The organism is Micrococcus sp. HOU01 (genome assembly GCF_035609305.1).
Lineage (GTDB): Bacteria > Actinomycetota > Actinomycetes > Actinomycetales > Micrococcaceae > Micrococcus > Micrococcus luteus.
Genome location: NZ_CP141211.1, coordinates 957925 through 1072024, shown reverse-complemented (window position 1 = coordinate 1072024; position 114100 = coordinate 957925). Strand labels below are relative to the sequence as shown.

95 protein-coding genes, 1 tRNA gene and 2 pseudogenes (2 of these 98 running past the window's edge) are annotated in these 114100 nt (G+C 74.3%); 43 read left to right on the top strand and 55 right to left on the bottom strand.

Annotated elements, in window-relative coordinates:
• From SOY78_RS05025 to SOY78_RS05015, 3 genes are all read left to right on the top strand, one after another.
• A protein-coding gene (locus SOY78_RS05025) for a TPM domain-containing protein (RefSeq protein WP_036384621.1) crosses the window boundary here: on the top strand, positions 1-1712 show its 3' portion. It extends 412 nt beyond the left edge of the window; only the last 1712 of its 2124 coding nucleotides appear in the window; its start codon lies off the left edge, out of view; it ends in the stop codon at positions 1710-1712.
• 116 nt (positions 1713-1828) lie between these two features.
• On the top strand, positions 1829-2647 hold the full coding sequence (locus SOY78_RS05020) for a PspA/IM30 family protein (RefSeq protein WP_036341166.1): 819 nt from the start codon (positions 1829-1831) through the stop codon (positions 2645-2647).
• Between the two features lie 179 nt (positions 2648-2826).
• The gene (locus SOY78_RS05015; protein ID WP_324701884.1) at positions 2827-4227 is read left to right on the top strand and encodes a sodium/glutamate symporter; all 1401 of its coding nucleotides are present in this window, start codon (positions 2827-2829) and stop codon (positions 4225-4227) included.
• A 125-nt stretch (positions 4228-4352) separates the two neighbouring features.
• Here SOY78_RS05015 and SOY78_RS05010 read toward each other — a convergent pair.
• The 3 genes from SOY78_RS05010 to SOY78_RS05000 all read right to left on the bottom strand — a co-directional run bounded on the left by SOY78_RS05010 (position 4353) and on the right by SOY78_RS05000 (position 8943).
• Positions 4353-4426: transfer RNA gene (locus SOY78_RS05010), tRNA-Met, on the bottom strand.
• A 176-nt stretch (positions 4427-4602) separates the two neighbouring features.
• The gene (locus tag SOY78_RS05005) at positions 4603-7746 is read right to left on the bottom strand and encodes a UPF0182 family protein (RefSeq protein WP_095694745.1); all 3144 of its coding nucleotides are present in this window, start codon (positions 7744-7746) and stop codon (positions 4603-4605) included.
• A 126-nt stretch (positions 7747-7872) separates the two neighbouring features.
• Positions 7873-8943 (bottom strand): PDZ domain-containing protein, encoded by a 1071-nt coding sequence (locus SOY78_RS05000; protein WP_236601343.1) that lies wholly within the window; start codon positions 8941-8943, stop codon positions 7873-7875.
• 196 nt (positions 8944-9139) lie between these two features.
• Here SOY78_RS05000 and SOY78_RS04995 point away from each other — a divergent pair, with 196 nt between their 5' ends.
• Positions 9140-10540, top strand: a complete 1401-nt coding sequence (locus SOY78_RS04995) for a zinc-dependent metalloprotease (protein WP_324701883.1) — start codon at positions 9140-9142, stop codon at positions 10538-10540.
• Positions 10541-10604: 64 nt separating this feature from the next.
• Here SOY78_RS04995 and SOY78_RS04990 read toward each other — a convergent pair whose 3' ends face one another.
• The gene (locus tag SOY78_RS04990; protein ID WP_134415739.1) at positions 10605-11276 is read right to left on the bottom strand and encodes a M48 family metallopeptidase; all 672 of its coding nucleotides are present in this window, start codon (positions 11274-11276) and stop codon (positions 10605-10607) included.
• A gap of 97 nt (positions 11277-11373) precedes the next feature.
• Here SOY78_RS04990 and SOY78_RS04985 point away from each other — a divergent pair, with 97 nt between their 5' ends.
• Entirely contained in the window at positions 11374-12102 is a 729-nt protein-coding gene (locus tag SOY78_RS04985; RefSeq protein ID WP_134415737.1) for a dinucleotide-utilizing protein, read from the top strand.
• Positions 12103-12144: 42 nt separating this feature from the next.
• On the opposite strand, the gene SOY78_RS04980 is transcribed toward SOY78_RS04985, so the two are convergent.
• Positions 12145-14274, bottom strand: coding sequence for an ATP-dependent DNA helicase UvrD2 (locus tag SOY78_RS04980; RefSeq protein ID WP_324701882.1), 2130 nt, complete (start codon positions 14272-14274; stop codon positions 12145-12147).
• Between the two features lie 15 nt (positions 14275-14289).
• Positions 14290-15279, bottom strand: a complete 990-nt coding sequence (nudC, locus tag SOY78_RS04975) for an NAD(+) diphosphatase (protein WP_216880404.1) — start codon at positions 15277-15279, stop codon at positions 14290-14292.
• 109 nt (positions 15280-15388) lie between these two features.
• Here nudC and SOY78_RS04970 point away from each other — a divergent pair.
• Positions 15389-16283, top strand: a protein-coding gene (locus SOY78_RS04970; RefSeq protein ID WP_324701881.1) for an IS5 family transposase whose coding sequence is annotated in 2 segments (ribosomal slippage) — positions 15389-15745 and positions 15747-16283 — 894 coding nt in all. Because the reading frame shifts where the segments join, the coding sequence is not laid out codon by codon here.
• On the opposite strand, the gene SOY78_RS04965 is transcribed toward SOY78_RS04970, so the two are convergent.
• On the bottom strand, positions 16280-17287 hold the full coding sequence (locus SOY78_RS04965) for an IS481 family transposase (protein WP_324701880.1): 1008 nt from the start codon (positions 17285-17287) through the stop codon (positions 16280-16282). The genes SOY78_RS04970 and SOY78_RS04965 overlap by 4 nt on opposite strands.
• Before the next feature lie 126 nt (positions 17288-17413).
• Between SOY78_RS04965 and SOY78_RS04960 the strand changes: the two genes are divergently transcribed.
• Entirely contained in the window at positions 17414-18520 is a 1107-nt protein-coding gene (locus tag SOY78_RS04960; protein ID WP_036314344.1) for a phosphotransferase, read from the top strand.
• On the opposite strand, the gene SOY78_RS04955 is transcribed toward SOY78_RS04960, so the two are convergent.
• The 3 genes from SOY78_RS04955 to SOY78_RS04945 are packed head-to-tail and all read right to left on the bottom strand — an operon-like array spanning position 18495 to position 25854.
• Positions 18495-22019: an ATP-dependent helicase gene (locus SOY78_RS04955; RefSeq protein WP_324701879.1), complete on the bottom strand. Its 3525-nt coding sequence runs from the start codon at positions 22017-22019 to the stop codon at positions 18495-18497. The two genes, SOY78_RS04960 and SOY78_RS04955, sit on opposite strands and share 26 nt — an antisense overlap.
• Positions 22007-25447, bottom strand: coding sequence for an ATP-dependent helicase (locus SOY78_RS04950; RefSeq protein WP_036314339.1), 3441 nt, complete (start codon positions 25445-25447; stop codon positions 22007-22009). Before SOY78_RS04950 ends, SOY78_RS04955 begins: the two co-directional genes overlap by 13 nt.
• Positions 25444-25854, bottom strand: coding sequence for an MGMT family protein (locus tag SOY78_RS04945; RefSeq protein WP_036314337.1), 411 nt, complete (start codon positions 25852-25854; stop codon positions 25444-25446). Before SOY78_RS04945 ends, SOY78_RS04950 begins: the two co-directional genes overlap by 4 nt.
• Before the next feature lie 44 nt (positions 25855-25898).
• Here SOY78_RS04945 and SOY78_RS04940 point away from each other — a divergent pair, with 44 nt between their 5' ends.
• Positions 25899-26585 carry a 3'-5' exonuclease gene (locus SOY78_RS04940; RefSeq protein ID WP_324701878.1) on the top strand — a complete coding sequence of 229 codons (687 nt, stop codon included), beginning with the start codon at positions 25899-25901 and terminating at the stop codon, positions 26583-26585.
• Between the two features lie 28 nt (positions 26586-26613).
• On the opposite strand, the gene hemL is transcribed toward SOY78_RS04940, so the two are convergent.
• Both hemL and hemB read right to left on the bottom strand, forming a co-directional pair.
• A complete protein-coding gene (gene hemL, locus SOY78_RS04935) occupies positions 26614-27939 on the bottom strand; it encodes a glutamate-1-semialdehyde 2,1-aminomutase (protein WP_036314334.1) in 1326 nt (441 codons plus the stop codon).
• Positions 27936-28922 carry a porphobilinogen synthase gene (hemB, locus tag SOY78_RS04930; RefSeq protein ID WP_036381100.1) on the bottom strand — a complete coding sequence of 329 codons (987 nt, stop codon included), beginning with the start codon at positions 28920-28922 and terminating at the stop codon, positions 27936-27938. Before hemB ends, hemL begins: the two co-directional genes overlap by 4 nt.
• Positions 28923-29029: 107 nt before the next feature.
• On the opposite strand from hemB, the gene brnQ reads away from it, so the two are divergent.
• The 3 genes from brnQ (at position 29030) to SOY78_RS04915 (ending at position 31916) form a co-directional block, all read left to right on the top strand.
• Complete coding sequence (brnQ, locus tag SOY78_RS04925; RefSeq protein ID WP_095346900.1) at positions 29030-30424, top strand: branched-chain amino acid transport system II carrier protein; 1395 nt, start codon at positions 29030-29032, stop codon at positions 30422-30424.
• Between the two features lie 10 nt (positions 30425-30434).
• Positions 30435-31535 (top strand): NYN domain-containing protein, encoded by a 1101-nt coding sequence (locus SOY78_RS04920; protein WP_049147277.1) that lies wholly within the window; start codon positions 30435-30437, stop codon positions 31533-31535.
• A gap of 99 nt (positions 31536-31634) precedes the next feature.
• On the top strand, positions 31635-31916 hold the full coding sequence (locus SOY78_RS04915; RefSeq protein ID WP_061867021.1) for a hypothetical protein: 282 nt from the start codon (positions 31635-31637) through the stop codon (positions 31914-31916).
• 27 nt (positions 31917-31943) lie between these two features.
• Here SOY78_RS04915 and SOY78_RS04910 read toward each other — a convergent pair whose 3' ends face one another.
• The 6 genes from SOY78_RS04910 to hemE are packed head-to-tail and all read right to left on the bottom strand — an operon-like array spanning position 31944 to position 38767.
• Positions 31944-32783, bottom strand: coding sequence for a uroporphyrinogen-III synthase (locus tag SOY78_RS04910; RefSeq protein WP_061867022.1), 840 nt, complete (start codon positions 32781-32783; stop codon positions 31944-31946).
• A 1-nt stretch (position 32784) separates the two neighbouring features.
• Positions 32785-33918 (bottom strand): hydroxymethylbilane synthase, encoded by a 1134-nt coding sequence (gene hemC / locus SOY78_RS04905; RefSeq protein ID WP_206496556.1) that lies wholly within the window; start codon positions 33916-33918, stop codon positions 32785-32787.
• A gap of 4 nt (positions 33919-33922) precedes the next feature.
• Positions 33923-35272: a ferrochelatase gene (locus SOY78_RS04900; RefSeq protein WP_061867024.1), complete on the bottom strand. Its 1350-nt coding sequence runs from the start codon at positions 35270-35272 to the stop codon at positions 33923-33925.
• Entirely contained in the window at positions 35272-35988 is a 717-nt protein-coding gene (gene hemQ / locus SOY78_RS04895; protein WP_036314319.1) for a hydrogen peroxide-dependent heme synthase, read from the bottom strand. Before hemQ ends, SOY78_RS04900 begins: the two co-directional genes overlap by 1 nt.
• 50 nt (positions 35989-36038) lie before the next feature.
• Positions 36039-37547, bottom strand: a complete 1509-nt coding sequence (locus SOY78_RS04890) for a protoporphyrinogen/coproporphyrinogen oxidase (protein WP_324701877.1) — start codon at positions 37545-37547, stop codon at positions 36039-36041.
• The gene (gene hemE, locus SOY78_RS04885; RefSeq protein ID WP_061867026.1) at positions 37544-38767 is read right to left on the bottom strand and encodes a uroporphyrinogen decarboxylase; all 1224 of its coding nucleotides are present in this window, start codon (positions 38765-38767) and stop codon (positions 37544-37546) included. The genes SOY78_RS04890 and hemE overlap by 4 nt, the downstream gene beginning before the upstream one ends.
• A gap of 136 nt (positions 38768-38903) precedes the next feature.
• Here hemE and SOY78_RS04880 point away from each other — a divergent pair, with 136 nt between their 5' ends.
• The 5 genes from SOY78_RS04880 (at position 38904) to SOY78_RS04860 (ending at position 44979) form a co-directional block, all read left to right on the top strand.
• Positions 38904-40256, top strand: coding sequence for a glutamyl-tRNA reductase (locus SOY78_RS04880; protein ID WP_061867027.1), 1353 nt, complete (start codon positions 38904-38906; stop codon positions 40254-40256).
• Positions 40257-40281: 25 nt separating this feature from the next.
• A complete protein-coding gene (locus tag SOY78_RS04875; protein ID WP_061867028.1) occupies positions 40282-40938 on the top strand; it encodes a TetR/AcrR family transcriptional regulator in 657 nt (218 codons plus the stop codon).
• 120 nt (positions 40939-41058) lie between these two features.
• Positions 41059-41283, top strand: coding sequence for a DUF3107 domain-containing protein (locus SOY78_RS04870; RefSeq protein ID WP_002854967.1), 225 nt, complete (start codon positions 41059-41061; stop codon positions 41281-41283).
• A 67-nt stretch (positions 41284-41350) separates the two neighbouring features.
• Positions 41351-42916, top strand: coding sequence for an RNB domain-containing ribonuclease (locus tag SOY78_RS04865; RefSeq protein WP_061867029.1), 1566 nt, complete (start codon positions 41351-41353; stop codon positions 42914-42916).
• A 251-nt stretch (positions 42917-43167) separates the two neighbouring features.
• Entirely contained in the window at positions 43168-44979 is a 1812-nt protein-coding gene (locus tag SOY78_RS04860) for a DEAD/DEAH box helicase (protein ID WP_324701876.1), read from the top strand.
• A 118-nt stretch (positions 44980-45097) separates the two neighbouring features.
• Here SOY78_RS04860 and SOY78_RS04855 read toward each other — a convergent pair whose 3' ends face one another.
• Positions 45098-45958: a PHP domain-containing protein gene (locus SOY78_RS04855; protein WP_324701875.1), complete on the bottom strand. Its 861-nt coding sequence runs from the start codon at positions 45956-45958 to the stop codon at positions 45098-45100.
• A 64-nt stretch (positions 45959-46022) separates the two neighbouring features.
• Between SOY78_RS04855 and SOY78_RS04850 the strand changes: the two genes are divergently transcribed.
• Positions 46023-47621 carry an aminopeptidase P family protein gene (locus SOY78_RS04850; RefSeq protein ID WP_324701874.1) on the top strand — a complete coding sequence of 533 codons (1599 nt, stop codon included), beginning with the start codon at positions 46023-46025 and terminating at the stop codon, positions 47619-47621.
• A 33-nt stretch (positions 47622-47654) separates the two neighbouring features.
• On the top strand, positions 47655-49460 hold the full coding sequence (locus SOY78_RS04845) for a pyruvate kinase (RefSeq protein WP_216880082.1): 1806 nt from the start codon (positions 47655-47657) through the stop codon (positions 49458-49460).
• A 6-nt stretch (positions 49461-49466) separates the two neighbouring features.
• Here SOY78_RS04845 and SOY78_RS04840 read toward each other — a convergent pair whose 3' ends face one another.
• Complete coding sequence (locus SOY78_RS04840) at positions 49467-50243, bottom strand: general stress protein (RefSeq protein WP_324701873.1); 777 nt, start codon at positions 50241-50243, stop codon at positions 49467-49469.
• A 92-nt stretch (positions 50244-50335) separates the two neighbouring features.
• Between SOY78_RS04840 and SOY78_RS04835 the strand changes: the two genes are divergently transcribed.
• Genes SOY78_RS04835 through SOY78_RS04825 form a run of 3 tightly spaced genes read left to right on the top strand, consistent with a single transcriptional unit; the run spans position 50336 to position 53581 of the window.
• Positions 50336-51604 carry a magnesium transporter MgtE N-terminal domain-containing protein gene (locus tag SOY78_RS04835; protein WP_324701872.1) on the top strand — a complete coding sequence of 423 codons (1269 nt, stop codon included), beginning with the start codon at positions 50336-50338 and terminating at the stop codon, positions 51602-51604.
• A gap of 40 nt (positions 51605-51644) precedes the next feature.
• Positions 51645-52436 carry a DUF1003 domain-containing protein gene (locus tag SOY78_RS04830; protein WP_036382691.1) on the top strand — a complete coding sequence of 264 codons (792 nt, stop codon included), beginning with the start codon at positions 51645-51647 and terminating at the stop codon, positions 52434-52436.
• Positions 52433-53581, top strand: coding sequence for an Mrp/NBP35 family ATP-binding protein (locus SOY78_RS04825; protein WP_123244001.1), 1149 nt, complete (start codon positions 52433-52435; stop codon positions 53579-53581). Before SOY78_RS04830 ends, SOY78_RS04825 begins: the two co-directional genes overlap by 4 nt.
• A gap of 48 nt (positions 53582-53629) precedes the next feature.
• On the opposite strand, the gene SOY78_RS04820 is transcribed toward SOY78_RS04825, so the two are convergent.
• Positions 53630-54238 carry a twin-arginine translocase TatA/TatE family subunit gene (locus SOY78_RS04820; protein WP_049147241.1) on the bottom strand — a complete coding sequence of 203 codons (609 nt, stop codon included), beginning with the start codon at positions 54236-54238 and terminating at the stop codon, positions 53630-53632.
• A 60-nt stretch (positions 54239-54298) separates the two neighbouring features.
• Positions 54299-55165 (bottom strand): anti-sigma factor, encoded by an 867-nt coding sequence (locus tag SOY78_RS04815; RefSeq protein ID WP_324701871.1) that lies wholly within the window; start codon positions 55163-55165, stop codon positions 54299-54301.
• 196 nt (positions 55166-55361) lie between these two features.
• Between SOY78_RS04815 and SOY78_RS04810 the strand changes: the two genes are divergently transcribed.
• Positions 55362-56012, top strand: a complete 651-nt coding sequence (locus tag SOY78_RS04810; RefSeq protein WP_036316483.1) for an O-methyltransferase — start codon at positions 55362-55364, stop codon at positions 56010-56012.
• Between the two features lie 78 nt (positions 56013-56090).
• On the opposite strand, the gene SOY78_RS04805 is transcribed toward SOY78_RS04810, so the two are convergent.
• From SOY78_RS04805 to SOY78_RS04795, 3 genes are all read right to left on the bottom strand, one after another.
• On the bottom strand, positions 56091-56261 hold the full coding sequence (locus tag SOY78_RS04805) for a DUF3117 domain-containing protein (RefSeq protein ID WP_002855133.1): 171 nt from the start codon (positions 56259-56261) through the stop codon (positions 56091-56093).
• A 180-nt stretch (positions 56262-56441) separates the two neighbouring features.
• Positions 56442-56786, bottom strand: coding sequence for a cell division protein DivIVA (locus SOY78_RS04800; RefSeq protein WP_256748779.1), 345 nt, complete (start codon positions 56784-56786; stop codon positions 56442-56444).
• Positions 56783-57586, bottom strand: a complete 804-nt coding sequence (locus SOY78_RS04795; RefSeq protein ID WP_256748778.1) for a TIGR00730 family Rossman fold protein — start codon at positions 57584-57586, stop codon at positions 56783-56785. Before SOY78_RS04795 ends, SOY78_RS04800 begins: the two co-directional genes overlap by 4 nt.
• Positions 57587-57764: 178 nt before the next feature.
• Between SOY78_RS04795 and SOY78_RS04790 the strand changes: the two genes are divergently transcribed.
• The 4 genes from SOY78_RS04790 (at position 57765) to SOY78_RS04775 (ending at position 61110) form a co-directional block, all read left to right on the top strand.
• Entirely contained in the window at positions 57765-58499 is a 735-nt protein-coding gene (locus tag SOY78_RS04790) for an amino acid ABC transporter ATP-binding protein (RefSeq protein WP_189338153.1), read from the top strand.
• 47 nt (positions 58500-58546) lie between these two features.
• Complete coding sequence (locus SOY78_RS04785; RefSeq protein ID WP_271437894.1) at positions 58547-59440, top strand: glutamate ABC transporter substrate-binding protein; 894 nt, start codon at positions 58547-58549, stop codon at positions 59438-59440.
• A 105-nt stretch (positions 59441-59545) separates the two neighbouring features.
• Positions 59546-60226: an amino acid ABC transporter permease gene (locus SOY78_RS04780; RefSeq protein WP_041105308.1), complete on the top strand. Its 681-nt coding sequence runs from the start codon at positions 59546-59548 to the stop codon at positions 60224-60226.
• On the top strand, positions 60223-61110 hold the full coding sequence (locus SOY78_RS04775; RefSeq protein ID WP_041105305.1) for an amino acid ABC transporter permease: 888 nt from the start codon (positions 60223-60225) through the stop codon (positions 61108-61110). The genes SOY78_RS04780 and SOY78_RS04775 overlap by 4 nt, the downstream gene beginning before the upstream one ends.
• A gap of 61 nt (positions 61111-61171) precedes the next feature.
• Here the strand turns inward: SOY78_RS04775 and dapE are convergent, their stop codons facing one another.
• Positions 61172-62308, bottom strand: coding sequence for a succinyl-diaminopimelate desuccinylase (gene dapE / locus SOY78_RS04770; protein ID WP_250161757.1), 1137 nt, complete (start codon positions 62306-62308; stop codon positions 61172-61174).
• A gap of 69 nt (positions 62309-62377) precedes the next feature.
• Between dapE and dapD the strand changes: the two genes are divergently transcribed.
• Together dapD and SOY78_RS04760 are read left to right on the top strand one after the other, a co-directional pair.
• On the top strand, positions 62378-63343 hold the full coding sequence (gene dapD / locus SOY78_RS04765; protein ID WP_324701870.1) for a 2,3,4,5-tetrahydropyridine-2,6-dicarboxylate N-succinyltransferase: 966 nt from the start codon (positions 62378-62380) through the stop codon (positions 63341-63343).
• Between the two features lie 255 nt (positions 63344-63598).
• On the top strand, positions 63599-64606 hold the full coding sequence (locus SOY78_RS04760; RefSeq protein ID WP_324701869.1) for a DUF559 domain-containing protein: 1008 nt from the start codon (positions 63599-63601) through the stop codon (positions 64604-64606).
• A 96-nt stretch (positions 64607-64702) separates the two neighbouring features.
• Here SOY78_RS04760 and SOY78_RS04755 read toward each other — a convergent pair whose 3' ends face one another.
• The 10 genes and pseudogenes from SOY78_RS04755 to SOY78_RS04710 form a co-directional block, all read right to left on the bottom strand.
• Positions 64703-65989 carry a citrate synthase gene (locus SOY78_RS04755; protein WP_141843310.1) on the bottom strand — a complete coding sequence of 429 codons (1287 nt, stop codon included), beginning with the start codon at positions 65987-65989 and terminating at the stop codon, positions 64703-64705.
• A gap of 182 nt (positions 65990-66171) precedes the next feature.
• Positions 66172-67323: a succinyldiaminopimelate transaminase gene (gene dapC, locus SOY78_RS04750; RefSeq protein WP_324701868.1), complete on the bottom strand. Its 1152-nt coding sequence runs from the start codon at positions 67321-67323 to the stop codon at positions 66172-66174.
• 5 nt (positions 67324-67328) lie between these two features.
• Positions 67329-67655, bottom strand: a complete 327-nt coding sequence (gene fdxA, locus SOY78_RS04745) for a ferredoxin (RefSeq protein ID WP_002855160.1) — start codon at positions 67653-67655, stop codon at positions 67329-67331.
• Positions 67652-68218, bottom strand: coding sequence for a hypothetical protein (locus SOY78_RS04740; RefSeq protein ID WP_135019381.1), 567 nt, complete (start codon positions 68216-68218; stop codon positions 67652-67654). The genes fdxA and SOY78_RS04740 overlap by 4 nt, the downstream gene beginning before the upstream one ends.
• Positions 68211-70121, bottom strand: coding sequence for a translational GTPase TypA (gene typA, locus SOY78_RS04735; protein ID WP_002855163.1), 1911 nt, complete (start codon positions 70119-70121; stop codon positions 68211-68213). Before typA ends, SOY78_RS04740 begins: the two co-directional genes overlap by 8 nt.
• Positions 70122-70269: 148 nt before the next feature.
• Positions 70270-72134 (bottom strand): annotated as a pseudogene (locus SOY78_RS04730) (ABC transporter ATP-binding protein).
• Positions 72131-73321 (bottom strand): ABC transporter permease, encoded by a 1191-nt coding sequence (locus SOY78_RS04725; protein WP_044659397.1) that lies wholly within the window; start codon positions 73319-73321, stop codon positions 72131-72133. Before SOY78_RS04725 ends, SOY78_RS04730 begins: the two are co-directional and overlap by 4 nt.
• 5 nt (positions 73322-73326) lie before the next feature.
• On the bottom strand, positions 73327-74847 hold the full coding sequence (locus tag SOY78_RS04720; RefSeq protein ID WP_044659393.1) for an ABC transporter permease: 1521 nt from the start codon (positions 74845-74847) through the stop codon (positions 73327-73329).
• A gap of 162 nt (positions 74848-75009) precedes the next feature.
• Complete coding sequence (locus SOY78_RS04715; protein WP_044659392.1) at positions 75010-76866, bottom strand: ABC transporter family substrate-binding protein; 1857 nt, start codon at positions 76864-76866, stop codon at positions 75010-75012.
• Between the two features lie 251 nt (positions 76867-77117).
• Positions 77118-78596: a phytoene desaturase family protein gene (locus SOY78_RS04710; protein ID WP_044659391.1), complete on the bottom strand. Its 1479-nt coding sequence runs from the start codon at positions 78594-78596 to the stop codon at positions 77118-77120.
• A gap of 65 nt (positions 78597-78661) precedes the next feature.
• On the opposite strand from SOY78_RS04710, the gene zupT reads away from it, so the two are divergent.
• Positions 78662-79450 (top strand): zinc transporter ZupT, encoded by a 789-nt coding sequence (zupT, locus tag SOY78_RS04705; protein WP_044659390.1) that lies wholly within the window; start codon positions 78662-78664, stop codon positions 79448-79450.
• Between the two features lie 15 nt (positions 79451-79465).
• Here zupT and SOY78_RS04700 read toward each other — a convergent pair whose 3' ends face one another.
• Together SOY78_RS04700 and tpx are read right to left on the bottom strand one after the other, a co-directional pair.
• Entirely contained in the window at positions 79466-80647 is a 1182-nt protein-coding gene (locus SOY78_RS04700) for a S1C family serine protease (RefSeq protein WP_044659389.1), read from the bottom strand.
• A 2-nt stretch (positions 80648-80649) separates the two neighbouring features.
• Positions 80650-81150: a thiol peroxidase gene (tpx, locus tag SOY78_RS04695; protein ID WP_044659388.1), complete on the bottom strand. Its 501-nt coding sequence runs from the start codon at positions 81148-81150 to the stop codon at positions 80650-80652.
• A gap of 81 nt (positions 81151-81231) precedes the next feature.
• Between tpx and SOY78_RS04690 the strand changes: the two genes are divergently transcribed.
• The gene (locus SOY78_RS04690; protein WP_041105041.1) at positions 81232-82134 is read left to right on the top strand and encodes a patatin-like phospholipase family protein; all 903 of its coding nucleotides are present in this window, start codon (positions 81232-81234) and stop codon (positions 82132-82134) included.
• A gap of 24 nt (positions 82135-82158) precedes the next feature.
• Here the strand turns inward: SOY78_RS04690 and SOY78_RS04685 are convergent, their stop codons facing one another.
• Positions 82159-82698: a PACE efflux transporter gene (locus SOY78_RS04685; RefSeq protein ID WP_041105039.1), complete on the bottom strand. Its 540-nt coding sequence runs from the start codon at positions 82696-82698 to the stop codon at positions 82159-82161.
• 129 nt (positions 82699-82827) lie between these two features.
• On the opposite strand from SOY78_RS04685, the gene SOY78_RS04680 reads away from it, so the two are divergent.
• Together SOY78_RS04680 and SOY78_RS04675 are read left to right on the top strand one after the other, a co-directional pair.
• Positions 82828-83346, top strand: a complete 519-nt coding sequence (locus SOY78_RS04680) for a ferritin (RefSeq protein WP_041105037.1) — start codon at positions 82828-82830, stop codon at positions 83344-83346.
• A 145-nt stretch (positions 83347-83491) separates the two neighbouring features.
• Positions 83492-84442: a DUF808 domain-containing protein gene (locus tag SOY78_RS04675; protein WP_324701867.1), complete on the top strand. Its 951-nt coding sequence runs from the start codon at positions 83492-83494 to the stop codon at positions 84440-84442.
• A gap of 126 nt (positions 84443-84568) precedes the next feature.
• Here SOY78_RS04675 and SOY78_RS04670 read toward each other — a convergent pair whose 3' ends face one another.
• On the bottom strand, positions 84569-85402 hold the full coding sequence (locus SOY78_RS04670) for an alpha/beta fold hydrolase (RefSeq protein WP_324701866.1): 834 nt from the start codon (positions 85400-85402) through the stop codon (positions 84569-84571).
• A gap of 128 nt (positions 85403-85530) precedes the next feature.
• On the opposite strand from SOY78_RS04670, the gene SOY78_RS04665 reads away from it, so the two are divergent.
• Genes SOY78_RS04665 through SOY78_RS04650 form a run of 4 tightly spaced genes read left to right on the top strand, consistent with a single transcriptional unit; the run spans position 85531 to position 89664 of the window.
• The gene (locus SOY78_RS04665) at positions 85531-86253 is read left to right on the top strand and encodes an NUDIX hydrolase (protein WP_324701865.1); all 723 of its coding nucleotides are present in this window, start codon (positions 85531-85533) and stop codon (positions 86251-86253) included.
• Complete coding sequence (nadA, locus tag SOY78_RS04660) at positions 86250-87578, top strand: quinolinate synthase NadA (protein WP_036316443.1); 1329 nt, start codon at positions 86250-86252, stop codon at positions 87576-87578. Before SOY78_RS04665 ends, nadA begins: the two co-directional genes overlap by 4 nt.
• Entirely contained in the window at positions 87575-88495 is a 921-nt protein-coding gene (gene nadC / locus SOY78_RS04655) for a carboxylating nicotinate-nucleotide diphosphorylase (RefSeq protein WP_324701864.1), read from the top strand. Before nadA ends, nadC begins: the two co-directional genes overlap by 4 nt.
• Complete coding sequence (locus tag SOY78_RS04650) at positions 88492-89664, top strand: cysteine desulfurase family protein (protein WP_317676384.1); 1173 nt, start codon at positions 88492-88494, stop codon at positions 89662-89664. Before nadC ends, SOY78_RS04650 begins: the two co-directional genes overlap by 4 nt.
• Positions 89665-89724: 60 nt before the next feature.
• Here SOY78_RS04650 and SOY78_RS04645 read toward each other — a convergent pair whose 3' ends face one another.
• The 3 genes from SOY78_RS04645 to SOY78_RS04635 are packed head-to-tail and all read right to left on the bottom strand — an operon-like array spanning position 89725 to position 91921.
• On the bottom strand, positions 89725-90732 hold the full coding sequence (locus SOY78_RS04645; protein WP_317676386.1) for a glycine betaine ABC transporter substrate-binding protein: 1008 nt from the start codon (positions 90730-90732) through the stop codon (positions 89725-89727).
• The gene (locus SOY78_RS04640; protein WP_270618319.1) at positions 90729-91481 is read right to left on the bottom strand and encodes an ABC transporter permease; all 753 of its coding nucleotides are present in this window, start codon (positions 91479-91481) and stop codon (positions 90729-90731) included. Before SOY78_RS04640 ends, SOY78_RS04645 begins: the two co-directional genes overlap by 4 nt.
• Complete coding sequence (locus tag SOY78_RS04635; protein WP_396824095.1) at positions 91478-91921, bottom strand: hypothetical protein; 444 nt, start codon at positions 91919-91921, stop codon at positions 91478-91480. Before SOY78_RS04635 ends, SOY78_RS04640 begins: the two co-directional genes overlap by 4 nt.
• Before the next feature lie 101 nt (positions 91922-92022).
• Here SOY78_RS04635 and SOY78_RS04630 point away from each other — a divergent pair, with 101 nt between their 5' ends.
• Complete coding sequence (locus SOY78_RS04630) at positions 92023-93324, top strand: dicarboxylate/amino acid:cation symporter (protein WP_134416724.1); 1302 nt, start codon at positions 92023-92025, stop codon at positions 93322-93324.
• A 73-nt stretch (positions 93325-93397) separates the two neighbouring features.
• On the opposite strand, the pseudogene SOY78_RS04625 reads toward SOY78_RS04630, so the two are convergent.
• A pseudogene (locus tag SOY78_RS04625) lies at positions 93398-94878 on the bottom strand (sugar porter family MFS transporter).
• Between the two features lie 139 nt (positions 94879-95017).
• Here SOY78_RS04625 and SOY78_RS04620 point away from each other — a divergent pair.
• Positions 95018-96760, top strand: a complete 1743-nt coding sequence (locus tag SOY78_RS04620; protein WP_324701863.1) for a bifunctional 3'-5' exonuclease/DNA polymerase — start codon at positions 95018-95020, stop codon at positions 96758-96760.
• Between the two features lie 14 nt (positions 96761-96774).
• Here SOY78_RS04620 and SOY78_RS04615 read toward each other — a convergent pair whose 3' ends face one another.
• Positions 96775-98025 (bottom strand): hypothetical protein, encoded by a 1251-nt coding sequence (locus SOY78_RS04615; RefSeq protein WP_324701862.1) that lies wholly within the window; start codon positions 98023-98025, stop codon positions 96775-96777.
• A gap of 239 nt (positions 98026-98264) precedes the next feature.
• Between SOY78_RS04615 and SOY78_RS04610 the strand changes: the two genes are divergently transcribed.
• Together SOY78_RS04610 and arfB are read left to right on the top strand one after the other, a co-directional pair.
• Positions 98265-99710: an MFS transporter gene (locus SOY78_RS04610; RefSeq protein ID WP_324701861.1), complete on the top strand. Its 1446-nt coding sequence runs from the start codon at positions 98265-98267 to the stop codon at positions 99708-99710.
• Positions 99703-100158 (top strand): alternative ribosome rescue aminoacyl-tRNA hydrolase ArfB, encoded by a 456-nt coding sequence (gene arfB, locus SOY78_RS04605; protein ID WP_036316421.1) that lies wholly within the window; start codon positions 99703-99705, stop codon positions 100156-100158. Before SOY78_RS04610 ends, arfB begins: the two co-directional genes overlap by 8 nt.
• Before the next feature lie 27 nt (positions 100159-100185).
• Here the strand turns inward: arfB and SOY78_RS04600 are convergent, their stop codons facing one another.
• On the bottom strand, positions 100186-101175 hold the full coding sequence (locus tag SOY78_RS04600) for a cation diffusion facilitator family transporter (RefSeq protein WP_134416730.1): 990 nt from the start codon (positions 101173-101175) through the stop codon (positions 100186-100188).
• A 143-nt stretch (positions 101176-101318) separates the two neighbouring features.
• Here SOY78_RS04600 and SOY78_RS04595 point away from each other — a divergent pair, with 143 nt between their 5' ends.
• Positions 101319-102449 carry a saccharopine dehydrogenase family protein gene (locus SOY78_RS04595; protein WP_145950510.1) on the top strand — a complete coding sequence of 377 codons (1131 nt, stop codon included), beginning with the start codon at positions 101319-101321 and terminating at the stop codon, positions 102447-102449.
• A 28-nt stretch (positions 102450-102477) separates the two neighbouring features.
• Here the strand turns inward: SOY78_RS04595 and SOY78_RS04590 are convergent, their stop codons facing one another.
• The 3 genes from SOY78_RS04590 to SOY78_RS04580 all read right to left on the bottom strand — a co-directional run bounded on the left by SOY78_RS04590 (position 102478) and on the right by SOY78_RS04580 (position 106577).
• Positions 102478-104130, bottom strand: a complete 1653-nt coding sequence (locus SOY78_RS04590) for an ABC1 kinase family protein (protein WP_324701860.1) — start codon at positions 104128-104130, stop codon at positions 102478-102480.
• A 43-nt stretch (positions 104131-104173) separates the two neighbouring features.
• Complete coding sequence (locus SOY78_RS04585) at positions 104174-105496, bottom strand: DUF4921 family protein (protein WP_324701859.1); 1323 nt, start codon at positions 105494-105496, stop codon at positions 104174-104176.
• 70 nt (positions 105497-105566) lie between these two features.
• Positions 105567-106577 (bottom strand): NADP-dependent oxidoreductase, encoded by a 1011-nt coding sequence (locus tag SOY78_RS04580; protein ID WP_036316411.1) that lies wholly within the window; start codon positions 106575-106577, stop codon positions 105567-105569.
• Between the two features lie 187 nt (positions 106578-106764).
• Here SOY78_RS04580 and SOY78_RS04575 point away from each other — a divergent pair, with 187 nt between their 5' ends.
• Positions 106765-108279: an acetyl-CoA hydrolase/transferase family protein gene (locus SOY78_RS04575; RefSeq protein WP_217564732.1), complete on the top strand. Its 1515-nt coding sequence runs from the start codon at positions 106765-106767 to the stop codon at positions 108277-108279.
• Positions 108280-108394: 115 nt separating this feature from the next.
• On the opposite strand, the gene SOY78_RS04570 is transcribed toward SOY78_RS04575, so the two are convergent.
• Positions 108395-108820: a hypothetical protein gene (locus SOY78_RS04570; RefSeq protein ID WP_095694796.1), complete on the bottom strand. Its 426-nt coding sequence runs from the start codon at positions 108818-108820 to the stop codon at positions 108395-108397.
• Positions 108820-109239 carry an organic hydroperoxide resistance protein gene (locus SOY78_RS04565; protein WP_002855232.1) on the bottom strand — a complete coding sequence of 140 codons (420 nt, stop codon included), beginning with the start codon at positions 109237-109239 and terminating at the stop codon, positions 108820-108822. The genes SOY78_RS04570 and SOY78_RS04565 overlap by 1 nt, the downstream gene beginning before the upstream one ends.
• A gap of 111 nt (positions 109240-109350) precedes the next feature.
• Between SOY78_RS04565 and SOY78_RS04560 the strand changes: the two genes are divergently transcribed.
• Complete coding sequence (locus SOY78_RS04560) at positions 109351-109842, top strand: MarR family winged helix-turn-helix transcriptional regulator (protein WP_036382885.1); 492 nt, start codon at positions 109351-109353, stop codon at positions 109840-109842.
• Positions 109843-109873: 31 nt separating this feature from the next.
• Here the strand turns inward: SOY78_RS04560 and SOY78_RS04555 are convergent, their stop codons facing one another.
• The 4 genes from SOY78_RS04555 to abc-f form a co-directional block, all read right to left on the bottom strand.
• Positions 109874-110680, bottom strand: a complete 807-nt coding sequence (locus SOY78_RS04555) for an alpha/beta fold hydrolase (RefSeq protein ID WP_324701858.1) — start codon at positions 110678-110680, stop codon at positions 109874-109876.
• 26 nt (positions 110681-110706) lie between these two features.
• Positions 110707-111717, bottom strand: coding sequence for an NADP-dependent oxidoreductase (locus SOY78_RS04550; protein WP_170720371.1), 1011 nt, complete (start codon positions 111715-111717; stop codon positions 110707-110709).
• A gap of 41 nt (positions 111718-111758) precedes the next feature.
• Positions 111759-112442: a type 1 glutamine amidotransferase domain-containing protein gene (locus SOY78_RS04545; RefSeq protein WP_324701857.1), complete on the bottom strand. Its 684-nt coding sequence runs from the start codon at positions 112440-112442 to the stop codon at positions 111759-111761.
• Positions 112443-112527: 85 nt separating this feature from the next.
• On the bottom strand, positions 112528-114100 hold the 3' portion of the coding sequence (abc-f, locus tag SOY78_RS04540) for a ribosomal protection-like ABC-F family protein (RefSeq protein WP_036316399.1). 80 nt of this gene lie beyond the right edge of the window; the window shows 1573 of its 1653 coding nt (coding positions 81-1653); its start codon lies beyond the right edge, outside the window — the gene reads right to left on this strand; it ends in the stop codon at positions 112528-112530.

Genomic DNA, 114100 nt, shown 5'->3' with positions numbered 1-114100 from the left:
AGCTGTCCAAGATCGGCACGGATCCCGGCTCGGCGGAATGGCTCGCGGTGGGCACCGCCGCGGTGCAGGGGCTCGACGACGCCGCCGACGGCACGCTCGACGGCACGGGGGCCAGCGGGGCGGAGTACGATCCGGCCGGCGCCCTGCCGGCCGGCACCACGGGCGGCGGGAGCACGGCCCAGGGCGCCTCCGACGGCGGCGGGGCCCTGACGGCGGTGCTCGGCGCGGGCGCGGTGGCCGCGGCCGTGGGCGGCGGCGTGCTCGTGGCCCGCAGCCGGAAGCGCACGCAGGGCGGCGCGGTCGAACGGGGCCGCACCGAGGAGGTCCGCCGCGACCCCCTCGACGAGCTCAGCGTGGAGCAGCTGCGCACTCAGGCCGGCTCGAAGCTCGTGGCCGCGGACGACGCCATCCGCTCCTCGGAGCAGGAGCTGGGCTTCGCCGAGGCGTCCTACGGGGAGAAGTCCGTGGCGACGTTCCGCGAGGACATCGACCGGGCCAAGGAGCACATGCGGGCCTCGTTCCAGCTCCAGCACCAGCTCGACGACGAGATCCCGGACACCGAGGCCGAGCAGCGCGCCTGGCTCAAGGAGATCATCCAGCGCAGCGAGGCCGTGGGTGCGGCCCTCGCGGCGCACAAGAAGGAGTTCGACTCCCTGCGCGACCTCGAGAACCAGGTGCCCGAGGCCCTGGAGCGCGTCGACGCCCGCCTGCCGGAGGCGCGGTCCCGGGTGCAGGAGTCCGAGTCGGCGATCGCCGCGCTGCACGGCCAGTACGCGGAGTCCGCCCTCGCCGAGGTCGCGGACAACGCGACGCAGGCCCGGGAGCGGCTCGAGTTCGTGGAGACCGCCGTCGCGAAGGCGCGGAGCGCGTGGGACGCCCAGGACCGCTCCACGGCGGCGCTGGCCGTGCGTGCCGCCGAGGAGGCGCTCAGCCAGGTGGACACGCTCACGGAGGCGGTGGGCAAGGCCGAGGGGTCCCTGCGGGCCATGCTGGGCAACCTGCAGACGGGCCTCGCCCAGTCCGAGCAGGACGTCGCCGAGGCCGAGGCGCTCGTGGCCAACGGGTCGAACCCCGAGCTGGCCGGCCCGGTGGCGGGGATGAAGAACGCCGTGAACGCGGTGCGCCGAGCCCTCGCGGCCGGCCGTCCGGACCCCCTGGAGCTGCTGCACCAGCTCGAGGCCGCGCACCGCCAGCTCAACACCCCGCTGGCCGGCGTCCGCGACGCTCGGGAGCAGGCCCGCCAGGCCTCCCAGGTGCTCACCTCCACGATCGCCCAGGCCCAGGCCCAGATCGACGGCACGGCCGACTTCATCGGCGCCCGTCGCGGTGCGGTGGGCTCGGAGGCCCGGACCCGGCTCGCGGAGGCCGACCACACGCTGCGTTCGGCGATCAGCCTCGGCCGCACCGACCCCGTGGCCGCCCTCCAGCAGGCGCAGCGCGCCTCCCAGCTGGCCGAGCGCGCGAGCGAGCTGGCCCGCGCGGACGTCGAGGGCTTCGGCTACGGCCCCGGCATGGGCGGCATGTACGGTGCACGCCCGCGCGCCGGAGTGGGCGGCAGCTTCGGCGGCGGCCTCGGCGGCGCGCTGCTCGGCGGCATCCTGATGAACTCGATCATGAACAGCGGCAGCTGGGGCGGCGGTGGCTTCGGCGGGTTCGACGGCGGCGGCCTCGGCGGCGGCGACTTCGGCGACATCTCCGGCGGCGGCTTCTGACCGCCGCCCCATGAACTCCGGCGCCTCGGGCGCCGGCCCGGCCCGCAGGAGCGGGACGGGGTGGACGCAGGCCGACGGTCTGCGCTGACGTGAAAGACCGACGAAAGGCAGACACCATGGTCAAGCAGTCCATCTTCGGCCGCATCAGCACGCTGGCGAAGGCCAACATCAACGCGATGCTGGACAAGGCCGAGGACCCCCAGAAGATGCTGGACCAGATGGTCCGCGACTACACGAACAACATCGCCGAGGCCGAGGCCGCCGTCGCCCAGACGATCGGCAACCTGCGGATGATCGAGGACGACTACCGCGAGGACCAGGACGCGTCCCGCAGCTGGGGCCAGAAGGCGCTGGCCGCCTCCCAGAAGGCCGACGACTTCCGCGCCAAGGGCGACACCGCCTCGGCGGACAAGTTCGACAACCTCGCCAAGGTGGCCATCGAGCGCCAGATGGATTTCGAGCGCCAGGCGAAGTCCGCGGAGCCGACCATCGCCTCGCAGCGCGAGATCGTCGAGCGCCTGAAGACCGGTCTGGACCAGATGAAGGTCAAGCGTCAGCAGCTGGTCGCCAAGCGCGACGAGCTGACCGCCCGCGCCAAGTCCGCCCACGCCCAGTCCGCGGTGGCCGACGCCGTGAAGTCGATCGACCTGCTGGACCCGACCTCCGAGGTCTCCCGCTTCGAGGAGAAGGTCCGTCGCGAGGAGGCCCGCGTGCGCGGCCAGCAGGAGATCGCCGCCTCCTCCCTCGACGCCCAGTTCGAGTCCCTCGAGGACCTCGGCGAGAAGACCGAGGTGGAGGCCCGCCTCGCCGCCCTCAAGGCCGGCGGCGCCGGCCAGGCCGCCCTCACCTCGGGCGACGTCGACGCCGACGAGACCCTCACCCTCGACTACGCGGCCGAGGGGACCGCCGAGGAGACCGGCACCGCGCGCGGCTGACCCCGCCCCTCCCCACGGCCCGTCGCCCGGCCCACGCCGGCGCGGCGGGCCGTCCTCGTGCGCCCCGGCCCGGTGCCCCTCCCGGACGCGCCCCGGCCCCCGCGCTCCTTTGGTACTGTCCCGGGGTCCCTCGGCACGCTCCGTGGGACACCCCCGTCCCCGCACAGAGGAAGAACCCCATGCAAGAGCAGTTCACGGCCTGGTCCGTGCTGGTCAACGCCGGCCTCATCGGCGCGCTCCTGGCCGTGGGCACGCTGGCCCGTGCCGTCATCACGCCCCTCCAGACCCTGATGATCCCGGCCTCCGTCATCGCGGGCATCCTGGGCCTGGCCCTCGGCCCGAACGGCCTGGGCTGGCTGCCGTTCAGCCCCCAGCTGGGCACGTACGGCTCGATCCTGATCGTCATCGTGTTCGTGTGCATCGCGCTCACCGACAACTTCGACGTCCGCAAGATCGGCCGCCCCGTGGGCGCGTTCGCGTCCTACGGCGTGCTGATCTACTCCTCCCAGGTGGCCATCGGCGCCCTCGTCACGCTGGTCCTCCTGCAGCCGCTGTTCGACGCGCCCGACTCGTTCGCCGCCCTGCTGTTCGCCGGCTGGGCGGGAGGCTTCGGCTCCGCGGCCGCCGTGGGCCAGGCGTACGCGGCCAACGGTGATGCGACCGTCACCTCGCTGGCCTACACCTCGGCCACCGTCGGCATGATCGTCGGCGTGGTGGGTGGCATCATCCAGGCCAAGATCGGCGCGCAGCGCGGCCACGCGCGGGAGTTCGCGGGCCTGACCTCCATCCCGGAGGAGCTGCGCACCGGGGTGCTGAACCAGGTGGAGGAACGCCCGGTCATCGGCCGGCACACCTTCTCGGCGGCCTCGGTGGAGTCGCTGGCCTTCCAGGTCGGCGTGGTCGCGATGATCGCGGCGGCCGCGCACGGCGTGGTCTCCTGGATCACGGCCGTGTGGCCGAGCGTCGTGGGTGAGGACGGTCCCCAGCTGATCATCCCCGCGTTCGCGATCGCGTTCCTCCTCGGCCTGATCGCCCGCGTCCTGTTCCAGGCCACGAAGACGGCGAAGTTCCTCGACCCGGGCTCGCTGAACTCGGTGTCCGGCACCGCCACGGACATCCTCATCGTCTGTGGCATCGCCGCGATCGCCCCGACCGTGGTCGTGGACTACTGGCAGCCGCTGCTGCTCCTGTTCGTGATCGGCCTCGCGCTGGCCCTGTTCCTGGGGATCGTCGTGGCGCCGCGCGTCATGACCGACGCGTGGTTCGAGAAGCAGCTGTTCACGTGGGGCTGGGCCACCGGCGCCGTCGCCACGGGCGTGGCCATGCTGCGCATCGTGGACCCGAAGCTGAAGTCCGGGACCATGGAGCAGTTCGGCGTGGCCTACATCCCGGTGGTGCCCGTGGAGATCGCGGCCGTGTCCTTCGTGCCGCTGCTGCTCATCGCGGGCCTGTCCTGGGCCGTGGTCGGCATCTGGGGCGCCATCGCGATCATCGCGATCATCGCTGCCGTCTGGCTGCGCCGCACCGATCCGGGCCGCCGCACCCCGGCCCAGCAGGCGGTCCGGGCCTCGAGCCGCTGACGCTCCCCCACCGATCGCCCGAGGGCGGTCAGCTCGCCCGCCGGCACCGTGCCGGCGGGCCGGGGCGACCGGGCCCGGGCATGCGAGAAGGCCCCCAGCAGATGCTGGGGGCCTTCTCCTTCTCGTTGCGGGGGCAGGATTTGAACCTGCGACCTCCGGGTTATGAGCCCGGCGAGCTACCGAACTGCTCCACCCCGCGGCGACTTCTAGAACTATACACACCCGTCCCGTCGAGTTCAAATCGGCGTCAGCGTCCCGCCATCCGGCGGCCATGCGGCGGCCACTTGCCCCGAGACGGCGGCGGCCCCGACCACGCGCGGTGCGTGGCCGGGGCCGCCGTCGACGGTCCGGCGGGCCCGGCCCGCCGGCGCCGGCTCAGCCGCTCGGCGTCGGGCTGGGGCTCGACGACGGCGCGGGGCTCGCCTCGGCCGGGGCCTGGTCCTGGGCGGGCGCGTCGCCGCCCAGGGCGTCGTCGGCGGCGGTGGCACGCTTCAGGGCCTCGTTGAGACGCTTCTGCTGCTCGCCGTAGCCGGCCCAGTCGCCCTCGGCCAGACGCTCCTGGCCCTGGGTCAGGGCGTCCTGCGCCTCCTCGAGGGCCGCCGAGAGCTCCTCCTCGACCGTGCCCGGAGCCGACGGCTCCTCGCCCGGTGCGGGCGCCTCCGCCTGGTTCTCCTCCGGGGTGACCGCGCCCGAGTCGCCGTCGAACACCTGGTCCAGGGCCTCCTGGAGGGTGTCCGCGAAGCCGACCTTGTCGCCGAACGAGACGAGCACCTTGCGCAGCGTCGGGTAGGTGGTGCCGCCCGAGGAGCGGACGTACACCGGCTGGACGTAGAGGATGCCGCCGGCCACCGGCAGGGTGATCATGTTGCCGTTGAGCACCTCGGACGCGCCCTGGCGCAGCAGGTTCAGCTCCCGCGAGACGTCCGCGTTCGAGTCGAAGTTGGCCTGCGCCTGGCCCGGGCCGGGCACCGTGGTGGACCGCGGCAGCTCGAGCAGTCGGAGCTGCCCGTAGCCCTCGGCCTTCACGCCGTCCTCCCCCGTGCCGGCGTCGCCGGCGGCGGAGAGGAACCCGTAGAGCACGTTGCGCTGCTGGGCACCGTCCGTGATCTGCGGTATGTAGCTGCTGGTGAGGGAGAACGCCGGCTCGTCCTGGCCGGGCATCTGCAGCGTCATGTAGTACGGCGGCTGCTTGACGTCCTCCTCGCGCGTGGGGTCCGACGGCACGGACCACGCGTCGTTGTTCTCGTAGAAGTCGTCCGCGTCGGTCACGTGGTAGCGGCCGAGCAGCTCGCGCTGGACCTTGAACATGTCCTCCGGGTAGCGGACGTGGTCCAGGAGTCCGGCGCTCATCTCCGAGTACGGGCGCAGCGAGGACGGGTAGACGTTCTGCCAGGCCTGCAGCAGCGGATCCTGGTCGTCCCACGCGTAGAGAGACACCGAGCCGTCGTACGCGTCCACCGTCGCCTTCACCGAGTTGCGGATGTAGTTCACCCGGCCCTGGAGCGCCGGGTTCTGGCCCTGGCTCAGGGAGTCCACCGTGACCTCGCCCAGCTGCTGCGCGGTGGAGTACGGGAACTGGTCCGAGGTCGTGTAGGCGTCCACGATCCACTGCACGCGGCCGTCGACGATCGCCGGGTAGGGGGCGGTGTCCACCGTCAGGTAGGGCGCGACCTTGCGGACGCGCTCGGCCGGGTCGCGGTCGTAGAGGATCTGCGAGGCCTCGTTCACGTCCGAGGACAGCACCAGCTCGGGCGAGCCGAACTTCACCGCGTACGCGAGCCGGTTGAACAGGTTGCCCACCGAGGGGCCGCCGTCGCCGGAGAAGGTGTACGCCGTGTCCTCCTGGGAGTCGGCCGTCTGCGGCCGGTCGCGTTCGACGGCCGGCGCGCCCTCGGGCGCACCCACCACCGAGTACGAGGGCGAGTTGAGCCCGAAGTAGATGCGCGGCTCGTAGTCCTGGTCGGAGGCCAGCGGCCCGCGCGTCGGGATCTCGGAGAGCAGCCACTGGGGCCGGCCGCCGGCCGCGACCTCGGAGGCGTCGGCCACGACCATGCCGTAGCCGTGCGTGTAGATGGTGTGGCGGTTCACCCACGACTGCATGTCGTCCACGTTGACGTCACGGGCCGCCAGGATGGTGTCCCGCGTCTGGCCGTCCACCTCGTAGCGGTCCACGTGCAGCGTGGTGGGGAACGAGTAGTACGGACGGAACTGCTGGAGCTGCCCGAAGGTCTGGGAGATCAGGTTCGGGTCCATGAGACGGACGTTGGCCGTGTTGGCCTCCTCGCCCGCCAGGGCCCCGGCCTCGGGGTCCGTGGCGCCCTCATAGTTCGTCACCTCGACGTCGTCCAGGCCGTACGCCTCGCGCGTCATGGCGATGTTCCGCTCGATGTACTGGGATTCGAGCGTGCGCTCGGACGGCTTCACCTGGTACTCCTGCACGATGAAGGGGTACGCCGTGCCCACCACGAGCGCCGTGATGACCAGGACCGCGGTGCCGATCAGCGACAGCCGCCACCGGCCCGAGACCACCGTCCACACGAACAGGCCGGCCACGATCACGGCCGTGACCGCCAGGATCGCCGACGTCGGGATGACCGCGTTCACGTCCGTGTAGAGCGCGCCGGCCCAGTTGCCGGTCTGCGACTGCGTGGTGCGGTAGCGGTTGAGCCAGAAGTTGACGCCCTGCAGCAGCAGGAACACGGCCAGGGTGATGCCGATGTGGGCGCGCGCCGCCGGGGTGATCCGCACGCTGCCGCCCTCCTCCACGCGCACCGCGCCGTACAGGTAGTGCACGAGCAGACCGGTGATGCCGGAGACCAGGACCACCGAGATCAGGTACCCGACCATGAGCGTCAGGAACGGCAGGGTGGCCATGAAGAACATGAGGTCCAGGCCGAACTCCGGGTCCGCCTGGCCGTAGGGCACCTGGTTCAGGAACAGCAGGACCGTGTTCCAGCCGTTCATCGCGGTGGAGCCGGCGAACACGCCGAGCACGAGCGGGACACCCAGGAACACCAGGCGGCGGATGGGCTCGAGCTGGCGCTGGGCCTGGCTGAGCGAGTCCCGCGCGGCCGCGGACGCGTCCGCGGGACGGTGGCGCCAGGCCGTGCGGATCGCCAGCCACACGGCGAGGGCCATCCCGAGCCCGGCGATCAGGAACAGCGCGGCCTTGGCGAGGACCTCGGTCCAGAAGACCTCGGTGAAGCCCAGCTGCGAGAACCACAGCACGTCCGTGTAGACGTTCGTGAACACCACGAACAGCCCCACGAGCACGGCCACCGCGATGATGGTCAGCACGAGCGCGCTCGGCCGGCCCGGCCGGCCCCTGCCGCGCGCGGCGGAGGACCCGCCCCCGCCGAACGGGCCACCAGGACCGCGGTCGCCGTCGTCGCCCGGGCCGCGCGGGGCGCCGCCGAAGGGGCCGAACGCCCCGAACGGGCCGGACTGGCCCCCGGCGGTCCCGCCGCCGTCACGGGGCGGGCCGCCGAACGGTCCGCCGCCTCCCTGTCCGAAGCTCACTGCTCTGTCCTCTTCCCTCCCGCGTCCGCGGGGCTCTGCTCCGGTCCGGGGCGCTGCGCCCCGGACATGTCGTCCGGTCTGGTGGTCTGGTGGTCTGGTGGTCTGGTGGTCCTGGTGTGCGTCGGCTCAGCCGCACGTCCGGGCGGCGGCCGGGCTCTCCCCCCGGGCCACCGCCTCGACGATGTCGCGGGCCTGGCCCAGCGTGTCCACGGGGTACACCGTCAGACCCTCGGGCACACGGCCGGCCAGCTCCTCGCAGTTCGCCGTGGGGGCGAGGAACGTCGTGGCCCCCGCCTCGGCGGCGCCGCGCACCTTCTGCGGGATCCCGCCGATGGGACCCACGACGCCGTCCCCCGTGATCGTGCCCGTTCCGGCGATCGAGGCGCCCCCCGTCATCGCCCCCGGGGTCAGCCGCTCGATCACGGTGAGCGCGAACATCAGACCCGCCGAAGGTCCGCCGATGTCCGGCACGGTCAGCTCGACGTCCACCGGGACGTCGTAGGCGGTCTCGATCAGGGCCCCCATCTGCCACGGCTGGGGCGCGCCCTCGGGGGCGGCCGCCACCGGCACCTCGAGGTCCTGCTCCACGCCGTCGCGGCGGACCGTCAGCGTGACCGGGTCGGGCCCCGCGGCCCCGACGGCGGCGCGCACGGCCTCCAGGTCGGCCACGGGCCGTCCCTCGGCGGCGATCACCTCGTCCCCGGCCCGCAGGACGCCCTCGGCGGGCCCGCCGGGCACGAGCTGCTGCACGACGAGCCGCTGGGGCACCTCGCGTCCGAGCTCGTGCAGGGCCGCGGCGGTCGCGGTCTGCTGGGAGTCCGACATGGCCGCCGAATTGGCCTCGCCGACCTCGTCGGAGGTGACGCCGGTGGGATACATCAGCTCGCGCGGGGCCACGTCCACGGCGGGGTCCGTCAGGCCGCGGCCGAGGTCGAGCAGGGAGGTGGTGCCGATGGGAGGACCCCCGACCATCACGGTGGTCATGTGCAGGGTCCCCTCACCCGGGTCCGCCTCGCCGCCCTCGACGCGCAGCACGGGTCGACCCTCGCGTTCGCCCAGCAGGTCCACGGCGGGGCCGGGGCCCTCGAGGATGTAGGGGGTGGGGGCCAGCAGTGCCAGCCCGGCGCTGCCCAGGGCGAGCCATCCGGAGAAGGGCACGCGGGCGGCGCGGGTGGTCCTCGAGGGCACTGCGCGCACGCGACACCGTCTTTCCTGGGGGTCCTGATCGGGCCGTCCTCGCCGCCGGGCACGGGCCGCGCGGCGACGGTCACACCAGTCTACGCGGGGCCGCGACCCCCGCCTGCCCCGCGCGACGCCGTGCGCCATGGGCGAACCGCGCCGCCGCGACGTCGGGAGGGCGGGCGCGCCGCGCCGACGCGGATACGCTGGAGACATGAGCAACGACGCGCGCACGCCCGGATCCGACGACGGCCGCGACCCCCTGGAGGAGATGCTGCGGCAGCTCTTCGGCGGCCAGGGCCCCGACCCGGACGAAGTCCGACGCGCCATGGAGGGCCTGGGCGGCCCCGGCGGGGTGCCCTTCGACCCGTCCCAGCTGAATCCGGCCATGATGCAGCAGGCCATGGCCCAGTTCCAGGCGATGATGAGCTCCGGCTCCGGCTCGGACGGCCCCGTGAACTGGGCTCTGGCGAAGCAGGCCGCCCGCCAGGCCGTGGCCGGCGAGGACCCGGCCGTCGGCTCGTTCGCGCGACGCGAGGTGGACGAGGCGCTGCGGCTGGCCGAGCTGTGGCTCGACGGCGTCACGCAGACCGAGCCCGTCGGCAGCGTCGGCGTGGCCTGGTCCCGTGCCGAGTGGGTCGAGGCGACCATGGACCAGTGGCGCCGGCTCACCGAGCCCGTGGCCGTCTCGATGTCCCGCGCGATGTCCGCGGCCATCGAGCAGCAGCTGCCGGGCCAGCTCCCCGAGAGCATGGACGCCTCCCTGCTCGGCGGGCTGCAGCCCATGCTGAAGAACATGGGCGGCACGATGTTCGGCCTGCAGCTCGGCGGCGCCGTGGGCGCCCTGGGCAAGGAGGTGCTCTCGGGCACGGACATCGGCCTGCCCGTCGCCGGCCACCGTCTCGCCCTCGTCCCCGTGAACATCGAGGAGTTCGGCGACGGGCTCTCGGTGCCGGACAACCAGATCCGCATCTACCTGGCCCTGCGCGAGGCCGCACGCATGCGCCTGTTCCTGCACTCGCCGTGGCTCGAGCGGGACCTGTACGCCGCCGTCGAGCAGTACGCCGCGGGCATCCGCCTGGACACCGAGGGCATCGAGCGGGCCGCGCAGTCGGTGGACCCGATGGACCCCGGCTCCCTGCAGGCCGTGTTCGACGGCGCGTCCTTCATCGCCGCCCCGGACGCCACCCAGCAGGCCGCGCTGGACCAGCTGGAGCTGCTCGTCGCCCTCGTGGAGGGCTGGGTGGACGTGGTGGTCGCCGAGGCCGCGCGCCCGCTCGAGTCGGCGGCCGCCCTGCGCGAGACCATGAACCGCCGCCGCGCCTCGGGCGGCCCGGCCGAACAGGCCTTCGCCGCCCTCGTGGGCCTCGAGCTGCGCCCGCGCCGCCTGCGCGAGGCCGCCGCGTTCTGGGAGCACGTCACGGCTGAGCACGGCACGGAGTACCGCGAGGAGATCTGGCGCCATCCCGAGCGTCAGCCCACCGCGGAGGACCTCGAGGACCCCGCCGGATACGCCGGGCGCCGCTCCGCCGCAGACGCCAGCACCGAGTCCCTCGACGACGAGCTGCGCAAGCTCCTCGAGGGCGGCTTCGGCGACGCGCCGCGCGAGGGCTGAGCCCCTCCCGGCACGACGGCGGCGGGCGGTCCGGCACCTCGGGTGCGGGCCGCCCGCCGTCGTGTCAGTCCGCGTCCTCGTCCTCCGCCCACCGGTCCGGCGCCGTGCGACCGCGGCCCTCGGCGAAGGTGACCCCCTCGAGGAAGGCCATCGCCTCGGCGTAGCGCGGGTACCGGTCCACGAGGCGTCGGAAGGCCGGGCCGTGTCCGGACTCCAGCAGGTGGGCCAGCTCGTGGACGAGCACCGCCGCCACCACCCAGTCCGGCATGCCGCGCAGCTGCGTCGAGAGCCGGATGGTGCCGCGCGCGGGCGTGCACGAGCCCCAGCGGCGGCGCTGCCGGGCCGACCACGTGACCGAGACCGGACGGGCCCGCCCGCCCAGGTGCGCCGCCGAGAGCCGTCCCGCCCAGGCCAGGAGCGCGTCGTCGGAGCGGGCGTCGGCGGGGCGGCCGTCCGGGTCGGCCGCGGGCTGCCCCGTCCCGCCGCGTGCGCCCACCTTCGCGACCATCCGGCCGATCCACTCGCGCTCCTGCGCGGCCGAGAGCCGGGCCGGGACGTTGACCTGCAGGCGGCCGTCGCGCCACCCCGCCGAGACGGTGCGGGTGCGGGCCGTGGAGCGCACGAGCCGCACGGGCGTGCCCTCCCAGTCCACATCGATGCTCTCGCGGGCGGGACCGCGGTGGGCGGCCGGGACGGCACGCGGAGGAAGGCCGGGGGCGGGCGGGACAGGGCGCATCCGGCCATTGTCCGGCATGGGGCGCAGGCTGTGGACAATCCGGCACGGTCCGGGAGTGCCCTGGCAGGGTGGGAGGGACCGAGCCGAGAGGAGAGCCGTGCGCACCGTCGCCGAGACCGTCACCACCGTCCCTCATGACGCCGCCGCGTCAGCGCTGGAGCCGGGGGCGTGGGCCCCGCCGACGGACGTCCACGTGGCGGGCCTCGACGCGGTGGGCGCGGCGATCGCCCACGCACTGGCGGGGGCCGGGGCGCTGCGCCTGGCCCTGTGGGATCCACGGCCCGTCGACGCCGCGGACCTGGGGACCGGCCTGCTGCCCGGGGACCTCGGTCGGCCCCGGGCGGGTGCGCTCGAGCGCCGGCTGGGCGATGTGGCCCCCGGACTGCGCCGCTACGCGCACCACGGCCCGGTGCCGGTGCTCGTGGGGCAGGCGACGGTGGCGGTGGGGTCCGTGCTCGACGCGGACCTGGCCGCGCAGGCCCTGGCCGCCGACCACCCGCTGCTGCCGGTCGCGGTGGGGCCGAAGGTGGTCACGGTCGGACCGTGGTGCGCCCCCGGGGTGCGCGGGTGCCCGCTGTGCCGATGGCCCGCGGACCCGGCGGGCGTCCCCGGTGCCCCGACGGCGCCCGGCCCGTCGGCGCACCGGGGACAGGTGGACGGGCTCGCGGCGCTGCGGGCCGCCGTGCTGACCGTGGACGCGCTGCGGACCGGACCGGCCCCCGGCGTGCTGCGGGCCGATCGCGTGACGGGACGCACGCGCCGGGTGAAGGTCCGCCCCCGGCCCGGCTGCGCCTGCGACCCGGATGCGCTCGGCTGGGCGTTCTGACGGGGTCGGCGCCGCCGGCGGAACGGGGTGCGGGCCCGCGGCTCAGGCCGTCGGGGTGCCGTGCAGCAGCTCGAGCAGCTCCGGTCCGTGCTTCTCCAGCTTGGCCTTGCCGAGGCCGGGCACCTTCAGGAGCTCTGCCGGGGTCCTCGGCATGGCCTCGGCGATGGCCATGAGGGTGGCGTCCGTGAACACCACGAACGCGGGCATCCGCATCTCGGCGGCCGTGCGGGTGCGCCAGTCGCGCAGCTCCTCGAGCACCGCCTCGTCGTAGGTGGCGGGGCAGTCCAGGCAGCGGCCGACCTTGCGCTCGGCTCCCGTCTCGAGGGGCTTGCCGCACGTGCGGCACACGGCGACCTTCGCGCCCCGGCGCCGCGGCGCCGTCGGGCCCGCCGCGGAACCACGGGCCGGGGCGTGCTCGCGGGTGCCGCCGAGGGTCGGGTCGAGGGCCCACAGGAACCGGGAGGGCCGCCGGGTGGAGCGCCCGCCCGTGCCCCGCGAGAGCGTCCACGTCAGCGACAGGTGCTGGCGGGCACGCGTGATGCCCACGTAGAGCAGGCGCCGTTCCTCGTCCACCTCGGCCTGGGTCTCCGCGAAGGAGATCGGCATGAGCCCCTCGGACAGGCCCACGAGGAACACCGCGTCCCACTCGAGGCCCTTGGCCGAGTGCAGCGAGGCCAGGGTGATGCCCTGCACCGTCGGCGCGTGCTGGTGCTGGGCCCGCTCGTCGAGCTCGGCCACGAGCTCGGTCAGCGTGAACTCGGTCCCGCGCGTCGTGGCGAGCTGGTCGGCGAGGTTGACGAGGGCGTGCAGGGACTCCCACCGTTCACGGGCCGCGCCGGAGGCCGCCGGCGGTTCGGCGGAGTAGCCGAGCGAGGAGAGCACGTCCCGCACCCGGTCCGTGACGTCGTCGCCCGTCAGGTCCTGGGCGGCGCGGGCGGCGGCCCGCAGCTGCAGGATGCCGTCGCGCACCTCGCGCCGGGAGAAGAACCGCTCGCCGCCGCGCAGCTGGTAGCCGATGCCCGCCGAGGACAGCGCCGTCTCGAAGGCCTGGGACTGGCCGTTGGTGCGGAACAGGACGGCGATCTCGGAGGCCGGCACGCCGTCGTCGATCAGCGCCGCGATCCGGTCGGCGACCCAGCCGGCCTCGGCCTCGTCGTCGGTGCACTCCGCGAACACGAGGTCGGGGCCGGCCGGCCGCTGGGAGACGAGCTCGAGGGGGTCGGGCCAGCGCGGCATCGTGCGGTCCCGCTCCCCCGCCTTGGTGCGGTCCGCCAGCAGGCGGTTGGCCGCCTCCACGATCTGCGGGCTGGACCGGTAGTCGCGCACGAGCCGGACCACCGTGGCCGCGGGGTACCGCTCACGGAAGTCGGTGAGGAAGCGGGAGGTCGCGCCCGTGAACGAGTAGATCGTCTGGGAGGCGTCGCCGACGACGCACAGGTCGCCGCGGTCGCCGAGCCAGAGGTCGAGCAGGCGGTGCTGCAGCGGCGAGACGTCCTGGTACTCGTCCACCACGAACACGCGGTACTGGTCCCGGATCGTGGCCGCGATCTGCGGCTCGGTGGACAGGATCCCCACGAGGATCAGCAGCACGTCCTCGAAGTCGATCATGTTCCGGGCTGTCTTGGCCTCCTCGTAGCCGGTGTAGAGACGGGCGACGGTGGTGGCGGTCCAGCCGGCGGGCATCTCCCGCTCCTTCGCGGCCTCGGCGTAGCCCTCGGGGGCGTGCAGGGAGACCTTGGCCCATTCGATCTCGCCGGCGAGGTCGCGCAGGCCGGCCCGGTCCACGGTCATGCGCATGCGCTGGGCGACCTCCGTGAGCAGGCGCACCTTGTTCTCGATCAGCGAGGGCATGGGCCCGCCCACGGCCTGGGGCCAGAAGTACTGCAGCTGGCGCAGGGCCGCCGAGTGGAACGTGCGGGCCTGGACGCCGGCCACGCCGAGGTCGCGCAGGCGGGTGCGCATCTCCGCGGCGGCGCGCGCCGTGAAGGTCAGGGCGAGGGTGCGGTGCGGGTCGAAGACGCCGGAGGCCACGCCGTAGGCGATGCGGTGCGTGATGGCGCGGGTCTTGCCGGTGCCGGCGCTGGCCAGGATGCAGACGGGCCCGTGCAGGGCCGTGGCGGCCCGGCGCTGCTCCGGGTCGAGGCCGCGGAGGATCTCGTCGGGAGTGCTCATGCGGGACGAGTCCTCCTAGGTGATCAGGGTCTGCGCATCGGGCAGCGTCCCACCGTACCAATCCTCGATGAGTGCCCGCGCGATGGACACGGCCCCGGGCAGGGTGACGTCGCCCTCGCGGGCCAGATGCGCGAGCTCCTCCCGCTCGAACCAGCGCACGGAGAGGATCTCCTCGCCGTCCGGGACCGGCTCGGCACCGGCCGGGGCCAGCGCGGTGAAACCGAGCATGAGCGAGCGCGGGAACGGCCACGGCTGGGAGCCGCGGTAGCGCGGCTGCGTCACCGTGATCCCGGACTCCTCCGCGATCTCCCGGACCACCGCGTGCTCGAGGGACTCCCCCGGCTCCACGAACCCGGCCAGGCAGGAGTACAGCCCCTCGGGCCACGCCGCGTTGCGGCCCAGCAGGATCCGCCCGGCCGGGTCGATGACGGCCACGATCACCGCCGGGTCCGTGCGCGGGAACTGCTCCCGGGAGCAGTTGCGGCAGCGACGCACCCAGCCGGCCGCCTCGACGTCCGTGGCGCCGCCGCAGAACGCGCAGAAGCGGTGGGTGGCGTGCCAGTTGGCGTTCGCGACAGCGGCCACGAACAGCCCGGTGTCCGCGTCGCTGAGGGCGGCGGCCGCATCGCGGAGGCCGACCCACACGGCGTCGGCGAGCGCGGCGGCCGCGTCCTCGGGCAGGGCCGCCGGCGGCTCGACGGCGACGGAGACCACCTCGCGCTCCCGCCCGTGCGGGCCCCGGTCCGCCGCGGTGCCGCGGCCCAGATACGCGGCCTCGGCCGGCACGGGACCGGAGGGCGCGGTGAAGACGAGCCGGCCGTCCGCGACCGGTGCGCGGCCGCCCTGCAGCCACAGGACCTCCGTCCCCTCGCGCGCCCAGGACGCCGCCAGGTGGCCCGGGTCGAGGCGGGCCACGGCACCGCGGTCCAGCTCCTCGCGGGCCAGCGGCAGGGCCAGGGGTGGTGCGGCGGTGGGGTCGGACGACGACGGGGGGCAGGAGGCCATGCGTCCAGGCTAGCGACCCGTCTCCGGTGCGCCCGACGACGGGGGAGGGCGTTCCGCGCCTAGGGCGTGTCTGAGAATAGATGCACGAGTCAGCTGAGACCCTGGGGACATGTCCCGGTTCCAGATGCTCTCTGACACCCAATGGGAGTTGATCGCCCCGATGCTCCCGACCCGGACCGGCCGCGCCGGCAGGCCGTTCGCCGACGCCCGCACCATGGTGGAGGCGATCATCTACCGGTACCGGTGCGGAATCGCTTGGAGGGATCTGCCCGAGGTCTACGGGCCCTGGCAGACCGTGTGGACCTGGCATCGGCGCTTGGCCGAAGAGGGCACCTGGGACACGGTGCTGGCCACGCTGACCGCCGCCGCTGACGCCGAAGGCCTGATCGATTGGTCGGTCTCGGTGGACTCCACGATCGCCCGCGCCCACCAGCACGCGACGAACATCACCCGCCACACAGGGGGATGGATCGAACTACAAGAATCCGCGTGAGGAGCCGGCCGATCACGGCATCGGGCGCTCCCGTGGCGGGCTGAGCACGAAGATCCATCAGCTCGTCGACGGGACCGGGCTGCCGCTGGTCAGCCTGATCACCCCCGGCCAGGCAGGGGACTCCCCGATGCTGCTTCCTCTTCTGGCGCAGCTGCGCGTGACCCGGCCAGTAGGGCGGCCCCGGACCCGCCCCGAGGCCGTGCTGGGCGATAAGGCGTACTCCTCCCGGGCGATCCGCGCCCACCTACGTGCCCGTGGGATCAAAGCGGTCATCCCCGAACCGGCCGACCAGCAGGGCCACCGCAGACGGCGCGGTGCCCGCGGCGGGCGCCCCGTCAGCCTCGACGCGGACGCCTACAAGGGCCGCAACGTCATCGAGCGTCAGTACGCGCACCTGAAGCAGTGGCGGGGTCTGGCGACCCGGTATGACAAGTACGCGATCGTCTACCGGTCCGCTGTGGTGCTGAATGCTGTGATCGCATGGTCCAAACGATTGTCAGACATGCCCTAGGTGTAGGAGGGCATGACGTTGTTGACTCGGGCCGGTGCCAACGAGGTCGGAGGAGCGTCTCCGCAGGAGGTATGAGGCCGATGGTAGTTGTAGTGGTTCACCCACACCGCCAGGGCCTCACGCCGAGCCTGCTCTGAGGTGTAGGGGCGGGCGTAGATGACCTCATCGACCATCAGCCGGTTGTACCGCTCGACCTTCCCGTTATGGCGCGGGGTGTAGGGGCGGATCCGGTGGTGCCGGCCCCCGAGCGAGACCACCTTCGCGGTGAAGTCCGCAGCCCGATAGTTGTTCCCGTTGTCCGTGATCACCCGGTCCACGGTGATGCCGTGGGCGGCGAAGAACGCCCGCGCCCGGCAGTAGAAGCTCACGGTCGTGGCCGCCCGCTCGTCCTCCAACGCCTCGGTGTAGGCCAGGCGGGTGTACCCGTCGATCGCCGAGTGCAGGTAGGTGTAGCCGACCCGCCGGCCAGGCCCGCGCTTGGAAGCACGGCCTGCTTCACTTTCACGTCCGTGGGTGCGCCAGCCGCCCCCGTCTGGGATCTTCCCGATCTTCTTCACATCCAGGTGCACCATGTGCCCCGGCCCTCTCGCGGTGATCTTCTGGGGTCGTTGGCGCAGGTCTTCTCCGGCCGGGGTCAGGTCCCGTAGGCGGGAGATCCCGAGTCGGTGCAGCCACCGTCCCACGGTACGAAGACACACCCGGTGGCCCTCGGAGACGAGGTAGTGATGGATGCGCCGTGCGGACCACTTGCGCTCCCGCCGCAGGGCGTGGATCTGGGCGACCAAGACCGGATCGAGCTGGGCAGGTGAACGGTGCGGCAGGCTGGGCAGGTCCTGAAGGCCGGCTTCTCCCTGGGCGCGGTAGCGGGCGACCCAAGTGGCCACCGTGGGCAGGCTCACCCGGAACTCGGCGGCCACGTGTGCCTGCGGGATCCCGTCGTGCAGGTGGCGGTGGACCATCCTGAGTCGGCCGGTGGGGGTCAGGGGTGCGTTAGCGTGAGTCATGAGTGGGTCTTTTCGGGCAGGTGGGTGGTGTAGGAACTTCCATCCTGCGGGAGAGGCCCACTCGTCTCATCTCAGCCCGGTACCCATGTCAAGAACCTCATGACCCACAACACCTAGGCTGGAGGGGTGGATCGTCAGCCCCTTCGTCTCGCAGCCCTGGCCGCCGCGGCCGTCCCCGGCCTCGCCCCCGTCTCCGCGGAGGCGAGCCCGGACGACCCCGCGGACTTCTCGACCGCCGTCGTCGTGGACGGTGAGGGCCAGCGGTGGCGGGTCCGCTCGCCCCGCACCCCGGAGGCGGGCATCCGTCTCGAGACGGAGCTGCAGGTGCTGGCGGGCCTGACCCCGGCGGTGCGCGCCGGCCTGCCGTTCCGCACGCCCTCCGTGGCGGGCGCGGTGCGGCTCGAGGGGCTGCGCACCTTCGTCTATCAGGACATGCCCGGGCGTCCCGTCACCCTGGATGAGCTGGCCCGGCTCGGCGAGCCCGCGGTGCAGGACGTGGGCCGTGTGCTGGCCGCGATCCACACGCTGCCCTCGGATGTCGTGGACCACGCGGACCTGCCCTCCTACACGGCGGAGCAGATCCGGCAGCGTCACCTCCACGCCCTCGACCAGGCGGCCACCTCCGGCCGCGTGCCGCCCCTGCTGCTGCGCCGCTGGGAGGAGGCCATGGAGGAGGAGGCCCTGTGGCGGTTCACCCCGGTGCCTGTGCACGGTGACCTGCACGAGGACAACCTGCTCCTCGAGCGCGGCCGCGTGGTGGGCGTGACGGGCTGGACGGACCTGCACGTGGGCGACCCGGCCGGCGACGTCGCCTGGCTGGCCGCCGCCACGGACCCGGACCTGGCCGACCGCGTCCTCGACGCCTACGCGGCCCGGCGGGCCGACGCGGGGGCCGCCGACGACGGCGACGCCCACCTGATGCGCCGTGCGGCGCTGCTCGCCGAGTTCGCCCTCGCCCAGTGGCTCACGCGGGGCCTGGACCGGCACGACGCGGGGATGGTCGCCGAGGCGGAGGCCATGCTGGCCGAGCTCGAGGGCGACGTGCGCGCCGCGCAGGAGGCGGCCGCGCGCCAGGCGGAGGCCGACGCGGCCGCCGACGCCGCCGAGGACGCCCGGGATGCGGCGGAGGACGCCCGGGAGGCCGCGGCCGCGAGGACCGCGGACCCGGAGACGGGCCCGCTGCCCGCCGTCGAGGTGGTGCGGCCGATCAACGGCGGGCCAGGGCGTCCGTGATGTGACGCTCGAGCTCCTCCTCCCCCGGCAGGTCCGGGAAGGAGCGCTCCTGCCCGTGGGCCACGTACACGAAGCTGGCCCCGATCCGTTCCAGCGGGATCCCGTGCAGCCGTGACCAGGCGAGCCGGTAGACGGCCAGCTGCAGCGACTTGAGCTCGAGGTCGCGGCCCCGCGGCACGGCGCCGGTCTTCCAGTCGACGAGCTCCCAGTCGGCCTCGGGGTCGAAGGGCAGGCGGGGGTCGCCGCCGGAGCGGTAGATCGCGTCGACCCGGCCCCGCAGTGTGATCCCGCCGACCGTCGTCTCGACCGGGGCCTCGACGAAGGCCGGGGTGCGCTCCGCCCAGCGCGAGGAGCGGAACCACTCCTGCATCGGGCCGAGGTCGAGGGCCTCGTCGACCCACAGGTCCGCGGCGTCCTCGGCCGAGTCGATGTCCAGCATGCCGGTGGCCCCGAAGCGCTCCTCGAGCCACGCGTGGAACGCCGTGCCGCGCCGCGCCGCGTGCGCGGGCGGCCGGGGCAGGGGCAGGCGCAGCTGCTCGGCCACGGCCTGCGGGTCGGCGGCGAGCTCGCCGTAGAGGGACACGGAGACGTGCTCGGGCAGGGCGGTCTCCCCGCCCGTCCCGGCGACGTCCCGGCGGCGCAGCAGCACCCAGTCCACCTGGCGGGCCAGCTCCGGGTCGTCCCCGAGCGCCGCCGGGTCCGCGGCGTGCACGGCCGCGGCGGCCGCCTCCACCCCGTGCCGGCGGGCCCGGGAGCGGCGCGGCAGCGGCTGCCAGCGTTCCTCGTCCTCGGGGTCCTCCGGGTCGGCGACGAAGGCCTCCGGGCCGTCGAGCGGGTCGAAGGGCCAGCGGGCGACCAGCGTCCGGCCCGCGGCGGGGTTGGCCTCGGGCAGGTCGTCCTCGGCCGGGGCGGGGCCGAGCGCGACGCCGGGCACCTCCCCCGCCAGACCGGCCACCTCCTCGAGGAAGGCCGAGGCCGGCAGGGGCTCCTTGTTGACTCCCTTGAACAGGGAGGTGCTCAGCCACAGGGCGGATCGCGCGCGCGTGTACGCGACGTAGGCCAGGCGCCGCTCCTCGCGCTCGGCGTGGGCGGCCACGGCCACGGCATAGGGGTCCGGGTTGCCCTCCTGGGCCGCCTTCGAGCTGTATCCGGTGCCGGCCGACTGGACCCAGTCCCGCTGGTCCTGCGCCCACGAGCCGTCCCACTGCGGCAGCGACGCGCGGTCCCCGCGCAGGGGCCACGGCAGCGCGCCGGCCCGGGGGCTGGTCCAGCGGTCCGCCCGCGTGGAGGGGAACGTGCCCTCCAGCAGGCCGGGGACCGCGACGACGTCCCACTCGAGCCCCTTCGAGGCGTGCGCGGTGAGCACCTGGACCAGGCCGGGGGTGGGCTCGGCGTTCTCGACGCCGAGGCCGTCCTCGTGCTCGAGGACGGACTCCGTCCAGGCCAGGAACGCCGTCAGGTCCGTCGCCGTGGTGCCGGCGCCGAAGTCGCGGGCCGCGTCCTGGAACGCGTTCAGGTGCCGCCGGGCCGCGGCCGCGGAGACGCCGGGCCGCAGGGCCACCTCGACGTCCAGCCCCGTCTCACGGATCACCTCCGCGATGAGGTCGGCCGGGTCCTCCCCGGTGCGCGTAGAGAGCCGGCGCAGCTCGGCGTTGACGGCCCTCAGTCGGGCCAGGCCCTCGGGTGAGAAGCCGCGGCCGCGCGAGCCGACCCAGTCCGTCCCCTCCCCGGGCAGGGAGTCGAGGGCCTCCAGCAGGGCGGCGGCGTCGGCGTCCTCCTCGGGGCTCACGTCCCGGGCCGGGTCCGGGGCGTCCCCGGCGGGGTCCTCCCGCCCACCGCCGGCCCGCCGGGCCCGCAGCCGCGAGACGAACCGGGCGCGCTCCTGCAGCACCTCGAGGTCGGCCACGCCGATGCGCCAGCGCGGGCCGGTGAGCAGGCGGACGAGCTGGTCGCTGCGCGTGGGGTCGGCCAGCACGTGGAGGACGGCGAGCACCTCGGCGACCTCCGGCAGCGCCAGCAGCCCGGAGAGCCCGAGCACCTCGTAGGGCAGGCCGGCGGCGTCGAGCGCGTCCAGCACGGGGCCGAACTGGGCGCGGGTGCGGCACAGGACGGCGCGGCTCGGGGTGGCCCCCCCGGGCCCGGACCCGGTGAGGGCGCCGAGGCGGGCGACGACGTCGGCGGCCTCCTCCTCCGCGGTGACGAACCGGTCCACCCGGACGACGCCCTCCCCCGCGCCCGGCCGGGGCCGCAGGGTGCGCACCTCCACCGGCGCGCCGCCCGTCGCGGCGGCGTGGGCGTTCAGCGGTGCGGCGACGGCGTTGGCGACCGCCAGGATCGACTCCTCGTTGCGCCACGCGATCGTCAGGTGCGAGACGTCCGCGTTCACGCGCCGCGGGGCGCCGCCGGGGCCGGTCTCCAGTCGGGGGAAGGCGTGCGGGAAGGCGAAGAGCTGCCCGGCGGAGGCGCCGCGGAAGCCGTAGATCGACTGGTGGGGGTCACCCACCGCGGTGACGCAGTGCCCCAACCCGGGCGCGTCGTCCTCGGGGCCGCGCGGGCCGAACAGCCCGGCGAAGATCCGCATCTGGGCGTGGGAGGTGTCCTGGAATTCGTCCAGCAGCACCACGGGGAACCGCGCGCGCTCCTGCTCGCCGGCCGCCGGCACCTCGACGGCGATGCGCGCCGCGTGGCGCAGCAGGTCGCCGAAGTCCATCACGTCCTGCTCGCGCTTGACCTCGTCGTAGCGGGCCACGAGGTCCGCCATGAGGGCGCGGTCCGCCAGGCCGGTCAGGAACTCCTGGATCTCCTTCGAGGGGGTCTTGGCGCGCGGGGGCAGCGGCAGGGCGCTCCCCTGCTCGGCCAGCCGGGCGAGGAACTCGCGCACCTCGTCCGCACTCACCAGGTGCTCGGCCATGTCCCCGGCCAGCCGCAACGCCTGCGTGATGAGCCGGGACGGGGCCACGCCGAGGGTGTCCGCGACCACCGGATGCGAACGCACGACGGCGCCCATGAGCCGGTGGGCGTCCGCGCCTCCGAGCAGCCGCGCCTCCGGTTCCACGCCGATCCGCAGGCCGTGGTCCCTGACGAGCGCGCCGGCGTAGGAGTGGTACGTGGACACCGAGGCGCGGCCCAGGTCCTCGGGCTCCCCGTCGAAGCCGGGGATCTCGAGGCCGGAGCGCAGCAGGGCGTCCACGCGCCCGTTGATCCGCTCGGCGAGCTCACCGGACGCCTTCCGGGTGAACGTGACGCCGAGGACCTCGTCCGGGCGCACGAGACCGTTGGCCACGAGCCAGACCACGCGGTCGGCCATGGTGGCGGTCTTGCCGGAGCCGGCGCTGGCCAGCACCAGGCGCGGAGTGAGCGGGGCGGTGACCACCTCGGCCTGCTCCTCCGTGGGCGGGGGCAGCCGCAGCCGCGCCGCGATGTCCTCCGGGGAGTGGACCGCGTCCTCGACGCGCGGACGATCGGTCTGAGCGGCGGGATCGCCGGTCAGCGGGGCCATTCGGTGACCTGCCTTCCTTCGGAGCAGAGCGGACAGACGGAGGGCAGCGCGCACCGGCGGGCGCCGGCCTCGTGGAGGGCGAGGAAGCGCGGCCCCGTGGTGCGGCGGGCCGCCGTGAACACCTGCTCGAGCGCCCAGGTGTCCTCGTCCTCGAGGGCCGGCTGGTCCTGCACCTTGGTCTTCTGGGTGCCGGCGCCGAGCTGGACGAGGGCCGCGCCGGCCGGTGTCGTGGGGTGCTCCAGACCGGCGAGCGCGGCGCGCAGGGCGGGGTCCGTGGCGGGGTCGTCCCGGACCTGCTCCAGACCGCCGGCGCGGACGGCCACCTGATAGGCGGCCAGCTGGGGCTGGCGCGCCATCTCCGCGCCGGTGGGCGCGCTGCGGCCGGTCTTGAGGTCGGCGATGAAGGGTCGGCCCTGCGCATCCGCCTCGAGCCGGTCCACGACGCCGGTGATCCGGACGGTGGTCCCGCCCCAGGTCAGGTCCGCGAGGAGCCGCACCTCCTGGGCCACGGGCCGACGCCCGGCCGCCCGGGCGATGCTCCAGTAGCCGATGTAGGCGTCCACCAGGCCGCGGGCCCGGTCGTGCTCGATCTCCGTGATCCAGCCCTCCGGCAGGCCGAGTTCGGGCAGGCGGCGTTCCAGTTCGGCGCGCACGTCCTCGGGCACGCCCTCGGGGTGGTGTTCGGCCACCGAGTGCACGAGCGTGCCCACGGACTGGGCGAGGGTTCCGCCCGCGTTCGCGCCGACGTGGTACAGCACCCAGTTCAGCGGATTGCGCAGGGCCGTCTCCACGCGGGAGGGCGAGAGCGCGACGACCTCGCGCTCCGGGTCGACGAGCGCGGCCTCGGTGGACAGCGGCAGCAGGCCCCACCAGCGTCGGGGGTCCGCGACGGTCACGCCGTCCTCGGCGAGGACCGCCAGGCCGGCGGCCGCCGCGGCCCGGGATGTCGCCCCGTCGGCCGCGTCCGCCTCGTCCCCGGCCTCCAGGACGCGGCGCAGCCGGCCGACGAGCGCGGACGCCGTGATCGGGTCGGGGACCGCGGTGAGCCGCCGGACGCCGGCGGCGTCGCGCGCCTCGGCGGGCAGCCGTTCGGGCGGGTCCACCAGGTCGAGGAAGTCGGAGGGGCCCTCATCCGGCGAGCGGACGGCCGTGACGACCACCTGACGCCGTGCCCGGGAGACCGCGGCCGCGAGCATGCGCAGCTCGTCCTGACGCACCTCGCGCAGCCGGGTGCGGTGATCCGTGGGCCACGGGGCGTCCGCGGGCAGGGTCACGAGGTCCACGAGGTCGGTGGCGCCGAGCAGCTGGCCGCGCAGCCGGGTGTTCGGCCACACGCCCTCCTGCAGGCCCACGACGATCACCGTGTCCCACTCCTGGCCGGCCGCCGCGGCGGGGGTGCGCACGTGCACGGCGTCACCGGACTCGGCACGGCGGGCCAGGGTGTCCACGGGCAGGTCCTGGGACTCCATGTAGACGGCGAACGACTCGGGCGACGCGCCCGGGAACTGGTCCACGAAGCGCTCGGCCACCTTGAACAGGGCGACGACGGCGTCGAGGTCCGCGTCCGCCCGGCGGGACTCGCGGCGGTCGTTCGCGTGCTCGGCGGGCCGCAGCGCGAGCGAACGCCACCGCTCGGCCCGACCGGAGGCGGACCACAGCGCCCACAGCACGGTCTCGGGCGAGGCCGAGGGGGCGCGGGCGGCCTCCAGGCCGTCCCGGAGCATCCAGTGGACGCGGCGCAGGGCGCGGTGCCGCTCGTGCTCGGGGCCGGCCAGGCTCGGGTCCAGCAGGGCCGCGGCGAGCAGCGCGTCCGAGGTGCGCCGGCCGCCCCGGCCCCGCTCGGCGGCCAGCAGGTCCTGGCGCAGCCGCCGCACGTGCAGCGCGCTGGCCATCCCGTACCGGCCGGTGAGCAGTCCCACGACCTCGTCCGGGTCGAGCACGTCCTCGACCCGGGCCTCCGGATCCTCCGCGAGCGCCCCCGCCGCGTCCACCAGCGTGAGCAGGGGCGCGACGGCGGGCTCCTCCTTCAGCACGAGCCCGGCGGCGTCGCGCAGCACGGGGACGCCCTCGGCCTCCAGGTGGCGGGCGAGCGCGGCCACACGGGAGCCGGAGCGGGCGACCACGAGGATCCGGTCCAGGGGCACCCCGTCCTCGTGGTGGACCCGCAGCACCCGTTCGAGGACGAGCTGGTCCTCGTGGGCGCGGGTGGGCACGACGTGCGCGCGGACGGCGCCGTCACCGTCCGCCGGGACGGTCTCGGTCCGGGTCCGTTCGACGCCGGCGGTGCGCTGGCGGACCCGGCGGGCCACGCGCAGGTAGGCGTCCTGGACCTCGGCGCGCATGCGGTGCCCGCGCGTCAGCACCCGGACGCGCCCGTCCGGGGACGCGGGCGGGGCGGCCCCCGGCACGGGATCGGGGTCGAGGACCCCGGGGTACCGGGCGAGGAGGTCGGGCCGGGCGCCGCGGAAGCCCTCCACTGTGGTGTCCGGCGACGCGGTGAGCAGCACGTCCCGCCCGCGTCCGAGCACGGTGAGCAGGTCGTGCACGGCGGGGGTGGCCTCGTGGAGGTCCTCGACCACGAGCACGGCCAGGCGGTCCCGCTCCGCCGCCACGAACGCCTGCGCCGCGGCGTCGCGCTCCGGGTCCTCGGGATGCCGCTCGGTGAGCACGCGGACGGCGGCGGACAGCAGCCCGGCGGCGTCGAACGCCTCGGCCATGCCCAGGTCGATCCGGTCCCGGTAGTCCTGCAGCAGCACGGCCGCGGCCTCCCACTCGGGGCGCCCGTGGGCGGTGCCGAGCTCCTGCAGGCGGCCCGGCTCGAGGCCGAGCTCGCTCATGCGGTCCACGAGCTCGCGGACCTCGCGGCGGAATCCCCGCGCCTCCACGGCGGGGGCGACGTCGGCCGGCCAGTCCGGCGCGGCGGCGAGGCCGGCGGCGTAGCCCTCGAGCAGCTCGGCGATGACCGTGTCCTGCTCGGCACCGGTGAGCAGCCGGGGGGCGACCTCCAGATGCCTCAGCGGTCCCGTGACGCGGGCACGGCGCAGCAGGTCGAACGCGTAGGAGGACCAGGTCCGCACGGGGGTGACGGCGCGGGTGCCCCGACCGGCGGCGGCGAGCCGGCGGGTCAGCGCGTCGCGCAGCCGCGCCGCCGCATCCCGGCTCGGGGCCAGCAGCAGGAGGGACTCGGGGTCCAGCCCCGCCTCGATCCGGCGGGCCGCGTACTCGACCGCCACGGTGGTGCGCCCCGTGCCGGGGGCGCCCAGCACGAGCACGGCGTTGTGCCCGGGGGCGAGCGAGGCGATCGCCTCCTGCTCGTCCGTGAGCGTGATCCGGTCCTCGGGCGCGGCGGCCGTGCGCACCAGCCGAGCGGCCCGTTCCGGCGCCGCCGCGTCGTCGTCGAAGGGGTCCACCCCGTGTTCCCTGGTCATGGCCTCATCCTCGCACCGGGCCCGGACACGATACGGTCGGCGATCGCACGGATCGCCCGCGCGGCGCCGTCGTCGGGCTCCCAGCGGGCCCGGGGCAGGTCCACGCGCCCGGCCGGGGTGCGGGGCATGGCCTCGCGTTCGTGCTCGACGGCGGCCCGCGCGGCCAGCTCCGGAGGCAGCGAGCCGTCGGCCCGGACCACCCGCCACCACGGCGTGCCGGGGCTCGATTCGGCCATCGCCCGGCCGGCCTGCCGCGGACCGCCGACCCCCAGCAGGCCGGCCAGCCCCCCGTAGCTGACGGCGCGTCCGGGCGGGACCAGACGGGCGAGCGCCTCGAGCCCCTCGCCGAGGGTGAGCGGTCCGTCGTCGCGGTGGCGGGCGCCGGGGAGCACAGGGTGATCGGTCACGACCCCATCCTGTCGTGTCCGCCGCTCCGGGTAGCGTGAGGCGCGTGACTTGGCATGAGAGCATCCGCGCCGGCTTCGACCTCGAGACCACCGGACGTGATCCGCGCACCGCGCTGATCGTGACCGCCACCCTGGTGATGGTGGACGAGCAGGGCCGCGCCGCGTCGTCGGCCGAGTGGCTCGTGGACCCGGGCGTGCCCATCCCGGCCGAGGCGGCCGAGGTCCACGGCGTCACCACGGAGCGGGCGCAGGCGGAGGGCATGCCCGCCGCGCAGGGTGTCACGGAGATCACCGAGACCCTGCGGGACCTGTTCGCCGCGGGCATCCCCGTGGTGGCGTTCAACGGCGTGTACAACTTCACGGTGATGGACCGGGAGGCGCGCCACCACGGGCTGACGCCGCTCGAGGCCCGCCCCGTGATCGACCCGTTCGTGCTGGACAAGCAGGTGGACCGGTTCCGCAAGGGCAAGCGCACGCTCTCCGCGGTGTCCGAGCACTACGGGGTGACCCTGGAGAACGCGCACACCTCCGCGGCGGACGCCCTCGCCGCCGTCCAGGTGGCCGACGCCCTGGCCGCCCGGTACGAGCAGCTGCGCGTCGCGCCGGTGGACCTGCACGAGCGGCAGGTCCGCTGGAAGGCCGAGCAGGCGGAGAGCTTCGAGCAGTACCTGCGACGCAAGGACCCGCAGGCCACCGTCTCGCGCCACTGGCCGGTCGAGGCCGAGCGCTGAGCGCCCGGCCCCGACCCGCACCCGGGTCTCAGCCCTGGGGCGTCGCCGCCGCGGCCGCCTTCGCCGCGGCCGGCAGCGCGTCGAGCACCCGGGTGACCGCCGCGTCGTCGTGGGCGGCGGAGACGAACCAGGCCTCGAACACGGACGGCGGCAGGTACACGCCGGAGGCCAGCAGCGACTGGAAGAACGGGGCGTAGCGGAAGACCTCCTGGCCCTGGGCGTCCCGGTAGTCCCGCACGCCGGTGCCGGAGGTGCCGAACGCCAGGGAGAACAGGGTGCCGGCCCGCTGGATCGAGTGGTCCACGCCCTCGGCGTCGAGCGCGGCCACGAGGCCCTCGCGCACGGCGTCCGAGGCGCGCGTCACGGCCGCGTAGACGGCCTCGTCGGCGCGGGAGAGCGTGGCGTGGCCGGCGGCCATGGCCACCGGATTCCCGGAGAGGGTGCCGGCCTGGTACACGGGGCCGAGCGGGGCCAGGTGGTCCATGATCTCGGCGGAGCCGCCCAGGGCGGCCGCGGGCATGCCGCCGCCGATCACCTTGCCGAAGCACCAGACGTCCGGGGTCCAGCCCTCGGGCTGTCCGGACAGGCCCCAGCCGCCCGTGGCGGTGGCGCGGAAGCCGGTGAGCACCTCGTCCCAGATCAGCAGCGCGCCGTGGCGGCGGGTGATCTCGCGCAGGAACGCGTTGAAGCCCTCGGCGGGCTCCACGACGCCCATGTTGCAGGGCACGGCCTCCGTGATGAGCGCGGCGATGCGCTCGCCGTGCTCGGCGAACACGGCCTCGACGGCGGCGCGGTCGTTGTAGTCCACCACGAGGGTCTCGGAGGCGGCGGCCTCGGTGACGCCCGCGGAGCCGGGCAGGGCGGCGGTCGCCACGCCCGAGCCGGCCGCGGCCAGCAGGCCGTCCGAGTGGCCGTGGTAGCAGCCGGCGAACTTCACGATCAGGTTGCGGCCGGTCACGCCGCGGGCCAGGCGCAGGGCCGTCATGGTGGCCTCGGTGCCGGTGGACACGAAGCGCACGCGCTCGACCGGGACCTTGGAGGCGATCAGCTCGGCCAGCGCGGTCTCCTCCAGCGTGGAGGTGCCGAAGCCGAGGCCGCGGTCCACGGCGGCGTGCACGGCCTCGACGACCTCGGGGTGCTGGTGGCCCAGCAGCATGGGGCCCCACGAGCAGACCAGGTCCACGTACTCGTTGCCCTCGACGTCGGTCAGGTACGGGCCGCGTGCGCCGGCCATGAACCGGGGCGTGCCGCCCACCGAGCCGAAGGCGCGCACGGGTGAGTCGACGCCGCCGGGGATGACGGCCTGGGCCGCGGCGAAGGCGGCGGCGTTGGTGGTCGGCTGGGACGCGGTCACAGGGACCCCTCCTTCATCCAGCGGCCGAGCTCGGCCGCCCAGTAGGTGAGCACGGAGTCGGCGCCGGCGCGCCGGATGGAGAGCACGGACTCGACGATCGAGGCCTTCCGGTCGATCCAGCCGTGCGCGGCGGCGGCCTCGATCATCGCGTACTCCCCCGAGATCTGGTACGCGGAGACGGGCACGTCCGCCATGTCCGCCACGTCGCGCACGATGTCCAGGTAGCTCATCGCGGGCTTGACCATCACCATGTCCGCGCCCTCCTCGAGGTCGAGGGCGACCTCGAGCAGGGCCTCGCTCCGGTTGGCGGCGTCCATCTGGTAGGTCTTGCGGTCGCCCGTGAGCTGGGAGTCGACGGCGTCGCGGAACGGCCCGTAGAACGCCGAGGAGTACTTCGCGGCGTAGGCGAGGATCGCGGTCTCGTGGTGGCCGGCGCCCTCGAGGGCCTCCCGGATCACGCGGACCTGGCCGTCCATCATCCCGGAGGGGCCGAGCACGTCCGCACCGGCCTCGGCCTGCGCGACGCCCATCCGGGCGTAGATCTCCAGCGTCGCGTCGTTGTCCACGGTGCCCTCGGCGGTGAGCACGCCGCAGTGGCCGTGGTCGGTGAACTCGTCCAGGCACAGGTCGGACATCACGACGAGCCCGTCCCCCACCTCCGCCTTCACGTCCCGGATGGCCCGGTTCAGGACGCCGTCCGGGTCCAGGGCGGCGCTGCCGACGGCGTCGCGCGTGGTCGGCACGCCGAACAGCATGATGCCGCCCAGGCCCAGCTCGGCGGCCTCGGCCGCGGCGGCCTTGAGCGAGTCCGCGGTGTGCTGCACGACGCCCGGCATCGAGGCGATCGGCACGGGCTCGGCGGCGCCCTCCTTGATGAAGGCCGGCAGGATCAGCTCGGCGGGGTGCAGGCGCGTCTCAGCGACGAGGCGGCGCATCGCGGCGGACCGGCGCAGACGCCGGGGACGGTGCAGCGGGAAGGACATGACGGGGTCACACGCTCCTGGTTCGGGGACCCGTCCAGTCTAGGCGCGGAGGCTGACCGCGCGCCGGGTACAGTCATGGCGCCCCGTCCGCCGTCGAGAGGCCCGTGATGCCCCCGCGCCTGCGCCCCGGTCAGACCCTGCTGCTGGCCTCGCTCGTCTTCGGCCTGTTCTTCGGCGCGGGCAACCTGATCTTCCCCGCCGGCCTGGGCCGGGATGCGGGCGCCGCGGTCACGCCGGCCACGCTCGGCTTCCTCGTCACGGCGGTGGGGCTGCCGGTTCTGGGCATCGTCGCCTCGGCGGTGACGGGGGCGCGCTCGGTCCGTGAGATGACGGCGCCCGTCTCCCGGCGCTTCGCCGTGGCGTTCACGTGCCTGCTGTACCTGACGATCGGCCCCCTCTTCGCCATCCCCCGCACCGCCACGGTGTCCTATGAGATCGGTGTCGCGCCCCTGGCGGGCGACGGCGGCCTGCGGCTGCTCGGCTTCACGGCGGCGTTCTTCGCGGTCGCCGCGGTCGCGGCGTTCCGTCCGGGCCGGCTCATGGAGTGGGTGGGGCGGTACCTGACCCCGGCGTTCCTGGTCCTGCTCGGCGCCCTGGTGGCGGCCGCCGTCGTGGCCCCGATGAGCACGGGCGCCCTGCCCTCGCCGACCCCCGCCTACGCCGACGGGGCGCTCGTGCGGGGCCTGCTGGACGGCTACGCCACGATGGACGCGCTCGCCTCGCTCGCCTTCGCGGTCGTGATCGTCGACGCCGCCCGGCGCCTGGGCGTGACGGGCCCGCGCCGCATGGCGGTGGAGCTGGGCAAGGCGGGGCTGCTCGGCGGCGCGGCGATGACGGTGGTCTACGCCTCGCTGGCGTACATCGGCGCCACGAGCCACGGCGCGTTCGCGCAGGCCACGAACGGCGGCGACGTCCTCGCCCGCAGCGCGAGCCACTTCTTCGGCACGGCGGGCGCGTACCTCATCGCGGCCATCGTCTTCGTCGCGTGCCTGAAGACCTGCATCGGACTGATCGTGGCGTGCGCCGAGATGTTCGCGGAGATGTTCCCCGGGTCCTACCGGCTGTGGGCGGGCCTCTTCCTCGTGGTGTCCTTCGCGCTCGCCAACCTGGGCCTGGAGGCGATCATCGCCTGGTCCGTCCCGGTGCTGATGTTCCTCTACCCGATCGCCGTCGTCGTCATCCTGCTCGGCCTCGCCTGGGCCTGGGTGCGGGACCGCCCGGCGGTGGCCCGCTGGGTGGTCGCCTGCACGGGGCTCGCCGCCTTCTTCGACCTGCTGGGCGCCCTGCCGGAGGCGCTCGTGACGACGCCGCCCGTCACCGCCCTGACGGGCCTGGCCGGCCGGGTGCTGCCCGGCTACGCGGTCGGCTTCGGCTGGGTGGTCCCGGCGCTCGTCGGGCTGGTCGTCGGCACGCTGGCCGCCGCCTCGCGGCCCCGCTCCCGCCGGGGCGAGCGGGAGGCGATCCCGGTCACCGCCGGCCACGGGCGCACCGCCGCCGACTAGGGTGGGACACATGCCCGAACCCACCCCCGCATCCCTGCGCATCGCCGTCCTGATGGACAGCGACAACGTCTCCCCCAAGTTCGCCCCCCTGATCCTCGAGGAGCTCGCCACCTACGGCACCCCCACGATCAAGCGCGCGTACGGCGACTGGACCACGACCAACCTCAACGGCTGGAAGAAGGCGCTGAACCACCACGCGATCCAGCCGGTCCAGCAGTTCGCCTACACCGTGGGCAAGAACTCCTCGGACTCCGCGCTCATCATCGACGCGATGGACCTGCTCTGGATGGGCAACGTGGACGCGTTCGCCCTCGTCTCCTCCGACTCCGACTTCACGCGCCTGGCCACCCGCCTGCGCGAGGGCGGCAAGCGCGTGATCGGCCTGGGCGCCCGCAAGACCCCCGCCTCCCTGCGCAACGCCGTGGACCAGTTCATCTACCTCGAGCTGCTCGGCACCGCCACGGACCACGACGTCGACGACGACGAGACCGGCGAGGACGCCCCCGCCAAGGAGGAGAACGCCAAGGCGTCCGAGGGCTCCGGCCGCTCGGGGTCCCGCCGCGGCGGTCGAGGCCGCGGTCGCGGGGCAAAGACCACCGACGCCACCGACACCCCCGAGGCCACGGACGCGGACGCGGAGGCCCCCGCTGTCGACGAGGCCCCTGCTGCCGACGAGGCCCCCGCCGCCGACGAGGCGCCCGCCGGGGACGCCGCCGCCGGCAAGGACGGGAAGGCCGCGGAGGCGAAGTCCGGGGCCGGTCGGCGGGGCCGCCGTGCGTCGTCGTCGGACGTCACCGAGGACCCGACCCCGCCCGAGGTGCCGGTCGAGGCCGAGCCCGAGCACGACGAGGCCGACGCCGCCCCGCGCATCGACCTGCAGGCCGCGCTCACCAAGGCCGTCAACGCCACGAGCACCGACGACGGCTGGGCCACGCTGTCCCTGATCGGCCAGCACCTGAGCCGCACCCACGTGGACTTCGACCCGCGCGACTTCGGGCACTCCAAGCTCTCCACCCTCGTGGAGGACCAGCCGTACCTGCGCACCCGCACCGAGGGCCGGACCATGGAGGTCTCGCTGGTCCGCCGCCGCAGCCGCCGCGCCGAGGGCTGAGCGGCACGGCCCGTCGTCCCCCGCGGCCGGCGGGCCGGTCAACCGGCCGTTCACCCGCCGGCCACCCGCCCACCACGCCCGCCCGGTAGGCTCCCCGCCATGGGGAACACTCTGGGCTTCCTGCGCGGCGTCGACCGCCTGCACGCCTTCTACACGGAGAACGTGCGCATGCTCGCGCACGCGTACGACCTGACGGACGAGGAGGCCTCGGAGCTGCTCGCCAACACGGGCTTCACCAACGTCTCGGTCGCCATCCTGCGCGATCCGCGGGTGGACATCATGGCCGCCGCCACCGGCGTGCCGGAGGACGAGACGCACGACGCCGGCCCGGCGTCGACGGAGGACGACGCGACCGACCGGGACGGCGGCCGCCCCGACTGAGCCTCGCCTCGAGTGCGGACGGGCGGCTCAGGCCGCAGCGCGCAGCACGGCCAGCACTCCGGCCGCGTCCGGCGTGGGGGCCGTCCCGAGCAGGGGCAGACCCCGCCGCGCGCACGTGTCACGGGTCGGCGCGCCGATCGCCACGAGCCGCACCCGCTCCCCCACCAGCGGCGTCAGGCCCGCGGCCACGAACTCCTCCGCCGCGGACGAGCTGGTGAGCACCACGGCGGTCCCCGCCGCGACCGCGGCCAACCGCGCGGGCGTCACGACGTCCCCCCGGCCCTCGTCTGCCGCCCCGTCGAGCAGCCGCCTGCCGACCTGCGCCGGATACGGCACCGTCCGGTAGGCGAGCCCGGTCCGCACGTCCCAGCCCGCCGCGCGCAGGCCGTCGGCGAGGCGGGACCGGGCCCGATCGGACTGGGGCAGCCACGCGCGGGCGCCGCGGGGATGCAGGGCGGCGAGTCCGGCGATCAGGCCATCGGCGGAGCGGTCCTCGGGCGGCAGCCACGGCGCCGCGTCGCAGCCCGCCTCGGTCAGCACCCGTGCCGTGCCCGGTCCGGTGACCGCGATCCGCGCGCCCGCCGGGACATGGCCGTCCCAGCTGACGGCCCTGAGTGCGCGCACGGTGTTGGGGCTCGTCAGCACGAGCCAGCGGGACCCGTCCGAGCGCACCGGCCCGGCCGCATCACCGTCGGCCCCCGCCCAGTCCGCGAGCAGCGCGCGCAGGGGGCCGTCGTCGTCGGGCAGCGCGAAGTCGGTCAGCGGCAGGAAGCCGACCCGCAGCCGCCGCCCCGCCACCTCGGCGCCGGCGAGACCGGCCTCGAGGTCGCCGGCCTGGGCCGGCTGGCGGGTGAGCAGGACGCGCATCTCAGGCCGGGTCGTCGGGCCGCGGGGCGCCGTCGCCCCGGTCCACCCCGCGCACCGTGCCGGGCAGCAGGTCGGCGCCCTCGGCCACGAACTGCTCGGCCACGTGCACGCCGAGTGCCTCCGCGGCCACGAACAGGGTGTCCTCGAGCCACTCGTCGGCGGCCGCCGGGTCGCCGGCCACGTCGGCCGGCACCGGGTCGAGCTGCACGGACGAGGTCCGGCGCAGCACGCGCGAGCCGTCGAGGGCGGCCACCATCGCGGTCATCTCGATGCGCGGCGCGCCGGCCTCGCCGTCGGTCACGCGGGCCACGGCCCCGATCGGCGCGGCGCAGCCGGCCTCGAGGCGGCGCAGCAGGGCCCGCTCGGCGGTGACCGCCACGTGGGTGTCCCGATCGTCGACCAGCTCGAGGGCGGCGTGCAGCCTCCCGACCGGCGCCTGGGGGTCCAGGAGCGCCCGACCGAGGAAGGACTCGTCCTCGGCCCGGATCTCCACGGCCAGGGCGCCCTGCCCGGGGGCGGGCACCATGACCTCCGGGTCGATCCGCTCGGTCATCACGTGGTCCAGGCCGAGCCGGTCGAGCCCGGCACAGGCCAGGATCACGGCGTCGAGGTCACCGCGGGGCGAACCCACGGCGGCCGGGGCGTGGTCGTCGTGCTGCTCCAGCCCGGGCACGCGGGCCAGGCGGGTCTGCACGTTGCCGCGGATGTCCACGAGCTCCAGATCCGGGCGCAGCGCCTTGAGCTGGGCCACGCGGCGCGGAGAGCCCGTGCCCACCCGGGCGCCCTCGGGCAGGGTCGCCAGGGTGAGGCCGTCGCGGGCGCACAGGGCGTCCCGCAGGTCGGCCCGGGCCGGCACCGCGGCGATCTCGAGGGTCTCCGGCTGGGCGGCCGGCAGGTCCTTGAGCGAGTGCACGGCCGCGTCCACGACGCCGTCGAGCACGGCGGCCCGCAGCGCCGAGGCGAACACGCCGGTGCCGCCCAGCGAGGCCAGCGAGCCGGTGGTGACGTCGCCCTCGGTGCGGATCACCACCAGCTCGTGGGCCAGGCCGGAGCGCTCCGTGAGCGCCTCCGCCACGTGGGTGGTCTGCGTGGTCGCCAGGGCGGAGCCCCGGGTGCCGATGCGCAGGGGGGTCACGGTCTCAGGCCTCCTCGGCGGGGGCCGCGGCGCCCGCCTCGTGCTCGGCCAGCCCGCGCACGGCGGCGTCGACCGCGGACGTCGTCGGCCGCGTCGAGCCGTCCCGCATCACCTTGGCGCAGCAGTCCGGCCGGCACACGTCGTACCAGGCCGGGAAGCAGCCGGCCGCGGCGCGGCCCTCGCGGCGGCCCAGCCGCTCCTCCACGATGTCCACGAGCCCGGCCACGAACCGCGGGTCGGTGCCCGGGGTGGGGCTGCGACGGAACCCCACGCCCAGCCCCTCGGCGGTCTCCTTGGCCTCGGTGTCGAGGTCCCAGACCACCTCCATGTGGTCCGAGACGAAGCCCAGCGGCACGACGACGAAGCCCGCCACGGCGCGCCCCTGCGCGTCCGTCTCGGCGCCCTCGCCCGCGAGGTGCTCCATCGCGTCGTTGATGTCCGGCTCGAGCCACGGCACCGAGGGCGGGCCGGAGCGCGACTGGTACACGAGCGACCACGGCACGTCCGCGGCCTCGGGCACGCCGGCGAGGATCTCGCGGGCCACGTCGAGGTGCTGCGCCGAGTACACGTCCGCACCCTCGTCGCCCGGCTCCGCCCCCGCCTGCGCGCGCAGGTCGGCGGCGAGGCCGCGCGGGCCGGCGGCGGCGGCGTCGGAGGTGGGGATCGAGTGGGTCGCGAAGAGCACGTGGATCCGCGCGTCGTCCCCCAGCTCCGCGCGCAGCGAGGCCAGGTCCGCGCGCAGGCCGTCCCGGAACGGCTCGATGAAGCCGGGGTGGTTGAAGTACTGGCGCGTCTTGTCCAGGTCCACCTTCCCGGTCAGGCCGGTCTGCTCCATGGCCATGCCCATGTCCTCGCGGTACTGGCGGCACGAGGAGTAGCAGGAGTACGCGGAGGTGGTGACCGTCAGGATGCGGCGGTGCCCGTCGGCGTGCATCCGCGCGAGGGTGTCCGGGAAGTAGGGCTCCCAGTTGCGGTTGCCCCAGTACACGGGCAGGTCCAGGCCGCGGGCGGCCAGCTCGGCCTCGATGGCCGCCTTCAGCGCGCGGTTCTGCGCGTTGATGGGGCTGACGCCGCCGTTGGCGCGGTAGTGGGTGGCGACCTCCTCGAGGCGCTCGTCCGGGATGCCGCGCCCGCGCGTGACGTTGCGCAGGAACGGGATCACGTCGTCCTGACCCTCGGGCCCGCCGAAGGAGGCGAGCAGCAGGGCGTCGTAGTCCTTGGGGGCCATCACGCCGCACACGTCGTAGTCGACGCCGGCGGCGGCCTTCTCGGGCGTCCGGAGGGCCGGGGCGACGCCGGCGTCCGGGCCGGTGTGGACGGGCGCGTCGGCGCGGGGCTCGGGGGCGGCGGTCATCAGGCCAGCACCTCCGCGATCTCGGCGGTCTCCAGACGGCGTCCGGTGTAGAACGGCACCTCGCTGCGCACGTGCAGGCGGGTCTCGTTGTTGCGCAGGTGGCGCATCATGTCCACCAGGTCCGTCAGCTCGTCCGCCTCGAGGCCCAGCAGCCACTCCCAGTCGTTCAGGCCGAACGCGCTGGTGGTGTTCGCCCATACCTGCGGGAAGTCCTGGCCGAGCTGGCCGTGCTCGCGGAGCATGCGGGCCCGCTCCTTCGGGTCCAGCAGGTACCAGTCGTACGAGCGCACGAACGGGTAGAAGCACAGCCACTTCAGGGCCTTGCGGCCCATGGCGAAGGCGGGGACGTGGTCCTTGTTGAACTCGGCCATGCGATCGGCGCCCATGGCCGAGAGCACCATCGTGGTGCCCTCGAGCAGACGGGTGCGGCGCAGTTCGCGGATGGCGGCCTGCAGGTCCTCGGGCACCTGGCCGTACATCCACACCATGACGTCGCCGGCCTCGCGCATGCCCGAGACGTCGTAGACGCCGCGCACGGTCACGCCGGTCTGGGCCACCCGCGCGACGGCCTCGTCGAACTCCTTGGCGGCCTTCTTCGCGTCGCGGCCCTCCAGTCCCAGCCAGCCTGGCTCGCCCTGTGGGCGGGCGAACACGGTGTAGGTGGTGAACCAGTCCTTGCCGGCCTCGGCAGGGGTGGTGGTGCTGTCCTTGGTCATGGTCCTCTTCCTTGAGATCCGATTGCGTCAGGGGTGGTCTGGGGGCGAGGTCAACCCGCGGGCGGCGCGTCGGCGCCGAGGGTGCGGTCCACGCCGGCGACGACGGCGGCCAGCCCGGTGCCGTGCACCCAGCTGCCCACGAGCTCGAGGCCGGGCACGTCCCGTGCCCAGTCGATCAGCGTGTCCGCCTTCGCGCGGTCGGGGCCGGCCTGCGGCGGGATGGAGCGGCGCCAGCGGGTGACGGTGCGGGCGACGACGTCCTCCTCCGCCAGCGGCACCCCGGTGAGAGTCGCCGTGTCCACGAGCGCCTGCGCGAGCAGCTCCTCGTCCGCGCTGCGGTGGCCCAGCGCCTCGGGCCCGCCGCCCTGGCGGCCGTAGGACAGGCGCAGCACGTGGCGATGGGGATGACGGGCGACGCCGCCCTCCTGTGGCCGCGCGACGACCTCGCGCAGCCACGCCCACTTGGCGGTGGCGTGGGTCAGGGCCTTGGCGGCCACGTCCGTCCCGGCGCCGACCAGCACTCCGGTGCCGCGTGGCGCGTCGTCCAGGCCCGCGGCCTCGACGACGAGCGTGGCCAGCGCGATGCCCTCGCCGAGGGCGGGGCCGGCGCCGGGGTCCAGGGCCTCGGCCGAGAGCGGGGCCAGCAGGTCCCAGGCGGTGACGCCGTCCACGGCCAGCACGACGCGGTCCACGTCGAGCCCGCGGACGACCTCGTCGTCCCGGTCCGAGATCTGGGCCCACCAGCCGCCGGTGGCGGGCACGCGGGACAGGGCGGCCACCCGGACACCGCGCAGGACGGTGGCCCCGTCCTCGCGCAGCGCCTCGACGAGCCGGCCGGTGAGGCGGACCATGCCGCCGTCCAGACCGGCCACGAGCGAGCCGGGGGTCCCGGTGGACCGCAGCGCGGCGACGCCCGCGGCCAGCCCGCCGTGCTCCACGGCGGCGGCGAGCAGGCCGGGGGCCACGCGCTCCAGCTCGACGACCGCGGGGTCGGCCGAGTGGACTCCGGCGACGACGGGGGCCACGAGGCGGTCGAGCACCTCGTCGCCGAGGCGGTCGGCCACGACCTGCGCGACGGTCACCGGTTCGCCGGCCGCGAGCGCGGCGGCCCAGCGATCCATGGGGGCCTCGGCGTCCTGCCGGGCGCGCTCCAGGCAGGCCGGCGTGAGGGCGGCGGCGAGGTCCTCGGCGTCGAGGTCGCCCGGGATGCCGACGATGCCGAGACGCGGGGCGCGCACGGGGCCGGCGGGACCGTGCAGCCACGAGCCGAGGGGCTCGGGCGCGACGATCTTCTCGCCCAGCCCGAGCTCCTCCACGAGCGCGCGCACGGCGGCGCCGCGGACGGCGAACGACTCGGCGCCGCCGTCGAGTTCGAGGGTCTGGGTCTCGGGGGCCCCGGTCTCGCCGTGCGAGGGGACGTCGAGGAAGCGCGGGGAGACCGCGCCCCCGAGCACGGAGGTGGCCTCGGCGAGGGTCACGTCCCAGCCCGCCGTGGACAGTCGGTGGGCCGCGACGAGGCCGGCGATGCCGCCGCCGACCACGAGCGCCGTGCCGCTCATGCGCGCTCCTCCCGCTCGGCGGTCTCGACCCCCGGTGCCGGGTCCTGGCCCTCCCGCTCCGGCACGGGCAGGGAGTGGATTAGCTCGACCACGCGGGTCAGCACGGCCGCGTCCGTCTCCGGCGGCACGCCGTGGGCGAGGTTGACGACGTGGCCGGGCGCGACGGCGCCGGAGGCGACGACGTCGCGCACGTGGGCCTCGAGGACCTCCCACGGGGCGGCGAGCAGGGCCGGGTCGATGTTGCCCTGCAGGGGCACGGCGCCGCGTCCGTCGGGGCCGGGGTTCGCGCTGAGCCGGCGGTGCGCCTCGGCGAGCGTGAGGCGGTGGTCCACGCCGACGGCGGTCGCGCCCGCGTCACGCATGTGGTGCAGGAACTCTCCGGTGCCCGTGCCGAAGTGCAGGAGCGGGGCGCCGTCGGGGACGCCGGGCCCGGCGAGGTCGGCGACATGGGCGAGGGCCGCCGTCGAATGCGGCTGCACGTGCTCGAGGTAGTCGTCCGCCGAGAGCGAACCGGCCCACGAGTCGAACAGCTGCGCGGCGGAGGCGCCGGACTCGAGCTGGGCGCGCAGGAACTGGCCGGACACGGTGGCCGCCCAGCCGGCCAGGGCGGCCCAGGTCTCGGGGTCGGCGTGCATCATGCGTCGCGGGCCGAAGTGGTCGCGGGAGGGACGGCCCTCCACCATGTACGCCGCCAGCGTGAAGGGGGCGCCGGCGAAGCCGATCAGGGGGCGCGGGCCCAGCTCGGCGACGGTGGCCGCGACGGCCTCGCGGATCACGTCCAGGGCGGCGTCCTCGAGGACGGGCAGCGCGGCGACGTCGTCGGCGGTGCGGACGGCCTGGCCGAGCACGGGGCCCACGCCGGGCTGGATCTCCACGTCCACGCCCGCCAGGCGCAGGGGGACCACGATGTCCGAGAAGAAGATCGCCGCGTCGACGTCGTGGCGGCGCACCGGCTGCATCGTGATCTCCCGGACCAGGTCCGGCATGAGGCAGGAGTCGAGCATCCCGATCCCCTCGCGCACCCGGCGGTACTCGGGCAGCGAACGGCCGGCCTGCCGCATGAACCACACGGGGTGGCGGTCGGGGCGCTGGCCGCGCAGCGCGCGAAGGAGCGGGCTGGCCGCGGTCGAGCGTGACGGATCCTCGGTGCGCAGCGGGTGCGCGGCGGGCAGTGCCGGGACGGCCGCGGGGGTCTCGGGGGTCTGGGACAGGGCGGACATGCCCCCAGTGTCCCACCGGTCGTGTCGCGGTGGCACATCCGCGTCCTCCGTGAGCGCCGTCACACTCGTCGACGGCGCCCGGGTCAGGTCCGCCTTCCCGGACGGGCGGGGCGGTCGGGGCTAGACTTGGCCCGCTGTGACTGTCTTCTCTCTCGTCGCCTCCCACCATGACCTGGACCTGGACACGGTCGCCCGCCTCAGCGCCGGCGCGACCGGGGTCGGGCCCGCCCTGCCCGGCAGCGGTGCGGCGGGCGCCGTCGTCCTGGCCACGTGCAACCGCGTGGAGATCTACGCCGAGGCCGACGGGGTCGGCGTCGAGGCCGCCCGCGCGGGGCTGCTGTCCGCCGTCGCCGCCTCCACCTCCCTGCCGGACGAGGACGTGCACGCCGCGTTCCGCACGCTCGACGCCGACGCCACGGCCCGTCACCTCTTCGAGGTCGGCGCCGGACTGGACTCCGCCGTGGTGGGCGAGCGCGAGATCGCCGGTCAGGTCCGGCGCGCCCTGACGGCGGCCCAGGAGGCCGGCACCGCCTCGGGCCCGCTCGTCCGCCTCTTCGAGTCCGCCACGCGCACGGCCAAGGACGTCGGCTCCCGCACGGCGCTCGGCGCGGCCGGCCGCTCGGTCGTCTCCGTCGCCCTGGACCTCGCGGAGGAGCTGCGCGGTCTCACCGACGCCGCGGCCCAGCGCGACTTCTGGGCCGGGGCCACCATCCTGCTGATCGGCACGGGCGCCTACGCCGGCACCACGCTCGCGCAGCTGGCGGACCGGGGCGCGACCACCGTCGGCGTGCACTCGGCCTCGGGCCGCGCGGAGCAGTTCGTCGCGGACCGCGGCGGCTGGGCCCTCGCGCTCGGCGGCGAGGCCGTGGCCGGCGCCGTCGCCGAGGCGGACGTGATCATCGGCTCCTCCGGGGGCGAGCGCCAGATCAGCCCCGAGCGCCTGCAGGAGCTGCGCGAGGGCGGGCGGCGCCCGCTCACGGTGGTCGACCTGGCCCTCTCGCGGGACTTCGACCCGGCGGTCGCGGACCTGCCGGACGTCGACCTCGTCACCCTCGAGTCGGTGCGGCTGGCCGCACCCGAACAGGCCGAGGTCGCCGTCGCCGAGGCCCGCGCGCTCGTGGACGACGCCGTCGAGGAGTACCGCGCCGCGCAGCGCGGCCGCAGCGCCGACGCGGCGATCAAGGCCCTGCGCCGCCACACCCTCGGCGTGCTCGACCGGGAGCTCGAGCGCGTGCGCGCCCGCCACGGCTGCACGGCGGCCGCCGAGGAGGTGGAGTTCGCCCTGCGCCGCATGGTGAACCAGCTCCTGCACGAGCCCAGCGTGCGCGCCAAGCGACTCGCCGCCGAGGGCCGGCTCGACCGCTATGAGGACGCCCTCGAGGCGGTCTTCGGGATCGAGGCCCCCGGCCGCCCCGCCCCCGCCGTGGGCACGGTCGAGGCGGCCTGCCCCGCGCACGAGGACGAGGGCGGCGCCGCGCGCATCGCGTGAGCCCGCCCCGCGCCAGGAGGACCCCGTGACCGCCCACCCCGCCGCCACCGCGCCCGACGAGCCCGGGCGAGGCCGTCGTCTGCCCCGGCACGAGCGTCGCCGCCAGCTGCTGGACTGCGCCCGCGCGGTCTTCGCCGCCGAGCGGTACGCAGGGGCCTCCATGGAGCAGATCGCCGAGTGGGCCGAGGTCTCCAAGCCGGTCCTCTACCAGCACTTCCCCAGCAAGCACGAGCTCTTCCTCGAGCTGCTGGACGCCGAGGTCGCGAACCTGCGCGCGCTTCTCGAGGCGGCGATGGACACCCGCCGGGACAACCGCGAACGGGTGCGGGCCACCGTCGCCGCCGTGTTCGAGTACATGGCCTCCCCCGAGCGGACCCACCGCCTCATCTTCGACTCCGGCATCGACGCGGACCCGGAGGTGCGCACGCGCAGCGAGGCCGTCCACCGGCTGCTCTCCTCCGAGGTCGCGCGCACCATCCGCGCGGACACCACCGTGGCCGAGGCCGAGGCCGAGGTGCTCTCCCGCGGACTCGTCGGCTATCTCCTGGGCGCCGCACGCCACTGGGCGGACCGGCTCGACGCCGATGCCCGCCCCGCCGCCGCCGAGATGGCCCGCACGGTGGACGCGCTCGTCTGGCGCGGCCTCGCCTCGCTGCCCTCCGCGGACGACGCGCCGCGCTGACCCGGCCGTCCGGCCCGTTTCGCCCGCGGGTGAACCTCGGGGGCGCCCGTCCACCCCGCCGAGCGGTCCCGTAGGCTGACGGCGGACCGCACAGGACGCGACGAAGAGAAGAGGTTCCCCATGGAGATCCGCATCGGTGTGCAGCACGTCGGCCGCGAGGTCGTCATCGACAGCGAGCAGTCGGCGGACGAGGTCCGCTCCCTCGTGGACGCCGCCGTCGCCGACGGCACCCCGCTGGTCCTGGCGGACGCCAAGGGCCGCCAGGTGGTCGTCCCCGGCGACCGCATCGGCTTCGTGGAGATCGGCGCGAAGAAGTCGGGCCCGCTCGGGTTCGCCGCCTCCTGACCCGCCCGCACGCCCCGGTGATCCGCCGGGGCGTGCGTCGTCTCGGCCCCTGCCCAGGAGCATCGCCATGTCGCCTCACGCCCTCGGCCTCCGCGGCCCCGCCGACCCGGCCCTGCTCGAGCGTCTCGCCGCCCTGTGGACGGAGCTCGAGTTGCCGCCGGCCTTCCCCGCCCCCGTCCTGGCCGAGGCGGAGGCGGCCGCGCGTGAGGTGCACGCGGGCCTGACCGGGAGCCCGGACCACGCGGACCGCACGGCCCTGCCGTTTGTCACCGTGGATCCCGCCGGCTCCACGGACCTGGACCAGGCCCTGCTCCTGACCCCCGCCGACGACGACGGCATCCTCGTCCGCTACGCGATCGCGGACGTGCCCGCCTTCGTGGCCCCGGGCGGCGCCGTGGACGCCGAGGCCCGCCGCCGCGGCCAGACCGTCTACCTGCCCGACGGCCGGGTCCCCCTGCACCCGGAGGTGCTGAGCGAGGACGCCGCCTCCCTGCTGCCCGACCGCGAGCGCCCGGCGTTCGTCTGGACGTTCCTGCTGGACGCCGCGGGCGTCGTCGTCGAGACCGGCCTCGAACGCGCCCGCGTCCGCTCCCGGGCGCAGCTGACCTACGGGCAGGTGCAGGCCTTCCTCGACGCACAGCCGGGGGCGCAGGCGCCGACGACGCCGCGTCCCGGGGTCACCGACGCGGACCGGGCCGCCGCCGAGGGGTGGCCGGCCGAGGTGCGCGACTCGCTGGCGCTGCTGCCGGAGGTGGGCCGACGGCGGGCCGCGCAGGAGGCCGCCCGCGGCGGTGCCTCCCTGAACCTGCCGGACCAGGAGGTCCGTGTCACCGAGGACGGGGCGCACGAGCTCGTGCACCGGGCGCCGCTGCCGGCGGAGGAGCACAACGCCCAGCTCTCCCTGCTGACCGGCATGGCCGCGGCCGAGCTGATGCTGGCCGCCGGGGTCGGGATCCTGCGCACGATGCCGGCGCCGGACGCCGACGCCGTCGCCGCCTTCCGAGAGCGCACGCGCGCCCTGGGCGCCCCGTGGGACGAGGGCCAGGACTACGGCGCCTACCTGCGTTCCCTCGACCCCGCCGACGCGCGGCACCTGGCGGTGCTGCACGCGGCCACCGGGCTGTTCCGCGGCGCCGGGTACACGGCCTTCGACGCGCAGACCGAGGACCCGGGCCTGCGCACGCCGCCGGACGAACCGGCCCAGGCCGCGCTCGCCGCCCCCTACGCCCACGCCACCGCTCCGCTGCGCCGGCTCGTGGACCGCTTCGTCCTGGCCCTGTGCCACGCCCACGCCGTCGGCGCCCCCGCCCCCGCGTGGGTCCGCAGCGCCCTGCCCGAGCTGCCCGCCCTCATGGCGGACTCGTCGCGCCGGGCTTCGGCCGCGAGCCGGACGGCGGCGGACCTCGTGGAGGCGGCGGCGCTCGAGTCCCGCGTCGGCGCGGAGCTCGAGGGGATCGCGGTGCGCGAGGCGAAGGACGGCACGGAGGTGTGGCTGCTCGACCCGGCCGTGAGCCTGCGGGTGCCGGGCGGCGTCCCGGCGGGCACCCGGGTGCGCGTGCGGATCGAGGGCGTGGACCGTGCCTCGGGTGCGATCATGGCCGCGGGGGTAGACTGGCCGCACAGCTCACGCTGACCCAGGATGACCGGTCGCTCTCTGATCACCCTGACCCGCCGCCCGCGCCCCTGACGCCCGGGACGGCACCATGACCTGCCGGATCCGGCACGGCCCGCCGCGTACGGCGCGCCCGGCCCGGTTCCACGGGGCGCCGCCCGTCGGCCGCTCCGCGTGCTTGCCTCGCGATCGGCTTCCGCTTGAACCGCGCGCACGGCGGAGCCGGGCCTTCCGCCCGCCGTGACGACGCCTGACCAGGAACGCGAGTCGCCATGACCCAGAACTCCGAGCACACCCCCGCCTCCGCCGATCTCGACCCGACGGTCGCCGCGATCGCGGAGGACATCGTCACCGAGGACGCCGCCCCCGTGGCCCCCGAGCAGACCTTCGCCGACTTCGGGGTGCACCCCGCGATCGTCGAGGCCTTGGAGGCCAAGGGCATCGTCCACCCCTTCCCCATCCAGGCCATGACCCTGCCGGTCGCCCTCGGCGGCCACGACATCATCGGCCAGGCCAAGACCGGCACCGGCAAGACCCTCGGCTTCGGCATCCCCGCGCTGCAGCGCGCCATCGGCCCGGGCGAGCCCGGCTGGGACGGCCTCGAGGCCAAGGGCACCGCGGGCGCCCCGCAGGCCCTGATCGTCGCCCCGACGCGCGAGCTCGCCGTCCAGGTGGCCGGCGACCTCACGGCCGCCGCGACCCGGCGCCCCCTGCGCATCGCCACCATCTACGGCGGCCGCGCCTACGAGCCGCAGATCGAGGAGCTGCAGCGCGGCGTCGAGATCGTCGTCGGCACCCCCGGCCGCCTCATCGACCTGATGCGCCAGCGCCACCTGCGCCTGGACCTGGTGAACACCGTGGTGCTGGACGAGGCGGACGAGATGCTGGACCTCGGCTTCCTCCCGGACGTCGAGACCCTGCTCGCCGCCGTCCCGGCCGTGCGCCAGACCATGCTGTTCTCGGCCACCATGCCGGGCCCCGTGGTGGCGATGGCGCGCCGCTACATGACGCAGCCGACCCACATCCGCGCAGCGGACCCGGAGGACGAGGGCCTGACGAAGAAGGACATCCGTCAGCTCGTCTACCGCGCCCACCACATGGACAAGGACGAGCTCGTGGCCCGCGCCCTGCAGGCCGAGGGCCGCGGCCGGACCATCATCTTCACGCGCACCAAGCGCACGGCCGCCCGCGTGGCGGACGAGCTGACGGCGCGCGGCTTCGCGGCCGGCGCGCTGCACGGCGACCTCGGCCAGGGCGCCCGCGAGCAGGCGCTGCGCGCCTTCCGCAACGGCAAGGTGGACATCCTCGTGGCCACCGACGTCGCGGCGCGCGGCATCGACGTCGACGACGTCACCCACGTGTTCAACTTCCAGGCGCCGGAGGACGAGAAGACCTACGTGCACCGTGTGGGCCGCACGGGCCGCGCCGGCAACAAGGGCGTGGCGGTGACCCTCGTGGACTGGGAGGACATGCCGCGCTGGTCCCTGATCGACAAGGCGCTCGGCCTCGGCCAGCCCGAGCCGGTGGAGACCTACTCCTCCTCCCCGCACCTGTTCTCCGACCTCGACATCCCGAAGGGCACGAAGGGCCGCCTGCCCCAGGCCAAGCGCGTGCTCGAGGGCCTCGAGGGCGAGACGCTCGAGGACCTGGGCGGACCCGAGGCGAAGCAGCGCGACGGCGGCCGCGGACGGGGTCGCGAGGGCGGCCGGTCCCGCGACGGCGAGCGCGGCGGCCGGGGCCAGGGCGGCCGCGGCGGACGTGGCGGACGGAACCGGGGCGGCCGCTCCGGCGAGGGCCGCGACGATGCACGCGGCGGAGGCCGCGGCGAGCGCTCGGCCCGCGGGCGTGGTGAGGTACCCGCCGAGCAGCGCGCCGAGGGCCGGGGCCGTGGTCGCGGCGAGGGCCGCGAGCGCACCGCCTCGCGCTCCGAGGCCCCCGCAGCCCGGACGCCGGAGCCGGTGGCCGGCGTCGAGCTGACGGAGGCCCGCCGGGCCGAGCGCGCCGAGGCGCGGGCCGAGGCCCGTCGTCGCCGGGGCGGCCGCACCCGCACGCGCCGCCGCAACGGCGAGGTCGTGGACGGCTGACCCTCCCTTCCGGGCCCCCGGGAGTCTTCTGCGCGAATGACCCTTCTGACCGCCGTGCAGGCGGCCGGAAGGGTCATTCGCGCAACGGATCCTCCGCCGTCGCCCCGGCCGTCCGGGCTCAGCCGCGGATGATCGCCGTGCCGGTGCCCTGCCGCTCGATCTCGGCGAGCACCTCCGCGCCCGTGGTGTGCTCGCCGATCGGATTGGGCTTGCCCGTGCCGTGGTAGTCGGACGAGCCGGTGACGAACAGCCCGTGCCGGTCCGCGAACGCGCGCAGCCAGGTGCGCTCCTCCGCCGGGTTGTCCCGGTGCTCGACCTCGACCCCCGCCAGTCCGGCCTCGGCCATCTGCTCGAACACCTCGTCGCCCACCACGCGGCCCCGCATGCGCGCCCGGGGATGCGCGAACACCGGCACCCCGCCGGCGGCCCGGATGAGCGCGACCGCCTCGGCCGGGTCCGGGGCGAAGTGCGGCACGTAGTACTTGGACCGGCCGGCGAGGATCTCCCGGAACGCCGCGGAGCGGTCCGGGACGGCCCCGATCGTCACGAGGGCGTCGGCCAGGTGGGGCCGGCCGATCGTCGCGTTCTCCGCCGCGTGCTCCTGGACCAGCTCCCACGTGATCGGGAAGTCCGCGCCCAGGCGCCGCACCATCTCCTGCGCCCGGATCAGCCTCGCGTCGCGGGCCAGGCCGACCTCCCGCAGCAGGGCGGGGTCCTCGGGGTCGTGCAGGTAGCTGAGCACGTGCACGCTCACGCCGTCGGCGGAGGTGCAGGACATCTCCATGCCGGGCACGAGCGTCAGCCCGGTCTCCCGCGCGGCGTGGGCGGCCTCGGCCCAGCCGGCGGTCGTGTCGTGGTCGGTGAGCGCGAGGCCGTCCAGCCCGGCCCGCGCCGCCGCACGCACCACGTCGGCCGGCGGCTCGGTGCCGTCGGACTCGGTCGAGTGCGTGTGCAGGTTGTAGCGGGCCATGGCGGCCATGGTACCGAGACCCGCGCGCGGCGGCCCCGACCTGCCCGCGCCCACCGGTGCCATGATGGAGGGCATGACCGATGCCGCACAGCACCCCGCCCAGACCACCCCCGACCAGCCCGCCGCCGCCCCCGAGGCGGGCGCCGACGGCACCGGCGCGGTGAACCCCCAGCCGCTGGCCGAGCGCGTCGACAACCGCTCGCAGCGCCCCGCCTCGAACGCCTTCCGCGACTTCATGGCCTCCGACTGGGCGCCGTCGTCGGACGCCCTGCCCGACGCCGACGCCGCGGCCCCGTACGCCGCCCGGCGGCGGGCCGCCGTGTCCGCGCGCTTCCCGGGCGAGCGGATCGTGGTGCCGGCCGGCCGCCTCAAGGTCCGCTCGAACGACACCGACTACCGCTTCCGCGCGCACTCCGCGTTCGCCCACCTGACGGGCCTCGGCGTGGACCACGAGCCAGACGCCGTGCTCGTGCTCGAGCCCACGGACCCGGGCGCCGGCGACGACGGCACGGACCACACCGCCACCCTGTACTTCCGTCCCCTGGCCGGCCGGGACACCGAGCAGTTCTACGCGGACTCGCGCTCGGGCGAGTTCTGGATCGGCCCCCGTCCGACCCTGGCCGGCCTGGCCGCCCGCACGGGTCTGCGCACGGCGGGGCTCGAGGAGCTCGAGTCCGCCGTCACCAAGAACGTGGCCGCGGACGGCACCGCGGTGCGGCTGCTGGCCGAGACCGACCAGGACGTGGACGCCCTGCTGGCCGCCGTCCGGACCGAGGCCGGCGTGGACCTGGCCGCCGCGGCCGAGGCCGACGCCCAGACCGCCGAGTTCCTCTCCGAGCTGCGCCTGGTGAAGGACGCGTGGGAGGTCGAGCGGATGCGCGCCTCGGTGGCCGCGACCATCGCGGGCTTCGAGGACGTCGTGCGGGCCCTGCCGCGCGCCGTGGGACACGACCGCGGCGAACGCGTGGTCGAGGGCGCCTTCTTCGCCCGCGCCCGCCTCGAGGGCAACGACCTGGGCTACGACACGATCGCGGCCTCCGGCAACAACGCCACGATCCTGCACTGGATCCGCAACACGGGCGCCGTGCGCCCGGGTGAGCTGCTGCTGCTCGACGCCGGCGTCGAGGACGACTCCCTCTACACTGCGGACATCACCCGCACCCTGCCCGTGTCCGGCACGTTCACGGACGTGCAGCGCCGCATCTACCAGGCGGTCCTCGACGCCGCGGACGCCGCCTTCGCGATCGTGCGCCCCGGCATCCGGTTCCGCGAGCTCCACGCCGAGGCCATGCGGGTGCTCGTCGACCGCCTCGACGGCTGGGGCCTGCTGCCGGTCTCGGCCGAGGTCGCGCTCTCGGACGAGGGCCAGCACCACCGGCGCTGGATGCCCCACGGCACCTCGCACCACCTCGGCCTCGACGTGCACGACTGCGCGCAGGCCAAGCGCGAGCTCTACCTGGACGGCGTGCTCGAGCCGGGCATGGTCTTCACGATCGAGCCGGGTCTGTACTTCAAGGAGGAGGACCTGGCCGTCCCCGAGGAGTACCGCGGCATCGGCGTGCGCATCGAGGACGACATCCTCGTGACCGAGGACGGGGCCGAGAGCCTCTCCGCGGCCCTCCCCCGCACCCCGGACGAGATCGAGGCCTGGATGGCGCGGCTCCAGGCGTGATCCGGCGCGGAGGGCGCCCCTAGGGTTCGGACCATGGGTATCGACCTGACCACCGAGCTCACCGCCCTCCGCGACCGCCTCCTCTCCGCCGAGGCGGAGCACGCCGACCTCATCTGCCGCGTCCGGGACCGCCACCGGGCCTCGGCCCGGAACCTCGTGCACTACGTCGCCCTGCGCGGCACCGACCTGCGGCCGCTGCAGGAGGCACTGAGCGACGCCGGCCTGTCCTCGCTGGGCCGCATGGAGGCCGGCGTGCTCGGCCACGTGGACGCGGTGCTGGCCGCCGCCCGCGCGCTCGACGGCGACCTCGCCACCGCACCCGAGGATGACGCCCTGACCTCCGCCGAGGGCCGCGCCATCCTCGCCCGCAACGCAGCGAGCCTGCTCGGTCCGGCCCGCGGCGACCGGGACGCGCGCATCATGGTGACGATGCCCTCCGAGGCCGCCACGGACCCAGAGCTCGTGGCCCGGATCGCCGAAGCCGGCATGGACCTGGCGCGCGTGAACTGCGCCCACGACGACGAGCAGGCGTGGGCCGCCATGATCGCGGCGGTCCGCCGGTGTGCCGGTGCGGGCCGGCCCGCACCCCTGGTCGCGATGGACCTGGCCGGGCCGAAGGTGCGCACCGGCCCCATCGAGCCGGGACCGCGCGTCGTGAAGGTGAAGCCCGCCCGGGACCCCTCCGGGATCGTCACCGAGCCCTCCCGCGTGTGGCTCGCCGCCGCGCCCCACGACGCCGTGGCCACAGCGGACCGGCCGGACGGCGCCGTCGTCGTGCCGCTCGCGGACCCGGAGGGGACGACCCTGGCCGGCCTGCAGCGCGGCGACGAGATCGAGCTGACCGACGCGCGGGGTGCACACCGCAGGCTGGAGGTCGAGCAGGTGGACGGCGAGGGCGTGCTCGTGCGGGCGGAGAAGACGGTCTACTGGGCGACGGGCACGGCGCTGACGACGCCGCACGGTCCGCTCGAGGTGGGACCGCTGCCCCCGCTCGAGCAGTCGATGCGCGTGCACGAGGGCGAGCAGATCGTGCTGACCCGCTTGCTCGAGCCGGTCCCCGCGGTCGATGCGCCGCCCTACCGGATCGGCCTTACCCTGGCGCAGGCGTTCGCGGACGCGACGGTCGGCGACCGGGTCTCCCTCGACGACGGACGGATCGGCACGCGGATCACGGCGGTGTCCGACGACGAGATCACCCTCGAGGTGACCCAGGCCGGCCCGCGCGGGGCGAAGCTCAAGGCGGAGAAGGGCGTGAACTTCCCGGACACGCACCTGGACATCCCGGCCCTCACGGACGAGGACCTCGCCCACATCCCGTTCGCGGCCCGCCACGCGGACATGGTGAACATGTCCTTCGTCCGCTCGGCCGAGGACGTGGCCCAGCTGATCGACGCGCTCGAGGCCGAGGACGCACCGGACGTGGACATCACGCTGAAGATCGAGACGGTGGAGGCCTTCCGGCAGCTGCCGCGGATGCTGCTCGAGGCGATGCGCTGGCGGGACGTCGGGGTGATGATCGCCCGTGGCGACCTGGCGGTGGAGGCCGGCTTCGCACGGATGGCCGAGCTGCAGGAGGAGATCCTGTGGCTGTGCGAGGCGGCGCACGTGCCCGCGATCTGGGCCACCCAGGTCCTCGAGTCCCTCGCCAAGACCGGCCTGCCCTCACGGGCGGAGATCACGGACGCCGCGATGGCGCAGCGGGCCGAGGCCGCGATGCTGAACAAGGGCCCGTACATCGACCGCGCCGTCACCGTCCTCGGCGACATCCTGGGCCGGATGCACGGTCATGCGAGCAAGAAGCGCGACATGCTCCGGCGGCTCGAGTCCTGGTCCCTCTGACGGGGCTCAGCCGCGCGGCTCGTCCTGGGGCCGGGGCGGGTGGCCGCCGCGCGCCTCGATGAGCTTGGCGACCTCCTCCGGGGGCAGGGTCACGCCGTAGGAGCGGTCCAGGCCGGTGGGCGCGGGGTCCGCCTCCGGGACGGGCCGGGCCGGCGCCTCGGGTCCGCCGGGAGCGGGCGCCGCGTGGGACCCGCCCGACGACGGCGCGGCGGCCGGGGTGGCCTGCACGGACCCGCCCCCGGCCTCCTCCGCGGCGGGGGCGGGCGCCGGCTGCGGGGCCGGCTGCGGCGTCGGGGCCGCGGCACCGCCCAGGCCCAGCTCCTGGCGGGCGCGAGCGGCGTGGTCGAACGCGACCACGAGGTCGAAGGCCGTCGGCACGACGGCCTGCGAGGACGCGAAGCCGTGCTGGCCCCGACGCATCGCGAAGCCGATCACGCCGAAGATCAGCCACACCGCCAGGCCCAGCAGCATGGAGGTGAGGATCTGCCCCGGGCCGGCCTTGGGGGCCAGCAGGTAGAGGAACATGCCGATCAGTCCGCCGAAGAACACGCCGCGCACACCCGCGGACAACGCCACCTGGGCGTAGTTCAGCCGGCCGCGCACCCGCTCCACGACCCGCAGGTCCTTGCCCACGATCGACACGGCGCTCACGGGGAAGTCCGTGGCGGCGAGGCGGTCCACCTGCTCGCGCGCCTGCGCGTAGGTGGCGTAGGTGGCCAGCAGCTCTCCGCGGGGCAGGCCCTGCTCGGCGCCGGGCTGAGGGTTGGACATCATGAACGACATGGACCCATTGTGCCCGGCCCGGCGCCCGGGCGGGCGGCGGTCCGCCGTACGCGGACACGGAGCCGCGGTCCGGCACGCCGTAGGCTGGGTCGGTGAGCTCCCCCAAGATCTTCGTGGCCCGCCTGCTGGGCCTGGACGTCTTCGACCCCCTCGGCGACCGCCTGGGACGGCTGCGCGACGTCGTCGTGCTGGACCGCGGCCCCGCCGCAGCCCCGTTCGCCACCGGCCTCGTGATCGAGGTCCCCGGCAAGAAGCGCGTCTTCGTCCCGATGACGCGGGTGACGTCCATGGACTCGGGCCGGATCATCACGACCGGGCTGATCAACCTGCGCCGGTTCTCCCGCCGTGGCGCCGAGCAGATGGTGGCCGCCGACCTCTTCGACCGGAAGGTGCGCCTCTCCGACGGGTCGGGCGAGGCCTTCCTGGAGGACATCGGGCTGGAGCAGCAGCGCAACGGCGACTGGCTGGTCTCGGACCTGTACGTGCGCCGCATCGTCGGCCGCGGCCCCTTCGGCCGCGCCCAGCGGGGCGAGCACCTCCTGCTGAACTGGGACGAGGCCCGCTGGACGGCGCAGGCCGACCCGCAGGGGGCCACGAGCTTCCTCGCCGCGCACGAGGACCTCAAGCCCGCCGACCTGGCGGACATGCTCCACGACATGTCGGAGAAGCGCCGCGTCGAGGTCGCCAGCGAGCTGCAGGACGAACGCCTCGCGGACGTGCTCCAGGAGCTGCCCGACGACGACCAGGTGCAGATCCTCTCCCAGCTGGACATCGACCGCGCCGCCGACGTCCTGGAGGAGATGGACCCGGACGACGCGGCGGACCTGCTCCACGAGCTGCCCGACTCCCAGCAGGAGCTGCTGCTCGAACGCATGGAGCCGGAGGACGCCGAGGACGTCCGGCGCCTGCTCGAGTACGAGGAGGGCACCGCGGGCTCGCTCATGACCCCCGTGCCGGTCATCCTCCCCCCGGAGGCCACCGTGGCCGAGGCCATGGCGACCATCCGACAGCAGGAGATCTCCCCCGCGCTGGCCTCGCTCGTGATCGTGGCCCGGCCGCCCCTGGAGACGCCGACGGGCCGGTTCCTCGGCGTCGTCCACTTCCAGCGCCTGCTGCGGTACCCGCCGCCGGAGGCGATCGGCAACATCATGGACAAGGACCTCGAGCCCGTCTCGGACCTCGCCCCCATCGCCCATGTGACCCGCGAGCTCGCGACCTACAACCTCACGTGCATCCCCGTGGTGAACGAGCAGGACCGCGTCGTCGGGGCCGTGAGCGTGGACAACCTGCTCGACCACATCCTGCCCGACAACTGGCGGGCCATGGACCTCGACGACGCCGAGACCCGCCCCGCAACCTGACCCCCGCGGCCCGCCGCCGCACGACACCGGAGGTGTGAGCATGACCCAGACCGCGCGAGACCTGCGCCCGGGCCGCGGCACCGGCCTGGACACCCCGCTGAGCGCCAGCGGGCGCCGCGTGCCCCGGCTGGCCCCGAACCCGGACGCCTTCGGCGAGGCCACCGAGGGCATCGCCCGCTTCATGGGCACCCCGCAGTTCCTCGTCTGGATGACGCTGTTCTGCGCCGCCTGGCTGGGCTGGAACACGTTCGGCCCGATGGAGTGGCGGTTCGACTCCGCCGAGCTCGGCTTCACCGCGCTCACGCTCATGCTCTCCCTCCAGGCGTCCTACGCCGCACCCCTGCTCCTGCTGGCGCAGAACCGCCAGGACGACCGGGACAGGGTCGCGCTGCGCGAGGACCGTGACCGCGCCGAGCGCAACCTCGCCGACACCGAGTTCCTCACCCGCGAGATCGCCGGTCTGCGGCTGGCCGTCCAGGAGGTCGCCACGCGCGACTTCGTGCGCGGCGAGCTGCGCGGCGTCCAGGACGACCTCAGGGACGACCTCCGCGAGGCGCTGCGCGCCGAGCTGCGGGAGGAGATCCGGGAGGAGATCCGGGAGGAGATCCGGGAGGAGCTGCGCGCCGGCCTCCCGGGCGCCGAGGCCCAGCCCCGCAAGAACAAGAAGACCAAGGGCCGCGGCCGGGATGCGCGGCGCGGCGACGCCGGCGCCGAGCCCACGACCACCACGCTCGCCACCCTCGCGGCCCAGGAGGCCCGCGAGGCCGGGGGGTCCGGTCCGGCGGCCGGTCCCGCCGACGGTGCGGGCCCGGTGGACGGGGGCGGCCGATGAGCGCCCTGGGCCTGCCCGTGCCCGAGGTCCGCACCGACCTCGAGCGCCGGGTGCTGGAACGGCTCGCCACGGTCCAGGACCCCGAGATCCGCCGCCCGATCACCGACCTCGGCATGGTGGAGTCGGTCGTGGAGACCGCCCCGGGCGTCGTCGAGGTCGCGGTCCTGCTCACGATCGCCGCGTGCCCCCTGCGCGGGACGATCCAGACGGACGTGGCCGCCGCCGTCGCCGTCGTGCCCGGCTGTGAATCCGTGGACGTTCGCGTCGGGGTCATGGAGCCCGAGCGCCGCCTGGCGCTGCAGGACGCCCTGCGCGCGACTCGGCCGACGAACCCGTTCGGGGAGGGGACGCTCACGCGCGTCCTCGCGGTGGCCTCGGGCAAGGGCGGCGTGGGCAAGTCCTCGGTCACGGCCAACCTCGCGGTCGCGCTCGCCGCGCGCGGGCTCGCCGTCGGCCTGATCGACGCGGACGTGCACGGCTACTCCATCCCCGGGCTCCTGGGCGTGACCGGCACCCCGACGAAGCTGGACCGGATGATCCTGCCCCCCGTGGTGCGGGACGTGAAGGTCATCTCGATCGGCATGTTCCTCGACGCGGACCGGCCGGTGGCCTGGCGCGGGCCGATGCTGCACCGCGCGCTCGAGCAGTTCGTCACGGATGTGCACTGGGGCGACCTGGACGTCCTGCTCGTGGACCTGCCCCCGGGCACCGGGGACATCGCGATCTCGACGGCGCAGCTGCTGCCCGCCTCGGAGCTGCTCGTGGTGACCACGCCGCAGCACGCCGCCGCGCAGGTGGCCGCGCGCGCCGGTCAGCTGGCGGAGCAGACGGGCCAGACCGTGGCCGGGGTCGTGGAGAACATGGGGCCGATGACCCTGCCGGACGGCACCGTCCTGGATGTGTTCGGAACCGGCGGTGGCGCCGAGGTGGCGGAGCGGCTGTCCGGGGTGCTGGGCACCCAGGTGCCGCTGCTGGGCACCGTTCCCCTGGACCCGGCGCTGCGGGCGGGCGGCGACGCCGGCGACCCCGTGGTGGTGTCCGCGCCGGAGAGCCCCGCGGGCCGGGCGCTGGCGGAGATCGCGCAGCGGCTGGCCGTGCGGCCGCGCGGGCTGGCCGGGCGGCCGCTGCCGTTCACCCCGCGCTGACCTCGGGTGCCGGCGCCCCGGCCGGGGCACCCGACGCGCGCGACGGCGTCAGGTCGCGTCGACGTCGAAGGGGGCGGGTGCCAGCCCGAGCAGCTCGAGGGGGTCCGGTGCGGTCTCCACGGCGGCAGGACGCTCCTCGGCGAGGGCCTCGGCGCGGCCGGAGGCCATCAGGGCTGCGGCGGCGCCGCCCACGGCGGCCGCCCCGGCGGCGGGCGCGGTCGACCGGGTCTGTGCGGCGGCACCGGACTCCGCGGCGGCGGTGCTGCCGGCCCCGGCGGGGCGGCGGAAGAGCGTGCGCGGATCCATGTCCGCCAGGTCCTGGCGGGTGAGGCCGCCGTGCACGTCCTCGGCGCTGACGCCCGTCGCCTGCGCCGCCCGGGACGCGGGCGTGGACGAGCCGCCGGCAGGCTCGCGGAGCGCGTCGCGGATGATGCGGCGCGGGTCGTACTGGCGGGGGTCGTACTTGCGCCAGTCCACCTCGTCGAAGTCCGTGCCGGTCTCCTCCTTGAACTGCGCCTTGGCACCCTCGGCCTTGTCGCGCATGACGCGCAGCCAGTCGGTGAAGGCGCGCGTGTACTCGGGGAGCTTCTCCGGCCCGAGGATGACGATCGCGAGCACCGCCAAGATGATGAACTCGCCGCCGTTGATACCAAACACCCTCCCAACTCTACTAGAGCGGCACCGCCCCACAGCCCGGAGCCGCGGGGGCGGGGCGGCTCAGCCGCGGGGGCGCGGCACGGCGTCCGCGATGCGTTCGAGGCCTCGCTCGAGGCGTTCCTCGACGGCGTCGCCGCCGCCCAGCTCGAGCACCCGTGCCCGCTCGGAGACCAGCAGGTGGGTGAGGACCGCGTCGGCGCGCTCGTCCGGCAGGCTGGCCTCCACGCGGTAGGCGGCCTGGGGCGTGGTCAGCTCGGCCGTCCAGCCGTCCTGCTCCCCCGCCGGGACGATCCGGTAGACGCCGCCGCCGGCCAGCCGACGCTCCTGTGCCCCCGTGCTCAGGGGCGCGGTCGAGGCACAGCCCTCCGGGGTGGCTCCCTCGATCCGGGGTCGGCACTCGCGGACGGTCACGGTCGGCTCGTCCCGGCCCCAGCCGACGACGACCTCCACGTCCTCGGCCGTCTGGGTGGTGTCCACGGTGAGCGGCTCCAGTCCGGCCCCCACGAGGGAGGGCACCGTCCAGCCCTGACCCCGCAGCTCCGCGACGGTGCCGCGCCGGTCCGTCGACGCGGTCCCGGCCGCCGGCAGGGCGACGGTGTCCGTCGGGGCCGTGCGCTGGGCCGTGGTGCGGGGCGCGCCGGCCACCCAGACCGCGGTGAACAGCCCGCCGAGCAGGACGACGAAGGTGAGCAGCCCCACCACGAGGCGGCCGGAGACGCCGCGGGCGCGCAGCACCGGGGCGACGACGGCGCCGGCCGGACGCTGGTGCACCGTGCGGGCGGCGTCGAGCACGCGGGCCCGGGCCTGGACGGTGGCGCGGCACTCGGGGCAGCGGTCCAGATGGCGGGCGATGCGCTCCCGGGACGCGGCGGGGAGGGCGCCCTCGAGGTAGGCGTCCATGTGGCGCTGGGTGTGTCGACGTCCCATGCGGCCACCTCCTCGGTCCTCGCGTGCCCGGCCCGGCGAACGGCCTCCCGCACGGCGGGAGCCGGTTCGTGCCGTGTCCCATCATCGGCCCGCCTCCTGGGAGAACACTGGGTCGCGGCCGCGTGCCGGCCCGTACACTGGCCCGCGTCGCCCGTGCCGCGGGCGAGGTCCCGCCGTCGTCGTCCCGGAGTCAGCCATGAGCGCCCTGCAGCCCCAGCCCACCGACAAGCACGCGTCCTGGGCCTGGTCGGAGAGCCGGGCCACCGAGGACGACGTCGTCCTGCGCGCCCGCGAGCGCGCCGCCGAGCTGGACGTGCCGCCGGTGAGCGAGGGGACGGCGGCCCTGTTGACGGTGCTGGCGGCCACGCGTGCCCCCGCGGCGGTCGTGGAGGTGGGCACGGGCGCCGGCGTCTCGGGTCTCGCCCTGATGCGCGGTCTGCCCGAGCGCACGGTCCTCACCACCGTCGATCCGGACGCGGAGGCCCAGCGTGCGGCCCGCGAGGCGTTCTCGGAGGCACGCCTGCCCACGAGCCGCACCCGCATGATCACGGGGCGCTCCCGGCTCGTCCTGCCCCGGCTCACGAGCGGCGCCTATGAGATGGTCCTGGTGGACGGGGACCCGGCCGCGCGTCAGTTCGACGTCGAGCAGGCCGCGCGCATGCTCGCCCCCGGCGGCGTGCTCGTCGTGGTGGACGCCCTCGACGGCGACCGCGTTCCCCGGCCCGCCGTGCGCGACGAGTCCACCGTGTCCGCCCGGGCGGTGGACCGCCTCATCCGGGAGGACGAGCACTGGCTGTCCGCCGTCGTCCCCTCCGGCACGGGCGTGCTGATCGCGGTGCGCCGCTGATCCGCGGCGTCGCCGGGGACGCGGACGCCCCGCGCACCGTGACGGTGCGCGGGGCGTCCGCGTCGAAGGGGTCCGGGCTCAGGCCTGGATGACGCCCTCGAGGCACTCCTTGAGCTCGCGGGCCTCGTCCGCGTTGATCTCCAGCACGAGACGGCCGCCGCCGTCGATCGGCACGCGCATGATCAGGCTGCGCCCCTCCTTGGTCACTTCCATGGGACCGTCCCCGGTGCGGGGCTTCATGGCGGCCATTGCGACTTCCCTTCTGGATGATGTTCCCGTCACGGCGTCCGGCGACCGCGGGAGCGGGCACTGACCGGACGCCTCCGGCGCCCCCGCACGCGGGCGTGCGCGAGGCCGGTCACATCACCATTATCGCGGATTCCGCGTGCTCGCGCCAAACGATGGCCCGCACCGAGCCCGGCCCGCGACTCAGGCGCGCGCCGCCGGATCGCTCCGGGACGGGTCGGCGGCCTCGAGCTCGGCCAGCCGGGCCCGCAGTGCGGCCGCCTCGTCCTCGCGCTGCGCGAGGGCGTCCCGCAGCCGCAGCAGGACGGCGTCCACCTGGTCCCGCTGGTAGCCGGGCACCGCGACGGCCAGCCGCAGCAGGTCGACATCCGCCGCGCGCGGCCACTCCGGCAGCAGCACGGGGTGCCCGGGCGTCCTCCCGGCCGGGTCGCCGGCCCGGAGCGTGAGCCGGCCCGCGAGGGCGGCGGCCAGGGCCGCCAGCACGACGACGAGCACGGCCACGAGGACGATCCACTGCGGCCCGCTCACGCGTCGGCCCTCCCCGCCGAGCGGAGCACGCACGCGACGGCCTCCTCCGCCGTGTCCACGAGCTGGACGAGCTCCGGGTCCTCGGGCGAGATCATGCCGCGCTCCACGAGCGTGCCGCGGATCCAGTCCACGAGCGGGCCCCAGAAGCCGCGGTCCACGAGGACCACGGGGAAGCGGGTGACGGTGCCGGTCTGCACGAGGGTGAGGGCCTCGAAGAGCTCGTCCAGGGTGCCGAGGCCGCCGGGCAGCACGACGAAGCCCTGCGCGTACTTGAGGAACATGACCTTGCGGACGAAGAAGTAGCGGAAGTCCACGCCCACGTGCACCCAGGGGTTCAGACCGGTCTCGAACGGCAGGTCGATCCCCAGGCCCACGGACTCTCCACCGGCCTCGTGGGCGCCCCGGTTGGCGGCCGCCATGGCGCCGGGCCCCCCGCCGGTGATGACCGTGTACCCGGCCCGGGCCAAGCGGGTCCCGACCTCGTGGGCCAGGACGTACTCGGCGCTGCCCTCGGGCGTGCGCGCCGAGCCGAACACGGAGACCGCGGGACCCAGCCCCGCCAGGGTGCCGAAGCCCTCGACGAACTCCGCCTGGATGCGCAGGACACGCCAGGCCTCGGACGTCGTCGAGGCGACGTCGGCGGCGGGGCGTGCGGCGTCGCCGGGCCGCCGGCCGTCGAGGAGGAGCTGGTCGAACGTGGGGGTGCGCGCCGCCTCCCCGCGCAGGACCTGCCCGCCGCGGCGGACGCGCTGGGGCTTGGCGGCGACGTCGCCGCCCGAGGGGTGCTCATGTGGGGCCATGGCGCCAGCCTAACGAGCCGGCGGGCCGCCGGGGCCGGCGTCGCACGGCGCACCGCGCCGGGTGTGGCGTGCGCTATATTCCACTGGCATGACGCAGATCACGCCTGAGCAGCCCCACGGCGCCCACCTCCCCGACGAGGCCGGTGTGCGGCGCCGTCGCGGTGCCGCGGGCGATGACCTGATCGTCCTCGAGGGCGTCAACAAGCACTTCGGCGACTTCCACGCCCTCCGACAGATCGACCTGCGGATCCCGCGCGGCCAGGTGGCGATCGTCCTCGGCCCGTCCGGCTCCGGCAAGTCGACGCTGTGCCGCACGATCAACCGGCTCGAGACCATCGACGACGACGGCGGCCGCATCCTGATCGACGGACGGCCGCTCCCCACCGAGGGCAGGCAGCTCGCCCAGCTGCGCGCCGAGATCGGCATGGTCTTCCAGTCCTTCAACCTCTTCGCGCACAAGTCGATCCTGGAGAACGTGACCCTCGGGCCCATCAAGGTGAAGGGCAAGCGCCGGGCGGACGCCGAGCGGCACGCCATGGAGCTGCTCGAGCGCGTGGGCGTGGCCGCCCAGGCCAGGAAGATGCCGGCCCAGCTCTCCGGCGGGCAGCAGCAGCGCGTGGCCATCGCCCGCGCCCTGGCGATGGAGCCGAAAGCCCTGCTCTTCGACGAGCCGACCTCCGCCCTCGACCCCGAGATGGTGCAGGAGGTCCTCGACGTCATGGTCCAGCTCGCCGAGGGCGGCATGACCATGGTCGTGGTCACCCATGAGATGGGCTTCGCCCGCAAGGCCGGGGACCGCGTGGTCTTCATGGCCGACGGCGCCATCCTCGAGGACACCGACCCCGACACCTTCTTCACGAACCCCCGACACGAGCGCGCCCAGGACTTCCTGGGCAAGATCCTCGCGCACTGACCCCGTCCCCCGTCGCACCCCACCGCACCGAACCAGAGGAGAGCACCATGCTCCGCACGAAGCTCCTGACCCTGTCCGCCGTCACCGCCGCGGCCGCGCTGTCCCTCACCGCCTGCGCCCCCTCCTCGTCGCAGGGCGGCGGTGGCGACGCCGCCGGCTCGTCCTCGGCCGGCGAGTCGACGTCGTCCGGCTCCGGCGAGAGCCTGCGCATCGGCATCAAGTTCGACCAGCCGGGCCTGGGCTACCGCGAGGGCTCGGCCCAGCCCACCGGCTTCGACACGGACGTGGCCCGCTACGTGGCGGACAAGCTCGGCGTGGCCGAGAAGGACATCGAGTGGGTCCAGACCCCGTCCGCGAACCGGGAGAACGCCCTGGAGAACGGCGAGGTCGACATGATCTTCGCGACGTACTCCATCACGGACGCCCGCAAGGAGCGCGTCGACTTCGCGGGCCCGTACTTCGTGGCCGGCCAGGACCTGCTGGTCCGCGCGGACGACACCGCGATCACCGGCCCCGAGTCCCTCGAGGGGAAGAACCTCTGCTCCGTCACCGGCTCCACCTCGGCCCAGAAGATCAAGGACCAGTTCGCCTCCGGCGTGAACCTGGTGGAGCAGGGCGGCTACGCCGAATGCGTGACCTACCTCGAGTCCGGCCAGGTGGACGCCGTGACCACGGACGACATCATCCTCGCGGGCTTGGCCGCCGCCGACGCCAACAAGGGCAAGTTCAAGGTCGTCGGCAACACCTTCACCACGGAGCGCTACGGCGTCGGTCTGCCGAAGGACTCGGAGCGGTGCGAGGACATCAACGAAGCCATCAAGGAGATGAAGGACTCCGGCGAGTGGGAGAAGGCCCTCGAGTCCAACACCGAGGGCACGGGCTACACCTACGACGAGACGCTGAACTCCGGCGAGGACGCCGAGTTCGAGCCCTGCGCCTGACAACCTGCGCCGCCGGGTGGGCCTGGGACGTGACCTGAACCGTCACCCTCGGCCCGCCCGGCGGCTCCCCTGCCCGTCAGCCTTGTCCCGACCCTCGGAGAAGTCATGGAATCGATCTCCTCGCTCCTCGCGGACTACGGCGCGGACATCCCGCTCGCGTTCTGGACGAACATCAGGCTCGCGTTCCTCGCGACCCTCGGCTCGTTCGTCCTCGGCGTGGTGCTCGCCCTGTTCCGCATCTCGCCCGTCCCCTCGCTGCGCGCCCTCGGCGCCGGCTACGTCAACGTAGTCCGCAACACCCCGCTCACGATCATCATGCTGCTCGGCGTGCTCGCCGTCTGGGGACAGCTGAAGATCAGCTTCTCGTCCGACTTCACGCTGAACTTCTTCATCTACGCCGTGATCGCCCTCTCGCTCTACCACGCGGCGTTCATGTGCGAGGCGATCCGCTCCGGCGTCAACACCGTCCCGCTCGGGCAGGCCGAGGCCGCCCGCTCCATCGGCCTGGGCTTCCTGCCCGCGGCCCGCCACGTGATCCTGCCCCAGGCGCTGCGCGGGGCCATCACCCCGCTGGGCAACACCGTGATCGCGCTGACCAAGAACACCACCGTCGCCGCCGCGGCGTCGGTGGCGGAGGCCTCGGGCCTGATGAAGCGCATGATCGAGTTCAGCCCGGACTTGATGGTGGCGATCTTCCTGACCTTCGCGATCGGCTTCTGCCTGATCGTCATCCCCATCGGCCTGCTGACCACGTGGGCCTCGGAGAAGTGGGCGGTGGCCCGATGAGTGCCCAGGCCTCCGTCCTCTTCGACGCCCCGGGTCCGATCGCCCGCCGGCGGATCCTCCTCGCCAACCTCGTCTCCCTCGCCGCGGTGTTGGTCGTGGCGGTGCTCGTGCTGATCCAGATGAACGCCACCGGCCAGCTCTCCGGCCGCCGCTGGCTGGCCGCCGTCGACGGCAACGCGTGGCGGAACTATTACCTGCCGGGCCTGCAGTTCACCCTGCAGTCCGCGGGCATCGCCGTGGTCTCCTCCGTGGTGTTCGGCCTGGTGTTCGGCTTCCTGCGGCTGGCCCCGGTCGGCCCGGTGCGCTGGCTGGCCGCCGTCGTCGTGGAGTTCTTCCGGGCCGTGCCGGTGCTCGTGATGATGGTGTTCTTCTACCAGCTGTTCGCACAGGTCGCGCGCTCCGGAGCGATCCAGCCCCAGGACGGCCCGTACTACGCGGTGATCGCGGCGCTGACCCTGTACAACGGGTCTGTGATCGCGGAGCTGGTGCGCTCCGGGGTGCGCTCGCTGCCGCGCGGCCAGCGCGAGGCGGCCGCGGCGGTGGGCATGACGAGCACCCAGTCCCTGCGGCTCGTGGAGGTGCCTCAGGCCCTCATCGCCATGCTGCCGTCGCTGCTGAGCCAGTTCGTGGTGATCCTCAAGGACTCGGCGCTGGGCTACCTCATCGGCTTCTTCGAACTCCTGCAGTACGCCCGCCAGCTCGGCTCCGGCAACGGCAACATCCTGCAGTCCCTCGTGGTGGCCGCGATGATCTTCATCGTGATCAACTTCCTCCTCACCTGGGCGGCCACCCGGCTCTCGCGGCGGCTGTCGTCGCGGACGGCCGGCGACGCCAGCGCCCCCACGACCCCGCGCGTCGGGGCGCCCACGGACACGGCGGGCTGACCGGGCGGCGGGCGAGGCGGGCCCGCGGGTCGGGCGGCTGGCACCGGCCGACGTCGTCGGGTCAGCCGGCCAGCCAGGCCGTGAGCGCCGCGAGGCACGCGTGGACCGCCTCGCGGGGCACGTGCTCGTCGTCCGTGTGGGCCAGGAGGGCGTCGCCGGGGCCGAAGTTGACCGCGGGCACGCCCAGCTGGGAGAACCGGGCCACGTCCGTCCACCCGTACTTGGGCTGGGGCTCTCCCCCGACGGCGGCGACGAACGCGGCGGCGGCAGGCCGGTCCAGACCGGGGCGGGCGGCGGGCGAGGCGTCGTCGATCCGCACCTGGGCGTCCCAGTCCACGCCGGCCCCCTCCAGCACCGTGCGGACGTGCGCGTGGGCCTGCTCGAGGGTCTTGTCCGGAGCGAACCGGTAGTTCAGGTCCACGGACGCCTCGTCCGGGATGACGTTGCCCGCGACGCCGCCGGCCACGCGGATCGCGTGCAGCCCCTCGCGGTACTCCAGGCCCTCCACCGTGACCGTGGCCGGCTCGTACGCCGCCAGGGCGGTGAGCACGGGGGCCAGCTTGTGGATCGCGTTGTCGCCGCGCCAGGCGCGGCCCGAGTGCGCCGCGACACCGGAGAAGGTGACGCGGTACCGGCACGTGCCGTTGCAGCCGCCCTCCACGACGCCGTCGGTCGGCTCGAGCAGCACCGCGAAGTCGCCCTCCAGCAGCTCGGGGGCCTGGCGGGCCACGCGGGCGAGGCCCGAGAGGTCCGAGGAGACCTCCTCGTGGTCGTAGAACACCCACGTGACGTCGTGCACGGGGGTCGGGCCGTCCGCGCGGCCGAAGCGGCCGGCCAGGGCCAGCTGCACGGCGACGCCGGACTTCATGTCCACGGCCCCGCGGCCGTACAGCACGTCCCCGTCCCACGCCGAGGGCACGGTCCCGCGCGAGCCCGGCACGGTGGGCAGGGGCACCGTGTCCAGGTGCCCGGCCAGGATCACGCGGGTCGACCGCCCCAGAGCGGTGCGGGCGACGACGGCGTCCCCGAACCTCCGCACCTCGAGGCCGCCGAGGGCGCGCAGGGCCTGCTCGACGGCGTCGGCCAGCGGCCCCTCCTCCCCCGAGACGGAGCGCACGTCCAGCAGGGTGGCGGTGAGCGCCGCGACGTCGAGGTCCGGATCGGCGAGGTCGGGCAGGGACACGGGGGTGAGACTCATGTGTCCAGTCTACGGACGGGCCTCTCGCCGCCCTGCAGCGGGCCCCGGCCGCTCAGTAGGCTGAGGCGCATGACCCAGACCGACGCACAGCAGCCCTCCCCCCGTCTCGTCTCCGGCCACGGCCTGGCCACCACGGCCGCCGACGGCGCCGTCCTGGACGTGTGGTTCCCCGCCCCCGTGGCCGGTCCGCTCTCCGCTGCGGACGCCTCGCTGCGCGACGCCCTGCGCGCCCTCGCCGCGGACGACGCGGACCGCGGGACCACGCAGGCCGTCGTCGAGCTGGAAGTCGACCTGGACGCCGCCCCGGCCTCCACCGCGGACGCGTGGCTGCGCCTGCACGCCCTCTCGCACCGCCTGGCGCGGCCGAACGAGCTCAACCTCGACGGCGTCTTCGGGCTGCTCACCAACGTGGTGTGGACGAACCACGGACCCTGCGCGGTCGCCGACTTCGAGCTGACGCGGGCGAGGCTGCGTGCCCGCGGCGCCGTGCAGGTGTACGGCGTGGACAAGTTCCCGCGCATGACGGACTACGTCGTGCCCTCCGGGGTGCGCATCGGCGACGCGGACCGGGTGCGCCTGGGCGCCCACCTGGCCGAGGGGACGACCGTGATGCACGAGGGCTTCGTCAACTTCAACGCGGGCACCCTGGGGCACTCGATGGTGGAGGGCCGGATCTCGGCCGGCGTCGTGGTGGGCGACGGGTCGGACGTCGGAGGCGGCGCGTCCATCATGGGCACGCTCTCCGGCGGCGGCACCCAGCGGATCGTGATCGGCGAGCACGTGCTGCTCGGCGCGAACTCCGGCGTGGGCATCTCCGTCGGCGACGACTGCGTGGTCGAGGCCGGTCTGTACGTCACCGCGGGCACGCGCGTGAGCGTGCTGCAGGACGGCGAGGCGGCGCGGACCGTGAAGGCCGTGGACCTCTCCGGCGTGCCGAACCTGCTGTTCCGCCGCAACTCCACCACGGGCCGGGTCGAGGCCCTCCCCCGCGCCGGCCGGACCGTCGAACTGAACGCTGCGCTGCACGCGAACTGACCCGTCGCGCCCGGCCCGCGGCTCTTCCCTCCCCTCCCCGTTCCCCGCCGCGTTGGGGGGCGATTTCCGGTGGTATCCCGCCGGGATAACGCCCACTATCGCCCCCGGAGCTCCACGGCGGTCCGGGGGCGGGGCGACGACGGCGGCACGCGGCGCGGGCCGCCGGCTCCTGCACAGCAGCGCCCGCCCCGCGCGTCATCCCCGTGCCGCGGCCAGCGCGCCCCGGGCGCCTCGCCGGCGTCGTCCGATGGGTGCATGCCGCGCGTCGTCATTCCTCTGCCGCCCGACCAGCCCGCCGTCCTGTTGGCCACGGACCTGGCCCGACTGGGGCTGCCGCCCGACCGCGCCCGCCGGTCGGACCTGGAGCGGGTCGGACAGGGCTTCCACCGGCAGCGGGCACGCCCTGGCACGGGCTGGGCCGACCTGGGCCTGCCCGAGCCCGGGCACGGCTTCTCCCCCGATCACCTCGCCGCGCTCCTGCGCCGACGCCCGGATGCCGTCCTCTCCCACGAGACCGCGGCCCACCTGCACGGCCTGCCGATGCCCGCGCGAGCCTGGCGGCGGCGCGACCCGGCGACCGGCGAGCTCGAGGCCGACCCGCCGGTGCACCTCACCGTGGCCCGGGGGACACGACGCGTCCGGCGGGCCGGACTGATGGACCACCGGCGGCCGCTGGCGCCCGAGTTCGTCACGCACGTGCACGGCCTGCGCGTCACCACGGTCGATCGCACCTGGCTGGACCTGTGCTCCCTGACTCCCCCGTGGACGTTCGAGGACCTCGTGGCCGCCGGGGACCACGCCGTCCGGCACCCGTGGACGCCCGCGGGCCGGACGGATCCGGCCACCACGATCGCCGCGCTGCGGTCGGCGCTGCACGCGTCCGGACGCTTCCACGGCCGCCCGGCCGCCCGGGAGGCGCTGGATTCCGTTCGCGTCGGGGCGGACTCGCCGCCCGAGACCCGCCTGCGCCTCGCCCTCGTGGCCGGCGGGCTGCCGGAGCCGGAGCTGCAGGCCGCGCTCGAACCCGAGGACCCCTTCTCCCCCGTGGCCGACCTCGCCTACCGCCACGTGCGCCTGGCCCTGCAGTACGACGGTGCCGGGCACCGCACGCGGGAGCAGCAGGCGCGCGACGCCCGCCGGGACCGCTACGGCCAGGCGCGCGGCTGGACGACGCTCCGCGTCACCTGGGCGGATGGGCGCGAGGACTTCCGTGGCGTCGTCGCGGTGGTCCGACGCCGCCTCGGCCCCTCCGCCTCGACGTAAGCACGCTCCGGCGAACGCATTGGGGGCGGTTTCGGGTGGTATTCCGTCGGAATACCACCCGAAACCGCCCCCAAACGCAGGGTCAGCGCCCCCGGGTCAGCGCTGCGGGTACTGGCGCAGCTGCTCGCCCACGTAGATCTGGCGCGGGCGGCCGATCTTGGTGGCCGGGTCCTCCATGAGCTCGCGCCACTGGGCGATCCAGCCGGGCAGGCGACCGAGGGCGAAGAGGACGGTGAACATCTTCTCCGGGAAGCCCATGGCCTTGTAGATCACGCCGGTGTAGAAGTCGACGTTCGGGTAGAGCTTGCGCTCCACGAAGTAGTCGTCCGCGAGGGCCTTCTCCTCGAGGCGCTGGGCGATCTCGAGCAGCTCGTCGTTGCCGCCCATCTTGGACAGGATGTCCTCGGCGGTCTTCTTGATGATCTTGGCCCGCGGGTCGTAGTTCTTGTACACGCGGTGGCCGAAGCCCATCAGGCGGACGCCGTCCTCCTTGTTCTTCACCTTCTCCATGAAGTCCTCGGGCTTGATGCCGTCGGACTGGATCGTGCGGAGCATGTTCAGCACGGCCTCGTTGGCGCCGCCGTGGAGGGGGCCGTAGAGGGCGTTGATGCCGGCGGAGACCGAGGCGAACAGGTTGGCCTGGGTGGAGCCCACGAGGCGCACGGTGGAGGTGGAGGCGTTCTGCTCGTGGTCGGCGTGCAGCATGAGCAGCAGGTCGAGGGCCTTGACCACGTCCGGGTCGATCTCGTACTCCTCCGCGGGCACGCCGAAGCACAGGCGGAGGAAGTTCTCCACGTAGTTCAGCGAGTTGTGCGGGTACATGAACGGCTGGCCCAGGGACTTCTTGAACGCGTAGGAGGCCAGCACCGGCAGCTTGCCCAGCAGGCGCACGGTGGAGATGTGGACCTGCTCCGGGTCGTGCGGGTCCAGGGAGTCCGGGTAGAACGTGGACAGCCCGGACACGGAGGAGGACAGCACCGGCATGGGGTGCGCGTCCCGCGGGAAGCCGTTGAAGAACAGCTTGAGGTCCTCGTGCACCATGTTGTGGCGCAGGATGTTGGTCTCCCAGGCCTCCAGGGTCTCCTTGGACTCGGGCAGCTCGCCGTAGATCAGCAGGTAGGCGACCTCCATGAACGAGGAGTTCGCGGCGAGGTCCTCGATGGCGTAGCCGCGGTAGCGCAGGATCCCCTCGTCGCCGTCGATGAACGTGACGGCGGACTTGGCGTTCGCCGTGTTCATGAAGCCCGGGTCGTAGGTGACGTCGCCGGTCTCCTTCAGGAGCGGGGCGATGTTGATGCCGTTGTTGCCTTCGGTGGCGCGCTCGACGCCGAGGTCCAGGCTCTGCTCGCCGACGGTCAGCCGGACGGACTCGTTCTGGGTCACGGGTGTGCTCCCTCGTTCTCTACTGGATGGTCCGGGCCCGCGCGCCGGTCAGGCACGCGCCCACGGGGACGACTCTGCTCCAAACTACCAAGGACCGGGTCCGATCGCCCCGCCCGTCCGCTCCGACGTCGCCGCGTGACCGCGGCGGCCGCGGGCGTGTGGGAGCGGTGTGCCGGCCGCGCTCAGCGGCGCAGCGGACCCCGCGCGGCGAGCCGGCGGGCGGCCTGCTCCACGGCCTCGTCCGTGGCGGTGATCGCGACGCGGACGTAGCCGTCGCCGGCGTCGCCGTAGAACACGCCGGGTCCGGCCACGATGCCGAGGTCGGCGAGCTCGCCCAGCAGGTCCCACGAGTCCTGCTCCGTGGCCGCGGCCGGGTCGGTGTCCGCCCGGCGGGTCCACAGGTACAGGCCCGCCTCGGAGTGGTCCACGGCGTGGCCGGAGGCCTCGAGGGCGGCGCGCAGGGCGTCGCGGCGGCGACGGTAGCGGTCCTTCTGCTGCGCCACGTGGCCCTCGTCCGCCAGTGCCACGGCCATGGCGTGCTGCACGGGGGCGGGCACGATCATGCCGGCGTGCTTGCGCGTGTTCACCAGGGTGGCCACCAGCCCCGGGTCGCCCGCGGCGAAGGCGGCGCGGTAGCCGGCGAGATTGGACTGCTTGGACAGCGAGTAGACGCTCAGCAGGCCCGTCAGGTCGCCGCCGGAGACCTCGTCGGACAGGATGCAGGGCACGACGGCCCCGTCCCACGCGTCCCAGCCGAGCTCGGCGTAGCACTCGTCCCCGCACACCACGGCGCCCACGGCACGGGCGGCGTCGACCGTGCGGCGCAGCGCCGCCGCGTCCAGCACGGCGCCGGTGGGGTTGGCCGGCGAGTTGGTCCACACGAGGCGCACCCGCTCACGCACCTCGGGCGCCAGCGCGTCGAGGTCGTCCGCGGCCACGGCCTCCGCCCCGGCCAGCAGCGCGCCCACCGCATAGGTGGGGTAGGCGGCCTCGGGGTGGACGACGACGTCGCCTGCGCCGAGCCCGAGCAGCGTGGGCAGCCACGCGATGAACTCCTTCGACCCGACCGTGGGCACCACGGCCGCCGGGTCCAGCCCGGGCACCCCGCGGCGCCGGGCGTACCAGTCGACGACGGCGCGACGCAGGGCGTCCGTGCCGTGCGTCGTCGGGTAGCCGTGCGCGTCGGCGGCCTCGGTCAGGGCCCGGCGGATCAGCGCCGGCGTCGGATCCACCGGCGTTCCGATGGACAGGTCCGCGACGCCGTCCGGGTGGGCGGCGGCACGCTCACGGTAGGGGGTGAGCGTGTCCCACGGGTAGTCCGGCAGCGTCAGCATGGGGCTCAGGCGTCGGCGTTCTGCAGGGGCAGGGCGGAGATGATCGGGTGGTCCTTGGCGATCATGCCCAGCTTGGCGGCCCCGCCCGGGGAGCCCAGGTCGTCGAAGAACTCGACGTTGGCCTTGTAGTACTCGGCCCACTCGTCGGGGGTGTCGTCCTCGTAGTAGATGGCCTCGACGGGGCACACCGGCTCGCACGCACCGCAGTCGACGCATTCGTCCGGGTGGATGTAGAGCATGCGCTCACCCTCGTAGATGCAGTCCACGGGGCATTCGTCGATGCACGCCTTGTCCTTGACGTCCACACACGGCAACGCGATCACGTAGGTCATGGCTGACCGTCCACCTCTCTCTGGGCACGGGGTTGCGGGGCTGCGGTCCAGGGTACTCGCTCCCCCGGACGCGTTTCGCGGGCGGTCACAGTGGCCCGGCAGGGGCGCGTGGCGGCCTCGGCGGCCTCCGCGGGTCGGCGGTCCAGCCGCCGGCCCGCGGCCAGCAGGACCAGGCCGAGCGCCGGCTGGCCGACGTTCCAGGCCACGGAGGCGACGACGGCGCCCGGCGCCGCCGCCCACAGGCCGGCCGTCCAGGACAACCCCAGGGCGTCGTCCACCGGCAGGCGCTGCAGGGCCAGGACGGCGGTGAACGCGCCGGCGACGACCGCGGCCCCCGCCGGCAGGGCGCGCCCGCCGCGGCCCGCGCGTCGGACCATCCACCAGCGCTGTGTCGAGCCCACGAGCACAAGCGCCAGCACCGCACCCCAGGGCAGGGTCCAGCCGCCCGGCAGGGAGGCCAGGTTCAGATGGACGGCGGTGCCGAGCGCGCCGGCGACGACGCCGAGCAACGCCCCGCCCACCACGTCGGCGGGCCGGGCGCGGCGGCGGGGACGCTCAGGCACGGGCGCGGGCGCGCGCGGCCTTCAGGCGCTCATTGGCGTCCAGGACGACCTTGCGGATGCGGATGTCCTCGGGGGTGATCTCCACGCACTCGTCCTCGCGGGCGAACTCGAGGGACTCCTCAAGGGTGAGCCGGCGCGGGGGCGTCAGGCCCTCGAACGACTCGGAGGAGGCCGCACGCATGTTGGTGAGCTTCTTCTCCTTGGTGATGTTCACGTCCATGTCGTCGGCGCGCGAGTTCTCGCCCACGATCATGCCCTCGTACACCTCGGCGCCGGGCTGCACGAAGAAGGTGCCGCGCTCCTGCAGGTTGATCATGGCGAACGGCGTGGCGGAGCCCGCCCGGTCGGCCACGAGGGAGCCGTTGGTGCGGTACTCGATCTCACCGGTCCACGGCTCGTAGCCGGCCGCGTAGGAGGAGGCGATGCCCGCGCCGCGGGTCTCGGTGAGGAAGCGGGTGCGGAAGCCGATCAGGCCGCGGGCCGGGACCAGGAACTCCATGCGGATCCAGCCCGTGCCGTGGTTGGACATCTCCTGCATGCGGCCCTTGCGGGCGGCCATGAGCTGCGTGACCGCGCCCATGAACTCCTCGGGGATGTCGATGGTCATGCGCTCCATCGGCTCGTGGACCTTGCCGTCCACGGTCCGGGTGACCACCTGCGGCTTGCCCACGGTGAGCTCGAAGCCCTCGCGGCGCATCTGCTCCACGAGGATGGCCAGGGCGAGCTCGCCGCGGCCCTGCACCTCCCACGCGTCCGGGCGTTCGGTGGGGAGCACCTTGAGCGAGACGTTGCCGATCAGCTCCTTGTCCAGGCGGTCCTTCACCTGGCGCGCTGTGACCTTGGCGCCCTTGACGCGGCCGGCCAGCGGGGAGGTGTTGATGCCCACGGTCATGGAGATGGCCGGGTCGTCCACCGTGATCAGCGGCAGCGGCTTCGGGTTCTCCGCGTCGGTGAGGGTCTCGCCGATCATGATGTCCTCGATGCCGGCGACGGCGACGATCTCGCCCGGGCCGGCCTCCTCCGCGGGCACGCGCTCGAGGCCCTTGGTGGCCAGCAGCTCGGTGATCTTCACGGTCTTCAGGGCGCCGTCCTGGCGGGCCCACGCGACCTGCTGGCCCTTGCGGAGGGTGCCGTTGAAGATGCGCAGCAGCGCGAGGCGGCCGAGGAACGGGGAGGCGTCCAGGTTGGTGACGTGCGCCTGGAGGACCTCGCCCTCGGTGTAGGACGGGGCCGGGATGTGCTCCATGATCACGTTGAAGAGGGCCTCGAGGTCCTCGGCCTCCGGCAGGGCGCCGTCGGCGGGCTGGGTCAGGGAGGCGCGGCCGGCCTTGCCCGAGGCGTAGACGACGGGGACGTCCAGCACCGAGTCGAGGTCCAGGTCCGGATCCTCCTCGGCCAGGTCCGAGGCCAGGCCGAGCAGCAGGTCCATGGAGTCGGAGACGACCCCGTCGATGCGCGCGTCCGGGCGGTCCGTCTTGTTGACCACGAGGATCACGGGCAGCTTGGCGGCGAGGGCCTTGCGGAGCACGAAGCGGGTCTGGGGCAGCGGGCCCTCGGAGGAGTCCACGAGCAGCACGACGCCGTCCACCATGGACAGGCCGCGCTCCACCTCGCCGCCGAAGTCGGCGTGGCCGGGGGTGTCGATCACGTTGATGGTGACGGTCTCGCCCTCGGGGGCGGACGGGCCGGAGTAGAACACCGTGGTGTTCTTGGCGAGGATCGTGATCCCCTTCTCCTTCTCCAGGTCCCCGGAGTCCATGACCCGCTCGGCGACGTCGCCGTGCGTGTTGAAGGCACCGGTCTGGCGCAGCATGGCGTCCACCATCGTGGTCTTGCCATGGTCCACGTGGGCCACGATGGCCACGTTGCGCAGATCGGAGCGGCGGGTTTCGGTCGAGGTCATGGGCGTCCTGTCCGGTTCGACATCAAAGGGGTGGAGGCGCACGACGACGGCGGCCCCCGTGCGATTGTACGCGCAGGGGCCGCCGTGGACAGGCGGGCCGGTGGGCCCGGGGTCGGCGGCGGGACGCGCCCGCCGCCGACCCGCGCGGTCAGTAGACGCCCTCGCCGAGGGAGGCGAGGAACTCGCGGCGCTCCTGGCGACGCTCCGCCTGCTGGTCCGGGTCCGGCACGGGCGCCGCCGCCAGGAGGCGACGGGTGTACTCCTCCTTCGGACGGTGGAGCACCTCCTCCGTGGGGCCCTGCTCCACCTGGCGGCCGTCCTTGAGGACGAGCACCTTGTGGGCCAGCATATCCACCACCGCGAGGTCGTGGGACACGAACAGGCACGCGAACTCGTAGCGCTGCTGCAGCTCCGCGAACATGTCCAGCACGGCGGCCTGGACGGACACGTCGAGGGCCGAGGTCGGCTCGTCCGCGATGAGCACCTGGGGGTCCAGGGTCAGGGCGCGGGCGATCGAGATGCGCTGGCGCTGACCGCCGGAGAGCTCGTGCGGGTACCGGTTCACCACGGAGCGCGGCAGACGCACCGCGTCCAGCAGCTCCTCGGCGCGGGCCAGGCGCGAGCGCCGGTCCCCCACCTTGTGCACGACCATCGGCTCGGTGATGATGTCGCCGATCGGGAACCGCGGGTCCAGCGAGGCCGCCGGGTCCTGGAAGACCACGCCGATGTTCTTGCGCAGGGCGCGCTGCTCGGCCTTGGGCATCGTCGCCAGGTCGTGGCCCTGGATGCGCAGCGAGCCCTCCGCGATGGTGAGCAGGCCGAGGACCGACTTGGCGATGGTGGACTTGCCCGAGCCGGACTCGCCCACCAGGCCCAGGATCTCGCCCGGGGCCACCTGGAAGCTGACGTCGTGGACCACGCGGTTCTTCTTGCCGCGGTGGTCGTACTCGAGGTGGAGGTTCTCCGCCTCGATCGCGTACCGGGCCTGCGTCTGCGTGGCCGTGACCGGCTCCGGCTCTGCCACCTCGAGGGGCTCGCCGAGGCGCGGCACCGCCGAGAGCAGCTTCTGGGTGTACGGGTGCCGGGCGTGCTGGAGCACCTGGTGCACCGAGCCCTGCTCCACGAGCTCGCCGTGGAGCATCACGCACACCCGGTCCGCCATGTCCGCCACCACGCCCATGTTGTGCGTGATGAGCAGGATGCCGGTGTTCATCTTGTTCTTCAGGGAGCGCAGCAGCTCCAGGATCTCGGCCTGGACCGTCACGTCGAGCGCCGTGGTGGGCTCGTCCGCGATGATCACCTTCGGCGAGCAGCTGATCGCCATCGCGATGACGATGCGCTGGCGCTGGCCGCCCGAGAACTGGTGGGGGTACTGCTTGAGCCGGGTGGCGGCGTCGGGGATGCCCACCATGGTGAGCAGCTCGACGGCGCGCTTGTCCGCCTCGGTGCCGTAGGCGATGCCGTGCAGTTCGAGGGCCTCCGTGAGCTGGTCGCCCACGGTGAGGACGGGGTTCAGGGCCGTCATGGGCTCCTGGAACACCATCGCCACCTCGTCGCCGCGGATGTCGCGCAGCTGCCCCGGGGTCATGGTGAGCACGTCGCGGCCGGCCAGCTGCACGGAGCCGGTGATGTCCGCATTGCCCGGGAGCAGGCCCATGGCGGTGGCGCTCGTGACGGATCGCCCACGAGGGCGACAACCTCGCCGGGCTTGACGTCGAACGTCACGCCCTTGACCGCGTGCACCTCGCCGAACTCGGTCGCGAACTTCACGTCCACGTCGCGGAAGGCGAGCACCGGCTCGCCGCCCAGGTCGTCGTGGCGGGCCACGACGCCCATCGCGCTCGTCGCGGGGCCCGGAGGCACGCCGCCGTCGCCGGAGGAGCCGGGCACGGCGGCGCCGCGCGCCTCGAGGTCGGCCGACGACGCCGCGTGCGAGCCCTGCCCGCCGGCGGTCACGTCGTTCTCGTTCTTCTTGCCGAACATGGATCGGCCTTTCTTGTCGTTCGCGCTCATCGCTGACCGTCCTCGTCCGCGTCGGAGATCCGTGCGGATCCGCCGGCCTCCTCCGCGGGGGCCTCGATCCGGCCGGCCGTCGGGGCCGCGGCCAGACCGCCCGCCGTCGTCGCACCGGCCTCGGTGGCGGCCGCGCGGCGGCCGAAGAAGCGGGGCCTGCGGTGGGCGCCCGCGCCCTGGCGCGGGTCGAAGGCGTCGCGCAGGCCGTCGCCGAGGAAGTTCACGGACAGGGCGATCGCGAGGATGATCATGCCGGGCCACCAGAACAGCCACGGACGGGTGGTGAACGCGTTCTGATAGTCGGAGATGAGCAGGCCCAGGGACGAGTCCGGCGCCTTCACGCCGAAGCCGAGGAAGGACAGCGAGGTCTCCAGCAGCACCGCGCCCGCGATGGCGAACGTCGCGTTCACGACGATCACGCCGATCGTGTTGGGCAGCAGGTGCTTGAAGATCAGGCGGCCCGGCTTGGCGCCCATGGCGACGGCGGCCGCCACGAACTCCTTCTCGCGCAGGGACAGGACCTCGCCGCGCACGAGGCGGGCCAGGGACGTCCAGGACACGAGGCCGAGCACCACCGCGAGCGGGAGGATGCCCATCTTCATGCCGCTGGCCATCTGGCCGAGCACCGCGGCGAGCACGAGCAGCGGGATGACGATGATCAGGTCGGTCAGGCGCATCAGCACGGAGTCGACCCAGCCGCCGAAGTAGCCGGACACGGCGCCGACGACCGCGCCGATCACGGTGGAGAGCAGGCCCACGATGGCCGCGATGATCATGGACTGCTGGGTCCCGCGCATCACGAGGGCGAAGTAGTCCTTGCCCGTGGTGTCCTGGCCGAAGGGATGCTCGCCCCAGCGGATGCCCTCGCCCCCGAAGGCCTGCGGCACGACCGAGAGCGTCGGGCGACCGCCGTTCACCACGGACGCCGCGGCCGTGTAGGACTTGTCCCACCAGCCGGGGATGCCGGCGAAGCCGATGGAGGAGAACGCCATCAGCGTGATGAAGACCAGCACGATCAGGGAGATCATCGCCGCCTTGTGGCGGAAGAACCGCTTGCGGACCAGGGCACCCTGGGAGTAGGACTTCCCGGCCTTGGCGCGGAGCTTGGCGTCCTCCGCCTCCGCGAGGTCGAAGATCTGCTTCTCGTCGAGCTGCGCGCCCGTCGTCGAGGAGTTGTTGGTGGTCATCTGGCTCACACTCGAATCCGGGGGTCGAGGACGGCGTAGAGCACGTCCGCCACGAGGTTCATCAGCACGGCGGCGGTGCCCGTCACGAGGAAGAACGCCATCACGGGCATGGGGTCCACGTCGCGCAGGCCGGTGGCGAACAGCTCGCCCATCCCCTTCCAGCCGAACACCTGCTCCGTGATCACGGCGCCGCCGATCAGGCCGGCGAAGTCGAAGGCCATGATCGTGGTGATGGGGATCAGGGAGTTGCGGAACGCATGCTTCAGGATCACCTGGCGCTCCGGCAGGCCCTTGGCGCGCGCGGTGCGGATGTAGTCCTGGCGCGAGACCTCGAGCATGGAGGAGCGCGTATACCGCGAGTACGTGGCCACCGAGATGATGGTCAGCAGGATGGTGGGCAGCAGCAGCTGCGCACCGCGGTCCAGGAACACCACCCAGAAGTGGGCGTCCAGGTTCGGGGTGCCCGAGCCGATCGTGGAGATCGGGCGCGGCTTGACCTTCAGGAAGGTCGGCCAGTAGTTCATCAGGTGCTCCGCCACGATCGCCACGCCCATGATCAGGGCGGTCACCAGCGAGGCGGACACGGCCGAGCCCTTGGAGAAGCCGCCGAGCAGGCGGCCCACCAGGATGGCCACCAGCACGAGGATGACGCCGAGGCCGGCCAGCAGCAGCGCGGACGGCGTCCGCCACAGCAGGCTGTAGGTGGCGTAGTAGGAGACGAGGCCGATCGCGGCCGTGACCAGGGCGGCCTTGAGGACCGATCGGTTGCGCAGACCGGAGATCACCGCGGTGGCGCCGACGGCGGCGGCCAGGCCGATGACCAGCTGCACGACCGGGCCCATCTGCGGATGCCGCCAGAAGTCGACGGCGAACAGCACCCAGCCGGCGAGCAGGATGAACGCGGCGGTGGCGCCGAACGTGAAGGCGCGCCGCTTGAGGTCGCCCGCCATGACGGCCTGCAGGACCAGGCCCGCGAGGACGGCGACCCCGATGAGGAGGGGCCAGTTCAGCTCGGGGCTGCGGATCCAGTCGTTGAACCGGATCCCCATGTACTCCTTCAGGAGCACGGCCGCCCAGAACACGGGCAGCGAGAAGAAGAGGAAGATCAGGAACGTGACCACGTAGTCGAGGCCGGAGTACTGGCGGATCGCGGTGACGATGCCGATCGCGATGCCGATGATGATCGCCAGGACGGTCGCGAGCACCACGAGGCGCAGCGTGGAGGCCGCGGCGTTGCTCAGCAGGTCACCGACGGACTGACCGTTCCGGCTGAGGCCGAGGTCGCACTGACCGGTGACGCAGCCGCCGATGCCCTGGAGCCAGTCCCAGTACCGGGCGTACCAGGGCTGGTCCAGCCCCATGAATTCGGTGCGGGCGGCGATGAGGGTCTCGCGGTTGGGGTTCTGTGACTCTCGCAGGTCCTGGAGGGGGTCACCCGAGTGGGCCACGAGGAAGAAGAGCAGGATCGACGCGCCGAACAGCACCAGGAGGGAGCTGCCGAGGCGCTTGAGGATGAATTTCAGCACAACAGGGGGTGACCTTCCGTGCGAGTGCAAGGGAAAGGGAGGGGTGCGGGTTCGCCGCGGTTCACGGCCAGAGCCCGGCCGGTGCCCGGCCGGGCTCTGTCCTCGATCCCGACGCCGGCGGTCCGCGGGAGGCGGACCGCCGGGTCAGAGGTCAGCGGGGCGTCACTCCTGGACGCGGACCCACTGCTCCACGTTCCACAGCGCACCCGACTGGGCGGCGGTGTCGCGCACGTTGGCGACGTCGGCCTTGTGGCCGACCAGACCCGGGTGAGCGTACAGCGGGATGGCCTGGAAGTCCTCCCAGAGCAGCTTCTCGATGGTCTTGACCTGCTCGAGCTGCTCGTTCTCGTCCAGCGAGGTGGCGAGCTTGTCCCAGGCCGCGTCCACCTCGGGGTTGTTGTAGCTCTGCTGGTTCTGAGCGCCGTCCGACTGGTAGATGTTCGCGCCGGAGGCCTTCTGGCCCGAGCCGGCCCAGGCGTAGAGGGCGGCGTCGTAGTCACCGGCCGGCATGACCTCCTTGAAGAACACCGGCGAGTTGGCGTCCTGCACGTCGAAGCCGGCCTGGTCGCAGGAGCTCTTGATGAGCGCGACGGTCTCGGTGCGACGCTGGTTGCCCGCCTGGTAGCCGAGGCGGACCGTGGGCGTGGAGACGCCCGACTTCTCGACGAGCTCCTTCGCCTTCTCGATGTTCGGCTCGTCCATCTCCTTCGGGTAGGCCTCGTCCACGACCTCCTGGTACTTGTCCTGGAAGGGGAAGACCTCGCGCAGGTTCATGACCTGGGCGTCCGCATAGATCGGCTTGATCAGGTTGTCCACGATCTGCTGGCGGGGCAGGCAGAGGGCGAAGGCCTCGCGCAGCTCCGGGGAGTCCGCGAAGACGGAGCCCTCGCCGCGGTTGTAGTCCACGTGCTCCCAGGTCAGCTGGTCACCGGTCTGGACGTTGACGTCCTCGCCGAGGCCCTCGAGCTGCTGGAGGGTGTCCACGGTGGCCTGCGGCTCGATGACGTCGAGGTCGCCGTTCTGCAGGGCCTGCACGTGGGTCTTCGGGTCGGCGAAGCGGAGGACGAGCTCCTTGGTGGCCGGCGGGGTGCCCCAGTACTCAGGGTTGGCCTCGAGAGTGATGGACTGGCCGGCCTGCCAGCCGCCGTCCTTGAACTTGTAGGGGCCCATGGAGGGCACCAGCGAGGCGTCCGGCAGCTCGCCGGGGCTGAAGTCCCAGCCGTCGTTCCAGAACTCGGCCGCCGGGGTGAGCGCCTCGACGTCCTTCTCCTTCGCAGCGGTGACGAGCTCCTCGAAGCTCATGCCCGCCTCCTTGGCGACGATGTGCGCCGGCAGCGCGGTGCTGATGAGGATCTCCCAGTCCGCGTAGGGCTCCGGGTAGGTGACGGTGAACTCCTTGCCGTCGGCCTCGCCCTCGGGCGCCTCCGGGATGTACTTGCCCTGCTCGAAGGAGATCGAGTCGAACAGCGGGGTCTCGGAACCCTCGGCCTTGACCGTGTCGTTGTTCGCGGCCCAGTGCACGATGAAGTCGCCGGCGGTGACGGGGGTGCCGTCGGACCACTTGGCGTCGTCGCTGATGGTGTACTTCACGGTCAGCGGGTCGTCCGAGGTCTTCTCGTACGTGCCGAAGTCCTCGTTCGGGATGATCGAGCCGTCGGTGCCGAAGTACCAGAAGGACGAGAACATGCGGTCCGCGACGGCCGAGTTGTACGTGGTGTACGTGTTCGACTGCAGGCCGTTGTAGGACAGGAAGTCGTCGGCGCCCACCGAGTAGGCGATGGAGCCGTCCTGGGTCTTGACGTCGCCCAGGTCGGCCATCTCCGGCCCGGAGGCCTCGGCGGTGAGCTTCTGGCCCTTGTCCCCTTCGATGACGTTGCCGGCGCCCGAGTCGCCGCCCTGGCTGGCGCCGGAGCCGTTGCTGGATTCGCCTGCGTTGCCGCCGCCCGGGGCGCACGCGGAGAGGATGAGGGCCGAGCCGGCGGCCAGGGCCGCGGCAGCGGAGAGCTTCGTGTACTTCATGGAAGGTGCTTCCGTTCATGAGAGGTGCAAGGACGTCGCGCGCCCGCATCCCTGTGGGGATCCGATGGTGCGAGACGACCCCCGGGCCGTTCCGCCGAGACGGGACGTTCCGTGAGATGAACCACACTGTAGCGGGCACATTCCGATTCGCGAAAGTCCGGATCCGGATCAGTCTCAGCCGTGGCGCACAGCGGTCGCCGACACCCCGGCAGACCCCGGCACGGCGCCGCTCCGCCCGGGCGGCGGCGCGGTCAGCGACGACGGTCCGCCAACAGAGTCCGCACGGCCCACGCCCCGCCCATGCCATGGACGCCGGCGCCCGGCGGGGTGGAGGCGGAGGCCAGATACAGCCCGGCCCGGCCCGCCCGGTGCGGCCGGGGCGACGCAGTGGGGCGCAGGAGCGCGCGCGCTCCCGCGAGCGATCCCCCCGCGATGTCGCCGCCCACGAGGTTCGGGTTCCACACCTCCAGGTCGGCCGGGCGCATCGCGACCGCGGCCTGGATCCGGTCCCGGAAGCCGGGTGCGTGCCGCTCCACCTCCGCCTCGATCAGCGGACGGACGTCGCCGGGGTGGCCGTGGGGCACATGGGCGTAGGACCAGACGACCGTGTGCCCCCGGGCGGGCCCGGTGGCCCGTGTGGGGTCCGCCGCCTGCTGCTGACAGAGCATGACGAAGGGCCGCGCCGGCATCCGGCCGGCCGCGACGTCGTCCTCGGCCCGCCGGATCTCGGCGGCGGTCCCGCCCAGATGCACCGTCCCCGCGCCCGCGAGCCGGGCGTCGCGCCACGGGATCGGCCCGTCGAGCAGGAAGTCGACCTTGGACACGGACGGCCCGGGGCGCCACCGGCGCAGGGCCGCGGCGTAGCGCGGCGGCAGGCCCGTGCCGGCGACGCGCAGCACCTGGCGCGGGGTCAGGTCCAGCACGACGGCGTCCGCGGCGGGCAGCGCGCGCAGGTCCGTGACCTCGTGGCCCAGGTGCAGCCGCCCGCCGTGCGCCCGCAGCACCGCCACGAGCGACTCGACGATCGCCCCCGACCCGCCGCGCGCCACCGGCCAGCCCGAGCTCATCCCGAGCGCGCCGAAGAGCGCACCGAACGCCGCCGTCAGGGGCCGGCTCGAGGGCAGGATCGCGTGGGCCGCCGAGCCCGTGAACAGGGCGCAAGCGGCCGCCGTGCGGAACATCGCCCGGCCCAGCAGATCGGCCGGCCACGGGGCGCGCAGGCCGAAGCGGGCCATCGCCACCGGATGGGGCGGGGGTCGCAACACCGGGCCGAGCGCGCCCGCCAGGATCTCGTCGACGTGGTCGACCAGGGCCCCGTGCACGGCCCGCCAGGCCCGCGCGTCGACGCCGAGACCCACGGCGGTGGCCTCGAGGTCCCGGTGCAGGAGGGCGGCCGGCCCGTCCGGCAGCGGATGTCCCATCGGCACGGCCGGGTGCAGCCAGGCGAGCCCGTGGTCCGTCAGCCCCAGCTCCCGGAACACGGGGCTGGCGACGCCGAACGGATGGCCCGCCGCCCCGAGGTCCACCACGGTCCCCTCCCCCAGCACCGGCGCGGACGCGCACGCGCCGCCGGGCACCGGGGCCCGCTCGAACACGTCCACCTCCCAGCCCTCGCGGGCCAGCAGGGCGGCGGCGGTCAGGCCGTTGGGTCCGGCGCCCACGACGACGGCGCGGCCCGGCTCGACGCCCCGGGGCAGGGCGAATCCGGGGCCGGTGGCGGTTTCGGTCATGGTCTCCTCCTGTAGTCCCTAGGATGGTCGCACCCCGCCCGCCGCCCGTCAGGAGGCCCTCCCCCGTGGACCCGTTCTGGACCGCGCTCGCTCTCACGACGTTCGCCGGGCTGGCCACGGTGCTGGGCGGCGTCCTGGCGATCGTCGGACGCGCGCCCTCGGGCCGCGGGCTGGGGGCCGCCCTCGGCCTCGCCGCGGGCGTCATGCTCGCGGTCTCCTTCCTGGAGATGCTGCCGGCCGCCGTCGAGGGGCTGGGCGGGGCGGTCGGCCCCGCGGCGACCGCCGTCGCGGTGGCCGCCCTGATCCTCGGCGCAGGCTCCTACGTGCTGCTCGAGCGCGCCGTCCCCGACCCCGTCTCGGAGATGCCGGGCGACGTCGACGACCCGGCCGGCCTGGACCGGCGGCGGATGCTGCGCCTGGGCACGGTGACGGCCCTGGCGATCGGCCTGCACAATCTGCCGGAGGGCTTCGTCACCTTCGCCGGCACCCTGCAGGATCCGTCGGTGGGCCTCGCGCTGGCCGTCGCGATGGCCGTGCACAACGTTCCCGAGGGCGTGGCCGTGGCCGTGCCCGTGCGGCAGGCCACCGGATCGCGGCGCAAGGCCTTCGCGTGGGCCGCGTTCACGGGGATCGCGGAGCCGCTGGGCGCGCTGATCGGCTGGCTGCTGCTGGCCCCGTTCCTCACACCCGCGCTCCTGGCCGCCGTCTTCGCGGCCGTGGCGGGCGTGATGGTGACCGTGAGCCTCGACGCGCTGCTGCCCGCCGCCCGGGCGGCCGGGGGCCGCGCCGCGGCGCTGGGCGGCGTGCTGCTGGGCGTGGCCGCGATGGCCCTCTCACTGGACCTGCTCTCCTGAGCGCCGGGGGGCCGGTCAGTTCACGAGGGCCGGCTGCAGGACCGCCTCGGCCTCGCGCACCTCGCCGTCGGCGGTGCGCCACTGGACGGTGATCCGGTCCCCCACGTTGTGGTCGTTGACCAGGCGGGACATCCGGGAGGCGTCGTCGCCGACGGTCCGCCCCTCGATCTCGAGGATGACATCGCCCTCGACCAGGCCGATCTGCTCGGCGGCGGAGCCCGCGTCCACCTGCATGACCACGACGCCGACGTCGGGATCCGCGCCGACCATGATGCCCAGGGCGCCGTCCGCACCGATGCTCACGGTGTCCGTCTCCTCGCCCGAGAGGACCTGGTCCGCCACGTCGAAGGCCACCTCCAGCGGGATCGCGAAGCCGTCCACCTCGTCTGCGGTGGTCCCGTCGCTGGCTGCCACGGTCACGCCGACCACCTGGCCGGCGTCGTCCACCACCGGGCCGCCGGAGTAGCCGGGCACGACGTCCGCGTCCGTCTGGATCAGGCCGGACAGGCGCGCGTACTGATCGGTGCCCTCGGCCGCGGCCATGATCGAGCGGTCCGTGCCGAGCACGGTGCCGCGCACGGCCGTCAGATAACCCTGGCCTCCGCCGTTGCCGACGGCGGCCACCTGGTCCCCGCGCCGCACCGGGTCCAGCGAGACGCTGGCCACCGGCAGGTCTGAGACGCCCTCGACGTCGAGCACCGCGATGTCGTGCTCGGCATCGCGCCCGAGCACCGTGGCCGTGTGCCGCGCGCCGGTGTCCGCGACCACCACGTGCACCTCCGAGGAGTCCTCGACCACGTGGTAGTTGGTCACCGCCAGCCCGTCCGGGGAGAGCACCATGCCGGTCCCCGTGCCGGTGCGGGCGCCGAGGGCGGTCTCCACGAGGAGGATGCCCGGGGCGTCCGCGACCGGCTGGCCCGGGTCCAGGGACGAGCCGTCGTGGGCCGATGCGGACCAGTCCACCGTCACGCCGTCGTGGACGTGGGTCAGGCCCGCCGCGAGCTCGCCCGCCTCCCGTGCCGGGGCCTCGGCGGCGGGCACGGTCGGGGCGGAGTCCGCGGCGACGTCGACCATCCGGCCGGCGAGGAGCGCGGTGAGGCCCCCCGCCAGGACCAGCGCCCCGAGCACGCCGAACAGCGCGATGACGAACGCCAGGGGCGAGCGTCGTGCGCGCGGCGGCCAGCCCGGCGGCGTCACGCTCAGCCCCGGGCGGCCGCCAGGGCGGCCTCGTAGTCCGGCTCCTCGGAGATCTCGGGGACGAGCTGGGCATGACGGACCACGCCGTCGGCATCGACCACGACGACGGCGCGGGCCAGCAGGCCCTCGAGCGGACCGTCGGTCATGCGCACGCCGTAGTCGCCGCCGAACGACGAGCGGAACACAGAGCCGCTGCGGACGTGGTCGATGCCCTCGACCGAGCAGAAGCGCGCGGCGGCGAACGGCAGGTCCGCGGACACGGCCACGACGGTGGTGTCCCCGAGGTCCGCGACGCGGGAGTCGAACTCGCGGACGGAGGCGGCGCACACGCCGGTGTCCAGGGACGGGAAGATGTTCAGGATCACGCGGCGGCCGCGCAGCTCCCGCAGGGTCACCGGGGACAGGTCCGCCCCGGTGAGGGTGAAGTCGGGGGCGGGGGAACCCACCTGGGGCAGCTCACCGACGGTGTGGACGGGGGTGCTCTTCATGTGGGTCGTCGCCATGGGGACAGCCTAGGATGGGCGCGGCCGGACGGGAGCACTCCCCGCCCGGCTCGGCGGACGGCGAACACGGAGGGACCGACCATGACCGAGCCCATGACGTCCAACGTCACCGACACGGCCCTGCTGTTCGAGGGCGGGGGCATGCGCGCCGCGCTCACCTCGGCCGTGGTGGCGGAACTGCTGCGCGAGCGGATCCACGTGGACTTCGTGGCCGGCATCTCGGCGGGCTCGTCCAACGCCGTGAACTACCTGTCCCGCGACCCGGCCCGTGCGCGGCGCTCGTTCGTGGACTTCGCCGACGATCCTCGGTTCGGCAACTGGCTGAGCTTCGTGCGCGGCAAGGGCCTGTTCAACGCCGAGTACATCTACGAGCACGCCGGCCTGCCCGAGGCGGACCTGCCCTACGACTTCGCCACGTTCCGCGCGAACCCCGCCCGGCTCGTGCTGGGCGGGTTCGACGCCGCGAGCGGCGAGACCCGCTGGTGGGACCGCTCCGACATGACCACCCTGACCGACCTGATGGTCCGCGTCCGCGCGTCGTCCACGATGCCGGTCCTCATGCCCCCCGTGCACGCCGAGGGCACCGTGTTCGTGGACGGCGCCCTCGGCGTGGACGGCGGGATCCCGCTGACCGCGGCGGAGGACGCGGGGTTCGAGAAGGTCCTCGTGGTCCTGACCCGGGAGCGCGGGTACGTGAAGCGGCCCGAGCGGTTCCCCTCGTTCTATCAGCGCACCTTCCGGCGCTACCCCGCCGTCGCGGACGCGCTGCTCACGCGCTGGCGCCGGTACAACGCCACCCGCGAGCGCCTGTTCGAGATGGAGCGGCAGGGACGGGCCTATCTGTTCGTGCCCGAGACCATGCCCATCGCCAACGGCGAGCGGTCCGTGGCCAAGCTGGCCGCCGCCCACGAGCTCGGCCTGGACCAGGTGCGCCGCGAGATGCCCGCGATCCGCGCGTTCCTGGGGCTGCCGGCGTCCCGCTGAGCCGCGCCTGCTCCGAGCGGCGGGTCAGGCCTCGGCGCGGGCGGCCGAGTCCGGCAGGCCGAACACCGAGTCGAACGCATAGGCGTACACCGCGGCGTAGACGAGGAAGAACACGAGCAGGCCGGCCTCGATGAGGAACGCCTCCCCCAGCCCGATGCCGAGGATCAGCGCCACCGCGGGCACGAGGAACACGATCAGCCCGCCCTCGAAGCCGACGGCGTGGGCCACGCGCACCCACCAGGGCCGGCCCGTGATCCCGAGGCGGCGTTCGAGGGTCTCGAACACCGAGTTGAACACGATGTTCCACAGCAGGGCCACGGTCGAGGACACGACCGCCACGGCGAGCGAGGGCCCGCCGCCGTTGCCGAGCGCCGCCAGGATCACGGTGGTGAAGAGGATGGCGAGCAGCTCGAAGACCACCGCGTAGACCACGCGGCGCAGCAGGGGCGTCCGGAACACGCGGCGGCGCACGAGCGCGTCCCGGCCCCCCGGGCCCCGCGGCACGTCGGAGGGCGGCGTCGACACGGGGTCGACGCCCGGGCGGGCGCGGCGGGTCTCGGACACGGCGCCCAGCCTAGGGCTGGCACCGCGGGGCGCCGAATCCGGCGGAACCGGCCGCCCGCCGTCGTCGCTCCTCGATGAGGGGCGGGCGCGCCTTCACCGCGCCCCGGCCGCCTGCCTAGAGTTCGAGGCATGAAGCTCACCGATGACCTGCTGCAGAAGTTCAACGAACAGATCACCCTCGAGTTCGAGGCGTCCATGGTCTACCGCCAGCTCGCGATCGCCGCCGACGACCTGGACCTGTCCGGGATGGCCGCGTGGCTGCGGCACCAGGCGGACGAGGAGATCGTCCACGCGAACAAGTTCATCGACCACGTCGCCGACCGGGACAGCTTCCCGACGATCGGCGCCATCCCGGCCCCGCCCGTGCAGGCCGGCCTGTCGGCCCTGGAGATCTTCCGGGCCGCGCTCGCGCACGAGCAGAAGGTCTCCGAGGCGATCCGCGAGCTGTACCGGGCCACCGAGTCCGCGGGCGACCTCAACTCGCGCCCGCTGCTGAACTGGTTCCTGGACGAGCAGATCGAGGAGGAGGCCACCGTCTCCGAGATCGTGGGCCAGCTCGAGCTCGTCGGCGATGACGGCTCGGGCCTGCTCCGCATCGACGGCCGCCTGGGCTCCCGTCCCGTGGAGACCACCGAGAACGACGCCTGAGCCCACCGGCGGCCTCGTCGGCCGCGCACGCACCGGCCCGGTCCCCCACGGGACCGGGCCGGTGCGTGTCCGTCCCCGCCGCTATGCTCGACCTGCGCCCTGCCCGCGCACCGGCGCGCCCGTCGGCCCCACCCCAGGAGGAACCATGGTCGGACTCGTAGCCCTGCTCGACGACGTCGCCGCCCTCGCCCGCCTCGCCGCCGCGAGCGTGGACGACGTGGCCGCAGGGGCGGGACGCGCCGCGGCCAAGGCGGCGGGTGTGGTGGTCGACGACGCCGCGGTGACCCCGCAGTACATGGCCGGCGCAGCCGCGGCCCGCGAGCTGCCGATGATCTGGCGGATCACCAAGGGCTCCCTGCGCAACAAGCTCGTGTTCATCCTGCCCGCCCTGCTGCTGCTCGACTGGCTCGCCCCCTGGATCCTGCCGTGGCTGCTGCTGGCCGGCGGCACCTACCTGTCCTATGAGGGCGCGCACAAGGTGTGGGGCAAGCTCACCGGCCACGGGCATGCCGACGACGAGGAGCCCGCCGTCGAGCGGGGTCCGGAGGCCGAGGACACCGTGGTGCGCGGGGCCATCACCACGGACTTCATCCTGTCCCTGGAGATCATGGTCATCTCCATGAACGAGGTGGCCGACCTGGGCTTCTGGATGCAGGCGGCGATCCTGGCGGTGGTGGCCGTCGTCATCACCGCGGGCGTGTACGGGGTGGTGGGGCTGATCGTGAAGATGGACGACGTCGGCCTGCACCTGCACCAGAACGCCTCGACCTCCGGCGGCCGTTCGTTCGGCGCCGGGCTGGTCAAGGCCATGCCGCACGTGCTGCGCGTGGTGACCGTCATCGGCACCGTGGCGATGCTCTGGGTGGGCGGCCACATCGCCCTCGTGGAGCTGGACGCGCTGGGCGTGCCGTGGCCCTACTACGCCGTGCAGCACGGGATCGTCGAGCCCGTCACGCACGCCGCCGGCGCGTTCCTCGGCTGGCTCACGGAGACCGCGACGTCGGCCGTGTGGGGCCTGCTCTGGGGCTCGGTCGCGCTCGGGGTGGTCCTGCTCGTGGGACGCCTGCGCGGAAAGAAGGCCGCGCCCGCCCACTGATGCGGCGGCCGACGGGTCCACGCCCACCCGCGCCCGACGCCGAGGCCCGCAGACGCGCCGCTACGCACGGAACGTAGCGGCGCGTCTGCGGGCCTCAACGCTGTCTCCGTCTCCCGGCGGGCCTCGTCAGTCGGCGGTGAGGAAGGTGCGCACCGCGGAGACGAAGGCCTCGGGCTGGTCGGCGTGCAGCCAGTGGCCGGCGTCGCGGACGGTCACGCGCACGACGCGCGGGAACAGCTCCTTCATCCGCGGCACGTCCTCGTCCTGGACGTAGTCCGACTCGGCGCCGGCCAGCCACAGGACCGGATGGTCGAACACGCGCTCCGGGTCCTCGGGGACCACCGGGTCCGGGAACGAGCCGATCTCCCGCAGGTGCTCGAAGAGCATGGCCACATTGGGCTGCCACGCGAAGTGGTCGCCCGTGCGCCGCAGGTTCTGCAGCAGGAAACCGCGCACCCGCGCGTCGTGGACGTGCTCGGCCATGGCGGCGTCGACCTCGGCCCGCGAGTCGTACGCGTCCAGGTCCATGCGCAGCATGGTGCCCAGCAGGTGGGCGAACTCGTCCGTGGCCTGCGGCGAGACCCGCGGGGAGATGTCCTCCACGATCAGCCGGTCCACGAGGTCCGGGTGCCGCAGGGCGAGCACCATCGCGACCTTGCCCCCCATCGAGTGGCCCAGCAGATGGACCGGCCCGTCGGCGGCGAGCCCGGCGCGCAGGTGGGCGGCCACCCGGTCCGCGATCTCGCGGTAGTCCACCCGGTCGGTCCAGGGCGAGGCGCCGTGGTCCGGCAGATCGATCAGCTCCACCGTGAAGTCGTCGCCCAGCTCCTTGGCCGGGCCGGTGAAGTTCCGGCCGCGGCCCATGAGGCCGTGCAGGAACGCGACGCGGCGCGAGCCCTCCCCGATGCGGGTGGAGGCCAGGGGGGCGTCGGACGGGGCGGAGGCGGCGGTTGTGTTCACCCGACTCAGGCTAGCGCGGGACCGCACCGGCGCCTCACCCGACTTACAGTCATCTTGACCCTCTGAGATGGGCGGGAACAGTGTCATACTGACCAGAACAGCCCCGCCAGTCCACTCCGGGAGGTCCCATGCCCGTCGCTGAGGCCCGCGTCAGCGTCGCCGTGTCCACGGCCGTCTTCGGCGTGCGCGCGGACGCCCCCGGGGCGCCCCGCCTGCATGTGGCCCTCGTGCCGCGGATGCGCGAGCCGTTCCTGGACCGGTGGGCGCTGCCGGGCGCGTGGCTCGGCGCGGACGAGGAGCTGGCCGACGTCGCCGCACGCGTGGCCGCCGAGTGCGTGCCCGGCCCCGTCCGTCGCCTCGAGCAGCTGGCGGCGTTCGGCGCCGTGGACCGCTCCCCCACCGGACGCGTCCTCACGGTGGCCCACTGGGCGCTCAGCCCCGCCCTGGACGACGACGGCGCCGCCCCGGCGTCCAGCCCGGACCCGGACGTGGCCGGGCTGCCCATCGGGGTCCATGTGCGCTGGCACCGGGCCGACGCGCCGCCCGCGCTGGCGTTCGACCACGCGCAGATCCTGGCGGCGGCCGTGGCGCGCCTGCGCGCGGACCTACCGCGAGCCGGCGTCGGGCACGCGCTGCTGGGACCCTACTTCACCCTCGCCGAGCTGCGCGCCGTGCACGAGGCCGTCCTCGGCCGCGGCCTCGACGCCGCCAACTTCCGCCGCGCCACCCTCGCCGCCGGGACCCTCGAGGAGACCGGCGAGGTCCGCGGCGGCACCCCGCACCGCCCGCCCAAGCTCTACCGCTACCGGCCCGCCGTTGACCACCAGCCCCGACCCAGGAGTCACCCATGACCACCCCGACCGGGACCACCGCCTCGGTGGCCCGCACCCTGACCCTGATCGACAAGGACGCCGCGCGCGGCTCCTCGTGCTCCCCCGACCTGACCCGCGGCCCCTGGGCGTTCGACGCCGGCCTGCCCGCCTACGGCCCCGGCGCATCGCAGGACGACGCCGTCCCGGCCGACGCCCCCGTGCAGGGCCGCATCCCCGAGGAGTACCAGCGGGCCTCGGACGAGGAGCTCCACGCCCGGATCAGCGCGGCGCGGCAGACGCTCGGCGAACGCGTCGTCGTGCTGGGCCACTTCTACCAGCGCGACGAGGTCGTCCAGCACGCCGACTTCGTGGGCGACTCCTTCCAGCTCGCGCGCGCCTCCCAGGGCCGGCCCGAGGCGGAGGCGATCGTGTTCTGCGGCGTGCACTTCATGGCGGAGACCGCGGACCTGCTCTCCACCCCGGACCAGGCCGTCATCCTGCCCAACCTCGCCGCCGGCTGCTCCATGGCGGACATGGCCGACCTGGACTCGGTCGAGGACGCGTGGGAGCAGCTCGAGGCGGTCTACGGCACCGAGCCGGACGACGACGGGCGCGTGCCCCTGCTGCCCGTGACCTACATGAACTCCTCCGCGGCCCTCAAGGGCTTCGTCGGCGAGCGCGGCGGCATCGTGTGCACGTCCTCCAACGCCTCGGCCGTGCTGGACTGGGCGTTCGAGCGTGCCCAGCGCGTCCTGTTCTTCCCGGACCAGCACCTGGGCCGGAACACGGGCCGCGCCAGGGGGATCCCACTCGAGCAGATGCCGACGTGGAACCCCCGCCTGCCGCTGGGCGGGAACTCCGAGGACGCCCTGCGAGACGCGAAGGTCCTGCTGTGGCACGGCTTCTGCTCGGTGCACCGCCGCTTCACCGTGGCGCAGATCGAGCAGGCCCGCGCCGAGCACCCGGACGTCCAGGTGATCGTGCACCCCGAGTGCCCCCTGCCCGTGGTGGAGGCCGCGGACTCCTCCGGGTCCACGGACTTCATCGTCAAGGCCATCCAGGCGGCGCCGGCCGGCTCGACCTTCGCGATCGGCACCGAGATCAACCTCGTGCAGCGCCTGGCCGCCCAGCACCCCGAGCACACGATCTTCTGCCTCGACCCCGTGATCTGCCCGTGCTCCACGATGTACCGCATCCACCCCGGCTACCTCGCGTGGGTGCTCGAGGAGCTCGTGGCCGGCCGCGTGGTCAACCGGATCACCGTGCCCGCGTCCGTGGCCGACCCGGCCCGCACCGCGCTCGAGCGAATGCTGGCCGTCGCGCCGAAGCAGTCGGCCGCGCAGTCCGCCGGGGCTGGGACGTGACCCCGGCCGACCGCGCCCCGACGACACCGGCCCCGCGGCCGGACGTGGAGCGGATCGTGGCCGCAGCGCTCGCCGAGGACGCGCCCTGGGGTGACGTCTCCTCGGAGGCCTTCGTCCCGGAGCAGGCCCGGATCACCGCGCGCGTGGTGGCCCGCGAGGCCGGGGTGCTCTCCGGCCCGAACGCCCTCGAGGCCGCCTTCCGGCTCGTCGACCCGGCCGTGTCCGTCACCCTGCACCTGGCCGACGGCGCCGACCTGTCCCCCGGCGCCGTCGTCGCCGAGGTCGCGGGCCCCGCCCGCTCGGTGCTGCGCGCCGAGCGCGTGGCGCTGAACCTCGTCCAGCGCCTGTCCGGGATCGCCACGACGACGGCCGCCCACGTGGCCGCCGTGCGCGCCGGCGGCGGGCACGCGCGGGTGGTGGACACCCGCAAGACCACCCCGGGTCTGCGCGTGCTCGAACGGCAGGCGGTGCGGGACGGAGGCGGGCACAACCACCGCTTCAGCCTCTCGGATGCCGTGATGCTCAAGGACAACCACCTGGCCGCGCTGGGGTTCGGCGGTGCCGGCGACCCGGGCGAGGCCCTCACCGCGGCCCTGCGCGCCGGGATGGCCCGCCTGCCGCACACCACCCACGTGGAGGTGGAGGTCGACCGGCTCGAGCAGATCCCGGCGGTGCTCGCCGCCGGGGTCGACACGATCATGCTGGACAACTTCTCGCCGGCCGAGCTGCGGGCCGGCGTCGAGCTCGTGGCGGGCCGCGCCGTCGTCGAGGCCTCCGGCGGGGTGAGCCTCGAGACGATCGGGGCGATCGCGGCCACGGGCGTGGACGTGATCTCGGTGGGAGCGCTGACCCATACCGTCCAGTCCCTGGACCTGGGCCTGGACGCCGTGGTCGAGGAGGTCTCGCCGCGCCGATGAGCACCACCCTCGACCTGGACCACGCGGCCACCGCGCCCGTCCGGCGCAGCGCGCTGGAGGCGATGTGGCCCGCACTCACCGGCGTCTACGGCAACCCGTCCTCGGCGCACGAGGCCGGCCGGGCGGCGGCGGCCCTGCTCGAGGACGCCCGCGCGCGGGTGGCCCGCGCGATCGGCGCCCGGGCCGGGCAGGTCGTGTTCACCTCGGGCGGCACGGAGGCCGACGCGCTCGCCGTGCTCGGCACGGTGCGCGCCCGGATCCTCGCCGGGCGCCCGGCGGGCCACGTGCTGACCACGGGGATCGAGCACAGCGCGGTGCGGCAGTCCTGTGACCAGCTGGCCCGGCTGCACGGCGTCGAGGTCGAGCACCTCGCGCTGGACCGTGACGGGCTGACCTCCGCGGACGACCTCGCCGCCCGCCTGCGCCCGGACACCGCGCTGGTCAGCGTGCACCTGGCCCACAACGAGGTGGGCACGGTGCAGCCGGTGGCCGAACTGGCCGCCGTCGCCCGGGAGGCGGGCGTGCCCCTGCACGTGGACGCGGTGCAGGCCGCCGGCCAGGTGTCGGTGGACGTGACGTTCCTCGGCGCGGACCTCGTGGCCCTGTCCGGGCACAAGGTGGGCGGGCCCAAGGGCGTCGGCGCCCTGTGGGTGCGCGGTGGCCACGAGCTCGAGCCGCTCGTGCCCGGCGGCGGCCAGGAGCGCGGGCGCCGCTCGGGGACGTCGAACGTCGCCGGGGCCGCGGGGTTCGCCGCGGCCCTCGAGGAGGCCGAGGCCGAGCGGCGCGCGCACGCGACGCACTGGACACGGCTGCGGGACGACTTCGCGGCGCGGGTGCTTGATGGCGTCCGGGGCGTGGCCCCGGGGGCGCGGCTGACGGGCCACCCCGAGCGGCGGCTGCCCCGCCATGCCTCGTTCGTGCTGCCGGGCCTCCACGGCGAGTCCGTGCTGGAGGAGGCGGCCCGGCGCGGTGTGCTGGCCTCGGCGGGCTCCGCGTGCTCGGCGCACTCCGAAGAGCCCTCCCCCGCCCTGCTCGCCCTGGGCCTCACCGAGGACGAGGCGCGCACCGCACTGCGCTGCACGTTCGGCCCGGAGGCGGACGCGGCGCTGCTCGACGCCGCCGCGGACGCGATCGTGGGCGCCGTCCGGGCGGTCGGCGCGCTGCGCTGACGAGATGCCGTCAGTCCGGGACGCGGGTCCGCCCGGCACACGAGCGCTCGGGCCGCGGCCTCACTCGGTGATGAGCCCCTCCTCGAGCAGCCAGTCCCACGCCACCTGCGTGGGCTCCTGGCCCTCGACGTCCACTCGCGCGTTCAGCCGTGCCGCCGTCTCGTTGTCCAGGCGCTCGATCATGGGCGCCAGCAGCCGTGCGATCCCCGGGTGCGCGTCCAGGACCTCCTGGCGGATGATCGGGGCCGCGTTGTACTGCGGGAAGAAGGAGAGCGGATCTTCGAGCGTCGTCAGGTCCAGGGCGGCGATGCGCCCGTCCGTGGAGTAGGCCTCGCCGAACGTGCAGGAGCCGTCCGCCACCGCGGAGAACACTGCGCCGATGTCCATCTGGCGCAGCCTCTCCCCCGTGGGCGGCTCGACGCCGTAGGCCTCGAGCATCGGCACGAACCCGTCGTTGCGGGCGGCGAACTCGGCGCTGACGCAGAAGCTCTGCTCCGCCACGGGGATTGCGGCGATGTCCGCGAGGGACTCCACGCCCAGCTCGGCGGCCCGGTCCTGGCGCACCGAGAACGTGTACGTGTTGTTCAGCTCCGCCGGGGGCAGCCACACGAGGCCCCGTCCGGCGTCCTCATTGCGCACGGCCTCCCACTGCTCCTGGGCGCCGGGCACCGGGTCGGTGTGGCCGAGGTAGGTGATCCACGCGGTGCCCGTGTAGTCCCACTGCACGTCCACCACGCCCTCCACCTGCGCCTGGCGGGCGCTGAGCGAGCCCGGCATGTTGGTGAGGTCCTCGACGTCCGCGCCGGCGGACTGCAGCAGGATCGCGGTGATCTTGCCCAGGACCACGCCCTCGTTGAAGTTCTTCGAGCCCACGGACACCGCGGCACCCTCGAGGCTGATCCCGGCGGCGTCGCCGGCCGGGACGCCCGAGGGCAGGTGGCCGCCCGCGGTGCTCAGCCCGCACCCAGACAGGACCAGGGAGGCCGCCAGGCCGAGCGCGGCGATCGCGGCACGGGCGGGGGTCCGGCCGCGGCGGCGGGATGGGGTGGTCGCGCGCGGGGTGGTCATGCGAGCCCCCTCGGGGTGGCCAGCGTCTCGACGAGGCGGCCGATCCACTCGATCATCAGGGCGAGGGCGGCCACCAGGATCGCCCCCGAGACGAGCAGCGGGAAACGGAACAGGACGATCCCGGTCTGGATGAGCAGGCCGAGGCCGCCCGCGTCGATGAACGTCGCGAACGCCCCGGTGCCCACCAGCAGCACCAGGGCGGTCCGCAGACCCGCCATGATCACGGGCAGGGCCAGGGGCAGCTCCACCCGGAGGAGGGTCTGCAGCGGCGACATGCCCATGCCGCGGGCCGCCTCGACGACGGTGGGGTCGACGCCCCGCAGCCCGGCCAGGGTGTTGGCCAGCACGGGCAGGAACGCGTAGAGGGACAGTGCCAGGACGGCGACCCGGAAGCCGAACCCCCACGCCATGGCGAGCAGGACGATCACACCGATCACGGGAGCGGCCTGGCCGGCGTTGGCCAGCCCCATGGCGACGGGGGTGAACCGCCGGGCGGCGGGGCGGCTCAGCAGCACGCCGAGCGGGACGGCCGTCGCCACGACCAGAACGGTGGACACGCCGACGAGGGCCAGGTGCTCGGCGGTGAGGCGCAGGACGGTGGGCCAGGTCAGCAGCCGGGCCTCGACGTCGTCGAGGGCGGCTCCGCGCACCCAGACGGTCCACCCGATCAGCAGGGCGGCCACCAGCAGCGGCAGGCCGATCAGGAGCAGGCGGTCCTCGGTGGAGGCCGCACGCAGCCGGGCGATCATGGCGGAGCCCGCTCGTCGCTGGCGCGGGCGTGCGCGCGCAGTGTCGGATAGTCGAGCAGACCGATGACCGTGCCATCACGGACCACGGCGATCTCCTCCGTCGGGGCGGTGACCAGCGCGGCGAGGGCCTCGCTGATCGGGGTGGCCGCGTCGAGCACGGGCCCGCCCGGCAGCGGGCCCGTCGGGTGCGGTGCGATCGGGCGCAGCGGCAGCGAGTCGACCGACCGCAGCCCCAGCCGCTTGAGCCCCGCTCCCGACCCCACGAAGTCGGCCACGAACTCGGTGGCCGGCCGCGCCAGGACCTCTTCGGGGGTGGCGTACTGGGCCACGTGCGCGCCGGGTTCGAGCACCAGGATCCGGTCGCCCAGGAGCACGGCCTCGTCCACGTCGTGGGTGACCATCACGATGGTCTTGCCCACCCTGGCCTGGATGTCGAGCATCTCCTGCTGCAGGCGCTCACGGGTGAGGGGGTCGCCGGCACCGCCACGGATGGCCTACCGACCGGGCGACGGGCAGGACGGCCTGCGCTAGCGTGTCGGCCATGTCTCGCTCCCACTCCGACGCCCTCGACGCGTCCGGCACCGACTCCGGGGGCGCCGTCGCCGCGCCCCGCCGCCGCGTCGGCCTGCTGCCCCGCATCCTCCTCGCGATCGTGGCCGGCGTCCTCGTCGGCCTGGTCGCGCCGACCTGGCTCGTGCAGGCCTTCGCCACCTTCAACGGGCTGTTCTCGAACTTCCTGGGCTTCATCGTCCCGGTGCTGATCCTGGCGCTCGTCGCCCCCGCCATCGGCGACATCGGCCGGGGCGCGGGGAAGCTGCTGGCCCTGACCGGCGGCATCGCCTACGGCTCCACCCTGCTCGGCGGCTTCGGCGCCCTGCTGTTCTGCCTGCTCGTCTTCCCGCTGATCCTCACGCCCGGGTCCTTCGAGGCGATGGCCAACCCCGAGGACGCGCTGCTCGGCCCGCTGTTCGAGGTGCAGATGGACCCGCCCTTCGGCGTGATGACGGCCCTGCTGCTCGCGTTCGTGCTCGGCATCGGCCTGACGATGCTGCCGCGCGGCGCCCTCCACGAGAGCTTCGACCAGCTGCGATCGATCATCGAGCGGGTCGTCATGGGCCTGATCGTGCCGCTGCTGCCCGTCTACATCTTCGGCGTGTTCCTGAACATGACCGCCGCCGGCGAGGTCTTCGAGGTCATCACCACGTTCCTCGGCGTGATCCTGCTGGTCTTCGGCCTCACCGTGGTGCTGCTGCTCGTCCAGTACGTCGTCGCGGGCGCGATCACGGGCCGCAACCCGTTCACGGCCCTGAAGACGATGCTGCCGGCCTACGCGACGGCCCTGGGCACCTCGTCTTCGGCGGCGACCATCCCGGTGACCCTGCGCCAGACCCTGCTGCTCGGCGTGCGCCGGCCGATCGCCTCGTTCGTCGTGCCGCTGTGCGCGACGATCCACCTGGCCGGCTCCACGGTGAAGATCGTCTCGTTCTCCATCGCGGTGCTGTTCCTCTCGGGCCAGTCGATCGACGTCCCGGTGTTCGTGGGCTTCATCTTCATGCTGGGCGTCACCATGGTCGCGGCGCCCGGCGTGCCCGGCGGCGCGATCGTGGCGGCCTCGGGCCTGCTGTCCTCGATGCTCGGCTTCACCGAGCCGCAGGTCGCGCTCATGGTCGCCACGTACATCGCCATCGACTCCTTCGGCACCGCCACCAACGTGACCGGCGACGCCGCCATCGCGATGATCGTCGACAAGATCGCCGGAGACCGTCTCATCGAGGACTCCGAGGACGAGGGCCTGGAGCGCCTCGACGACGAGGAGGCCGCCACCGGCGCCGACGCCGGCTGACCCGCCCCGCACACACCACGGCCCCCTCCCTGTCAGAAGCTCCGGGAGGGGGCCGTCGTCGGGACGGGCGGTGTCAGCCGCGCAGGTCCCGCTCGGCCTCGGCGCGCACCGCGCGCCGCTGCCCCGGGGAGCGCACGACGACGTCGCTCATCTGCTCGAGCGTCTTGCCCTTGGTCTCGGGCACGAAGGCCGCCACGAAGGCCAGGGACAGCGCCGCCATGACCGCGTACAGGCCGTAGGCGAGGGTCAGGCCGATGTCCGCCAACCACGGGAACGTGGTGAAGACGGTGAAGTTCGCCGCCCACTGCGCGGCGGCGGCCACGGCGAGCGCGCCGGCGCGGATGCGGTTCGGGAACATCTCGCCCAGCAGCACCCAGACCAGCGGCCCCCAGGTGGCGCCGAAGAACACCACGAAGGCGTTCGCGGCCACCAGCGCCACCGTGGACCACGGCTGCGGCAGGGACACGGACTCGGCGCCGCCCGTCTGCGCGAAGGAGAAGGCCAGTGCCATCAGGCCGAGGCTGACCGTCATGCCGGCGGAGCCGGCGATCAGCATGGGGCGACGGCCGACGCGGTCCACCAGGGCGATCGCGATGAAGGTCACGGCGATGTTCGTGACCGAGGTGATCACGGTGACCGTGAGGGCGTCCGACTCCCCGAAGCCCACCGAACGCCACAGGGTGGTGGAGTAGTAGAAGATCACGTTGATGCCCACGGCCTGCTGGAAGACCGAGAGCAGGATGCCGATCCACACGATCGGCTGCAGGCCCGCCGCCGGTCCGCGCAGGTCCGCCAGCGACTCGCGGCGCTCCGAGTCCAGCGAGCGCCGGATGTCCTCGATCATCAGGTTCACCCGGTCCACACCGGTGAACTCGTGCAGGACCTCGGCCGCCTCGTCCGTGCGGCCGCGGGCGACCAGGTAGCGCGGGGACTCCGGCAGCTTCAGGGCGAACAGGCCGTACAGCACCGCCGGGACGGCCTCGGCCAGGAACATCCAGCGCCAGGCGTCGACGCCGAGCCAGAACGGCTGCGCCGCTCCCCCGGCCATCGTCGCGAAGAGCGCGCCCGTGAGGAGCGCGGCGAAGATGCCCAGGACGATCGCCAGCTGCTGGAGCGAGCCGAGGCGACCGCGCACATGGGCCGGGCTGACCTCCGCGATGTACGCCGGAGCGATCACGGACGCGGCGCCCACGCCCAGGCCGCCGACCATGCGCCAGACGATCAGGTCGACCACGCCGAACGCCAGACCCGAGCCGATGGCAGAGACCAGGAACAGCATCGCGGCGATCACCATCACGGGCACGCGGCCGCGGCGGTTGGCGATCGGCCCGGCGAACCAGGCGCCGAGTGCGCAGCCGATCAGCGCCGAGGAGACGGCGAAACCCGTGAGACCGGCGCCGAGGCCGAACTCCCCGGCGAGGCGTCCACGGCGCCGTTGATGACAGAGGTGTCGAAGCCGAACAGGAAACCGCCGAGCGCGGCGGCGACCGAGATGCCGACCACCTTGGCGTTGAGGCGAGACGTCGCGGCGCCGCCGGACCGGGTCGCTGTCATGGTGGGTCCTCTCTGGGTGGCGCCCGACGGCCCGCTGCGCGCCGGTGCGTCCGCACAGTGTCTTCTTCGCTCGGCGAGCGTGCAAGTCGCACAGCCCCTCGCCCCGCCCACGGTGAGGCGGCGGGGCAGAATGAGGGCCATGTTCGTCGTCCTGGGCCCCGCCCCCGCCTCCGTCGGCAGCCCCGGCACCTGGTGGGCCCTGGACGGGGAGGGCGATGACGCCGTTCCCCTGGGCTCCTGCGCCGCCGGGTCCGTGGCCGGGCTCGTGGCCGGTCTGCCCGCCCGCCTGGGCGTGGACCCGAGCACGGTCCGCTGGGTGCTCGCCGACGTCGGGACGGAGTACGCCGCCTGGCTGGCGGCGGGGGTGCGGGTGGATCGGTGCTGGGACCTGGCCCTCGTCCAGCGGATCCTGCGGCACGCGGCGACGGCGCCGGGCAGCGGGGTGCGTTACACGCCCGTGGCGCAGCTCGAGGTCGCCGACCCGACGGAGCCCGAGCGCCCGGCGCGGGTGCCCGCCGGTCAGGAGTCCTTCTTCGACCTGCCGGACGAGGCCGACCCGGCCCCGGACGTCACCGTGCTCGCGGCCGAGCTGGCCGCGCAGCGGGCCGCCGTCGAGGGCTCGGCCCACCCGCAGCGGCTGCGGCTGCTCGCGGCGGCGGAGTCGCAGGGTGCACTCGTGGCCGCGGAGATCCGGGCGGCGGGTCTGCCGTGGGACCGGGGCGTGCACGAGGCGCTCCTCGCCGAGCAGCTCGGCCCCCGGCCTGCCCCGGGCGAGCGTCCCGCCCGCCTGCAGGCCCTGGCCGAACGCATCGCCGACGTCCTGGGCTCCCCCGGGCTGAGCCCCGACTCGCAGCCCAGCCTGCTGCGGGCGCTGCAGACGACGGGCGTGGCCGTGGAGTCCACGCGGCAGTGGGACCTGAAGCACTGGATCGACGCCGGCGGCGCGGAGCGCGAGGCGCGGGCCGCGCTGCTCGCGCCGCTGCTGGAGTACAAGGCCCTGGCTCGGCTGTGGACGGCCAACGGCTGGCACTGGCTGGACCAGTGGATCGGCGACGACGGCCGGTTCCACGCCGCCTACCTGGTCGGCGGCGTGGTGACCGGGCGGTGGGCCGCCCACGGCGGCGGGGCCATGCAGGTCCCGGCCGGGGTGCGCGACGCCGTCCGCGCAGACTCCGGGTGGACGCTGACCGTGGCCGACGCCTCCCAGGTGGAGCCGCGCATCCTCGCCGCGATGGCCGCCGACCAGGCGCTGGCCCGTGCCGGGACCACGCCCGACCTGTACCGGGAGGTGGCGGAGCAGGGCCGGGCAGCCGGCACCGCGCTGGCCGACCGCGGGCGCGCGAAGATCGCCCTGCTGGGTGCGATGTACGGCTCGACGACGGGCGACTCCGCGGCGCTCATGCCACACCTGCGCCGGCTCTACCCCCGAGCGATCGGCCTGCTCGAACGGGCGGCCTCCGTCGGCGAGGGCGGCGGCCAGGTGTCCACGTGGCTGGGCCGCTGGTCCCCCGCACCGGGGCGGAAGTGGCAGGAGTCCGTGTCCGACGTCGGCACCCAGGCCGCCGAGTCCGCGGCCCGGCGACGGCGGCGCTCCCAGGGCCGCTTCACCCGGAACTTCGTGGTGCAGGGCACCGCAGCCGAGTGGGCGCTGTGCTGGATGGGCGAGATCCGCCGTCGACTGCGCTCGGCCGGCATGCGCACGGAACTCGTGTTCTTCGTCCACGACGAGGTCGTCCTGCACGGCCCGGCCACGGAGGCCGAGGCCGTGCGGACGGTCGTGACGGAGTCCGCGAGCGCCGCCGGCCGCCTGCTGTTCGGTCCCGCCCCCGTGGACTTCCCGCTCACCGTCTCCAGCGTGGGGTCGTACGCGGACGCGAAGTGAGGGGCGTTGGGGGGTCAGGCGTCGTCGTCGGCTGGCTCAATCTCCGCCCGCCGGGCTCGGATCTCCTCGGCCTTGGCGAGCATGCGCTCCTCGCGCTTGGCCTGCAGGGCCCGACCCAATCGGCTGGCGCCCTGCTTGGCGTCCACGGCGTTGGTCTCGACAACCGTCTTCACCTCACCCGCGAACCCCTGTGCGGCCTCCAACCACCGCTTCCCGGCAACACGCCCGAGGGCGTCGAGCTCGATGTCCGTGTGGGTCACGAACTCGAGCACCTGATCGGTCACGGCATTCGACCCCCGGGTGACGCGGCGCGAGCTGATCGGGTTGGCGACGTAACCGAGGTTCTTCAGGGTTCCTGCCTCGACGAGGGACTCGTTGATCCGCCGGAGTGCCTCAGCGATCCGTGCGGTGCGGTGCACCCGCGCGGCCACGAGGCCCTCGCGGTGCTCGGCCAGCAGCTCGGGTTCGTCCTCCTCCACGCGCGCCAGCTCGAGCAGCTGCTGTCGGTCCTGGACGGCCATCGAGCGGGCGAGCATGCCGAGCCAGAACTGGACGTCCTCCTCGGCCGCGCCGACGACCTTGGCCAGCTTGTCCACGTCTGCCTTGGACGCGATGACGCGGTCCGCGACGGCGGCCAGCTGCGAGACGGCTTCCGCCTGCACCTGCTGCAGCAGCAGCGAGTTCTGCTGAACCTTGGACCAGGTGACCGCGGAGACCCGTCCGGTCGATCCGTGGACGGCCTCGGCCTCCTCGATCGCGAAGACGATGCCGCCCAGCTGACCCGCGACCTCGAGCTTGCGCTGCTTCAGGAGGCGATCGAGCTTCTCGTCGATGAGGGCCAGATAGTCCTGGATGTCGTCGAGCGCGGCCATGATCTGCAGCTGGGTGGTGGCCGCCGCCAGTGCGGCCACGGCGGCGGGGTTGGCCGGCGGGGTCGCCGTGAACGAGAGGTGCTTCACGATCTGGCCTCCGGAACCGCCGGCGACGTCCTTGCGCCGCAGCACCCCCGAACTCAGGTTCTTCACGCCCAGGGCCTTGACCGTCTCGTAGGACTTGTCGTCCAGCCGGAGATAGCGCGCTCCCTCCAGCTGCGCCTGGGAAATCCCCTGCACCAGGGTGCCCAGCTTGGCCACGAGCGACGGCGTGACCACCTTCGCCCGCACGTCCTCTGCCCGGTCCAAAAGCTCGAGTGCCCGGGACGGGCCCCAGACCAGCAGGCCCTGGTCCGCCGCGAACACCTGCATCTCATCGTGCGTCTCGCTCATGCGTGAAGAGTACGGCCTTGCGGAGCAGTTCCGAGCCCCCGTCAGTTCGCCTTCTCCACCGCCGGGGACCGGAGGTGCCTCTGTCGATGGCCCCACGCCGGCGGGACGGGGCGGCAGGGCGACGGTCGCGGTCATGGCCTCCGTGCGCCGCACCGGGCCGAGGACCCTCGGACCTGGCACGATGCGGGACGAGGGCCGATCCTGGAGAGCGCCCGAGACACCCTTGTGAAGGAGACCGCATGCCCGTCGCCCCGCGTCCGTCCGACGGCGCCGCGTCCTCGGTCTTCACCCCGCACCAGCAGCGCATCCTCGCGGTGCTCCTCATCCCGATCTTCATGTCCCTGCTGGCCGTGTCCAGCATCAACGTGGCCCTGCCCGCCCTGCAGCGGGGCCTGGACGCCAGCGACGCGGAGCTGCAGTGGGCCATCTCCGGCTACACCCTCGTGTTCGGCATGGTGCTCGTGCCGGCGGGCCGGGCGGGTGACCTCTTCGGCCGCCGCCGGCTGTTCCTGGTGGGCCTCGGCGTGTTCGCGCTCGGTGCGCTCCTGTCCGGCCTGGCGCCCACGGGCGTCCTGCTCGTGCTCGCGCGCTTGGTCATGGGCGTGGGCGCGGGCCTGCTCAACCCGCAGGTCACCGGCTTCATCCAGGGCGAGTTCTCCGGCGCCTCCCGCGCCCGGGCGTTCGGGGCGCTCGGTGCCGTCGTCGGGGTGTCCGTGGCGGTGGGGCCGCTGCTCAGCGGCGGGCTCATCGCGTGGCTCGGCGGCGACCTCGGCTGGCGCGCGACCTTCCTGGTGAACGTGCCGATCGCCCTCGGCGCCCTGGTCGTGGCCCGCCACTGGCTGCCGCGCACCGTCCCCGAGCGGGCGCGGCGTCCGGACCTGGACCCGGTCGGCGTCGTCCTGCTGGCGGGCGCCCTCGTGGCCGTCATGCTCCCGTTCCTGGACCGTGAGCTCGGGCCGTGGCGGTTCGTGCTCGTGCCCGTCGGCATCGGCCTGGCCGCCCTCTGGACACGCTGGGAGGCCCGCTACGCCCGACGGGGCCGCGCCCCGATGGTGGACCTGCGCCTGTTCCAGACCCGCAGCTTCGCGTGCGGCGCCCTGCTGATCGCCATCTACTTCACCGGCTCGACCAGCATGTTCGTCGTGATCGCCATGTTCATGCAGAACGGGCTGGGCTACCCGGCGCTGCACGCCGCGCTCATCGGCCTGCCTTCGGCGGTCATGTCGAGCGTGATGTCCACCGTGGCCGGGCGCGTGGTGCTGCGCACGGGCCGGAAGATCGTCGTCCTCGGCATCGCGCTGGCGCTGCTCGCCGTCGTGGGCTCCATCGGGGTGGCGTGGGCCAACCGGGAGTTCGGCCTGAGTCCGTGGTGGCTGCTGCTCACCCTCGCCATCTTGGGTGCCGGGCAGGGGCTGGTGGTCTCCCCCAACCAGACCCTCAGCCTGGCCGAGGTCCCGCCGCGGCACTCCGGCACGGCCGGCGGCGTCCTGCAGACCGGCCAGCGCGTCGGCACGGCCGTCGGCACCGCCGTGATCGTGGGGGTGTTCCTGGGCGTCGCCTCCGGTGCCGACTGGGACGGGGCGTTCATGGCCGCCTTCGCGCTGGTGGCCGGGTGCATGGCCCTCGCGCTCCTCGTCGCACTCGCGGACCTGCGCGGACCACGGACGGCGGCCCCCCGTGGCTGAGCCCCGCCCCGGCGACGTGCGCGTCACCCCCGGCCCCGGCGCACCCCGCGGGCTGATCATCCCCGCGGGCGAACTCGTCGAACGCTTCTCCCACGCCTCCGGCCCGGGCGGTCAGGGCGTGAACACGGCGGACTCGCGGGTCCAGCTCAGCCTGGACCTGGCGGCCACCTCCGCCCTCGACGACGTCCAGCGCGCCCGCGTCCTCGCGCGGCTGGCGCCCCGGCTGGCCGGGACGGTCCTCACCGTCAGCGTGGCGGAGCACCGGGCCCAGTGGCGCAACCGGGTGGCCGCCCGCGAGCGGCTCGCGGCGCTGCTGCGCGAGGCCCTGGCCCCGCCGACGCCGCGGCGGGCCACGACGCCGACGCGCGGCTCCCGGCGGCGCCGCCTGGAGGCCAAACGCCGTCGCTCCGAGGTGAAGCGCACGCGCCGCCGCCCCGGCCTCGACTGAGGCCGCTCGCCCGCCGGCCGCGCGGGCTCAGACGCGGGTGTTCTGCGATTCCGGGGCCAGGGGCGCGTGGACGGGGTTGGACAGGGAGAGCACGACGGCGGCCACGCGCGGGTGTTCGAGGAGGGCGTCCTCCACGCGCTGGAGCAGGACCGCGGCCTCGCTCTCCCGCTCGTCCCCGGCCAGGTCCACGGCCCCGACGACGAAGAGCTTCTCCGGGCCGACGTACTCGAGGTGCAGGTAGCTCACGGAGAGCACCTCGGGCCGCTCCAGCAGCCAGCGCAGCACCCGGGTCCGGATCACCGGGTCGGCGACCTCGCCGACGAGGAACGCCATGTTCCGCGAGAGCAGGAAGATCGCGACGACCCCGAGCAGCACGCCCACGAGGATCGAGCCGGCGGCGTCCCACCGGGGGTCCCCGGTGAGCTGGTGCAGGGCGAGGGCGGCGGCCGCGATGGCCAGGCCGATCAGGGCCGAGGCGTCCTCCACCCACACGGCGCGCAGGGTGGGGTCCGAGGTCTGGCGCAGGAACGTGGCATCGCTGATGTGCCGCCGCTCCGCGTCGCCGCGGACGCGCCGGTGCGCGTTCAGGAACGAGATGCCCTCGAGCACGAACGCGACGGCGAGCACGATGTACGCGATCGTGTACTCCGCCTCCTCCTCGGGGGCGGACCAGGCCGTGATCCCGTGCCAGACCGAGACCGCCGAGCCCACCGCGAACAGGCCGAAGGCCGCGACCATCGACCACACGTAGGCCGCGCGCCCGTAGCCCAGCGGGTGCCGCGCGTCGGGGGCTAGGCCGGCCCGACGCTCCGCCAGCAGCAGGAAGACCTCATTGCCGGCGTCGGCCCAGGAGTGCGCGGCCTCCGCCACCATCGCGGCTGAGCCGGTGACCGCGCCCACGATCGACTTGACGACGGCGATCACCGTGTTCACGCCGAGGGCGATCAGGACGGTCAGCAGGCTCTCGCCGCCGGACTCGGCGGCGGGCGGGGCGACGGCGGGCGGGGTACGGGTCATCCCCCGAGTCTGCCCCTGCAGGCGGGTGCCGGGCCAGGCTCGCCATGTCCGGGTCCGCCGGTCCGGGAGCGCGAGAGGGGGTCCACGCGGATCGGCGTCGCCGAGCCCGTGAGGTCTCCGCGTGCGCGGCCTAGCGTGGGGCCATGACGGATTCTCCCCTGCACCTCGACCGCCCCGACGCCCCCCGCATCATCGTGCTCGGCGCGACGGGCTACGCCGGATCCCTCGTCGTGGACGCCCTCGTGGCCCAGGGCGCACGGCCCGTGCTGGCGGGCCGGAACCGGGACTCGCTCCAGCACGCGGCGAGGCGGCACGACGGGCTGGAGGTCGCCGTCGCCGACGCCGGTGACCCCGCCTCGCTGAGGGCCCTGGTCACGGAAGGCGATGTGCTGGTCTCCACGGTCGGCCCCTTCGAACGCTACGGCCGACCGGTCGCCCGCGCCGCCGCGGAGCGGGGCGCGCACTACGTGGACTCCACCGGTGAGGTCGGCTTCGTGAAGGACCTCAAGGCGGACCTGGACGCCACCGCCCGACGCACGGGCGCCACCCTGCTGCCCGCCCTCGGCTTCGACTACGCGCCGGGCATGCTCGCGGGCGGGCTCGCGCTGGCGGAGGCCGGTGGACGCGCACGGTCCCTGCAGATCGGCTACTTCGCCGACGGCGAGCTGGACCCGCGCGTCGACCTCAGCCACGGGACGCGCCAGACGATGGTGGGCGCCCTCACCGAGCGGACGATCACGTGGCGCGGCGGGCGGCTGGCGACCACGGGCCCGGCCAGCCGGTCGGCCGTCTTCCGGGTCGACGGGCAGGACCGCCGCGGCGTGCTGTTCGGCGGCACGGAGTCCCTGTTCCTGCCGCGGATGCAGCCCGGCCTGGATGAGGTCGAGGTCTTCAACGGCTGGTTCCCGGCCCGGCCCACGCAGATCGGCGCCGCCGCCCTCGGCGCGGTGGGGTGGCTCCCCGGCGTCGCCCGCGGCGTGCAGGCCCTGCTGCGGCCCTTGGCCGGGGACCCGGGTGGCCCCGACGCCGCAGACCGGGCCCGCACGGGCTCCCGGGTCGGGGCGATCGCGCGGGACGCGGCCGGCCGCGTCGTGGCGGACGTGCACCTGCGCGGCCCCAACGCCTACACGTTGACCGGGGACCTCATGGCCTGGGGCGCCCGTCAGCTCGCCGCAGGCCGGGCCCGCGAGGCCGGCGTCGTCAGCCCGATCCAGGCGTTCGGCCTCGACGACTTCGAGACGGCCTGCGCCGCGGTCGGCCTGGTGCGGGCATGATCCCGACGACTGACCCCGCCCGTGGCCCTCAGCGGGGGCGACGCCGCGGGCGGCTGATCCAGGCCAGATAGGCGCTGCCGCCGGTCAGGGCGGCGCCGCCGGCGGCCACCACCGGCCCGGCGAAGCGGCCGAGCCGGTCCTTGTACGCCACGAGCACGTTCGTGCCGCCGGTGATCATCGCGGCCACCACCATGGCGGCCACCACCCGGTCGCCCGTCCGCTCGAGGCGCGTCACGAGCGGCTCGAGCTCGCTCGCGCGGACGGTGACGTCGATCCCGCCGTCGTCGATGCGTTCCATCACCTTGCGGGCGTACTCCGGCAGGTCGATGCCGAGCTCGGCCGCCGCGATCGTGGCCCGGCCGATCCGGCCCGCCACCCGCCGGGGGTCGAGGTGCTCCCCCACGAGGCGCAGGGCGAACGGGTCGAGCACGCGGGTGTAGTCGAAGCCGGGGTGCAGGCGGCGGCCGATGCCGTCCACGATGATCAGCATCCGCAGCAGCTGCACGAGCTCGGGCGGCAGGGACAGCCGGTGGCGCCGCACCAGGGCGAAGATCTCCGAGATCAGCTGCGCCACGCGGATGTCCTCGAGCTCGCGCCCCTCGAGGCGGCCGACGATCCGGGCCACCTCCAGCCGGAGCCGACGGCGGTCCACCGGGCCGCGCGGCGGGGCGATGTCCAGCAGGGCCCGCACCAGCCCGTCGGTGTCCTGCCGGGCCAGCGCCATGGCCAGGCCCGCGAACCGGCGCCGGAGGGACGGGGAGATCCGCCCGACGGAGCCGAAGTCGATGAACCCGACGGTCCCGTCCGGCTCGATGAACAGGTTGCCCGGGTGCGGGTCCGCATGGAACACGCCGTGCTCGAACACCATGGCCAGCAGCACGTCGGCGGCCCGGTACGCCAGCTCCTCCCGGTCGATGCCGGCGGCGTCGAGTCCGGCCAGGTCGTCCACGCGCAGCCCGGAGAGCTCCTGCATGGTCAGCACGCGCGAGGTGGTCAGGTCCCACTCGATCCACGGGAACCGCACGCCCGGGGTGTCCCGGAAGCCGGCGGCGATCTCCTCGCAGGCCCGCGCCTCCACCACGTAGTCGAGCTCGGCGCGCAGCGAGCGGTCGAACTCGTCCACCATGGCCGGCACGTCCAGGTCGGCGAAGGTCCGTGAGGCCCGCGACCACGTGGCCGCCAGCGTCCGCAGGATCTCCAGGTCCGCCTGGGCCTGCTCCACCACACCGGGCTTGCGGACCTTCACGACGACGGCGCGCCCGTCGTGCAGGCGCGCACGGTGGGCCTGACCGATGGAGGCGGTGGCCAGGGGCGCCCGGTCGAACCAGGCGAACAGGGTGTCGACGTCGGCGCCGAGGTCCTCCTCGACCGTCCGGGCGACGGCCTCGAAGGGCACCGCCGTCGTGCTGTCCGTGAGGCGGGCGAACGCCGCGCAGTAGGCCTCGGGGAACACGTCCGGGCGCGCCGAGATCAGCTGCCCGAGCTTCACGAAGGTGACGCCCAGCTCCTCGAACGTGCGCACGAACAGCTCGGGGCGGGCCTCGGCGTCGATGCCCAGGTGCGGCTCCCCCTCCTCGAGGGGCAGCCACCGGGAGAGCCCGGCCTGCACGGCCGTGGCCATGAGGCCGTTGCGGGCCATGACGTGGGCGATCTCGCGGTAGCGCTGCAGGTGGAGGGCCATGACGCCCACGCTACCGACCGCGCGGAGGGACGGGCCCCGCCGCTCAGTCCGCGTACCGGAGCATGCCCGGCCGGACCCGCGCGTCGGCCCCGATCCGCATCCCGTCCGCGAGCGCGCCCGCCGCCCGCAGCTCCCGCAGCCTCGCCAGCACCCGGTCCCGCACGTCCCACGGGCTGAGGGTGTTGACGTTGATCTTGGTGGCGCCCTCGAAGCCGGCGAGAGTGGAGACGCGCCACTTGAGCATCACGCGCCACGGCATCGGGTCCGCGACGCCGGGCGGGCGGGTGTGCCACTCCTCGTTGGAGGGGACGTCCGGGCCGGTGGCCGCGTGGGCGGCGTGCAGCAGGTCGGACATGCCGCGCAGCTCGGCCGGGTCCTGCCGCCACGGCTCCCCCACCGGGCTCGTGGAGTAGACCTCGACCGTCGGGTACCGGTGGCCGAAGCCGGCGAACATCACGGCGTGCTCGTTCTCGGCGATGACGAGGTCGTGCGCCACGGCGACGTCCAGCGCGGCGTGGTTGAAGACCTGCGGGTCCTCGCGCAGCCGGTCGAGGGCGGCGGCGTTCTGCGCGCCGATCTCGTCGATGGCCACGAGCTGCTTGTGCAGGTGGTCGAAGGAGGCGCCGGCGGGCTTGAGCCAGTTCTGGAACACGGAGACGTACCGCACGGCGGGCGTGGTCGCGTAGAGGTCCCGCATCGCGTCGGCGGTGAGGGCCAGGAAGGCGTGGTGCTCGTCCGGGGTGAGGGTGCCCGAGGAGGCGAGCTGGTGGTCGTCCACGGCGTCGTCGACGAAGTGCCGCCGGGCGATCACCACGTCGTGCGTGCCGCCGAAGAATGCGGCCGACGCCGCGATCAGCTCCGCCTCGGACATCGCTGCAGCCTCCTCGGTGGAGCGGCCGGAGGCGCGCAGCTTCGCGGCGACGACGGCGCGCACGTGGGCGCGGCCGGCCTCGGTGGCCAGGTATTCGTCACGGCGGCGGCGCGCGTCCGGGGGAAGTTCATAGCCGTGGTTGAGACGCCAGTAGTTGTAGCTGAGGATCTCGAAGAGGTTGGGGACCCGGCGAAAGGCCGGGGTCGTCTCCTCGAGCCGCTCCGCGGCCGGGTGCCGCAGGATCTGCCAGGCCGGGGCGCCGTCGTCGGCCCTCATGGAGACGATGCGTGACTTCTCCGGCGGCGTCTCCAGCATCCGGTGCTCGCAGAAGGCGCAGTGCCGGCCGTGCTGGGCGGGGTCGAGCGGCTGCGGGGCGGGCCGGACGAGGCCGAGCGGGCGGTGGCCGCGGCCGGGCACGGTCCAGACCTCGGTACCGGTGAAGGGGTTGCGCTGCTTGACGGTGCCGTCCGGCAGTCGGGTGAGGGGCTCGCTCACAGACGGGTGCACGAGGCCAGGATACGAGGCGGTGCCGGCCCGGGCAGGCCGGCGCCGACGCGCCCGCCGGTCAGAACTCGAGCAGCACCTTGCCCTTGGCATGGTGGGATTCGAGACGCTCGAACGCCTGCTCCCAGTCGGCCAGGGGGTAGCGGCTGTCCACGGTCACGGCCAGCTCGCCGGCGTCCACGAGCCGAACGAGCTCGGCCAGGCCCGCCCCGTCCGGATGCATGAGGAAGAACTCGTAGGTCACCCCGGCCTTCTTCGCGGCCCGGCGCACCTTCGCACTGGCCACCCGGGAGACGACGGCGGCCAGCGGCCGACGCGACGGGCGCGCGGTCTCACGAAGGCTGCCGGGGCTCGGCGGGCCCGCGATGGTCACCAGCCGGCCGCCGGGCTCGATCGAGCCGAGCAGCTCGGCCATCTGATCACCGCCGATGAGGTCGAACACCTTGTCGAAGCGTTCGCCCCCCTCTGCGACGGTGCGGGCGCGATAGTCGATCACCGCGTCGGCGCCGGCCTCGCGGACGTACGGCTCACCCGCCGCGGAGGCGGTCACGGTCACGTGCGCGCCGCGCAGGTGTGCCAAGCGCGTGGCGATCAGCCCGACGCCGCCGGCGGCCCCGGTGATCAGCAACCGCTCCCCGGGCTGCAGGTCCAGGTGCTCCGGGCCGAGTGCCTGCTGGGCGGTCAGGCCGGCGAGCGGCAGGCCGGCCGCGTCCGTCAGGGGCATGCGGGCGGGCGCGGCGGCCACCCAGTCCGCGCGCACCGCGGCCAGCTCGGCGAACGCCCCGTGGCCGGAGGGGTCCACGCGGGTGATCACCGCGTCACCCGGGGCGAACGCGGTCACCCCGGCGCCCACGGTCTCGACGATGCCGCTGAGCTCGTTGCCGGCGACCGTGGGGAAGTCGTCGGGGGCGATGGCCTTGAAGTCGCCTTCGCGATGCATCGCGTCGACGGGGTTGAGGCCGACCGCGCGGGTGCGGATCAGCACCTCACCGGCGCCGACCGTGGGGGCGGGGACGTCGGTGAGGGCCATGGCCTCACGGCCGCCGTAGGACTGGAGGACGAGTGCTCGCATGACGCCGAGCCTAGGCGCGCCGCCCCGGAGTGCCGAGCCCTGTTCGCCGTCGTCGATCACGCAGGTCGGGCTCGGCGACCTCCGGCGTGATCATCCCCACGGCCACCCGTGACGCGGGTACGCTGATCGCTGTTCCACGTCACAGCGCTCTCGCTCGACTCGTCTCACCCGCACGGAGGCCTCACCCATGTCGTCCCGCATCCACCACCCCGGCCTCCGGTCGAAGGTGATGTCCGCCGCGGAGGCGGCGGCGTTCATCCAGCACGGCACCACCGTGGGCATGAGCGGGTTCACGGGGTCCGGCTACCCGAAGGCCGTGCCGACGGCGCTGGCCGAGCGGGCCAAGGAGCTGCACGCGCGCGGCGAGGAGTTCCGCATCAACCTCCACACGGGGGCGTCCACCTCCGCGGAGATGGACGGTGCGCTGGCCGAGGCGGACGCCGTCGCGCTGCGCACCCCGTTCCAGTCGGACCCGACGATGCGCGCCAAGATCAACGCGGGCGCGATCGAGTACATCGACACACACCTGTCCCACCTGGCGCAGACCGTGTGGAACGGCTTCTACGGGCCCATGACCACCGCGGTGATCGAGGTGTCCGGGATCCGCGAGGACGGCCGTCTCGTCCCCAGCTCCTCCGTGGGCAACAACAAGTCCTGGATCGACCTGGCGGATCAGGTGATCCTCGAGGTCAACTCGTGGCAGAGCGAGGACCTCGAGGGTCTGCATGACGTCTACTATGGCACCGCGCTGCCCCCGCACCGCACGCCGATCATGCTCACCCACCCCGCGGACCGCATCGGTGAGACGTACCTGCGGTGCGATCCGGCCAAGGTGGTGGCCGTCGTCGAGACCCACGCCCCGGACCGGAACTCTGCCTTCAAGCCCGCCGACGCGGACTCGATCGCGATCGCCCAGCACCTCGTGGAGTTCTTCGAGCACGAGGTGGCCCAGGGCCGGTACGACGAGCGACTGCTGCCGCTGCAGTCGGGCGTGGGCAACATCGCGAACGCGGTGATGTCCGAGCTGGTGAAGTCCCGGTTCACGGGCCTGTCCGCGTTCACCGAGGTGGTGCAGGACGGCATGCTCGACGCCCTGGACTCCGGCACCCTGGCGACCGCGTCCGCGACCGCGTTCTCCCTGTCCACCGAGGCCGCCGAACGGTTCAACGACAACGCCGCGAAGTATCGGGACAAGCTGATCCTGCGCACCCAGGAGATCTCCAACCACCCCGAGCTCGTGCGTCGCCTCGGCATCCTCGCCATGAACGGCATGCTCGAGGCCGACCTGTACGGCAACGTGAACTCCACGCACCTGATGGGCACGAAGATGATGAACGGCCTCGGCGGCTCCGGCGACTTCGCCCGCAACGCGTTCACCTCGTTCTTCCTCACCCCCTCCACGGCCAAGGGCGGGGACATCTCCTGCATCGTGCCGATGGTCTCGCACGTGGACCACACCGAGCACGACGTGCACGTGGTGGTCACCGAGCAGGGACTGGCCGACCTGCGCGGCCTCTCCCCCAAGCAGCGCGCCCGCACGATCATCGACACGTGCGCGCACCCGGACTACAGGGATCCGCTGCGGGACTACTTCGACCGCGCGATGCGCGGGTCGGACGGCCTGCACACCCCGCACCTGTTGGGCGAGGCCCTGTCCTGGCACCAGCGCTTCCTCGAGACCGGGACGATGCGTCACGGCTGACGGCCCGCCGGACCGGACACCTGCGGAACGGGCCGCGCCTCGCGACGGGTTGACGTCATGCCGGCTCCGGGCACGTGCCCGGAGCCGGCCCAGGGCCGCAGGACCGGCGACGGCGTCAGCCGCGCCCGCCCTGCTCCCGCTCGGGGATTCCCGCGGCCCACAGGGCGGCCGCGATGAGGGCGGGCTGGCCGAACAGCCGCGCCAGGCGGCGGCCGTCGGTGTCCAGCCCGAAGCCGTCCTTGCGCTCGGCGTACTGCCCGATGTTCCCGGGGTAGATCGCCGTGTAGAAGGCCGCCAGGGCGGTGCCGGTCAGGCGGCGCTGCCCGGGGAGCGCCAGGAGAGCGGCCCCGAGGCCGATCTCGGCCACGCCGGATCCGAGCACCACGAGGTCCGCCGGGAGCGGGACCCACGAGGGCACCTGGGCGCGGAACTCACGGCGCGCCACGGTGAGGTGGGACAGCCCCGCGGCGGTCATGAACCCGCCGAGGCCGAGGCGGGCGGCGGTCTGGGAGAGGGGGGCGGACTGCCGGCGCTTCGTCATCACGCCTCCCCGAGCTCGAGGACGACGTCGATGTTGCCCCGGGTGGCGTTCGAATAGGGGCACACCTGATGCGCCTGCTCCATGAGGGCGCGGGCCTGGTCCGCGGGGACGTTGGGCAGCACGACCTCGAGGGTGACCTCCAGGCCGAAGCCCTCACCCTGGCGGCCGATGCCCACGCGCGCGCCGACGGAGGAGTCGGTGATGTCGGCACGGGAGGCCCGGGCGACCATCTGCAGGGCCGAGTGGAAGCACGCGGCGTAGCCGGCGGCGAACAGCTGCTCGGGGTTGGTGCCCTGGCCGGAGCCGCCCATCTCGGTGGGCACCGCGAGGTCGAGGTCGACCCGCCCGTCGGTGGTGCGGACATGGCCGTCGCGGCCGGCGCCGGTGCTGAGCGCCTCGGCGGTGTAGATGGTCTCCATGAGAGGTCCTTTCATCCGCCCGCCCCGTGCGGGACGAGTCGGCTCCAGCCTGCCACCCGGTTAGGTCGCGCGCAACCAAGTCGCTCCCCAGCGACCACTAGAATCGCTCCCATGGATGCCGCGCCGACCCCCAGCCTCGCCCTCGAGGACCAGCTCTGCTTCGCCCTGCACCGGGCGGCGCGCGCCGTCACGCGCGGCTACGGCCCCCTGCTCTCCCGCCTCGGCCTCACCTACCCGCAGTACCTCGTGATGCTCACCCTGTGGCAGGTGGAGAGTGACGCCTCGGCTGAGACGGAGGCGTCGACGTCGGACGCCGCCGGCGCGCTGGGGGTCGGCGCGCTGCGGGACCGGCTCGGCATGGACAACGGGACGATCACACCCCTGGTGCGGCGCCTGGCCGGCATGGGGCTCGTCACGCGGGAGCGCGACGTCCACGACGAGCGACGCGTGCTGGTCCGGCTGACGGACGAGGGACGAGCGCTGCGGGCGTCCGCCCGGACGGTCCCGGTGGACGCCCTCACCCGGATCCCCCTCGACACCACCGAGCGCCAGGTCCTCATGGACCTGCTGAACCGGATCACCGAGGCCGCCGGGCCGCGCTGAAACGGCGGGAGCGGCCCGCGCGGAGCGCGGGTCAGCGCACCCGGTCCAGGATCGCCCGGGCGACGGCGTCCGCCTCGCGCTCGGGCAGCCAGTGGTCCGCGTCGAGCGCCACGAACCGGTACTCCCCCGCCGCCTGCCCCGCCGTGAGCTCGGCGGCCCGCGGCCCCAGGGCCGCGTCCCGGGTGCCCCACACATACGTGGTGGGGACCGACACGGGCGCGCTGCTCGTGGTGGTCACCAGATCCGGGTTCGCCCGATACCAGTTCACCGGGCCGCGCAGGCTCTGCGGGGTGGAGAACCGGCGGGCGTAGTGCTCCGCCCCGGGGACCTGCCCCCGTTGCAGCAGGGAGCCCAGCCGTCGGGCGAGGATTCGTTCGGGGAGGGCCGGCGCCTGGAAGGCGGCGATGTACCAGCTGCGGCGCAGCTGGTCCGGGCCGCGCAGGGCGCGGGCCAGGGCGGCCGGGTGCGGCGTGGACAGGACCGTCAGGGACGCGACGCGCTCGGGGTGGGCGGTGGCCAGCGCCCAGGCGACGGCGCCACCCCAGTCATGGCCGACGACGTGGACGCGCCGCGCCCCCGCCGCGTCCGCCAGCGCGACGGCGTCCCCCACGAGCGCCGGGAGGCGATAGGCCGCCGTCGCCCGCGGAGCGGCCCCCGGGGAGTAGCCGCGCTGATCCGGGGCGAGGGTGCGCAGCCCCGCGGCGTGCAGCAGCGGCTCGACATGCATCCAGGACGTGGCGTCCTGCGGGAAGCCGTGCAGCAGCAGGACCACCTCCCCCTCGGCCGGGCCGCCGTCGCGGACGTCGAAGGTCAGGCCCTGATGCCGGAAGGTGTCCATGCCGCCCCCGAGTGCGCCGTCGCCCGTCACAGCCGGACGAGCATCTTCCCCGTGTTGGCACCCTCGAGCAGGTCGATGAACGCCTGGGGTGCGTTCTCCAGACCCTCCCGGACGGTCTCGTCCCACTGGATCTTCCCGGCGGCGACCCACGGGCCCACGCGCTCCAGGAACTCGGGGCGGACCTGCGCTGCGTACTTCTGCAGGACGAAGCCGCGCAGGGTCAGGCACTTGCCGATCGCCAGGGCGAGGTTGCGCGGGGCGGCCGGCGGCTCCGTCGAGTTGTACTGGGCGATCGCGCCGCACATCGCCACGCGGCCGTCGACCCGCATCGCGGCGATGGCGGCCTCGAGGTGGTCGCCGCCCACGTTGTCGAAGTAGACGTCGATGCCCTCCGGCGCCGCCTCAGCCAGCAGATCGGTGGGCGAGCCGTCGTGGTAGTCGAACGCGGCGTCGAAGCCCAGCTCCTTCACCCGCGCCACCTTCTCGGGCGTGCCCGCCGAGCCGACCACGCGCGAGGCGCCCAGCAGGCGGGCGATCTGGCCGGCGACCGAGCCGACGGCCCCCGCGGCGCCCGAGATGAAGACGGCGTCGCCCTCCTGCATCTCGGCCACGTGCACGAGGCCGGTGTAGGCGGTCAGACCCGTCATGCCCAGCACGCCCAGGTAGGTGCCGTCCGAGAACTGGGAGGTGTCCACGGCCTGGACGGTGTCGCCGTCGAGGACGGCGTGCTCGCGCCAGCCGCGGCCGTGGAGCACGGACGTGCCCTCCGGCACGTCCGTGTGGCGCGAGGCGATCACGGTGCCCACCGCGCCGCCGTCGAGGGGGGCGTCGAGCTGGAACGGGGGCACGTAGGACTCGACATCGTTCATGCGGCCGCGCATGTACGGGTCCACGGACATCACGGTGTTGCGCACGAGGACCTGGCCCTCGGCGAGCTCGGGGAGCTCGACCTCCGTGAGACGGAAGTTCTCCGGCGTCGGGGCGCCGTGGGGGCGGGAGGCGAGGTGGATCTCGCGCGTGCGGGTGGGGGTGCTCATGGTGGTCTCCTCGGGGTCGGGGCGGCGGGCTCGGTGGAGGGTCAGCGCGCGAGCAGGTCCAGGAGGCGGCGGGCGGCGTCGGCGGAGGAGGCCGGGTTCTGGCCGGTCACCAGGGTGCCGTCCGTGACCACGAAGCTCTCCCCGTCCGGGCCCTTGCGGTAGTCCGCGCCGGCGGCGATCAGCGCGTCCTCGACGAGGAACGGGACGACGTCCGTCAGCTGGGCGGCCTCCTCCTCGCCGTTGGTGAACCCGGCGACCTGACGGCCGCGCACGAACGGGGTGCCGTCGGCCGCGGTGATCGGGTGCAGGATCCCGGGCGCGTGGCAGACGAGGCCGAGCGGGCGCCCGGCCGCGTCGCTGTCGAGGATGATCCGCGTGGAGTCGGCGTCGGACACCAGGTCCCACAGCGGGCCGTGACCGCCCGGGTAGAAGACGGCGTCGAACCCGTCCACGTCCACCCGGGCCAGGGGCGTGGTGTGGGCCAGGGCGGCCTTGGCCTCCTCGTCCTGGTCGAACCGGCGGGTGGCCTCGGTCTGCATCTCCGGCTGCGAGCTCGTCGGATCGATGGGCGGCTGGCCGCCGCGGGGCGAGGCGAGGGTGACCTCGTGGCCGGCGTCCGTGAAGACGTAGTAGGGCGAGGCGAACTCCTCGAGCCAGAACCCGGTCTTGCGGCCGGTGTCGCCCAGCTGGTCGTGCGAGGTGAGGATCATCAGGATGCGGGACATGTCTGGGGCCCTTTCGTCGGTGGGGACTGAACTCTCATGGTCGTACACAACCGAATCTCGGGCAAGGGTGACGGTGCCCGGGTCGTCAGCGCTCCGTCACCCGCCCGTCCTGGACCTGCCAGCGACGGTCGGTGCGGACGGTGTCCAGCATGCGGCGGTCGTGGGTGACGAGCAGCAGGGCGCCCTCATAGGTCTCCAGGGCCTGTTCGAGCTGCTCGATGGCCTCCAGGTCCAGGTGGTTGGTGGGCTCGTCGAGCACCAGGACGTTCACCCCGCGGGCCTGGAGCAGGGCCAGGGATGCCCGGGTGCGCTCGCCGGGCGAGAGCTCGTCCACGGGGCGGTTCACGTGGTCGGCCTTGAGGCCGAACTTGGCCAGCAGGGTGCGCACCTCCCCGGAGGCCATCTCGGGCACGAGCGCCTCGACGGCCGCGGCGAGCGGGACGGTCCCGGCCAGCAGCGAGCGCGCCTGGTCGATCTCCCCGATCTGCACGCTGGACCCCAGGGCGGCCGTGCCCTCGTCCGGGGCCTGGCGGCCCAGCAGCCCGCGCAGCAGGGTGGACTTGCCGGCCCCGTTGGGCCCGGTGATGCCGATCCGCTCCCCCGCGTTCACCTGGAGGGACACCGGGCCGAGCGTGAAGCCTCCCTGCCGGAAGACGGCGTCGTTGAGGGTGGCGACCACCGAGCTGGAGCGCGGCGCCGCACCGATGGTGAACTCCAGCCTCCACTCCTTGCGCGGCTCCTCCACCTCCTCCAGGCGCGCGATGCGGCTCTCCATCTGCCGGACCTTCTGGGCCTGCTTCTCGCTCGACTCACTGTTGGCCCTGCGGCGCAGCTTGTCGTTGTCCGGGGACTTCTTCATCGCGTTGCGCACGCCCTGGCTGGACCACTCCCGCTGGATGCGGGCGCGGGAGACGAGGTCCTGCTTCTGCTCGGCGAACTCCTCGTACTTCTCCCGGGCCTGGCGGCGCAGGGTGGCCCGCTCCTCGAGGTAGGCCTCGTAGCCGCCGCCGTAGACGCGGTTGGTGCGCTGGGCGAGGTCGAGCTCCAGGACGCGGGTGACGCAGCGGGCCAGGAACTCGCGGTCGTGGCTCACCAGCACGACGCCGCCGCGCAGCTCCTGCACGAAGGCCTCCAGGCGGGTCAGACCGTCGAGGTCCAGGTCGTTGGTGGGCTCGTCCAGGAGCACGACGTCGAAGCGGGAGAGCAACAGCGCGGCGAGGCCGACGCGGGCGGCCTGCCCACCGGAGAGGGAGGTCATGAGGACCTGTTCCGGGGAGGCGGAGAGGTCGAGGCCGAGGTCGGCCAGGACGGCGGGGATGCGCTCCTCCAGGTCCGCGGCGCCGGAGGCCAGCCAGCGGGTGAGGGCGGTGTTGTAGCGGTCTGCGGCGGCGTCCGTGACGTCCGGGTCCGCCAGGCCCGAAGCGGAGGCGTCCATCTCTCGAGTGGCCTCGGCGCAGCCGGTGCGGCGGGCGATGTACCCGGCGACCGTCTCCCCCGGCACCCGCTCGCGCTCCTGCGGCAGCCAGCCCACGAACGCGTCGGCCGGGGCCAGGCTGACCGTGCCGGCCTGCGGCGCGAGGTCCCCGCCGAGGATGCGCAGCAGGGTGGACTTGCCCGCGCCGTTGGCCCCCACGACGCCGACGACGTCCCCGGGCGCG

Coding starts and splice junctions, on each gene's coding strand:
- brnQ (WP_095346900.1), top strand. CDS start 29,030: ATGCCCCCGCGCCTGCGCCCCGGTCAGACCCTGCTGCTGGCCTCGCTC.
- SOY78_RS04830 (WP_036382691.1), top strand. CDS start 51,645: ATGACCCAGACCGCGCGAGACCTGCGCCCGGGCCGCGGCACCGGCCTG.
- SOY78_RS05015 (WP_324701884.1), top strand. CDS start 2,827: ATGCAAGAGCAGTTCACGGCCTGGTCCGTGCTGGTCAACGCCGGCCTC.
- SOY78_RS04565 (WP_002855232.1), bottom strand. CDS start 109,239: ATGGAGACCATCTACACCGCCGAGGCGCTCAGCACCGGCGCCGGCCGC.
- SOY78_RS04915 (WP_061867021.1), top strand. CDS start 31,635: ATGGGGAACACTCTGGGCTTCCTGCGCGGCGTCGACCGCCTGCACGCC.
- SOY78_RS04570 (WP_095694796.1), bottom strand. CDS start 108,820: ATGACGAAGCGCCGGCAGTCCGCCCCCCTCTCCCAGACCGCCGCCCGC.
- SOY78_RS04715 (WP_044659392.1), bottom strand. CDS start 76,866: ATGAAGTACACGAAGCTCTCCGCTGCCGCGGCCCTGGCCGCCGGCTCG.
- SOY78_RS05020 (WP_036341166.1), top strand. CDS start 1,829: ATGGTCAAGCAGTCCATCTTCGGCCGCATCAGCACGCTGGCGAAGGCC.
- SOY78_RS04805 (WP_002855133.1), bottom strand. CDS start 56,261: ATGGCCGCCATGAAGCCCCGCACCGGGGACGGTCCCATGGAAGTGACC.
- SOY78_RS04560 (WP_036382885.1), top strand. CDS start 109,351: ATGGATGCCGCGCCGACCCCCAGCCTCGCCCTCGAGGACCAGCTCTGC.
- SOY78_RS04775 (WP_041105305.1), top strand. CDS start 60,223: ATGAGTGCCCAGGCCTCCGTCCTCTTCGACGCCCCGGGTCCGATCGCC.
- SOY78_RS04780 (WP_041105308.1), top strand. CDS start 59,546: ATGGAATCGATCTCCTCGCTCCTCGCGGACTACGGCGCGGACATCCCG.
- SOY78_RS04810 (WP_036316483.1), top strand. CDS start 55,362: ATGAGCGCCCTGCAGCCCCAGCCCACCGACAAGCACGCGTCCTGGGCC.
- SOY78_RS04555 (WP_324701858.1), bottom strand. CDS start 110,680: ATGGACACCTTCCGGCATCAGGGCCTGACCTTCGACGTCCGCGACGGC.
- SOY78_RS04640 (WP_270618319.1), bottom strand. CDS start 91,481: ATGATCGCCCGGCTGCGTGCGGCCTCCACCGAGGACCGCCTGCTCCTG.
- SOY78_RS04900 (WP_061867024.1), bottom strand. CDS start 35,272: ATGACCGCCGCCCCCGAGCCCCGCGCCGACGCGCCCGTCCACACCGGC.
- SOY78_RS04635 (WP_396824095.1), bottom strand. CDS start 91,921: ATGCTCGACATCCAGGCCAGGGTGGGCAAGACCATCGTGATGGTCACC.
- SOY78_RS04610 (WP_324701861.1), top strand. CDS start 98,265: ATGCCCGTCGCCCCGCGTCCGTCCGACGGCGCCGCGTCCTCGGTCTTC.
- SOY78_RS04965 (WP_324701880.1), bottom strand. CDS start 17,287: ATGACTCACGCTAACGCACCCCTGACCCCCACCGGCCGACTCAGGATG.
- SOY78_RS04760 (WP_324701869.1), top strand. CDS start 63,599: ATGCCGCGCGTCGTCATTCCTCTGCCGCCCGACCAGCCCGCCGTCCTG.
- SOY78_RS04845 (WP_216880082.1), top strand. CDS start 47,655: ATGGGTATCGACCTGACCACCGAGCTCACCGCCCTCCGCGACCGCCTC.
- SOY78_RS04575 (WP_217564732.1), top strand. CDS start 106,765: ATGTCGTCCCGCATCCACCACCCCGGCCTCCGGTCGAAGGTGATGTCC.
- SOY78_RS04710 (WP_044659391.1), bottom strand. CDS start 78,596: ATGACCGAAACCGCCACCGGCCCCGGATTCGCCCTGCCCCGGGGCGTC.
- SOY78_RS04690 (WP_041105041.1), top strand. CDS start 81,232: ATGACCGAGCCCATGACGTCCAACGTCACCGACACGGCCCTGCTGTTC.
- SOY78_RS04680 (WP_041105037.1), top strand. CDS start 82,828: ATGAAGCTCACCGATGACCTGCTGCAGAAGTTCAACGAACAGATCACC.
- dapC (WP_324701868.1), bottom strand. CDS start 67,323: ATGCTGACGCTGCCGGACTACCCGTGGGACACGCTCACCCCCTACCGT.
- hemB (WP_036381100.1), bottom strand. CDS start 28,922: ATGTCCTTCCCGCTGCACCGTCCCCGGCGTCTGCGCCGGTCCGCCGCG.
- SOY78_RS04785 (WP_271437894.1), top strand. CDS start 58,547: ATGCTCCGCACGAAGCTCCTGACCCTGTCCGCCGTCACCGCCGCGGCC.
- SOY78_RS04615 (WP_324701862.1), bottom strand. CDS start 98,025: ATGAGCGAGACGCACGATGAGATGCAGGTGTTCGCGGCGGACCAGGGC.
- SOY78_RS04650 (WP_317676384.1), top strand. CDS start 88,492: ATGAGCACCACCCTCGACCTGGACCACGCGGCCACCGCGCCCGTCCGG.
- SOY78_RS04955 (WP_324701879.1), bottom strand. CDS start 22,019: ATGGCCCCGCTGACCGGCGATCCCGCCGCTCAGACCGATCGTCCGCGC.
- nadA (WP_036316443.1), top strand. CDS start 86,250: ATGACCACCCCGACCGGGACCACCGCCTCGGTGGCCCGCACCCTGACC.
- SOY78_RS04795 (WP_256748778.1), bottom strand. CDS start 57,586: ATGGCCCCACATGAGCACCCCTCGGGCGGCGACGTCGCCGCCAAGCCC.
- fdxA (WP_002855160.1), bottom strand. CDS start 67,655: ATGACCTACGTGATCGCGTTGCCGTGTGTGGACGTCAAGGACAAGGCG.
- SOY78_RS04910 (WP_061867022.1), bottom strand. CDS start 32,783: ATGCGCGTCCTGCTCACCCGCCAGCCGGCCCAGGCCGGCGACCTCGAG.
- dapD (WP_324701870.1), top strand. CDS start 62,378: ATGACCCAGACCGACGCACAGCAGCCCTCCCCCCGTCTCGTCTCCGGC.
- SOY78_RS04645 (WP_317676386.1), bottom strand. CDS start 90,732: ATGACCACCCCGCGCGCGACCACCCCATCCCGCCGCCGCGGCCGGACC.
- SOY78_RS04840 (WP_324701873.1), bottom strand. CDS start 50,243: ATGTCGTTCATGATGTCCAACCCTCAGCCCGGCGCCGAGCAGGGCCTG.
- SOY78_RS04850 (WP_324701874.1), top strand. CDS start 46,023: ATGACCGATGCCGCACAGCACCCCGCCCAGACCACCCCCGACCAGCCC.
- SOY78_RS04890 (WP_324701877.1), bottom strand. CDS start 37,547: ATGAGCGGCACGGCGCTCGTGGTCGGCGGCGGCATCGCCGGCCTCGTC.
- SOY78_RS04995 (WP_324701883.1), top strand. CDS start 9,140: ATGAGCAACGACGCGCGCACGCCCGGATCCGACGACGGCCGCGACCCC.
- SOY78_RS04950 (WP_036314339.1), bottom strand. CDS start 25,447: ATGACCAGGGAACACGGGGTGGACCCCTTCGACGACGACGCGGCGGCG.
- nudC (WP_216880404.1), bottom strand. CDS start 15,279: ATGGCCTCCTGCCCCCCGTCGTCGTCCGACCCCACCGCCGCACCACCC.
- SOY78_RS04600 (WP_134416730.1), bottom strand. CDS start 101,175: ATGACCCGTACCCCGCCCGCCGTCGCCCCGCCCGCCGCCGAGTCCGGC.
- hemQ (WP_036314319.1), bottom strand. CDS start 35,988: ATGACCAAGGACAGCACCACCACCCCTGCCGAGGCCGGCAAGGACTGG.
- SOY78_RS04920 (WP_049147277.1), top strand. CDS start 30,435: ATGCCCGAACCCACCCCCGCATCCCTGCGCATCGCCGTCCTGATGGAC.
- SOY78_RS04675 (WP_324701867.1), top strand. CDS start 83,492: ATGGTCGGACTCGTAGCCCTGCTCGACGACGTCGCCGCCCTCGCCCGC.
- dapE (WP_250161757.1), bottom strand. CDS start 62,308: ATGAGTCTCACCCCCGTGTCCCTGCCCGACCTCGCCGATCCGGACCTC.
- SOY78_RS04580 (WP_036316411.1), bottom strand. CDS start 106,577: ATGCGAGCACTCGTCCTCCAGTCCTACGGCGGCCGTGAGGCCATGGCC.
- SOY78_RS04595 (WP_145950510.1), top strand. CDS start 101,319: ATGACGGATTCTCCCCTGCACCTCGACCGCCCCGACGCCCCCCGCATC.
- SOY78_RS04630 (WP_134416724.1), top strand. CDS start 92,023: ATGTCTCGCTCCCACTCCGACGCCCTCGACGCGTCCGGCACCGACTCC.
- hemE (WP_061867026.1), bottom strand. CDS start 38,767: ATGTCCGCCCTGTCCCAGACCCCCGAGACCCCCGCGGCCGTCCCGGCA.
- typA (WP_002855163.1), bottom strand. CDS start 70,121: ATGACCTCGACCGAAACCCGCCGCTCCGATCTGCGCAACGTGGCCATC.
- SOY78_RS04665 (WP_324701865.1), top strand. CDS start 85,531: ATGCCCGTCGCTGAGGCCCGCGTCAGCGTCGCCGTGTCCACGGCCGTC.
- SOY78_RS04990 (WP_134415739.1), bottom strand. CDS start 11,276: ATGCGCCCTGTCCCGCCCGCCCCCGGCCTTCCTCCGCGTGCCGTCCCG.
- SOY78_RS04865 (WP_061867029.1), top strand. CDS start 41,351: ATGTCGCCTCACGCCCTCGGCCTCCGCGGCCCCGCCGACCCGGCCCTG.
- tpx (WP_044659388.1), bottom strand. CDS start 81,150: ATGGCGACGACCCACATGAAGAGCACCCCCGTCCACACCGTCGGTGAG.
- SOY78_RS04860 (WP_324701876.1), top strand. CDS start 43,168: ATGACCCAGAACTCCGAGCACACCCCCGCCTCCGCCGATCTCGACCCG.
- SOY78_RS04550 (WP_170720371.1), bottom strand. CDS start 111,717: ATGAGCACCCCCACCCGCACGCGCGAGATCCACCTCGCCTCCCGCCCC.
- SOY78_RS04855 (WP_324701875.1), bottom strand. CDS start 45,958: ATGGCCGCCATGGCCCGCTACAACCTGCACACGCACTCGACCGAGTCC.
- SOY78_RS04725 (WP_044659397.1), bottom strand. CDS start 73,321: ATGACCACCAACAACTCCTCGACGACGGGCGCGCAGCTCGACGAGAAG.
- SOY78_RS04620 (WP_324701863.1), top strand. CDS start 95,018: ATGTTCGTCGTCCTGGGCCCCGCCCCCGCCTCCGTCGGCAGCCCCGGC.
- SOY78_RS04825 (WP_123244001.1), top strand. CDS start 52,433: ATGAGCGCCCTGGGCCTGCCCGTGCCCGAGGTCCGCACCGACCTCGAG.
- SOY78_RS04815 (WP_324701871.1), bottom strand. CDS start 55,165: ATGGGACGTCGACACACCCAGCGCCACATGGACGCCTACCTCGAGGGC.
- SOY78_RS04590 (WP_324701860.1), bottom strand. CDS start 104,130: ATGGCCCTCCACCTGCAGCGCTACCGCGAGATCGCCCACGTCATGGCC.
- SOY78_RS04545 (WP_324701857.1), bottom strand. CDS start 112,442: ATGTCCCGCATCCTGATGATCCTCACCTCGCACGACCAGCTGGGCGAC.
- SOY78_RS04870 (WP_002854967.1), top strand. CDS start 41,059: ATGGAGATCCGCATCGGTGTGCAGCACGTCGGCCGCGAGGTCGTCATC.
- SOY78_RS04980 (WP_324701882.1), bottom strand. CDS start 14,274: ATGAGCACTCCCGACGAGATCCTCCGCGGCCTCGACCCGGAGCAGCGC.